Genomic DNA, 113801 nt, shown 5'->3' on the forward strand with positions numbered 1-113801 from the left:
CTCTGTTTACTCATGGCACCTCCAATTGGGCCTCAGGTTTGAGGCTCAGAGGTGTCTAGAAAACCCGGGGCGATTCACAGGATGGGGCAGGCATAGGCTTCGGCCAGATCCTTTTGAATGTCGGCCGTCTCCGGCCGGGAAGAGCACCCGGCCAGGGTCACGGTGGTAGCCAACGCGGCAATCCACAGGCCAAGGGATTTACGCGCAGTGCTACGGCAAGTAGTACCAAGATTGAAATCAGCGGTCGCCATTTTGAATATCCAAGATAAACACTATCCGTTTGGTTGGTTTGTCAGTTTGCCATAAACAAACGGATAGTTTGTGGACTGATAAGGGGTGAGAAAACAGACTGCCCGGCATGACCCGGGTACTCGTCAACAAGCCGCAACCGCTCGAAGCTCGCTTCGCGCAGGAGCGCGACTGGGTGCAGGCTGCCTTTGGAAAGCGGCTGCGGGAGTTCCGGGTAGAAAAGCAGTTGACGCTGGAGATGCTGGCAGAGCGGGCCGACCTGCACGCGAACTACGTAGGTGCCGTGGAGCGCGGCGAGCGCAACCTGAGCCTGTACAACATCTGGCGGCTGGCCCAGGGGCTGGGGCTGCCTGCGGACGAGTTAATGCAGGAACTGCCGACGCGCAAGGGCAAGCGTTAGGCAGCCAGATCGACCTCGGCGGAAGCAAGCTGGAGGCGGTTGCACTTGGCGTTCCGAGACAGCCGAAATTGTCTCCCGCTCAAGAAACGGAATTCCAATTGCCAATCGGCGGCTTCTTCAGCCTTGACCAACTGCGGTGCGTTGGTCAGTACCTCGCCCCGAAGGAATAGCGCCGGGTCAACATGGTGCGACCAGTGCGCGCCCGCAGTGATCGGCAGCCAGTCTTCCAACTCTTCGATTTCGCACAGGCTGGCCCGAAAGGGCAAGACCGCCGTGGCTCCGTCGAAGCGGCCAAAGGTACTGCCGTGGGGGTAAAGCAAGTACCGCACGGGGCAGTAGCACAGCAGCGCGTGGCGCTCGCATTGCAGGGCGATGGCTCCGAAGTGTGTAGGCTTTGCCGAAGGGTTTGCAGCGGGATCGCATACGCGCAGGGCCGTGACCGTCTGGCCTTGCAGCGCGGGGAACAGGTACGGCCCGCGCATGGGTCACTTCCCAGCGGTCTTCGCCATCTGCGTGACACCGATGAACCACGACGGAGGCAGTCCATTCAACTCGGCGGTGCCTACACGCAGATGCAGTTTGCTGTCTGCATGCGGGTAGGGGTCAATCAAGTAGGGCTGCGCTGTCTTGCTATCGCTGGAGGTGCCCCGGTGGTAAAGCGCACAACGCCCCACCTCCCAGTCGGCATCGTAATCCACCATCACGATGGCTACCTCGGGCAAGTCCTTATAGCTGGTGCACTCCTTCCATACCGTTGCGACGAGGCCGTTTCCTGCCAGCAGCTTGGCGATGAGGTCGCCATCGATCCATGCGTGAAAGGGACCTATTTTCGGTAGGCCCAAGCTCTCAGCTTGGCGGAAGATCGCATCCGTGGTCTTGCCGGTCAGCATGGAAATCACCGCGAAGGTGTCATCGTGCCTACCTTGCTGGGCCACACGTCGAAAAGTGGGCTGGAATGAGGTCGGGTTCGGGGTTGTTGCCATGTGGCGTGCTCCTGTGCAGAAATGAAAAGCACACAGCAGCGCCAGCCTCTGCGGCGGGAGCCGGTCAGAGACTTGGGAATCAGCGAGGGGGATGGGAAATCAGCCCGGTCGACGATGGGGCTGCTGTGCGAGTGGATGCCGTGCGCTACGCAATTACTTGGAGCGACGGCTTTTTAACCGTAACACGGAGCTCATGCACAGATCGAGCACTGAAAAACTTCGCAGCCCTGCACAGGCTGCGATGGCTCGCCGTCATGGCACTTGGAGCGCACCTGGAAAGACAAAAGCCGCAACGATTACTCGCTGCGGCTTTTGATATTTGCTTTGATAAATGCTGCCTGCTAAAATTTCAAATTCCCTTAGCAATCAAGCACTTACGAGCTTTGCATGGCGGAGAGGGCGGGACACATCTGCATTGTGCCAAAAGCCCTTATCAATCAAGCACTTAGGTGGTGGCGGGGGTTAAAAACTCGCTACCAGAATTGCTACTAGCGATTCGAACCTCGTTTGTACCACCGATGCACACCGTACATCACTCGACTCCGCGACTGTCGTGCACTATGGCGACATCCGGGCACAATGCAGGACTACCAGTCAAACGCACTAGATGCTGTATAAAATAACAGCGGTGCGTCGATGCAGTGTTGAACGAGAACGAAAGAACCAAATGATGCGAGCCGTGGAGTTGTTCGCGGGGGCAGGGGGACTGGCAATGGGCGTGAGCCTTGCCGGTTTCAAATCCCTCGCGGTGGTGGAATGGGACAAGTGGGCTTGCGATACGGTTCGAGAGAATCAGCGGCGCGGGTATCCGCTAGTTGAGGGCTGGCCCCTTCATGAAGGCGATGTTCGCACGGTAGAGTGGTCAGGCGTTCCGCAGGACATCGAATTGTTGGCGGGTGGCCCTCCGTGCCAACCGTTCTCGATGGGAGGCAAGCACAAGGCGCATGACGACAAGCGCGACATGTTTCCCGCTACGGTTCAAGTTGTACGCACTCTTCGCCCAAAGACCTTCATCGTGGAGAACGTGAAGGGGCTCACTCGTTCCAGCTTCGCCAACTACTTCGAATACATCAAGTTGCAGTTGGAGTTCCCGGAGGCCCCACGACGTGCGCATGAGGCTTGGTTTGACCACCTTCTTCGGCTACAAAGCGAAAAGACATCTGGGCGAATGCATGAAAGTGGACTCACTTACAACGTTACAGCCACGTTGGTAAACGCTGCCGACTATGGTGTTCCACAGAAACGCGAGCGCGTTTTCATCGTGGGAACGCGGTCAGACCTCGACATTGATTGGCATTTTCCGGAGGCCACGCACAGCGAGGACGCCTTGATCCATTCCCAGTGGGTAACGGGAGACTACTGGGAACGCCACAAAGTCGCCAAGCGCGCGCGCCCTCTCCCTCCTGCGAAATTGGCCAAGCGCATCCAAACGCTAGCGGTAAATCCACCAAAGCTCCTCCCTTGGCGAACGGTGCGCGATGCGATTGCGGACCTGCCAGACCCGCGCACTCGTCCCGCCACGGGAATCCGCGACCATCGATTCCAAGACGGGGCCAAGGTTTACCCCGGGCACACAGGAAGCCCATTGGACCAACCGGCGAAGACCATTAAGGCCGGCGACCACGGTGTTCCTGGCGGCGAAAACATGATGGTGCTTCCTGATGGGTCGGTGCGCTATTTCACTGCCCGTGAGACTGCACGAATTCAGACCTTTCCTGATGGCTACATCTTCCACGGTTCATGGACAGAAACTATGCGCCAACTGGGAAATGCCGTGCCTGTGGCCCTGGGGCGCACCGTAGCAGCTTCCGTGGCCGAAGCAATCATTCGTTCTGAACTTCGCCGGGTTGAGTCGCTGCAACCGAAGAGTAAGAAGCGGGCAGCATGATGAGCATGAGCAAAACGGCTGAAGTCATACCCTTTAATCCGCTGGACAAGAAGAACCTTGGCGCAAGTGTGGCGGAAGCACTTGTAAGCCAGCCTGCGCACTCTTTGGGAGCATTGAAGGCGTTTTTCGGGTCTGGCATCTATGCCATTTACTACCACGGCAAGTACGTGGCCTATGGGCCTATCGCCGCCCCTAACCAAGCGGAGCCCGGGAATCCAACGCTGCCAATTTACGTAGGAAAGGCGGTGCCACAAGGGGCGCGCAAGGGTAAAGTTATGCCCGACCCCACGCGTTCTAAGGCTCTTTTCAGTCGCTTGCAAGAGCATGCCGAGTCGGTACAAGCGACTGATACCCTAGATATTGCTGACTTCTCGTGTCGGTATTTGGTCGTTGATGAAATCTGGATTCCACTCGGCGAGTCGCTGATGATTGCCAAGTTCTCGCCCTTGTGGAATCTAATTGTTGAGGGCTTCGGCAATCATGACCCGGGGTCTGGACGCTATAACGGGCTGCGCCCTCGCTGGGATACCTTGCACCCGGGCCGCGCATGGGCCCAGAAATGCAGGGCGCGCGAGGAGTCGCAAACCGACATTGCGCGCGAAATAGGGAGCTATCTGGCATCTACTACGCTTCCTGCTACTCCGCATTTCTTGGGGCGGCAGGATTTAACCTAATACACAGGCAAAGTTCTAGCGGTAACGGCCAACGTGCTTACACCGCAGTCTTTCGGCGTGGGATTTCGGCCATTTCGGGGGCCTTGCCGCCCTGGTCGGCCAAGCGCTGCGCGACGGCGTTCACACGGTACTTTTCGAGGTCGCCACCTGCCGCCTCAATGGCCTTTACCCACGCAGGGCGCGGGCCTTTGCCGCCGCCCCAGGTGTTTCCGTGTTCGTCGCGGTATTTGGCTATGGCTGGGCCTCTCTTGCCCTTGGCTTTTGGCTTGCTGGCATGTGGTGTGCCGAAAAGCTCCACGGCGGTAAAGCGGTAGTCGGCGATGGTCTTTTTTGTGGCTTCCAGTACTGCGCCGCGCGTCTCCGCGCGCAGGCTGGCTATATCGTCGTCGATGCTGCCGAGGGTCTCGGCTGCTTTTGCGCGCTTTGCTTCCAAAGCGGCCAAACGTGCTTCTGCTGACAATTCTGCATTTCCTGCCATGCGGCCTCCGTTGTGTGGTTGCCGCAATTTAGCACGATGGTGCAATTACGAGAAGTTCAAAGCATTTCCCCGACCTGCTTGCATGCGCTCGTGCATAGCAAGCTCGGCGGGCGTAAGGTTGGCTAGCCATTCCACGGTGGCGCGTTGTGCGGCTTGCTCGGCTTGTACGCGCATTTCACGCTCGGCCTTCATTTCCGCCACGGGGCGCAAGCGCTGCGCGATGCTGGCGCGGTACTCTTTAATGGCCGCAATGGTCTCTTTTTGGCCGTTCGCCACAATTGCCGCAACGAAGGTGCGCGTAATGCTTTCGTGGCGTGGAACGGCTTTCAGAGCTTCAATCTTTGCATCGGTACGGCTTTGCACCTTGGCGGTAATGCGTGCCTCGTGGGCGTGCATTGTCGCATTAACGAGAGCATGCACCATATTGCCTACCGTGCCGGGGCGGGCGTCCTCGTTCTTTGCGGCGCGCAGAATCAGCGCGACGGCGGGGCGCTGGTTGATGCTTTCGGTAGCCAAATTGAAGGCTTCGGGGTGCATTTCGGCCACCATTTTCTTCGGTGCTGCGTCGGCTTTTGCTTCGCCATGCGTGGCTTTGTAGTCGCTCAATGACGGGATACCAAGCAGCTTGGTAAGGCGACGGCTGACAATCCAGCGGTCGCGCCCGCCCATTGCTAAAAGATGGCGTACAACCTCGATTTCGGCGGCTTTGTCGTGCTTGGCATCGTCCAAATGTTCCACAAACTCGCGGTTGTTGCTGTGGCCGTGATTTGTCTTTTTGCGCGTTAGTTCGTAGTCGGCGCGCTTGCGGTGGATGGTCGCGGCGTCGTCGCTGGCGTGGATTTCGTTGGTACCGCTCTTTGCAATGTAGCCAAGGTCATAGTTTTCCTGAAAGTCCAGGCAGGATGCGGAAATGTGGAGCCCTGCACGCTTAAACGCTGCAATTGCTTTGGCTTTCAGGGCTGCGATGTGCTTATCGCGCTCGGCTTTTGGCAAAGCAGCATCAAAGAAGATGGCCTCGTGGCTGTGGATATGCAAGCCTTTTGCGCCCATTGGGGCCTCTATACCGGCAATGTAGCCGCCCCCGAGGGCATCAAAGATGCGGTACGAGTTGGAATGGAAATGCGACAAAGCCGAGTAAAAGGCATCGGCCAATGGCTTGTAGGCGTACAAGTCATCGGGGGCAGTTGCGGCAGTGTGGCGGCATGTGATGGTCAAAAGACCCGTGCTTAAACGCTTGCTTTTAGCAGCGGGCGATACGCCATTGTTCAAGTAGTCGCGCGTCTTTGCTTCGCGCTTTGCGGAGCAGTGTGGGCAGTGAATGCTGTTGTTGCAAAAAAACACATTATTCAGGCTGGCGGTTTTTTTGTCACCGTGCGTTGACACGGAAACGCCCACAAATTCCGCATCGTGCTGTGCACGGCGGCGGCAAATCTGCAAAGACGAGGATGAAAATTTGACGCCGCGCGTACGGTATTTGGCGAGAATGCGCGCCAGTGTATGGCTGCGCAGATTCACTGCGTTGGGATGGTATGCCGGCACTTTGGGTGTGCGTGCTGCCTGGGCTGCGGCTTTTGCATCCCGGCGTGCTTGGCGTGCCTGGGCTTTTACTGCTGCCGTGATGCTGTTGTATTTGGGTTCTGACATTTCGGGGTGTTCCTTTTCAACTGCTGCAAGTTGAAAAACCCCAAATCACTTGTCAATTTTCGCCAACTATGTAGAATAAAAGAGTGGGCGTAAGGAGTAGGTGTTTTACTGCTTGCGGGTTAAGTAGCCTGAGAACTGCTTAACCTTTACCCACAATAGCAAATGCGGGTGCACTTTGCAACATAAAAGGGGGGTGCCGTGCGGTGTCCCCCTTTTTTCTTTGTCTGAGAGCAATTCAGCACCTTCCGAAAGAACGCAAAACAATAGCAAAAAAAGTTCGCAAGCTCCTTATTTTTGAAAAGTGGCATGGGGTCGGAATAGCGATATATGGCACCGCAAACGCGTTTTGTGCTTACCCTGCGTGTATCACACCCGACAACGTATTAAATTCACATGGCGGTATGGCATAGGCCGCTGTGCGGATTGTGTGTCTTCATCTCTATATGGCTTCTAGCCCCACCCCCTCCCCGGCCCCCTTCGGGGTGCCGACCCTCCCCACCCCACCGCAAGCGGCGGGGCTGGGGTGGGTATTTGGGAATCAGACTTTCAAGCTATTTGCCATGCCATGCATCACCGCGCGTGTGGCCATGCAGTCGGATAAAGCATCGTGCGCGTTTTGGTGAAGGTACCCAAACTCAGCGGCGGCACGGGACAAGCGTACGAAGCGGTAGTTTTGCCAGTAGTCCGACCACTCCCCCGCGTACTCTGCGTAAAGCGTCATGGCGCACGCGGCTTTGAGCTTTGGGCAAGGCACAGAAGATATGGCGCAAGTATGCGCAATGGCGTCCATGTCAAATTCGTAATTGTAGAAAATGGCGGTTTTTCCAGCAGTTATTGCAACTATGGCGGGAAGTAGTTCGGCCCAGCGTGGTGCCGCCTTGGTCATTTCGGTGGTGATACCGTGGATGGCCGTTGCCTTTGTGGGAATTGCCCACCGCTGATGTACCAAGGTGTTAAGCAGCGCATTGCCGTCGCTATCGGTGATAGCAATTTGAACAATTCTCGGGGTATACAAGCCGCTTGTTTCGGTGTCGATGTAAACATGGGGCGCGGCCAAAAGCTCGGCGGCTCTTTGGGCGCATTCGTGCTGTATCGAAGTGATTGCTGAGGTCATACGTCAACCTAGCATGCACAATGAATATAAGCCAATTAAACGGGGTATGGGGCAAGGCCCCATGTCAACGAAGCGGAAGCAATAGCACGGTAAACGCTCCTGTAAGGCTTTGACGCGGCAACATGGGCCAATTGCACCAGCCAACCCCATTGCGCGCCTTGTAAAACGGTTTTAGGGGCTTACATGCCGTAGCCGTCATCGCCGTAGGCTGTGGCCTTCTCACGCGAGCGCCGCTCGTCAACCTCCCGCCAGGATTCTTGCAGAGATGCTGACCAATCCTCCGCATAAGCTTGCGCATTCGACAATTGGTAAGCACGGGCGTTTTCCTCCGCCAGTTTTTCTAAACGCTTGGCTTCTGCTTTTTGTGCTTGCAATTCTTGCTCACGAACTGTCATGTTGTGCGCGATGACTTCTTCGTATTGAGCATATAGCTTTTTTCGCTGGGGGTCTTGCGCAATAGCAACCTGCGCCCGTGCGGCATCTTCCAGCAATTCTATGTGCCGGTTTGCTTGTGCTATTTTCCCCTTGTAGCTACCAAACATGATTGCTAGCGTGCTTGGCTTATTGTCTTCAAGCTCTTTTTTCCATGCCGTCCATTTGTCGTGTTTAGCTTTCAGTTCACGGCGGCGCGTGAGGGCGGCTTCAATCTCTGCATGCGCTTTGGCGGCGTCGTCTGGCATAGCGCGACGAGTCAATACAAGCTGTGGAGCATCTTGCGTTGGCGATGTGTTCTCAATTGATTCCTCGACCACGGCGGGTGCTTGCAATTCTGCAATCTCCGCATCAATCGCCGCAATTCGTGTTTTTGTCTTTGCAATTGCGGCCATCGCCTCACCGACTTCTGCGCGGTTGGCCTCGATGTACTTGCGTTGATTCTTTCCGCTGGAAATGGAAACATGTTTTGTCGGAATGTGATCATTCACAATTTCCGAGAACTTTCCGGCATGCACATACCAATCCGAACCATTGGCGCGCGCATGCGCGTTCACAATATCGCAAACGCGCTCCCGCATTTTCTTAACTTCCCTGGTCTTCATGTCGTCCAGGATTCGCGTTTTCTTGCCGAAATCGCCTTCGGCATTCACGGTGCGGGTAGTAAACAAAAGGTGCGCGTGGTCATTTCTGTTATCCCGTGCGGGGCGGTGAATTGACGCCAATACGGCTACGCCGTATGTATCGCGCAAATGTTGCGCGATGTCGCGGACGCATTCGCGCCGCTCGCCATCAGTCCATTCCGCCGATAGGGGAATCATTAGCTCGCGGGCTACCGTGGCATCTGCGCGGTTTTCCGCTTTTTCTGCGGCGTTCCATAGCTTCTCTATGTCGTCGCCGGGTATGCCAATGCAAAGGTTCTCTGCGAGACCGTGCTTTCCTTTTGGCCTGTAATCGCTGGTGGTGCCCAAGCGCTCGTCCGTTAGCTTTGCACAAGCGCGATACGCAGCGGCTAATACGGAGCTACGCCCCTTTTTGCGCGAGAGCGTTTGCAGCGATGGCGAAAACCATGTAGCTAGGCTAGGCATATAGCGTAGCCTCCGATTGCGAAGCAATGCCCCCGGCAGGGCGAACGCATTTATATCCGCAAGGATATGAATGCATAAGTGAGCCCTTGCAGGGGGCTACGATGGACGAGGACGATTTAGCATGCGAGGACATAAGGCGTGTGCGCTGATACATTCATAGTAGCAAAAGCACGCGCAAAAGCAAGAAAGGCCGGGGCAAGTGAATAGCCCCAGCCTTTATTGACAAATGGCAGTGATTTGTTAAGCTGATTTCAGAAAGCGAGACAAATCATGAACAAAAGCATTCAACAGCGAATTGCAGCGTTGCAAAAGGAGCAAGAGCAATTGAAGGCGCGAGAGCAAAGCTTGCGCAACAAATACAATGCGAAAGAAAAAAGCACCAATGAGCGAAAGAGGTTTGTGATAGGTGCAATTGTGCTGAAAGACATTGAAGACAATGCGGCGCTACGCAAGCACATCGCAAATTTGCTCGCCAAGTCCCCGGAGCGCGACAAAAAGCTTTTCCCGGATTTGCTGCCGTCGCTACCCTATACGGCTGGTGATACGGTATAAAGAACAAACCCGCCGATTGGCGGGTTTTTCTATTACATTAGGGTGTCGGGGTCTATCAAGTCGCCTATTGCAATTCCCGCCATCGGATTGATGGCCTTTTCGACCGATGCCGCGATGGTGTCCAAAGCGGGAAAAATGGCCGCTGCAAGGTCATCCACCCCGATTGCTTTTGTGTAACTCCGCACATTTACATTGTCGAGTTCATGCCCCGCAAAAGCGCAGCGGTGTTCCAGGCTAACGCCAAGTTCCATTAGCAAGTTATTTGTGTATTTTCGGAGGCTGTGGAATACCAGCTTGGGGCGGTCAATGCGTGCGGCAATGAGGTTTTGTTTCAGCATCTTGCCTGCCGCATTCCCGCTGCCTTTTCCGTCGCGCTCCTTGTAGCGGAAAAGTTTGCCGGATGGGCTTTTTAGCGCTTCTAACTTCGGGATGAGTCTGTTGAAGATATACGGATGCAACGGCACTTCGCGAATGCCTGCGGCGGTTTTGCTATCGCGAATAGTGAAGAAGGGGATGCCTTTGCGGCTGCGCTTGAAATGCTCTTTTTTGAGCGCGGTGATTTCGCCCACGCGGCATGCTGTGAAAATAGCCAGCAGCACGGCGGTGGTGTAGTCGGTGTCGTCCGTAATTCGCTCGCGGAAATAGGCGCTGCTCAAAAGCGCGTCCATCTCGTCTTGCTCAAAAGTCGCCCAGCCGTTTTGCGCTTTTTGACGCTTCGACATAAGCGAGCGCTCGGCGGCGGGGTTCTGCTCGCGCATGTAGCCCTGCTTTTTTGCAAAGCCCAAAAGTGCGCGCAAATTGCTCGTTTTGTTGTCGATGGTGCGGGGCGAGTTGCCCTTTTCTGCCAAATGCACTTGGAACCGCGATATGTCGCTGAGCGTGATGCGCGTGATGCGCGGGTTGCCCAGGAAGGCCGCCAGCTCGTCCGCTGCGCCACGATAGGACTTCACGGTAGCTTGCTTTACGTTCCGTAGCAGAAAGTACTGCTCGGCCAGCTCGTCCAGCTTCAAGGCCGTGGGGTCATCGGCGGCGGGTTGGGTCGGGGCTGCGACGGGCGCGGGTGCCACGGCTGGCGCGGCCAAAGGCAAGCCACCGGATTGCAGTGTTTTCAGCGCCTCGATGGCTTCCATCAGGCGGGCATGGTCTTCCGGGCCATCGGCCTTGAAAATGCCGCGCGAGGCGTCTAGCTCGTACTTTTCAGGGGGGAAGGGCTTCGGCATGGCTTGCAAAAGGGCTAGGGCGCGTTGAAGTGCTTCGCGCTTGTAGCCGGTTCGCAGGGAGCGCTTGACCTGTCGGCCCTGTATGCGCGTATGCAGATAGTAGACGTTGCCAAGCTTGTAGATGGGCAAACTGAGCATGAATTGCTACCAGTTTTGCTACCACCTCTTTCCAAAAAATCACGTAAGTCGTTGATTTTAAAGGAAAAAATGTACTTGGCGGAGAGGGCGGGATTCGAACCCGCGGTGGGGATTAGCCCACACACGCTTTCCAGGCGTGCGACTTAAACCGCTCATCCACCTCTCCGAAGCCGTCAAGTATAGCAGTGCTTTGCGCCGGTTTTGGGAAAGCGGCATGTGATCTGCGAATTCCCGAATTTAGGGCGCGCGATGGCTGCTGGTTTGCACCATCTTCATGGCCGAGCCGATGAGGGCCGAGACCTCGGTCATGTTGCTGGGCACGATGAGGGTGGTGGTGGCGTCTGCAGCGACGCGGCTGTAGGCGTCCACGGCGCGTTCGGCTACCTTGAGTTGCACGGCCTGTTCGCCACCGGGCTGGCGGATGGCGGCGGCGACGCGTTCGATGGCTTGGGCGGTCGCTTCGGCCACGGCGGTGATGGAAGCGGCTTCGCCCTGGGCGTTGTTGATCTGCGCCTGTTTTTCACCTTCGGAGCGGGCGATGAAAGCTTCGCGTTCGCCGGTAGCGATGTTGATCTGCTCCTGGCGGCGCCCTTCGGAAGCGGCGATGAGTGCGCGCTTCTCGCGCTCTGCGGTGATCTGAGCCTGCATGGAGCGCAGGATCTCGGCGGGAGGAGTGAGGTCCTTGATCTCGTAGCGCAGCACTTTCACGCCCCAGTTGAGGGCCGCTTCGTCGATGGCCGCGACGATCTGGGCGTTGATCATGTCGCGCTCTTCAAAGGTCTTGTCCAGTTCCAGCTTGCCGATCACGCTGCGCAGCGAGGTTTGCGCCAGTTGGGTGACGGCCATGATGTAGTTGCTGGAGCCGTAGCTCGCGCGCATAGGATCGGTCACCTGAAAGTAGAGGATGCCGTCCACCTGCAGCTGCGTGTTGTCGCGCGTGATGCAGACCTGGCTGGGCACGTCCAGCGGTATTTCTTTCAGGCTGTGCTTGTAGGCGACACGGTCGATGAAGGGCACGAGGAAGTTGAGCCCTGGCGTGAGCGTGCCGGCGTACTTGCCCAGTCGTTCCTTGACCCAGGCGTTCTGCTGGGGAACGACTTTCACCGACCGGGCAATGAACACAGCGGCGATTACGAAAACGACGATGGCGATTTCCATGGAATCCTTTCATTGGCCCTGTGCGGGCGGGGTGCCCTTGGGGGCGGCTGGCAAAAAAAGAAAAGAGAGAAAGCAAAAGGGCCGGCCGTGGTTTCTGGGCGGCCGGCGGGCGCCCCGTCAGGCCGGCTCCACGATTAGCCTGCTACCGATGACTTCGATCACCCGGTGCAAGCCTGGGGCCGGCGCCGCGCCAGGGCCCAGCACCACGGTCCACTGCGCACCGCGGTAGCGTACCGGTGCGGTGCCGTCAGCGTTCCAGGCATCGACCTGCACTGTCGCGCCCACGTCCTGATTGACGTCGCTGTTGCGCGCCGCAGGTTGACCGGAGGGATGGCGCCTGCGGACCAGATGGCAGGCCACGACAGCGGAGCAGCCCACCAAGGCCGCTGCGAGTAGCTGCGCGGAGGTGGATGCACCCATGTGGGCCACGGCAGCGCCCGCCACCATGCCTAGGGCGAGCATCAGCAGATAGAAAGTGCCGGTGAGCAGCTCGGCGATCACCGCGGCTCCGGCGACCAACCACCAGAGTGTCGATTCCTCCATCATCTCCCTCCTTGGAGCCATCGTCGTGGGGACGGGCCTTGCGAATTGTGGGACAAAAGCCTGTGCGCTTCAAAAGGCTGACATTGATATTCTTTACACTGCGCGGCTGTTTCGTTTTTTGGCCCGATTGCCCGGAGGCTGCGCATGAAGTTTCGCTTTCCTATCGTCATCATCGACGAGGATTACCGCTCTGAGAACACGTCAGGATTGGGCATTCGCGCCCTGGCGCACGCCATCGAGGCCGAGGGCTTCGAGGTGCTGGGCGTGACTAGCTATGGTGATCTGACCCAGTTTGCGCAGCAGCAAAGCCGCGCCAGCGCATTCATTCTGTCGATCGACGATGAAGAGTTCACGCTGGGCTCGGGGCTCGACCCCATCGTGCTCAGCCTGCGCAACTTCATCGCCGAAGTGCGGCGCAAGAACACCGAGGTGCCGATCTACGTGCATGGCGAGACCAAGACGGCGCGCCATTTGCCAAACGACATCCTGCGCGAGCTGCACGGCTTCATCCACATGTTCGAGGACACGCCGGAGTTCGTGGCCAAGCACATCATCCGCGAGGCCAAGAGCTACCTGGAGGGCGTGCAGCCGCCGTTCTTCAAGGCGCTGCTGGACTACGCAGAGGACGGTTCCTATTCCTGGCATTGCCCGGGCCATTCCGGCGGCGTGGCCTTCCTCAAGAGCCCCGTGGGCCAGATGTTTCACCAGTTCTTCGGCGAGAACATGTTGCGCGCCGACGTGTGCAATGCTGTGGAAGAGTTGGGCCAGCTGCTGGACCACAACGGCGCCATCGGAGAGAGCGAGCGCAACGCGGCGCGCATCTTCAATGCCGACCACTGCTTCTTCGTGACCAACGGGACCAGCACCTCCAACAAGATGGTGTGGCACCACACGGTGGCGCCGGGCGACGTGGTGGTGGTGGACCGCAACTGCCACAAGTCCATCCTGCACTCGATCATCATGACGGGTGCGATCCCGGTGTTCCTGAAGCCCACACGCAACCACTTCGGCATCATCGGCCCGATCCCGAAAAGCGAGTTCGAGCGCGACGCGATCGAGGCGAAGATCCGCGCCAACCCGCTGCTCAAGGGCGTGGATGCGGCCGCCGTGAAGCCGCGCGTGCTGACCCTCACGCAATCGACCTACGACGGCGTGCTCTACAACACCGAGACCATCAAGTCGATGATGGACGGCTACGTCGAGAACCTGCATTTCGACGAAGCCTGGCTGCCGCACGCCGCCTTCCACCCGTTCTACGGCAGCTACCACGCCATGGGCAAGAAGCGCGCGCGTCCGAAGCATTCCGTGGTCTATGCGACGCAGTCCATCCACAAGCTGCTCGCCGGCATCAGCCAGGCCAGCCACGTGCTGGTACAGGACTCGCAGACCGTCAAGCTCGACCGCCCGTTGTTCAACGAGGCGTACCTGATGCACACCTCGACCAGCCCGCAGTACAGCATCATCGCCAGCTGCGACGTGGCCGCTGCCATGATGGAGCCGCCCGGCGGCACCGCGCTGGTGGAAGAGAGCCTGCTGGAAGCGCTGGATTTCCGCCGCGCCATGCGCAAGGTGGAGGAAGAGTTCGGCAAGGACGATTGGTGGTTCAAGGTCTGGGGGCCGGACAAGCTGGCTGACGAAGGCGTGGGTCGGGCCGAAGACTGGATCATCCGCAGCGATGGCAAGGGCAAGAAGAGCGCGAGCAAGTGGCACGGTTTCGGCCAGATGGCCGACGGCTTCAACATGCTGGACCCGATCAAGTCCACTATCGTCACGCCGGGTCTGAACCTGGACGGCAAGTTCGATGCGACCGGCATTCCTGCCTCCATCGTGACCAAGTACCTGGCCGAGCACGGCGTGGTGGTCGAGAAGACCGGTCTCTACAGCTTCTTCATCATGTTCACCATCGGCATCACCAAGGGCCGATGGAACACGCTGCTGGCGGCGCTGCAGCAGTTCAAGGACGACTACGAGAAGAACCAGCCGATGTGGCGCATCCTTCCGGAGTTCTGCCAGCAGCACAAGCGCTACGAGCGCATGGGCCTGAAGGATCTGTGCCAGCACGTGCACGAGCTCTACGCCAAGTACGACATCGCCCGCCTGACGACGGAGATGTACCTGTCGGACCTGACCCCCGCGATGAAGCCGAGCGACGCCTATGCCCACATCGCCCAGCGCAAGACCGAGCGCGTGGAGATCGACAACCTCGAAGGCCGCATCACCACCAGCCTGATCACGCCGTACCCGCCCGGCATTCCACTGCTGATCCCGGGCGAAGTCTTCAACAAGAAGATCGTGGACTACCTCAAGTTCTCGCGTGAGTTCTCCAAGCTCTCGCCGGGCTTCGAGACCGACATCCACGGTCTGGTGGAGATCGAAGACGAGAACGGCGTGGTGCGCTACTACGCAGACTGCGTCGCTCAGACCGAGCAGCCCAAGCCCGGCCGTCGCGGCGGCAAGAAGGACGCGCCGAGCGCTGAGAATATCGTGCAGGTCGGCAGCGACGGGCCCTTCGGCCGGAACGTCTGATCCTCTGCTGATCGCTGACCCTCTCCCTCCCGACTGGCTGCTGGCGGCGGGAAGGGGCGGGTGAATGCATCTGGCCCGGCTGTGCCTGCAGCCGGGCTTTTTTCATGGGGCCGCGTCTTCGCCGTTGAGCCGACTTCCTGTAGGACTGCATCGGCATGGAGTGTCTGCTGCTGCCCTGCGCTCGCCTGGGAGTCAAGACCGAAACACCCTGGAGCCTTTGTTTTTATTGGGTAGGCTGCTATTAAAAATGTAGCTTTTTAGTGTCCGTTGGGGGCAGGCTGGGTGCGGCGGCCTTCCTTATGATGGGTGTTGTGCGCCGCTGCGGGCGGCGCGTTTCTCTTGTCTTTCACATCCCCGAAAGGAATGGCATGGACCACTACCAGATCGCACTCATCGTCGGCAGCCTCCGCAAAGATTCCATCAATCGCAAGCTGGCCCACGCGCTCACTCGGCTGGCGCCGGCGGACTTCTCCTTCAAGGAGATCCGCATCGACGATCTTCCGCTCTACAACCAGGACGATGACAGCCAGCAGGCCGCGCCCGTGCTGCGGCTCAAGTCCGAGGTGGCGGCATCGCAAGGGCTGCTGTTCGTCTCCCCTGAATACAACCGGTCGATTCCTGGCGTTCTCAAGAACGCCATCGACCACGGCTCTCGGCCCTACGGGCAGAGCGTGTGGGGTGGCAAGCCTGCGGGCGTTCTCGGCGCGTCGGTGGGTGCGATCGGCACGGCTCTGGCGCAGCAGCATCTGCGCAATGTGCTCGCGTACCTGGACGTTCCCACGCTCGGCCAGCCCGAAGCTTTCATCCACTACAAGGAGGGCTTCATCGACGACGACGGCAACGTGGGCGAAGGCAGCCGTAAGTTCCTGCAGACCTGGATGGACAAGTACGTGGCCTGGGTGAAGACGCACAACAACGCGGGCGATCACCGACCTGCTGCCTGAGCACGGAGTCTTTGCGTCTGGAAAGGCGCATCACCCCAAGCAAAAGAGCCGGCAATGCCGGCTCTTTTGCTTGGGGGTATCGGATCACACCCGCAACCAGGGGGAAAGGCGCTGGCGCCTGCCCGCTGGTTGCTTCGCAGCCTCAGGCCGCCTTGGTGACGGACTGCGCCACGTGGGTCTTGATGTCGTTTTCGGCGCTGGCCAGGGCGGCGTTCTTCGCATCCGGGCCCATGGCCACACCTTCGGCGCGCACGAAGCGGACGTCAGTGATGCCAAAGAAACCGAAGATGGTTTGCAGATAGCTTTCCTGGTGCTCCAAGGCGCGGCCGCCTTCGGTGGTCGAATAGACGCCGCCGCGCGTGGAGACCACGATCACGGTCTTGCCTTTGGCCAGGCCTTCAGGCCCGCTCGCGGTGTACCGGAAGGTGCGGCCCGGCTGGGCCAGGCGGTCGATCCAGGCCTTGAGCTGCGTGGGGATTCCGAAGTTGTAGAAAGGCGCGCCCACCACGATCACGTCGGCCGCCAGGAACTGGCTCACCAGCCGTTCGGAGACGGCGTTTTCGCGTTGCTGGGCTTCGGTCAGGCCTTCGGTTTGGCCGGTCCGCGGCGCCATGGCGTCGAGCGTGAAGTGGGCGGGGGCGTCGGCTGCCAGATCCAGATACTGCACTTGCGTGCCGGGATGCGAAGCCACCCAGGCGGCGACCGTGCTGGCGGTGAGTTGGCGCGAAACGGAGGCACCGCCCGTGATGGCGGAGTCGATGTGAAGCAGTTGCATGGTTTTCTCCTTAAAGCCTCGCCAATATGTTCGGCGTTGGATAGATTGTGCTGGTTAATGTAGTCATTGATAAGTCATGGCATATGCGCTAGATTGTCCTGTCGATAGAACAATGTGCCACGTGCGCTTTCAACAATCGAGGGAGTGAGCCATGCAGGATCTCAATGACATGTTGTACTTCGCCGAAGTGGTGGAGCGCGGCGGCTTCGCAGCGGCAGGGCGGGCGTTGGGCATCCCGAAGTCGCGGCTCTCGCGGCGGGTGTCCGATCTGGAAGCGCGCCTAGGCGTGAGGCTGCTACACCGCACGACCCGCAAGCTCTCTCTCACCGACGTGGGTGAGGCCTACCTTCGGCATTGCCAGGCCATGCGCGATTCGGCCCAGGCGGCGGCCGATACCGTCGCGCAGGTGCAGACAGAACCGCGGGGGACCGTGCGCGTGACCTGCCCGGTCACGCTAGCGCAGAGCGTGCTGGGCGAGCTGATGCCCCAGTTTCTGGAGCGCAATCCGCTGGTGCGGGTGGAGATGCAGGTGACCAACCGCATCGTCAACCTGGTGGAGGAGGGCGTGGACGTGGCTCTGCGAGTGCGCGCCACGGTGGACGACAGCGGCAGCATGATCGTCAAGCGCCTGGACGAGGGCGCGCAGGTGCTGGTGGCCAGCCCTTCTTTGCTGAAGCGGCAGGGCGTGCCGGCCACGCTGGCGGATCTGCCCGCGCTCGACAGTCTGGCAATGTCCGCCGCCGAGGGGCGCACCACGTTGCGGCTGATCGGGCCCGACGGGCGGGAGGAGACGGTGCAGCACAGCCCGCGCTATGTGGCCGACGATTTGCTGACCCTCAAATTCGCTGTGTTGGCCGGAACAGGCATGTGCTGGCTGCCCGACTACATGTGCCATACCGAGCTGGCCGACGGCAGGCTGGTGAGAGTGCTGCCGGGCTGGTCCGCGCCCCCGAGTGTGGTGCATGCCGTATTTCCCTCGCGTCGGGGGCTGTCGCCTGCGGTGCGGCGCTTTCTGGACTTTCTGGGCGAGGCCGTCCCGGGGCATACGGCCTGCCCCTAGACCGCGCATGGGCTGGTGCGGAATTGAGTGAGGCGATGGTGTCGATCTTTTCCTACACCTGAAGTATGACGGTTTGATGCATATTGATGAGTATGATTCGCATATCGTGAATTTTTACATCTGCACTCACCAGTTCATTTTTTGAACTGCGCTGTCTCCCTCCGGTTTCCTGGCACACCACGGCGTGCATTCAGCGGCGGGCACAGCGATGCACCCGTCCGCATGAAATCCCTTTGCACTTCCCCGGCTGGGGCCTATGAGCCGGCGCCACCGGCGTCTCCCCGTCATTTCTTCTGCTTCACGGTTGCCCTCTGGCTGGCGATCGGATTCTTCGTCGTTCCGGTGCTCCCCGCCCAGGCGGCTTGGGAAAACGGGTGGATCGAAAACCTCCAACTCGCCATACTGCTGGGCGGCGGGGCCGTGGCCGCGTGGCGTGCCATCGTTTCATGGCGGCAAGGGGCCAGGGCTGACGTGGTGGCGTTAGCCGTATGCCTGACGCCGGTTTGGATGCTGCTGGCTGCCCGCGAACTGAGCTGGGGCGCAGCGCTGCTCCAGCCGCTGGCTATAGGGGCGGACGGCCCCGAATATTCCTCTTCGGTGCTCTGGTACAAGCCTGCCGTGGCTCCGGTCGCCGTGGCCCTGCTGGTGGCTGCCGGCTCTCTGTTCGCGTGGTTCCGGGTCGAGCGGGTGGTGTGGTCGGTGCTGCGCGCCGGGCATTTCCCATGGGCCGAGCTGGGCCTGGGAGTGGCCGCTGCCTTGCTGAGCACCTATGGCGAAGGGCATCTGCTGGGCATGGAGGTGTCTCCCCACTGGGGCAACAACGCTGCCGTGCTCGAAGAGTGGGCCGAAGTGGCGGCGTATATGGCGCTGGTGCTTGCGCAGTGGCAGGTGCTGGGGTGGGCGGCCCGGAGTGCGGCGCGTTCCAGGCGCTGCTGAGGCAAGGGGAAGGCAGGCTCCGTCAGCAGGAACGGTTGCGACCCGTGGCAGCCTTTAATAGACGATTTATCTATTAATTCACAACGATATATTTGTTTGTATCGGAAGGGCCGGTCGCCAGAATCATTCCATCTTGCTTTCGCACCAGGAATGAACGCATGGCCCCGACCGTCCCCTCCAGCTTTGTGGTTCTCCGCGCCCCTCCCGTCGCCACCCGTCCCGGGGTATGCGGGAGCTGCGCGCAATGAGTGCCGCCACCACGTCCATCGTCGTTGTGCCGGGCTGGCGTGATTCCGGCCCAGGCCACTGGCAGACGCTCTGGACGCAGCGCCTGCCCTCGGTGATCCGCGTCGTGCAGGACGACTGGATCACCCCGACACGCGCCGACTGGGTGAAGACGCTTGAAGCCACGATCCTCGCCGCGCCGCATCCTGTCGTCCTCGTGGCGCACAGCCTGGGGTGCATCGCCGCTACCCATATCGGCCCGGACGCCACCGCCCGGGTAGGGGGCGCGCTGTTCGTCGCACCGGCGGACCCTGAGCGCCGGGCCGTGCTGAGCGATTTTGCGCCGGTGCCCCACGGCGCTTTGCCTTATCGCAGCATTCTGGTGGCGAGCAGCAACGATCCTTATTGCCCTGTGCGGCTCGCAGGGGCCTATGCGCGTTCCTGGGGCAGCGAATTCGTGCGCCTGCAGAACGCCGGCCACATCAACGTCGAGTCCGGCCATGGGGACTGGCCGCTGGGCTGGGCTCTGCTGCAATCGCTGGTGGGGGATGCGTCTGCCGCAGGGGCGGGTGCAGCACCCGCTGGCTCTGCAGTGTCCGAGCCTTGGCGCGCCGCCGCGGCGTGATGTGGGCACCCCTGGTGCGGCTGGACCGCAGTGCGTCAGCGCTTTATTCTGCGAGCTGATTAATAAACAAAAATATATTCTTTTGCGTTTTAAGCAGGGCTGCCCACAATCCACGTTACTTCCAGCAACGTGGGTGACACAAGACATGCAATCGAAGAACCGGCTCAAGACCCTCATCGCCACCGTGGCACTGGCCGCCAGCGGCCTGGCCGCAGCGCAGACCCCCACGCTGCTCAACGTTTCCTACGACGTGGCGCGCGAGTTCTACAAGGATTACAACCCGGCTTTCGTCGCCCACTACAAGAAGACGACCGGCAAGGACGTCAAGATCGACCAGGCCCACGGCGGCTCCAGCGCCCAGGCACGGGCCGTGAACGACGGACTGGATGCCGATGTGGTCACCTTCAACACCACGACGGACATCGACTTCCTCGCGCAGAACGGCGTGGTCGCCAAGGACTGGGCCAAGAAATTCCCCCACGATGCCTCGCCTACCACGTCCACCATGCTGTTCCTGGTGCGCAAGGGCAACCCCAAGAACATCAAGGACTGGGACGACCTCGTCAAGCCGGGCGTGCAGGTCGTGGTGGTCAACCCCAAGACGGGTGGCAACGGCCGCTACGCCTATCTGGGCGCCTGGGGCTCGGTGCGCGAAAAGGGCGGTACCGACGCGCAGGCCGCCGAGTTCGTGGGCAAGCTCTACAAGAACGTGCCGGTGCTGGGCAAGGGCGGGCGTGACGCCACCAGCATCTTCCTGCAGCGCAACACGGGCGACGTGCTGATCACCTTCGAATCCGAAGTGCTCTCCATCGAACGCGAATTCGGCAAGGGCCGTGTGGATGCCGTCTATCCCTCCACCAGCATCCTGGCCGAGAACCCCGTGGCGGTGGTGGAGCGCACCGCCGCCAAGAAAGGCTCGGGCCCGCTGGCCAAGGCCTATCTGGACTATCTCTATTCCGACGAAGGCCAGGAGATCGCAGCCCGCCACGCGCTGCGTCCGCGTTCCGAGGCGGTGCTGAAAAAGCACTCCGATCTGTTCATGCCGGTCAAGCTGTTCACGGTGGGCAAGTACTTTGGCTCGCTGGGCGATGCGCAGAAGGTCCACTTCAACGACGGCGGACAGTTCGACAAGCTCTACGCCCCGGGCGCCAAGTAAGTACGCCGCCATGTCTCCTGCGATTTCCGCCGCGCCCCCGGGAGGGGCCGGGGCAGGGCGCGCACGCCGTTCCAAGCGGGTGCTGCCGGGCTTCGGGCTGACCCTGGGCTACACGCTCTTTTACCTGAGCATCATCGTGCTCGTTCCCCTGTCGGCGCTGCTGTTCAAGACCTTCACGCTGACCTGGGACCAGTTCTGGGTCGCCGTGAGCGCACCGCGCGTGCTGGCTTCCTACCGTCTCACCTTCGGCGCCTCGCTGATCGCCGCGCTGGTCAATCTGGTGTTCGGCCTGCTGATCGCCTGGGTGCTGGTGCGCTACAGCTTTCCGGGCAAGAAGATCGTCGATGCGCTGGTCGATCTGCCCTTCGCGCTGCCCACGGCCGTGGCGGGCATCTCGCTCACGGCGCTGCTGGCCGGCAACGGCTGGCTCGGCCAGTATCTGGAGCCGCTGGGCATCCAGCTCGCCTTCAAGCCGGCGGGGGTGGTCATCGCGCTGATCTTCATCGGGCTGCCTTTCGTGGTGCGCACGGTGCAGCCGGTGCTGGAAGACACCGAAAAGGAACTGGAAGAGGCCGCGACCAGCCTGGGCGCGACCCGCTGGCAGACCTTCACCCGGGTGATCCTGCCCTCCATCACGCCTGCGCTGATGACCGGCTTCGCCATGGCCTTCGCCCGGGCGATCGGTGAATACGGCTCGGTCATCTTCATCGCCGGCAACATGCCCATGGTGTCCGAGATCACGCCGCTCATCATCATCGGCAAGCTGGAGCAATACGACTACGCGGGCGCCACGGCGGTCGCGGTGGTGATGCTGGCCATCTCCTTCGTGCTGCTGCTGGTCATCAACGCGCTGCAGGCTTGGCAGCGCCGCAACGCAGGAGCGCCGGCATGAGTTCCACCGCCACCCCTCCGGCCAAGCGCCGCGCACAGTCCGGCACGACCGAGGCGCCCTGGGTGCGCTGGACGCTGCTGGGCATCGCCCTGGTCTTCCTGGTGCTCTTTCTGGTGCTGCCGCTCGCGGCGGTGTTCGTCGAGGCGTTCTCCAAGGGCGCCGATGCCTACTTCGCCAGCCTGCGCGACCCGGATGCCTGGTCTGCCATCCAGCTCACGCTGATTGCGGCGCTGATCTCCGTGCCGCTGAACCTCGTGTTCGGCGTGGCGGCGGCCTGGGCCATCGCCAAGTACGAGTTCAAGGGCAAGGCCTTCCTCACCACGCTGGTGGATCTGCCGTTCTCCGTCTCGCCCGTGGTGGCGGGGCTGATGTACGTGCTGGTCTTCGGCGCCAACGGCTGGTTCGGCCCCTGGCTGCAGGCGAACGACATCAAGATCATTTTCGCCGTGCCCGGCATCGTGCTGGCGACCGTGTTCGTCACCTTCCCGTTCATCGCCCGCGAGCTGATCCCGCTGATGCAGGCGCAGGGCAACGACGAGGAGCAGGCCGCCATCGTCCTGGGCGCCACCGGCTGGCAGACCTTCTGGAAGGTGACGCTGCCCAACATCAAGTGGGGGCTGCTCTACGGGGTGATCCTGTGCAACGCGCGTGCCATGGGCGAATTCGGCGCGGTGTCGGTGGTGTCGGGCCACATCCGGGGGCAGACCAACACCATCCCGCTGCACGTGGAAATCCTCTACAACGAATACCAGTCGGCGGCGGCCTTCGCGGCGGCATCGCTGCTGGCCCTGCTGGCCCTGGTCACGCTGGCCATCAAGTCGGTCGCCGAATGGCAGAGCGAACGCGAACGCAAGGCCGCAGCCAACCTGCCTCCGGAGCGGCCCACGCTGAAAGCCATTGATCTATGAGCATCGAAATCCGCAACATCAGCAAGCAGTTCGGCGACTTCCAGGCGCTGCGCGACGTGAGCCTGGACATCCATTCGGGCGAACTCATCGCGCTGCTCGGGCCCTCGGGCTGCGGCAAGACCACGCTCTTGCGCATCATCGCCGGGCTGGAAACGCCCGACGTGGGGAGCATCCACTTCAGCGGCGAAGACACGACCGACGTGCATGTGCGCGAGCGCAACGTGGGCTTCGTGTTCCAGCACTACGCGCTGTTCCGCCACATGACGGTATTCGAGAACGTGGCCTTCGGCCTGCGCGTGAAGCCGCGCAGCCAGCGCCCGAGCGAAGACCAGATCAGAAAGAAGGTGACCGACCTGCTCCAGCTGGTGCAGCTCGACTGGCTGGCCGAGCGCTATCCGTCGCAGCTCTCGGGCGGGCAGCGCCAGCGCATTGCCCTGGCGCGCGCGCTGGCCGTGGAGCCCAAGGTGCTGCTGCTGGACGAGCCCTTCGGCGCGCTGGACGCCAAGGTGCGCAAGGAGCTTCGCCGCTGGCTGCGCCGCCTGCACGATGAGCTGCATGTCACCTCCATCTTCGTCACGCACGACCAGGAAGAGGCGCTGGAAGTGGCCGACCGCGTGGTCGTCATCAACCAGGGCCGGATCGAGCAGAGCGGCTCCCCACAGGAAGTGTGGGACCAGCCTGCCAGCCCGTTCGTCTATGGCTTCCTGGGCGACGTGAACCTGTTCAAGGGCCGAGCGCACGAGGGGCTGGTGCATGTCGAGGGTATGCAGCTCGATTCGCCCGAGCACGCCCAGGCGCAGAACGCCAACGCCTTCGCCTACGTGCGCCCTCACGACCTGGATGTGCGCCGCTATACGCCCGGAGAGGGACTGGACGCGCAGGGCCGGCCGCAGGGCATCGTGGCGCAGCTTTCGCGGGCCATCGTGGTCGGCCCGATCGCTCGGCTGGAACTAATCGCCGAACCCGGCGACAAACCAGCGGACAATGCAGGCCCCGACGCCGTGATCGAAGCGCAGATTCCTGCGAACGAGTACCGCGAGATGGGATTCAAGGAGGGCGAAACGCTGGTGGTCACGCCGCGCCGCGCCCGCGTGTTTCTGGACCAGGCCGCAGGCATCTGACGCTCTCCCCCATCGGGGCGGGCGGTGCCGCCCCCGCCCGGCGGCCCGAATAGAAGAGGGAACTTCGAGATGGTTTTGAGTGCTTTCGATCGCGCACCGCGCCGTGTGCTGGCCCTGGTGGCTGGAGCCTGCGTGGCGATGCTGGCGTTCGGCATGTACCTGCAGCACGTGGTGGGCCTGGAGCCGTGCCCGATGTGCATTGTGCAGCGCTATGCTCTTATTTTTGTAGCGGTTTGCGCAGGGATTGCCAGCGCTAGAGGGCAAAAAGGCTGGCAGATCGGCTGGGGCGCGCTGGCCCTGCTGTCGGCGGGCTTCGGCGCCTTCGTGGCGGCGCGCCAGAGCTGGCTGCAGTGGTATCCGCCCGAGATCGCCACCTGCGGGCGCGACTTCTACGGAATGATCGAGCACTTCCCGATCGGCCGCGCCATTCCCATGATTTTCCGCGGATCGGGCGACTGCACGGTGGTGGACTGGACCTTCCTGGGCGGCTCCATCGCCAACTGGTCTTTCATCTGCTTCGTCGCCATGGCTATCGTGCTGCTGGCGGTGGTCGTACGCCGCAGCGGCCGCTGACGCGCGATCGATTCAGCCACCCAGCCAGGGCGCCTTCGGGCGCCCGTGTCGTTTCTAGCGGGGGGCGAACACCACCGGCGCATCACCCTCGCGCCAGGCCGGGTGCTTGCCCATCACCGCCTCGAAGAGCGGCAGCGCCTGCCAGCCCGCAAGCCACTGTCGGGTGCGGGGCCACGCGCCGGCCTCCCAGCGCGCGGCATCAATGCCCGCGAACTGTCGCACGAAGGGCGCTATGGCCATGTCCGCCAGCGTGGCGTGGCTGCCGAAGAGCCAGGCCTGCGTGCCCAGGCGCGCTTCCAACGCCTGCATGACCCAGCCGTCCGCCGTATGCCAGGCGGTGGCGTGCGCGGGCGTTGAGGCTCCTTCGCCGGGATAGCGGCTGGGGTACTTGCAGCGGTCCAGCGCCTGCTTGAAGGGGCCGTCGCATTCGGCGATGAGCGCGACCATGTCTTGCAGGCTTTCGCCGTTGGAAGGCTGCAGCCAGCGGCCAGGGTCGTTGCGCTGCAGCGCCCAGCGCATGATGTCCAGGCTCTGGTCAATGACCTTGCTGCCGCCTTCTTCTTCAGGCAGCACCAGCACCGGCACCGTGCCCTTGGGCGATGCCGCCAGCAGCGCGGCCGGCTTGTCGCGCAGAACGACTTCGCGCAGCTCGCAGGGCTGGCCGCTGGCCGCCAGCGCCAGCCGGGCGCGCATGGCGTAGGGGCAGCGGCGGAAGGAATAGAGCACCGGCAGATGGGTGGGCAGGGCGCGGGCCGGGGAGGCTTCCCGCGCCGGTTGCGATGATTGCGACGAGGGCAGTCGCGCGCCGATGTGCTCCTGCCCGCGTTCGGCGGCCAGGCGCATCTGCCGCTCGCGCTCGCGCAGGGCCTGCAGTTGCTCGGGCGTGCGGCTGCCGTGGCAGTGCGGGCAGCTCACGCCGGCTTCGTAGAGGGGCGATGCCAGCTCCTCCGTCCCCAGCGGCATGCGGCAGGAGCGGCAGAGCTGGTGGTGGCCGGGTGCCAGCCCGTGGCCGACCGACACGCGCTCGTCGAACACGAAACAGTCGCCATGCCAACGGCTCTCGGTGGGCGGCACCGTTTCCAGGTATTTGAGGATGCCGCCTTCCAGGTGATAGACCTCGCCGAAGCCCTGGGAGCGCAGCAGCGCGGTGGATTTCTCGCAGCGGATGCCTCCCGTGCAGAACATCGCCACCCGGGGCTGGCCCGCCAGCAGGCCGCCCGGCTGGCGCTCGGACTCCACCCAGGCCGGGAACTCGGTGAAGGTGCGCGTGCCCGGGTTCACCGCGCGCTCGAAGCTGCCGATGCCGATCTCGTAGTCGTTGCGCACGTCGATCACCACCACTTCGGGGTCGTCGATGAGCGCGTTCCAATCGTCAGGCTTGACATAGGTGCCCGCATGCAGCGCGGGCTGCAGGCCGGGCACGCCCAGGGTGACGATCTCGCGCTTGAGCCGCACGCGCATGCGGTAGAACGGCTGCCGTTCGCCCAGCGCTTCCTTGTGCTTCAGTGGCGCTAGGCGCGCATCCTTGCGCAGCCAGGCCAGCACGGCCTGCACGCCTGCTGGGCTGCCGGCGATGGTGCCGTTGATGCCTTCGGGTGCCAGCAGCAGCATGCCGCGCACGCCTTGCGCCTCGCACAGCGCCTGCAGCGGCTCCCGCAGCGCGGCATAGTCGGGCAGATCGACGAACAGGTACAGGGCGGCGGTGAGAAAGGCGGGGGAGGTCGGCGAGCTCGGCGAGATGGGCGTGGTGGGCATGGGGCGGCGATGATACCGGGCGGCTCAATGGCGCTGCTCGCGTTGCCCGGCAGTCGGCATCGTCAGGCCGATGCCGCGCAGGCCGCCAGCAGCCAGTCGCGAAAGGCCTGCATGGCCGGGCCCGGCGTGCGCGAATGCAGCCGCGTGAGCCAATACGCGCCGATGGCGATCTCGGTCTGCGCGAAGGGCTGCACCAGTCGGCCCTGCTGCAGCTCGCGCGTGAAGAGGCGCACGGGCAGCAGCGCCACGCCCGCGCCCTGGGCGGCGGCTTCCGCCAGCGCCAGCGAGGTGTCGAAGACCATGCCGCGCAGCAGCGGGCAGGGCAGGCCGGCGGCGGCGAACCAGGCGGGCCATTCGTCCGGCCGATAGGAGCGCAGCAGCGGCTCGCGGGCCAGGTCGCCGGGCGTGCGCAGCCGCGCGGCGACGGCCGGCGCGCACAGGGGCGAGAGCGGCGCCTCCAGCAGCCGGTCGGCCGCCGTGCCATGCCAGGCGCCGTCGCCGAAGCGGATGGCGTAGTCCAGCCCTTCGGCCGCCGGATCGACGCGGTTGTTGTGCGTGTGCAGGCGCAGGTCCACGAACGGGCAGGCCTGCTGGAAGTCCCGCAGGCGCGGCAGCAGCCAGCCCACGGCGAAGGTGCCCACGGCCCCTACGGTCAGCACCTCGCGGGGGCGGCGGTCATCGAACTGCTCCAGCGCCTGGGCGATGCGGCCGAAGGCGTCCACGAGCGCGGGCAGCAGGGCCTGGCCCTCGTCGGTGAGCGCGAGGCCCCGGGGCAGCCGGCGAAAGAGCGGCTTGCCCAGGCGCTCTTCCAGATTGCGGATGTGCTGGCTGACCGCCGTCTGGGTCACGTTCAGTTCCTCAGCCGCCCGGGTCAGGTTCAGGTGCCGGGCCGCTACCTCGAACGCGCGCAGGGCATTGAGCGGAAGGTGCATGGTGATGGAGCCCCAGGTTTTTCGATGGGGTGGCTGCGATTATTGGCGATGGTGCGAAAGCCTGGCAGCCCGTATCGTTCTTGCCTGTCTTCATCAAGAAGGGGTTGTTGCATGCAAAGAAGAGAGTTTTCCTTGGGGCTGATGGGTGTCTGGAGCCTGCTGGGGCCTGCGGCCTTGGCGGGCACGGCAACGACCGCAGCGCCGGATGACGCGGCCTGGCGCAGCGCCATGCAGGCGCTGGAAGCGACGCTGCAGGGTGCCCGCCTGGGCGTGGCCGTGCTCGACACCGCCACGGGCCGCGCTTGGGGCTGGCGCGAGGACGAGCGCTTTCCCATGGCCAGCACTTTCAAGATGGCCCTGGCGGGCTGGTTGCTGGCCCTGGTCGATCAGGGCAAGGAATCGCTCGCGCAGCGCGTGCATTTCGAGCGGGATGCGCTGGTGCCGTATTCGCCCGCCACCGAAAAGCACGCGGGCCCGGGCGCAGACGGCATGACGGTGGGCGAACTCTGCGAGGCCGCCGTCACGCTGAGCGACAACACCGCCGCCAACCTGCTGCTGGCGCGCCACGGCGGGCCGGCGGGCTACACGGCTTTCCTGCGTTCCCTGGGCGACGAGGTCACGCGGCTGGACCGCATCGAACCCGCGCTGAACGAGGCCCTGCCGGGCGATCCGCGCGACACGACCACGCCCACGGCCATGGCCCGCACGCTGCAGCGCCTCGCGCTGGGCGATGCGCTCTCGGCCGCATCGCGCGCGCAGCTCACGGCCTGGCTGGTGGGCAACAAGACGGGGGACCGGCGCCTGCGCGCGGGCGTGCCGGGCTGGCCGGTGGGCGACAAGACGGGCACGGGCGCCCTGGGCTCTTCCAACGACATCGGCGTGCTGTGGCCGCCGGGCGGCGCGGCGCCGCTGGTGGTGGCCTGCTACATGACGGGCGGGGCGCCCGCTGCGCCCGCGGTGCGCGATGCCGCCATCGCCCAGGTGGCGCGGCAGGCGGCGGCCCTGCGCGCCGGTGGCGCTACAGGTTCTTGACCAGCACCTGGCTCTTGCGGTCCCAGTTGTATTTCTTCTTGCGGGCCTCGGGCAGCCAGTCCGGGTCCACCGGCTGGAAGCCGCGCTTGATGAACCAGTGCATCGTGCGCGTGGTGAGCACGAAGATGCTTTTCAGGCCCATGATGCGGGCGCGCTGCTCGATGCGCTTGAGCAGCTTCTCGCCGTCGCCCGTGCCCTGGCTCTGCGGCGACACGGTGACGGCCGCCATTTCGGCGGTGCCGGCTTCGGGATAGGGGTAGAGCGCCGCGCAGCCGAAGATCACGCCGTCGTGCTCGATGATGGTGTAGTTGGCCACGTCGCGCTCGATCTCGGTACGGTCGCGTTTGACCAGCGTGCCGTCCTTCTCGAACGGCTCGATCAGCTGCAGGATGCCACCCACGTCGTCGGGTGTCGCCTCGCGCAGCTCCTCGAGTTTTTCATCGACGATCATGGTGCCGATGCCGTCGTGGACGTAGATCTCCAGCAGCAGCGAGCCGTCGACCGCGAACGGAATGATGTGGCTGCGCTCCACGCCGCCTTCGCAGGCCTTCACGCAGTGCTGCAGGTAGAAGGCGGTGTCGGTGGGGTGCTGGGCTGCGGGAAGCGTGGCGACCATGCGGCGTGCAAGATCCAGCGGCAGTTCGGTATCGATGGGGTTGTCTTCGCTCTCGGGTGCCTGCGGGTCGTTGCGGATGCCGGGGATTTCGGAGACGAAGACCAGCTTGTCGGCCTTGAGCGCGATGGCGACCGAGGTGGCCACTTCTTCCATCGTCAGGTTGAAGGCCTCGCCCGTGGGCGAGAAGCCGAAGGGCGAGAGCAGCACCAGCGCGTCCATGTCCAGCGATCGGCGGATGCCGGCCGTGTCCACCTTGCGCACCAGGCCGGAATGCTTGAAGTCCACGCCATCGACGATGCCCACCGGCCGGGCGGTGATGAAGTTGCCCGAGATCACCCGCACGGTGGAGCCCGCCATGGGCGTGTTGGGCAGGCCCTGGCTGAAAGCGGCCTCGATCTCGTAGCGCAGCTGGCCGGCGGCTTCCTGCGCGCAGTCGAGCGCTACCGAATCGGTCACCCGGATGCCGTGCGAATAGCGGGGCTCGTGGCCCTTGGCCAGCAGCTGCTCGTTGACCTGCGGGCGGAACCCGTGCACCAGCACGATCTTCACGCCCATGGCCTGGATCATGGCCAGGTCCTGCGCGATCGACTGCAGCTTGCCGGCGGCGATGGCCTCGCCCGGCAGGCCGATCACGAAGGTCTGGTGCCGGAACTTGTGGATGTACGGTGCGACCGAGCGGAACCAGGGAACGAAGGTGAAGTTGAAGACGGCGGACAGTGCAGACATGGCGGCGTGCGGCAGGGGCGGTGGAGAGCGGGCGGGGCGAAGGCCGGAATGATAGTGGCTCACATCCTCCCTGCGCGCCCACCGCCGCCGCGCAGAACGGGTGTTGTTTCCACCCGTTACCGCAAGCCTCGATCGGCCCCGTTGCCAGCGGGGCCACTCAGCGCTCAGGACTTGCAGCTGAAGCTGTCGGCGCTCTCCACGTTGCCCGAGCCGTTGTAGCGCGCCACCAGCGGATAGGGGCACAGGGGCCGCGTGCGCCCGGCGCTCCAGCTGGCGGGCACTTCAGGGTTGGGGACGTTGGCGCCCGCGCCGCGCGCCTTGGCGATCACGCGGTCGGGAGCCTGGCCTTTTTCGACCCAGTTGACCAGTGCCGTCACCATGTCGAACTGGTCGGTGGACGGGCCGTTGGCGCAGTGGTTCATGCCGGGCACCAGGTAGAGACGCGCATAGCTCGCGGCGTGGCCCAGCTCGGCCTGCTGCAGCCGGTCATACCAGCGTGCAGTGTCGGCCGCGCTGAATACGCCATCGGCCGTGCCGTGATAGACCATCAGCTTGGCCCCCCGGTTGCGCAGCGTGGAAAGGTTGGTTTCGTCCGGCGGCGTCATGAACGACCAGCCCGACTCCGTGTAGGTGCCGTTGGTGGCGAAGAGCTTGCCGTAGTCGCGGTCCAGGTCGTAGGCCAGCGCGATCTGCCCAGGCGGCGTGGCGAGGAAGGTGGCGACCGGCATGGGCGGCGTGTTGAAGACCAGCGACACCGAGCCCGGATCGAGGTTCTGCGCGATGAAGTAGTGCCAGAGCGCGAAGTCCTTGCCGGCCACGCCCGGATCGAACCAGGTGTTGGAATAGGCGGGCGTGCCGTCGGCCAGGCGTGGGCCGGCGAAGATGCGCTGCACCGTGTTCTTCTGCTCGGGCGTGAGGCACGAGCCGGTGCGTGCCCCGCTGCAGGTGGGCACGTCCGCCTGGATGTCGAACGCGCTCTGGCAAGCGGCCACGTCGGAGACGATGCCGTCCTTGACGCCGTCCAGCGCATCGCACTTGGCGGTGATGCTGGCGGCCACGGTGCTGTATTCGGCCGGCGTCACGGCGGTGGAGATGTCCACCTGGCCGTTGGCGCCGTTGCTGGCGATGCGGGCGTACTGCTTCACCTTCCACAGCTGGGCGCTGGCCGCCTTGGGCAGGTGGAAGCCTGGGTTGCCGGCCAGCACGCCGTCGTAGTCCTGCGCGTAGCGTGCCGCAGTCACCATGGCGTGGCGGCCGCCGTTGGAGCAGCCGGCGAAGTAGGAGCGGTCGGGCGCCTTGCCGTAGGCCGCCTGGATCACGCTGCGTGCCATGGGCGTGAGCTTGCCGACGGCCTGATAGCCGTAGTCCAGCCGCGCCTGCGGGTCGGCGCCGAAGAACGGAGTGGGCTGAGGGTGGCCTGCGTCGGAGCTGAGCACGGCGAAGCCCATGGCCAGCGCGGTCGTGGTCGGGCCGCCGCCGCCGATACCACCTGTGGCGGGCACCACCGAGCCGTCGAGCCCGCCGTTGCCCTGGTGGAAGAAGCGCCCGTTCCAGTCGCGCGGCAGGCGCATCTCGAAGCCGATGGCGTAGCGATTGCCGTCCACGGGGCTGATGCGTTCGTTCATCTGGCCCTGCACCAGGCAGTGCTCGGGCAGCGCGGGCTGGCCGTTGCTGCCGTCGCTGACGGCCACCGTGGTGACTGAGGTGATGCGGGTGCCCGGCAGCGCCAGCGTTGCGAGGCTGCTGCAGGTGGCGAGCTTGGCGGGCGTGGCTGCGGCCAGCTGCGGCGGGCCGTCGTCACCGCCGCCGCAGCCTGTGAGACCGATGGCCGCAGTGAGCGTGGCGGCAGCAGCGAGCCAGCCGCCTGAGGGGCGCCGGGGCGCCGGATTGAACGACGTGTGCATGGTGTGTCTCCTCCGGCCCGCACTCGGCGCAGGCCGATTCAAAGGGTGTTGTTATGTATGGTTATGGAGCAGCGGTGGCCTGCGCGCATGCCAGTGCCGGCGCCTGCGAGCGGGCCGGCCCGGGTGCGCAGGCCGGCCGCAGGTTGCGGTCTAGGACTCGGCGGTGAAGCCGATTTGCTTGACGATGGGCGCCCAGCGCTTGAATTCCTCGTGCGTCATGGCGTCGAGTTCGGCCGGGGTCGATCCGCCCGCGATGAGCCCGAAGGTCGCCAGGTTCTCGATCACCGCCTTGTCCTGCAGCGCCTTGTTGATGGCGACGCTGGCGGCCTCCACCACCGGGGCGGGCGTGCGGGCCGGGGCGTAGAAGCCATACCACTCGTCGAACTTGATGTAGTCGAAGCCCTGCTCCGAGAAGGTGGGCACGTTGGGCGTGAACGGCGTGCGCTTGGGGCCGGAGGTGGCCAGGATGCGCAGCTTGCCGGTCTTGGCCTGGGGCAGGAAGTCGCCCACCGGCGTGATCATGGCGGCGATCTGCCCGCCCACCGTGTCGGTCACGCCGGGGATGGAACCGCGGTAGGGCACATGCCGCAGGTCGATGCCGCTGTTCTTGCTGAGCAGCGCGCCGATGAAGTGGGGAATGGAGCCGGCGGCAGGTGAGCCGTAGCTTGCTTCCTTGGGATTGGCCTTGGCCCAGGCCAGGAAGTCGGCCACCGTCTTCACGTTGGCCGGCACCGCGGGGCCCACGGCCAGTGCGTGCGACATGGTGGCGCCCAGGGACACGGGCACCAGATCCTCGAACGGCTTGTAGCTGAGCTTGGGGTAGATGCCCGGGAAGACCGTGAGCACCGAGTGCGGCGTCAGCAGCAGCGTGGCGCCGTCCGGCGCGGCGGCCTTGACGGTTTCCACGGCGATGCGTCCGCCCGCACCGCTCTTGTTGTCAACGATGCCGGCGGTCTTCACGTAGCCGCCCGCAGGCAGGCGGTCGGCTACGCGGCGGGCCATCACGTCGGCCGTGCCGCCGGGAGGAAAGCCCACCACCACGCGGGCGGTGTCCAGCGTCTGCGCGAACGCGGCAAAGGGAGATAGAGCCCCGAGGGCGGTGATGGAGCCGAGGGTGTGGACGAACTGGCGTCGATTAGTCATGGCGATGTTCCTGCAGAGGGAAGGGGCCGGGGCGTCAGAACGCATGGCGCACGCCCACGTTGAAGCCGGTTTGGGAGGCGCCCGCAGCCGGGTTGCTGCCGGCAGCGCCGCCGCTGACCGAAACGGCGGCCAGGCGGTCGTTGCGGATGTGGCCGATCTGGGTGTAGACCGCGGTGCGCTTGGAGAGCGCATAGGTCAGGCGTGCGACCAGCATTTGCGAGTCGAAGTCGTTGACCGACTTGTAGTTGATGCGCAGGTACTGGCCGTCCAGCGTCAGGTTGCCGGTGAGCGGGTAGGAGGCGCCGACGAACCAGAGGTCGCTGCGCGGCTTGATGGCGTCGCCGTCGTTGTCGCGGCGGATCAGGCCTGCGCCGATCTTGGCGCCCGCCACTTTCACGTACCCGTTCACGGCCAGGCGCGTGTCGGTCTTGCTGCTGCTGTTGAGATTGCCGAACACCAGGTCGGTGGCCGACGTGGTGTTGCGGCCGTTCTGCCGGTCGTAGGCCAGGGCAGCGCCCCAGGTGGGCGCGTCGTACTTGACCAGGGCGGACCACTGGCGGCAGGCCTTCTTGTCGGTGGCGCTCTCGCCGGCGCAATTGGTGCCCACGGGGCTGGGGCCGGCGTTGACCGTGTCACGGCCGAAGCTGTATTCGGCGCCCAGGGTGAGGCCGCTGAAGGTGCCCCGGTAGGCCAGGGAGTTGTCGGCGCGGGCGTTGGGGATGTAGCTGTCGAGCGAGCCTGCGGCGTACACGGCCGGGCCGATCACGTCGGCATCGAGCATCGAATAGAACAGCATCGAATACTGGCGGCCTGCCGTCACCGTGCCCCAGGGGCCCTGCAGGCCGACGAACGACTGGCGGCCAAAGCCGCGGCCGCCTTGGCCCAGCGTGCCCTGGTCGGGCGCGAGGCCCATTTCCAGCGTGAAGATGGCCTTGAGCCCGCCGCCCAGGTCCTCTGTGCCGCGAAATCCCAGGCGCGAGGGCAGGGTGCCCGTGTTGCTGGGCATGCGGTTCAGGCCGTCGCCGCCGGCGCCCACGTTGGTGACATGCTCCACGCCGACGTCGATCAGACCGTAGATATTGACGCTGGAGCCGCCCGCGGGCGGCGTCTGCGCATGCGCTGCCAGGGCGGCCGTGGTGCCGATCAGGGCTGCGCACCAGTGGTGGCGGGTGCCGCGTTGCTGCTTCTTTGTCGTCGTTTTCGTGTTCATGGATGTCTCCTTCCAATCGCCCGTGCACGGGCCGTCCATGGCGCTGGAGCCCAGCGATGGTCCGTGTGCAGGTCGCGCTACTCTCTGGTCGTTGATGCCGTCCGATCGGTGCGGCATGTGCTGGGGGCACTCGGTGGTGCGGCAGCCGGGCTGGGGGCTGCGCGCTGCGGGATGGCTGTCGGCCGGGCCACGGCCCGCACGTGACGGAAGGCGGATCGCTTCCATGCAGTGGCGGCGCAGTGCGGGAGTCTTCGCAGGCGAAGGCGCGGCGGGGGCGAACATCTCGACTTGTGTCTCCGTGGTTCCGATCCGGGCGGTGGGGCCCGGCATCAGTGCAGCCTGTTTACAAAGGTTATCGTTAGTCAGGCTATCGGATAAAGTCTATAACTAGTTGTTGATCCGCATGAATTGGTAGAACCTCTAGGTATGGCAGGCGCCAAACGGATGCATGGCATGCGCAGGCCTGGCACGCGCGCCGGAACAGGCCCTGTCACCATAGGCCACGGGGCCGTGCGCGGCATGCCGGCGGGGCCATGCACTGCGGACCGCACGGCAGCGGCGGCGGGCTCGGATAATGCAGCCCTTCATGAACGAATCCGCGCCTTCCCACCTTCCGCCCGCCGCGCCCGCGCTGCGCATCGAATTCCCCGAATCCCTGCCCGTCTCGGGCAAGCGCGACGAGATCATGGCGGCCCTGAGGCAGCACCAGGTCATCATCGTGTGCGGCGAAACCGGCTCCGGCAAGACCACCCAGCTGCCCAAGATCGCGCTGGCCCTGGGCCGGGGCCGGTGCAATGCCCGCCCGGGCGAGAAAGGCCAGCTCATCGGCCACACCCAGCCGCGCCGCATCGCCGCCAGCAGCGTGGCCAAGCGCATCGCGGAAGAGCTGAAGACGCCCCTGGGCGAGGTGGTGGGCTACAAGGTGCGCTTCCAGGACCGGCTCTCCAAGGGCGCCTCGGTCAAGCTGATGACCGACGGCATTTTGCTGGCCGAAACGCAGACCGACCCGCTGCTCAAGGCCTACGACACGCTCATCATCGACGAGGCCCACGAGCGCAGCCTGAACATCGACTTCCTGCTGGGCTACCTGCGCCAGATCCTGCCGCGCCGGCCCGATCTGAAGATCGTCGTCACCTCGGCCACCATCGACGCGGACCGGTTCGCCAAGCACTTCGAATCGGCCAAGGGGCCGGCTCCCGTGATTTACGTCTCCGGGCGCACCTTTCCGGTGGAGCAGCGCTACCGTCCCTTCGAGGACAGCCGCGACTACGGCCTGAACGAAGCCATCGCCGACGGCGTGGATGAACTCTGGGCCGGCAATGCGGGCGGCGACATCCTGATCTTCCTGCCCGGCGAGCGCGAGATCCGCGAGGCCGCCGACCATCTGCGCAAGCACCTCGCCCACCAGCCAGTGATGCGCAATGCCGAGGTGCTGCCGCTCTTCGCCCGCCTGTCGCAGGCCGAGCAAGACCGCATCTTCGAAGGCCACACCGGGCGGCGCATCGTGCTGGCCACCAACGTGGCCGAGACCTCGCTCACCGTGCCTGGCATCCGTTACGTCATCGACGCAGGTACGGCGCGGGTCAAGCGCTACAGTTTTCGTAGCAAGGTGGAGCAGCTGCTGATCGAGCCGGTGAGCCAGGCGGCCGCCAACCAGCGCGCCGGCCGCTGCGGGCGCGTGGCGAACGGCATCTGCATCCGCCTCTACGACGAGGCAGACTTCAATAGCCGCCCGCGCTTCACCGATCCGGAAATCCTGCGCTCGTCGCTGGCCGGCGTCATCCTGCGCATGAAGTCGCTGCACCTGGGCGATGTGGCGCAGTTCCCGTTCATCGAGGCGCCTTCGGGCCGCGCCATCGCCGACGGCTACCAGCTGCTGGGCGAACTGGGCGCGGTGGACGACGCCAACGAGCTCACGCCCATGGGCGTGGAGCTGTCGCGCCTGCCGCTCGACCCGCGCGTGGGCCGCATGATCCTGGAGGCGCGCGAGCGCCAGGCGCTGGAGGAGGTGCTGGTGATCGCCTCGGCGCTGTCGGTGCAGGACGTGCGAGACCGCCCGCTGGAGGCGCAGCAGCAGGCCGACCAGGCGCATGCCAAGTTCGACGACGAGAAGAGCGAATTCAGCGGCTACCTCAAGCTCTGGAAGTGGATCAACGAGGCGCGCGGCGGCGCGCCCAGCCTGCCGTCGGCCCGGGCGCAGAAAGAAGCTGCCCAGCGTGCCGCCCGGCAGGGCACGCGCGCCCAGGCCAGCCTGCCCGTGGCCCAGCGCCTGACGGCTGCGCACGAGCCCGCCGATACGGCCGCGGCAGCGCAACCCACCCACAAGCTCAGCAACCGCCAGTACGAATCGCTGCTGCGGCAGAACTTCATCAGCATCCGCCGCCTGCGCGAGTGGCGCGACATCCACACCCAGCTGCTCACGGTGGTGACCGAGCACCGCTGGAAGCTCAACACCACCCCCGCCGGCTACGAGCAGATCCACCTCTCGATGCTCGCGGGCCTGCTGGGCAACGTGGGCGCCAAGAGCGACGAGGAAGACTGGTACCTGGGCGCGCGCGGCATCAAGTTCTACAAGCACCCGGGCGCCCACCTGAACAAGAAGCCCGGGCGCTGGATCGTCGCGGCCGAGCTGGTCGAGACAACGCGGCTCTTCGGCCGGGGCATCGCTGCCATCGAGCCGCAATGGGTCGAGCAGATCGGCGGCCACCTGCTCAAGAAACAGCTGCTGGACCCGCACTGGGAGAAGAAGGCCGCGCAGGTCTCGGCGCTGGAGCGGGCCACGCTCTACGGCCTGGTCATCTACAACAACCGTCGCGTCAACTTCGGCAAGGTCGATCCGCATGCCGCGCGCGAGATCTTCATCCGCGAGGCGCTGGTGGGCGGGCAGTGGGAGACGCGCCTGCCGTTCCTCGCTGCCAACCAGAAGCTCATCGCCAAGGTGGAAGAGCTGGAACACAAGTCGCGCCGGCAGGACGTGCTGGTGGACGACGAGCTGATCTACGCCTTCTACGACCAGCAGCTGCCGGCCGACATCTGCACCGGCGCGGGTTTCGAGGCCTGGTATGGCGAGGCCTCGCGCCAGAACCCGGACCTGCTCAAACTCACCCGCGAAGAGCTGATGCGGCACGAGGCCGCCGGCATCACCAGCAACGCGTTCCCAAAGACCGTGCGCCTGGGCGGCGTGGACTGCGCCGCGAGCTACCTGCACGAACCCGGCGACGCGCGCGACGGGCTGACCGTCACGGTGCCGCTCTTCGTGCTCAACCAGGTCAGCGACGAGCGCTGCGAGTGGCTGGTGCCCGGCATGCTGCAGGCGAAGATCCAGGCCCTGCTGAAAAGCCTGCCGCAGCGCCCGCGCAGCCGCTTCGTGCCGCTGCCCGAGAGCGCGGCGCGCATCGCCGAGCTGTTCAGCACGCCCGAGCGCTTCGGCCAGGGCAGCCTGACCGATGCCCTGCTCAAGCAGGTACGCGACGAGACCTCGCTCGACGTGAAGCGCGCCGACTTCAAGCTCGACATGCTGAGCCCGCACCTGTTCATGAACTTCCGCGTCGTCGATGAGCACGGTCGCCAGCTCGGCCACGGCCGCAATCTGGGCGCGCTCAAGGCCGAATGGGGCGCCAAGGCGCGTGGCGCGTTCCAGGCGCTGGCCGGGCTGAAGCTGGGCCAGGGTTCGGGGTCGAAAGAGCCTGCGGCCCAGGTAAAATCTTCGCAGTCAGCTATCAAAAATGAAGCAAAAAGGAGCACAGGTGCTCCGGTGCCGGCTGCGGCTCCCTCCGCGCCGGCGGTGCCCGCGGGCCAGCGCTACACCGCCTGGACCTTCGGCGAACTGCCCGAGCTGATGGAGATCCGCAAGGCAGGCCAGACGCTGATCGGCTTTCCGGCCCTGATCGACGGCGGCGATGCGGTCAGCATCGAGGTGTTCGACGAACCGGAGGTGGCTGCGGCCAAGCACCGCGCCGGCCTGCGTCGGCTGTTCGCGCTGCAGATCAAGGACGCGCTCAAGTACCTGGAAAAGAACATCCCCGACCTGCAGAAGATGGCCGTGGCCTACATGCCGCTGGGCACGCAGGAAGAGTTGCGCAGCCAGATCCTGGACATCGCCCTGGACCGCGCCTTCCTGCAGGACCCGCTGCCCACGCACGAGGCCGAGTTCAAGCGCCGCGTGGACGAAGGCCGGGGCCGCCTGACGCTCATCGCCAACGAGGTGGCGCGCCTGGCTGGCACCATCCTGGTCGAATACGCCGCCGCCGTGCGCAAGATCAAGGACACCAAGAACGCGCCCGAGGCCACGCAGGATGCCCAGCAGCAGCTGCAGCGCCTGATGCCCAAGAGCTTCATTGCTGCCGCGCCCTGGACGCAGCTCGCGCACTTCCCGCGCTACCTCAAGGCCATCACGCTGCGACTGGAGAAATACCGCGCCGACCCCGCGCGCGACGCCTCCCGCCTGACGGAGCTGCGCCCGCAGGAGCAGCGCTACTGGCGCCTGGTGGCCGAACGTAAGGGCCAGGTCGATGCGCGCATGCAGGAGCTGCGCTGGCTGCTCGAGGAGTTGCGCGTGAGCTTCTTCGCGCAGGAGCTGCGCACGCCCCAGCCGGTGAGCGTGAAGCGGCTGGACAAGCTCTGGGCGCAGATCAATACCTGAGGCGCCCGGCGGCGCAGCCGCGTCCTCGGTGGCCACGTGACATGCGCTGCTGCTGATGGCGATTTTGCTGCTGGTATTGATGCCGGCGCAGCGCGCACCGGCCCTCGCGTCTGGGACCGCCACACCTCGCACCCGGCTGATGCGAGGTGTGGGCCGGCCGCGCCTGCGCGGCCACGTCTGTGGTAGGCGAAGGCTGATTACAACGCCAGGCGGCCCTCCGATGCCACCAGCCGGTCCAGCTCTGCACACACGTCGGCCATGCGGCCGGAGATCACCAGCCGGGCCGGTTCGCCCACCTGCACCCGGCGCAGCACCCGCAGCAGCGGGCGGGGCGCCGCGGAGCGGGCCTCGCTGGCGGCGCCTGCTGCGACCGAGCCACCGGCAGGGTGAAAGCGGTCCGCATTGGCCGCTGCAGCCGCGCGGGCCCGGGAGGCAGGTACATTCATCCACGGCGTTGCTGCAGGCCGGCGCGCGTGGGCCGGCGCTGCATTGGCAGGCATGACGGAGGTCGCCGGTACGGCCGATGGCCGCTTGATTCCTCCTGCGAGCCGGCCCCTGGAAGGGCGGGGGACGCCGTAGGGCTCCAGTGCGCCGGTGGATGTTGCGAGCGCTACGGCGGTGCCAGCGGCAGCGGTTGGCGCCGCCGTCCAGGCCGGGAACGGCCCGGCAGCGTGCTGGCTTGCAGGCTGCTGCGTGGCTTCAGGTGCGGCTGTGGCGGAAGCGGAGGTGGCGGGCCGCGAGGCATCGGCCGCTTGCAGCGCCGGCAGGCTCTTATGGCGGGCAGGGCCGCCCAGGAACTGGGTCAGCGCCTTGACGGGCTGCGACAGCGAAGTGAGGGCAATCAGGGCAATTCCCATGTGAAAACTCCATCGTGGTTCGTGCCGCGCACTGCGCCGGCGGGATCTGCATTCGGTGGACAAGGGCGAGGGCCGACTGACTGCCTTGCTGGGGGTCGATCTGCTGCACGCATTGCGCGCCTTGCGATGATCGACGGGCCATTCACTCCGTCTGTCACACCGTGCGTTCGATCTGCCGGCTTCGTGCGAGGGCACGGAGGGTTGAACACAGGCAGGATTGCCATTGGGCGACTCGCCGCAGGGTTGGCCTGTAGGGCTGGGGGGCGCAGCGCTGTGCGCTGCACTCCCGCACTAAGGCCAGACGCCCGCCACCTGCGGCGCGCCGTGCCGCCTTACATCAGCATGGTGTTGCGAATGAGACCGACGGCGAGGCCTTCGATTTCGAACGGCTCGCCAGGCTGGACGGTGATGACGGGGTAATCCGGGTTCTCGGGCAGCAGTTCGATGCCGCTGCCGGTGCGGCGCAGTCGTTTGACGGTGACGTCGTCACCCAGTCGCGCCACGATAATTTGCCCGTTGCGGGCCTCGCGCGTGGCCTGCACTGCGAGCAGATCACCGTCCATGATGCCGACGTCCCGCATGGACATGCCGCGCACCTTGAGCAAGTAGTCGGGCTTGTGCTGAAAGAGGCTGCCTTCCACGCTGTAGGTCTGGTCCACGTGTTCCTGGGCGAGAATCGGCGAGCCTGCAGCCACGCGGCCGATCAGCGGCAGCATGAGCTGCGATAGGCCGGGAATGGGCAGGTGGAACTGCGTTCCGCGTGCGGCGTTGATGGAGCGCACGGTTTCGCTGCGCAGGCGGATGCCGCGCGATGTGCCGCTGACCAGTTCGATCACGCCCTTGCGTGCCAGGGCCTGCAGGTGTTCTTCGGCCGCATTGGCGGACTTGAACCCCAGTTCTGCAGCGATTTCTGCCCGGGTGGGCGGTGCGCCGGTGCGCGAGATGGCGGTCTGGATGAGATCCAGGATCTGCTGCTGGCGGGCGGTGAGCTTGGGGCTGTCGAGCATGGCAAGGTTCCAGTGCGAAGCGGTGGCCGGAGGACCGGCGGGACTGTTTTTTAATCCAGTAACTGTATTTTTGACCAGTTTTTTGAAGGATGCAAGTGGGCGCTAGAAAAATGGTGGTGTTGGGCACGGGCGGCACGATTGCCGGAACGGCCAGCGATGGAGCGGACAACATCGGCTACAAAGCCGGTCAAGTGGGCGTGCAGCAGTTGCTGGGCGCTGTTCCGGGTCTGGCCCGCGCGGCTGGGGGCGAGCTGGTCGCCGAACAGGTCGCCCAGCTGGACAGCAAGGACATGGATTTGAACGTCTGGATGCGCCTGGCACAGCGCTGCCAGGCGCATCTGGCGGACCCGCAGGTCCAAGGCATCGTCATCACGCACGGGACCGACACGCTGGAGGAAACGGCGTGGTTCCTGCGGCTGGTGCTGGAGGCTTCCAAGCCCGTCGTGCTGACCTGCGCGATGCGGCCGGCGACGGCGCTGACGCCCGACGGCCCGCAGAACCTGCTCGACGCTGTCGCCGTGGCGTCCACGCCGGGCGCGCGCGGCGTGGTGGCGGTAGCGGCCGGCGTGCTGCACGGCGCTGCGCTGGTGCGCAAGGTCCATCCCTATCGTGTGGACGCGTTCGACTCGGGCGACGCAGGGCCGCTGGGCTGGGTGGAAGAAGGCCAGGTACGCCTGGCCCGTGACTGGCCTGACGCCGCGGCGATCCACGCTGGCGCGTCGGCGTTGCTGGCCAGGCCTGCTGATAGCTGGCCGCGGGTGGAGGTGGTGCTGAGCCATGCCGGCGCCAGCGGCCGGCTCGTGGATCTGCTGGTGGCCGACGGGGTCGATGGGCTGGCCGTGGCCGCCACAGGCAATGGCACCCTGCACCAGGATCTGGAGGCGGCGTTGGTGCGCGCCCAGGCGGCAGGGGTGCTGGTGCGCGTCACCTCCCGTTGCGGTCTGGGCCGCGTGCTGCCGCGCCCGGGAGATGCGCTGGCGGCCGACGAGGAGGGCCTGGGCGCCGTGAAGCTGCGAGTGTCTCTGTTGCTGGAATTGCTGGCCGCACCGAAGGGCTGATCGCTCATCGGTGTGATCGCCCCATGCAAAACGCCCCGCAGTGCGGGGCGTCTTTCTTTGCACCTTCCGCCCAACAAAGGGGCAGAAGCAGGCCGGGGCCTTTCAGTGGGAGAGCGCCTGCAGCGCGCGCTGCGTGATCTCTTCGACCGTTCCCGTGCCGCTGATGGCGCGGTACTTGGGAGCGTTGTCGGCGTCTTGCTGGGCCCAGGTGGAGTAGTAGTCGACCAGCGGACGGGTCTGGGCGCTGTACACCTCCAGGCGCTTCTTGACGGTCTCTTCCTTGTCGTCTTCGCGCTGGATCAGGTCTTCGCCGGTCACGTCGTCCTTGCCTTCGACCTTGGGCGGGTTGAACTTGACGTGGTAGGTGCGGCCGCTGGCCGGGTGCGAGCGGCGGCCGCTCATGCGTTCGATGATGGCATCGAAGGGTACGTCGATCTCCAGCACGTAATCGAGCTTCACGCCGGCGGATTTCATCGCGTCGGCCTGGGGGATGGTGCGGGGGAAGCCGTCAAACAGGAAGCCTTGGGCGCAGTCGGGCTGGGCGATGCGCTCCTTCACCAGATTGATAATGAGATCGTCGCTCACCAGCTGGCCGGCATCCATGACGGCCTTGGCTTGCAGACCCAGCGGCGTGCCGGCCTTGACGGCAGCGCGCAGCATGTCGCCGGTGGAGATCTGCGGAATGCCGTATTGCTTGCAGATGAACGCGGCCTGGGTGCCCTTTCCTGCGCCGGGCGCGCCCAAAAGAATCAGCTTCATGGATGTCCTCTCAATGTTGAATTTGGCTGGCAACCGGCCGCAGGCGAGCGTGCGCCAGCCGGGTGCAATCATTGCGGGCGAGGATAGCACGCGATAACTGCACCAAACTGACGCGTCATCGGCACGACGCAAGGGGCTGCTAGGTGCGCCGCAGCAGGCGCGGCGGCGGTGTTCAGCCCAGCAGCGTGCGCACCCGCTCCAGATCGGCCGGCGTGTCCACTCCCGGGCCCGGCGAGGCATCGGTCACATGCACCGCGATGCGGTGGCCGTGCCAGAGCGCGCGCAGCTGTTCCAGCGCTTCGAGCCGTTCGGTGGGCGCGGGTGGCAGCTGCGGGAAATCGCGCAGGAAGCCGGCGCGGTAGCTATACAGGCCAATGTGGCGCAGCGGCGCATGGCCCGCCTGCACTGCTTCGGCGGTCTTCCACCAGGCGGTGCCGGCGGCATGGTCGCGGGCGTGGGGAATGGGCGCGCGGCTGAAGTAGTGCGCGAGGCCCCGGCCGTCCAGCACCACCTTCACCACGTTGGGGTTGAGGTAGTCCTCCACCGTGTCGATGGCGTGGGCGGCGGTGCCCATGCGGGCGTCGGGGCGGGCGGGCAGGAGACCGGCCACGGCGTCGATCAGGGCCGGGTCGATGAGGGGCTCGTCGCCCTGCACGTTGACCACGATGTCGTCGCCGGCCAGGCCCAGCAGCTCGCACGCTTCGGCCAGCCGGTCGCTGCCGCTGGCGTGGTCAGGGCGGGTCAGCACGGCCTGCACGCCGTGGCGGCTGCAGGCGTCGAGGATGCGCTGGTCATCGGCGGCGACCACGATGCGGCGGGCGCCGCTCTGCGCGGCGCGCTGCGCCACGCGCACCACCATGGGCAGACCGGCAATGTCGGCCAGGGGCTTGTCCGGCAGGCGGCTGGAGCCCAGGCGCGCCGGGATCAGCACGGTGAATTCGGGCGCGGCCTGGCTCATGCGGCTTCGATTTCCTCGTCGGTCAGCGTGCGGGCTTCGTTTTCGAGCAGCACGGGGATGCCGTCGCGCACCGGGTAGGCCAGGCGGGCGCTGCGCGAGACCAGTTCCTGGCGTTCGCGGTCGAAGGAAAGAGGCCCCTTGGTGACGGGGCAGACCAGCAGTTCGAGCAGTTTGGAGTCCATGGCTTGGAGCCGCACAGGGCGGGAGGGGTTATGGGATCGGGACAAGGCGGAGGAGCCGGCAGGCCAGGCCGGACGCTGGGGCCGTGCGGCGCCGCCCGCGTCAGCTGGATGCCGCCGATGATAGCGACGCGGCCCGGGCCCGGGCCAGCCGTGCGTCCATGAGCGTGAAGAACGCGGGCGGCAGCTCCAACGCGAGCGGCACGGCCAGCGCCTGGGGGTAGCGGGCCCAGAGCTTGACGGCATCCTTTTCGGTGCAAATCAGCAGCGGGCCCTTGTCTTTCGGTGGCTGCCAGCTATCGAAATCATAGTGATCTGGCAGGCTCTCGGTGCGGGCCAGGGTCAGGCCCTGGCCGCGCAGCATCTGGAAGAAGTCGTGCGGCCGGGCGATGGCGGCCACTGCATGCAGCGGCTGGCCGCGCAGCGAGGCCAGCGGCGCGCGGCTGCCGTCTGCCCGCACGGCCTCGGCCGCCAGCCCGCGCTGCAGCGCGAAGGCGGGGGCCGTGGTCCCTGCGGGGCAGGGGCCGGCGTGCAGTACGGCGTCCACGGGCCGGGGCCAGGGTTCGCGCAGCGGGCCGGCGGGCAGCAGCCAGCCGTTGCCCACGCCTTCGTCATTGAACACGCACAGCTCGAGGTCGCGGGCCAGGGCCAGGTGTTGCAGGCCATCGTCGCAGACGATGACGTCGGTGGCGGGGTGGGCGTTCAGCAGCGCCCGGGCCGCCTCGGCGCGCTTGGCGGCGACGAAGACCGGCACGCCCGTGCTGCGGGCCAGCAGCGCGGGTTCGTCGCCCACCTCTGCGGCCGTGCTGTGCGGCAGCACGGCACGGCAGTCACGCGTGCTGCGCCCGTAGCCGCGCGAGACGATGCCGGGCTGCCACCCGTTCGCCTGTAGATGGCGCACCACGGCCTGCGTGATCGGGGTCTTGCCCGCGCCGCCGGCGATCACGTTGCCCACCACCACGACCGGCACCGCGGCGCGGTAGCTGCCCAGTAGGCCCGCGGCGTAGAGCGCGCGGCGCGCGGCCGTCAGCCCGCCGTAAAGCCACGCGAGCGGCAGCAGGCAGCGGGCCACGGGGCCGCGCCGCGACCAGGCTTTGTGCAGCATGGCGGCCATGGGCGGGTGTTTGTTGCGCGGGGTGGGGCGGCCGCGCGCTAGCGTGCAGCCGCCTTGCCGGAGGACTGGGTGGCGAAGGTGATCTGCGAGAGGCCGACGCGCCGCGCAGCCTCCATCACGGTGACTACCGACTGGTGGGGGGACGAGGCGTCGGCGCTGATGATGACGATGCTGTCCTTGCCGGTGGCCGATGCCGCCGACTGCAGTGCGCGGGCCACGCCTTCGACGGCCTTGCCTTCCACAGCGGTCTTGTTGATGGCGTAGCGGCCGTCGGCGGCCACCGAGACGATGATTTCCCGCGGCCGGTCGCGCTGCTGTTCGGCGTCGGCCACCGGCAGGGTCAGCTGCAGCTCGGTGAACTTGCTGTAGGTGGTGGACAGCATCAGGAAGATGAGGATCACCAGCAGCACGTCGATGAACGGGATCAGGTTGATCTCGGGCGCATCCTGGGTGCGGGGGCGGAAGTTCATGGCGTGCGGCAGGCAGGCGAGGGGGCGGCTCGGGCGGGGCGCTGGCTTACTTGCGCAGCCGGGTGAGGTGGCGCAGGAACTGTTCGGCTGCCAGTTCCAGCGTCAGCAGGTAGGCATCGACGCGGCTGCGGAAGTAGCGCCAGAAGATCAGCGTGGGGATGGCCACGATCAGGCCGAAGGCGGTGTTGTAGAGCGCGATGGAGATGCCGTGCGCCAGCTGCGCCGGGTTGCCGCCGCCCATGGCCTGGCCGACGGTGCCTCCGCCGGCCTGCGAGCCGAAGATGTCGATCATGCCGATGACGGTACCCAGCAGGCCCAGCAGCGGCGCGGCCGAGGCGATCGTCGCCAGCGCGTTCAGGTATTTTTCGAGCCGGTGGGCCACCGCGCGTCCGGCGCCTTCCATGGCGGAGCGCAGATCGGCCTCGGTGCTCTGCGGCTGGCTGTTGAGCGTGCGCAGGCCGGTGGCCAGCACCTCGCCCAGTGCGGAGTTCTGCGCCAGCTGGTTCACCACGTCGGGCGTGGGCAGCGCCCGAGCCGATACGGCGATGGCTTCGTCCAGCAGTTTCGGGGGGGCGACCCGGGCCGTGCGCAGCGCGGTGAAGCGCTCCAGCACCAGCGCCAGGGCGAGCACGGAACAGGCTATCAAGGGCCAGATGGGCCAGCCTGCGGCTTGTATGATCGACAGCAATTCTCTCTCCGCGCAGATGAAATCCGGCCGGCGATTATGGCCCAGCCGCCGAGCCCCCAGCCGGATCGCCCGGCAGCCGGAACCGCGCATTCCACGTCTGTGCCGCGATCTCCACTCACCCACAAAATCTGTGGATAACTTTGTGGGCAACCTGCTCGCCGCACCGTGGCAGACGGCGCCAATCCACGGGTTTGACACTTTGATGAAAAAACGCGCAGTGAAAAACGCATATAAATCAATAGCTTGGCCGAATTTGCTAGCTCTGCGGGCCATCGTGCCTTCGGGGGGGGATAGGGGCACCGCTGCCCTGGTTCTGTGGACTAATGCGACGGCCCCATTGCCCGCCAGGCCGCGCCACGCCGATGTTTGAGCGTCCGGACGCAGGCGCGGCGCCGCGCATCTGGGAGGTCGGCGCGCTGTGCCGCGCCATTGCTGATGCGCTGGAGGCGCGATTCAACCCGGTGGCCGTGCGCGGCGAGATCACGGGTTTTTCGCGCGCGGCCAGCGGGCACTGCTACTTCACGCTGAAGGACGCGAGCGGCCAGGTGCGTTGCGCCATGTTTCGCCGCTCCGCCGGGCTGCTGGACTTCGCCCCGCGCGACGGCGAGCTGGTCGAGGTGCGCGGCCGGCTGGGTGTGTATGAGGCGCGAGGCGATCTCCAGCTCATCGTCGAGAGCATGCAGCGCGCAGGGCAGGGCGCGCTCTTCGAGCAATTCATGCGGCTCAAGGCCCGGCTGGAGGCCGAAGGGCTGTTCGACGGCGCCCGCAAGCGTGCCCTGCCGCTCATGCCGCGCGGCATCGGCCTGGTCACCTCGGCCGGCGCGGCGGCGCTGCACGACGTGGTCACGGCCCTGCGCCGGCGCGTGCCGCACATTCCGGTGATGCTGGCACCGGCCCTGGTGCAGGGCGCCCAGGCACCCGCTTCGATCTGTGCTGCGCTATCGAAACTGTATCGGCATGCCGAGCAGGCAAGCGGGCTGCAGGGCGATGATGGCTTTACCGGCGCGGGCGGGCAGCCCGTGCCCATCGACGTGATCCTGCTGGTGCGCGGCGGCGGCTCCATCGAAGACCTCTGGGCCTTCAACGACGAGCAACTGGCCCGCACCATCGTGCAGAGTCCGGTGCCGCTGGTGAGCGGGGTGGGGCACGAGACCGATTTCACCATCGCTGACTTCTGCGCCGACTTGCGCGCGCCCACGCCCACGGCGGCGGCTGAACTCGTGTCTCAGCCGCGCGCCGTGTGGCTGGGCGCGCTCGACCTCATGGGCGAGCGCCTGCAGGACGCCGTGCAGCGGCAGATGGACATGCGCCACCAGCGGCTGGACATGGCCGGCCAGCGGCTGGGCCGGCCCTCGGGCCTGGTCGGCCGCCAGCAACTGCAGCTCGCCCGGCAGGCGCAGCGGCTGCGGCATGCGGTGCTATTGAAATTGCAGCGCATGTCCCAGGAAAATCAAGCGCTGCAGGCCCGGTTGCCCACGGCGGTGGAGCGGCGCCTGCAGGCCCAGTCTGACCGCCTGGAGCGCGCTGCGCTGCGGCTGCAGCTGCTGGACCCCCGGCTGGTGCTGCAGCGCGGCTATGCCCTGCTGACCGATGCCGATGGCCAGCCCGTGACGCGGCCGGCCCAGGTGCGGCCGGGCGATGCGCTGGTCGGCCGCCTGGCTGAGGGCGAGATCGACCTCACCGTGGCGCAGCGCCGGCTGCTGTAGGGGCTCTCGGGGGGCTTGGCGCGCCTGTGCCGAGCCTTACGGGAAGCCTTGCGCAGCGGTGCCGCGGCCCGCAAGGTCGCTCGGCTGGCCTACAGCGAGGCGCTCCGTTTCCTTCCTACAATCATGAGCCGCCCGGAGCCGCAAGGCCCCTGAGCGCACCCCGGCACCCTCCCAGGACGCCGCCCTCGAATTCCAACCAACCCACGAAGGACTCACCATGGAACATACCCTGCCGCCGCTGCCTTACGCCATCGACGCCCTGGCTCCCCATTACAGCCAGGAAACGCTGGAATACCACCACGGCAAGCACCACAATGCCTACGTGGTGAACCTGAACAACCTGCAAAAGGGCACCGAATTCGAGAGCATGTCCCTCGAAGAGATCATCAAGAAGTCCAGCGGCGGCATCTACAACAACGCTGCCCAGATCTGGAACCACACCTTCTTCTGGAACTGCATGGCGCCCCAGGGCGGCGGCGAGCCCACCGGCGCGCTGGCCGATGCCATCAAGGCCAAGTGGGGCAGCTACGCCGCCTTCAAGGAAGCCTTCGTCAAGAGCGCCGTGGGCAACTTCGGCTCCGGCTGGACCTGGCTGGTCAAGAAGGCTGACGGCAGCGTGGACATCGTGAACACGGGAGCCGCCGGCACCCCCCTGACCACGGCCGACAAGGCCCTGCTGACGGTGGACGTCTGGGAACACGCCTACTACATCGACTACCGCAACCTGCGTCCCAAGTTCGTCGAGACCTTCCTCGACAAGCTGGTCAACTGGAAGTTCGCCGAAGCCAACTTCGCCTGATCGGCGCGCGTGCGGCCTGCGAGGGAGGTTTCGACCCCCGCAGTAGCGGCAAGCCACAAGCACAAAGGCCTGCAAGCATCGCGCTTGCAGGCCTTTTTTCTTGGGTGCCGGGGTGGGCGCCCCCAGGCCCCGGCGCGGCGGTCAACCACCCATAACAAGCAGGCCCTGGCGGCAGGGGAGCCGGCAGGGCCATTCGATTCGGAGGCGTCAGCCCGTCACCCGTGAGGGCGGGGCTGATGCCGGGGCTGCGAGGGCTCAGCGGCCGTAGCCGCCACCGCCGCCGCCGCGCGGGCCGCCACGGCCACCGCCACGGTTGCCGCCGCCGCCGTAGCCGCCGCCACCACCGCCACCGCCATAGCCACCGCCGTTGCCGCCACGGAAGCCACCACCGCCACGGCGGCCGCTGCCGGCCATGCTGTCCACGCTGGTGCGCATCGGGTCGGGCTGGCCACCGCCGTTGCCGCCGCCGTGGCGCGATGCGCCCAGGTTCACGCCGGCCTGGGTGACCAGGTGGGCGTTCTCACGGCGAGGCTGGCTGTCGTCGAAGCGGGGGGCTCCGCCACCACCACCACCACCGCTGCGCGGGGCGCTGCGGCCCGGCTGGGCTGCGGGGCCGCGGGGGCCTGCGCCGCCGCCGGCACGCGGGCCGCCATGGCGGCCGCCGTTGCCGCCGTTGCCACCACCGTTGCCGCCGCCGTTCTTGGCGCCGCCAGCGGAGCGTTGACCGCCGCCGCCACCGCCTGCAGGCTTGCCGCCTCGGTCACCGCCGCCGCCCTGGCCCTGGCCGGCCTTGTTGGTGCGGATGCGTTCCATCATCTCGCTGCGGGCGGCCTTGGCGGCGGCCTGCATGACTTCACGGCTCGGCGGCTTGCCGGCGCCGCCCCAGATGGTCTGGCGGCCCATGGCGATGGGCTCGGCCTTCTCGCCGGCTTCGGGGCCGAAGCCGTCGAGCACCTGCACCGGGATCTCCTGCTTGGTGAAGCGCTCGATCTCCATCATGAAGCCTTCTTCGTCCATGCAGACCAGGCTCACGGCCTCGCCGCTGGCGCCTGCACGGCCCGTGCGGCCGATGCGGTGGACGTAGTCTTCGGGGACGTTCGGGATCTCGTAGTTGACGACGTGCGGCAGCTCGTCGATGTCGATGCCGCGTGCCGCGATGTCGGTGGCGACCAGGGCGCGGATCTCGCCGCTCTTGAAGCCGGCCAGGGCCTGGGTGCGGGCGCTCTGGCTCTTGTTGCCGTGCAGCGCCATGGCCATGACGCCGTTCTTGGTCAGGAATTCGGCCACGTTGTTGGCGCCGAACTTGGTGCGGGTGAAGACCAGCACCTGGCTCCAGTTGTGTTCCTGGATGATGTGCAGCAGCACCTGCTTCTTCTTGCCACGGCCCACAGGGTGGATCACCTGGGTGATGCGCTGCACCGTGGTGTTGCGCGGCGTGACCTGGATGCTCTGCGGGTTCTTCAGCAGCGTGCCGGCCAGCTCGCGGATCTCGTCGCTGAAGGTGGCCGAGAACAGCAGGCTCTGCTTGTCCTTGGGCACCAGCGCCAGGATCTTCTTCACGTCGTGGATGAAGCCCATGTCCAGCATGCGGTCGGCTTCGTCGAGCACCAGGATCTCGACCGTGGACAGGTCGAGGAAGCCCTGCTGCTGCAGGTCCAGCAGGCGGCCGGGCGTGGCCACCAGCACGTCGATGCCGCGCTTGATGCGGTCGATCTGCGGGTTCATGCCCACGCCGCCGAAGACGACGGTGGAGCTGATGTCGAGGTACTTGCCGTAGGCGCGCACGGACTCTTCGACCTGGGCCGCGAGTTCACGCGTGGGCGTCAGCACCAGGGCGCGAACGCCCTTGCCACCGAAGCGGCTCTTGGGAGCCGTGCCCTGCGAAAGGCGGTTGAGCAGGGGCAGGGTGAAAGCTGCGGTCTTGCCGGTGCCGGTCTGCGCGCCGGCCAGCAGATCGTGGCCTTGCAGCACTGCGGGAATGGCCTGTGCCTGGATGGGCGTCGGCGTTTCGTAGCCCTGTTCACGCACGGCCTTCAGGATCTCTGGGGCCAGATTCAGTTCGTCAAAGTTCATTCAAGGAGGCGCCCTGTCCAGGGCACTTGGGGCATCGGCCTGACGCGAACCCGTGGGGCTGCGGCCAGTATTAGGCAGATGATTCTTCAGGATCGGGAGCGAGAAGGCGCCGCAAGGCGGCCTTCGGATCCCCAGCAGGTTGCTGAGTCCGCCGGTCACTGGAGCCGGCGGCTGAGTGGTGATTGTGGCATGAGTTGCGGCACATGTGTCCCATGTCGCTTTCTGGATGGCCCCGCGGCCCGCCCCCGCGGGCCGGCGGGGCTAGACGGTGCGCTCTGTCTGCTGCTCGGTTTCCCGCGTTTTCCTGCCATGTCTTCCGCCTCTCTTTCGTCTCCCGCCGCAGGCCCGCTGCGCCTTGCCATCGTCAACATGGAAGGCGTCGTCTGGGCGGGCGAGGTGCGGGTGGCCACGGTGCCGGGTGCCGAGGGCTCCTTCGGCGTCCTGACCGGCCACACGCCGCTGCTCAGCCGTCTGCGCGAAGGCTTCGTGCATTGCGAGACGCCGGAGGGCGAGCGCGTGTCGGTGTTCGTCTCGGGCGGCTATGTCGAGGTGCAGCCCGGCGGAGTCACCGTGCTGGCCGACACCGCCGTGCGCTCGGCCGACCTCGACGCGGCCCGTGCCGAGGCCGCGCGCCAGCAGGCCGCGAGCCAGTTGCACCAGGCGCTGGGCGAGATCGACCACGCGAAGATCCAGGCCGAGCTGATGGCCTCCGCAGCGCACTGGGCGCACGAGCTGCGCGGGCGCTCGCAGCGCTGATCCGGGCCTGCGCAGGGCGAGCGCGGACGGTGCCGCGCCAAAGCATCCGATAATCCCGGGTTGAACCGCGTCTCGCACGGCGCATGCCCGGCAACCCGCCGTGCCTGCCGCGCCGGCAGCGCCGCCCCCATTCCAAGGAAAGAAAGCCAATGGCCCAGTACGTTTATTCGATGAACCGTGTCAGCAAGACCGTGCCCCCGAAGCGGCAGATCTTGAAGGACATCTCGCTCTCCTTCTTCCCCGGTGCCAAGATCGGCGTGCTGGGCCTGAACGGCTCGGGCAAGTCCACGCTGCTGAAGATCATGGCCGGCGTCGACAAGGAGATCGAGGGCGAAGCCATCCCCATGCCGGGCCTGAAGATCGGCTATCTGCCGCAGGAGCCGCAGCTCAACCCCGACCACACCGTGCGCGAGAGCGTGGAAGAGGCCATGGGCGAAGTCTTCGCCGCCAAGGCCAAGCTCGAAGAGGTGTACGCCGCCTATGCCGAGCCCGACGCCGACTTCGACGCGCTGGCCGCCGAGCAGGCCCGCCTCGAAGCCATCATCGCCACGGCCGGCACCGACTCCGAGCACCAGCTGGAAATCGCCGCCGACGCCCTGCGCCTGCCGCCCTGGGAAGCCACGGTGGGCGTGCTCTCCGGCGGCGAGAAGCGCCGCATCGCGCTGTGCCGCCTGCTGCTGTCCAAGCCCGACATGCTGCTGCTCGACGAACCTACCAACCACTTGGACGCCGAATCGGTGGACTGGCTGGAGCAGTTCCTGCACCGCTTCTCCGGCACCGTGGTGGCCATCACCCACGATCGCTACTTCCTCGACAACGCGGCCGAGTGGATTCTCGAACTCGACCGTGGCCACGGGATTCCGTACAAGGGCAACTACAGCACCTGGCTGGACCAGAAGCAGGCCCGCCTCGAATCCGAGCAAAAGGGCGAGGAAGCCCGCGCCAAGGCCCTGAAGAAGGAGCTGGAGTGGGTGCGCCAGAACGCCAAGGGCCGCCAGGCCAAGTCCAAGGCGCGTATCGCCCGGTTCGAGGAGCTGAGCGATTTCGAATACCAGAAGCGCAACGAAACGCAGGAAATTTTCATTCCCGTGGCCGACCGCCTGGGCACCCAGGTCATCGAATTCAAGGGCGTGACCAAGTCCTTCGGCGACCGCGTGCTGATCGACAACCTGTCGATGAACATCCCCGCCGGCGCCATCGTCGGCATCATCGGCCCGAACGGGGCCGGCAAGTCCACGCTGTTCAAGCTGATCGCCGGCCGCGAGCAGCCTGACAGCGGTGAAGTGGTGATCGGCTCCACCGTCAAGATGGCCTACGTGGACCAGAACCGCGATGCGCTCTCCGACGAGAAGACCGTCTGGGAAGACATCTCGGGCGGCCTGGACATCATCAACATCGGCAAGTTCCAGATGGCCAGCCGCGCCTATGCGGGCCGCTTCAACTTCAACGGCGGCGACCAGCAGAAGAAGGTGGGCAGCCTCTCGGGCGGTGAACGCGGCCGGCTGCATCTGGCCAAGACGCTGATCGCGGGCGGCAACGTGCTGCTGCTGGACGAACCCTCGAACGATCTGGACGTGGAAACCCTGCGCGCCCTGGAAGACGCGCTGCTGGAATACGCGGGCACCGTGCTGGTCATCAGCCATGACCGCTGGTTCCTCGACCGGATCGCCACCCACATCCTGGCCGCCGAAGGCGACAGCCAGTGGGTGTTCTTCGACGGCAACTACCAGGAATACGAAGCCGACAAGAAAAAGCGCCTGGGCGAAGAGGGTGCCAAGCCCAAGCGCATGCGCTACAAGGCGCTCAAGTAAGCGTCAGCTCCAGTGCAGGCAGGCGATCCGCCTGCCTGCCGCCTTGAAAAAAGCCTCCATCCCCTGGCCGGGGATGGAGGCTTTTTGCTATTTATTTGGTAGCGTTATGCCCAGATTTATCAAGCGCTGTGAGCGGTTTTGATGCTTGGATCGTCAGCGGTCCCCCGCATCAGCCCTGTGCAGGCCGCAGCTTGCGCCGCACCAGATGGATGTGGTTGCGCAGCGCGTATAGCTCCTCGGCATAGGAGAGCGGAACGCTCACCTTTTCGACCTGCGCCTCCAGCCGGTCCAGCTGCGTGCGCAACGCCTCGGGCGTGCTCTGGCCGACTTCCATCTCGTCCTCGATCTCGCGCAGCCGGCCGTACCAGCGGAACACGCGCGAGCGCACGCGGAACTGGTAGAGCGGCGGCACGATGCGCGAGAGCGGCAGCATGGCCGCCAGCAGCACGCCCAGCACCAGCCACATGCGCTCGATCAGGTTGGCGAGCCAGAACGGCAGGTAGCGCTGCAGCAGCGGCGGCGAGCCGTTGATGGCGCGGTCGCCCTCGGCGGCAATGGGCAGCTCGCTGTGGCGGGTGTTCGGAAAGTCACGCGCCCGGTTGAACCAGCCCGCGCCGCCGTGCAGCGTCTGCGCGGCCTGCGCGAAGAGCTGCAGCAGCGCCGGGTGCGTGCCTTCGCGCGCCAGCAGCGAGGTGGTGGAGGCCACCAGCCGCACGTCCGACGGCGGCACGTTGGCGGCCAGATCGACCACGCCGCGCGGCAGCGTGACGGGCGTGAGGAAGGGAAAGCGCCGGCCGTAGGCCTCGTTCTGCGGAAAGTCCATGAGCCGCACGCCGGGCGTCTGCAGCAGCATCTGCACCATCAGCGATTCGGGCGCGGAGGCGAACACCAGCGCATCCAGCCGGCCGGCCAGGAAGTCCACCGTCGCGGGCGTCTGGCCCAGCTGCGTGCGGTGGACGCGGGCCGGGTCCACGCGGTTGGACTCCAGCAGCTTGTCCATCAGCGTGGGCACGCCGCTGCCCGGCGTTCCCACGTTCACGCGCAGGCCGCGCAACTGCGCCAGGCTGGTCAGCCGGCCACTCTCGGTGACCCGGCGGGCCGCGTCCTCGCGGTAGAAAAGCCAGATGGGTTCGACGAACAGGCTGCCCAGCGATTCCAGCTCCTCGGTGTCGCCGGGCTGCAACTCGCCCGTGCCGCCCTGCACGAAGGCCAGATCTGCGGCGCCGTCGCGCAGCAGCTGCAGGTTCGCCGACGAGCCCTCGCTTTCCAGCAGCACCACCTCGATGCCATCGGCCGCCAGGGCCTTGCGGTAGCGCTGGCCGAATTCGGCATAGGCGCTCTGCGCGGGCCCGGTGGCCAGGGTGACCCGGCGCGGCGGATTGGGCTGCAGCCACCAATAGGCCAGCGCCACCAGGCCCACGGCCAGGAAGGCAAGCGGCCCGGCCGAAAGCAGCAGGTCGCGCAGGTTCAGCAAAGCAGTGCGCAGGCGCCTGGCGGCGGTGCGCGATCGCGCGGCCAGCAGGTTCATGGCCGGCCTCCGGCCAGATCGGCGGCGCCGGGCAGGTGCAGGCCCTGCGCGGTGGTGATGCCCTGCGCGGCCCAGACGGCGCGCAGCGTGGCGCGGGCCGTGACTTCGGCCGCCAGGGTGCAGAGCACCATCATGCCCAGCGTGCGGCCGGCGAGGCCCGTGCCCAGGGCGAACAGCGTGTCGCCGTCCGACAGGGTGTGCACGGGATTGATGGCGCGGGCCAGCCCGTCGTGCGCGCACACCGCCAGCCGGCGGGCCTGCGCCTTGGTGATGGCCGCATCGGTCGCCACCACGCCGATGGTGGTGTTGGTGCCGGCCAGCAGGCTCTGCGGCGCGTCGCCGGCCAGCAGGGCGCGGCGCGTGTCGTGCAGCCGCAGGCCGTCGGCCGTGCGGGCGCCGGCCACGGGGCGGCCGGTGTCCGGGTCCACCACGTCGCCGGCCGCGTTGCAGGCCACCAGCGCGCCCACGGTCACGCCCTCCACGGTAATCGAGGCGCTGCCGATGCCACCCTTCATGGCCCGGTCCATGCCGAAGAGCTTGCCCACCGCGGCGCCCGCCCCGGCGCCCACGTTGCCTTCGGCCGGGTCTTCGCGCGAGGCGGCGCCGCAGGCGGCGTAGCCCGCGGCGGCGTCGGGGCGGATGCGCGCGTCGCCCACGGGCAGGTCGAACAGCACGGCCGCCGGCACCAGCGGGATGCGGGCCACGCCCACGTCCAGGCCGATGCCGCGCTCTTCCAGCCAGCGCACGGCGCCGCTGGCCGCATCCAGCCCGAAGGCGCTGCCGCCGGCCAGCATCACGGCATGGATGCGCTCGACCAGGTGCGTGGGCTCCAGCAGATCGGTCTCGCGCGTGCCGGGCGCGGCGCCGCGCACGTCCACGCCGGCTACCGCGCCCTCGCGGGCGATGACCACGCTGCAGCCGGTGGGCCGGCGTGTGTCGGTGCAATGGCCGACCTCGATGCCGGCGACGCGGGTGATGGAGCCGGCATCGCCGGTGGGGCGGTATGCGAAGGAGGGCAGGGACATGCGGGGCATGGGCTGACGGTGGCCCGTGATGGCGAAGGGCGCCACCATAGCGCAACCCCGGGCCGGCGGATCAGCTGCCCGCGCGGTGGCGCTCCAGCCCATGCATGCGACGCGCGGAGTCGGCCCGGGACATGCAGGACTGCCTTGCGTTCCTCCTCCCAGCCGAGTCACGGGGCGGCCCGTGCAGGTGTCGCGCTGGCATGCGCTTCGCCGAGCAGCCACCGGGCGAAGGCCTGCAGGGGCTCCGAACTCAGCCCGATGGGGGACGGCAGTACCAGACAGAAGGTCTTCGCGACATGGCTCGCTGGAGGCCATGGCGCTGCCAGCCGGCCCTGCGCCAGGTCTGCCTCCACATAGAGCCGCGGCACGAGCGCGACGCCGAGGCCGGCCAGCGTGGCTTCGATCAGCATGGCGTGCAGGTCGTAGCGGGGCCCGATGGCGGGGTTCGTGATCGGTGTGCCGGTTTCTGCGGCGTAGCGTTCCCAGGCATCGGGGTTCTGGCGTCTGTGCAGCCTGGGCAGCGCGTCCAGCGAAGTCGCCGCGCCATGGGGCCCGAGCAGCGCGGGGTGGCACACGGGCACCAGTTCCTCCTGCAGCAGCGGATGGGTGTGCGCGCCGCTCCAGGCGGGATGCTCGAAATGGATGCACGCGTCGAACCCACTGCCGGGCAGCGCGAAGGGGTCCATCCGTTCGGCCAGATGCACGGTGATGTGCGGGTGCAGGCGCTGGAAGCGGGCCAGGCGCGGAATCAGCCAGCGCGTGGCGAAGGTGGGCAGGGTCGCGATGTCGAGGCTGGCGCGATCGTCCGGCTGGCCCATGAGGTATTGGCTCTCATGGTCCAGCCGCGCCAGTATGTCTCGCACCTGCAGGGCGTAGCGTTGCCCCTTGGGCAGTAGCCGCACCCGGTTGCCGATGCGCTCGAACAGCTTCAGACCGAGGAAGGATTCCAGCCGCCCGATCTGCCGGCTGATGGCGCCTTCGGTGAGCGACAACTCGTCTGCGGCGCGGGCGAAGCTGCCGTGCCTGGCTGCCGCCTCGAAGGCCAGCAGAGCGGACTGGCTCGGTATCTTGCGTCGAAGGGCCATGAGAGGGTTTCCTTGATTTTTTGTCACTGAAGCATACCGATAAGTCGTTTTACGGCGCACTCCTTGGCTTCTACCATGAGCAAACGTCAACAACACGGCGGGCGCCTATGGCCTCCGCAGGAGCTTTTTCAATGATCTACACGGTGGAATGCCAATTCACGGACCCGGCCCGCGAAGCCGGCTGGAACGACTTCTACAGCCTGGAAAAGCTGCCCGCGCTGATCTCGGTGGCGGGATTCCATACCTCCCAGCGCTTCAAGGCCCTGCGGCCTGGGTGCCCCACGTATTTGGCGCTGCATTCGATCGACGGCCTCGACGTGCTGCTGGGGCAGGAGTACCGCCTCAAGGGCGGTGGCAGTTTCTCGCGCTGGCAGGAACACATCGCTGACTGGCATCGCAATCTCTACGCTGGACTGGACCGCGCACCGGCCGTCGCCCGGGGCGAATACCTGGTGCTGAGTTCCGTGGGGCCCGAGCCCTTGGCGCGCAGGGGCCTCGCCCCGGCCGCGATCCACTCGGTTGCCCTGGACCGCTCGCCCGAGCGCCGCTGGCTGGCGACGGTCCGCGCTTGTGCGCTGGCCGTATCGGACTGGCCGGATGACGTGCATGCCTATGCGCCGATGTCGGACGCACTGACGCCCGGCTGTGCCGATGCCCGGCCGCAGTGAAGAGGCAGGCCTGCACATGCCCAACATCACGATCTTCATACCGCCCGGAGCGATGCCGGAGGACGAGCCGCTCGCCGAACTCTCGGACCGATGCGCCGGACTGTGCATCGGGGTCCTTCGCGCCGCCCCGGAGAACGTGCATGTCGCCTGCGTCGCCGCGCACCTGGGGCGGGGGCATCCGGTCTTCGTCGATGTGCGCTATCGGCTGGAGCCATTCCGCACGGCGGACACCATGGCGTCGTTCATGGACGGCCTGGAGGACGCGATCCGGAGCGCGACGCGGCTCACACCCCGCATCCGCTGCTTCGGCTACGCAGCGTCGAACATTCATGCCCGCAATTGACATGCGGGCGGAGGAGCACGCGATGCCCGATACCGGTTTACCGAGCCGCCAGGTGGGCGATTTCTCGATCACAGCCCTGAGCGATGGCTATCTTTGCGCCAGCCTGGATCTGTTGACGAACATCGACGCGGCCGAGGCCCGACGCATCCAGGAGGGGGCAGGCGTGCGGGAGCCGTCATCGGTCCACATCAACGCCTATCTGGTGCGTGGCCGCGGCCGCACGATGCTGATCGACACGGGGGCGGGGGGCTTCCGGCAATGGGGCGGAGAGCTGATGCACCGCCTGGCGCGGGCGGGCGTGCGGCCTTCGCAGGTCGATACGGTGCTGCTGACGCACGCGCACCCGGACCATATCGGCGGCCTCCTGGACGCCACGGGTGCGTCGGCTTTCCCGAACGCCGAATTGGTGGTGCATCGCACAGAGATCGCCTTCTGGCAGGATGATGCCCACCTGCGTCGTGCCAGCGAGCGTGCGCGCGGCAACTTCGTGGTGGCGCGGCGGGCCTTCGCTGCCTATAGCGGGAGGTTGCGGCTTATCGACGCTGGCGAGGTCATGCCCGGGCTGTGGGCCGTGCCGCTGGCAGGCCACACCGCAGGGCACACGGGCTACCGGTTCGACGCCGGCAGCGACGGCCTGCTGGTCTGGGGCGATGTGGTGCATTTTCCGAGCATCCAGGCGGCGCACCCTGATGTGTCGATCGCCTTCGACCAGGACCCGCTGCTTTCCGCGCGCACGCGCACGGGGCTGCTGGACTTCGCCTGCGCCGAGCGCCTGCTGATTGCAGGGATGCACCTGGGAGCCGCGGGCTTCGCGCGTATCGAACGGGCGGCCCAGGGATACGCGGTGGCGTATGAGATTCCGTAGCGGATCTCTCAGTGGGTGCCCGGCATTGCGAGGGCAAGGGCGGCCAGGACCGGTTCGCAGCGCCTGGCGCGGGCTTGCTTCGCTCGCGCCGACAACGCCGGCAAGGCTGCCCGCGCCGCAGGCAGGCCGCCCGCATCCGTCAGGCGATGACCCAGACCTTGCGCACCGTCTCGATGGTGCGCCAGGTGCCCACATAGCCGGGCTTCATGATGAAGCAGTCGCCCGCCTTGTAGGTCTTGGGTTCATGGCCGCGTTCGGTGATTTCCACCACGCCGGAGAGGATCAGGCAGAACTCCCAGGTCTCGCCCTTGATGGAGTGGTTCACGCCGGGCGTGGATTCCCAGACGCCAGCGCGCACGGCGCCGTCCTTGGCGCTGTCGATGTCCCAGTTACGGCAGACGATGTCGCCTTCGATCACGCGGTCGGCCGGCGGACGGTATTCGCGGGCTTCGCCGAGTCGGTCGAAGTTGAAGGTGACGAGCAGATCGGACATGGCGGGGGCTCCAGCGGCGCAAGGGTTGTTTCGGATGCACCGATGCTAGAAGCGCAGGCCGCCCGCGTGGTGCGGAAGTGGCGGCCCCGTTCAGCGGCAAATACGCTATGGGGCCGGCGCTTCAGCGCAATCTGCCGGTGGCTGCCGGTGCCCTAGCTCTGGCGGTTGGCGGGGTAGTGCTGAAACACGCTGGTGGTGCCGTCGCGGGCGACCAGCAGCACGTCGAAGGCATCCCGCCGGCCGCCGTAGATGGCGCCGTCCATGCCGGGCGAGCCCACGGGCATCCCCGGCACGGCCAGGCCCAGCGCTCGCGGCTTTTCGCGCAGCAGGCGTCTCACGTCGGCAGCCGGCACATGGCCTTCGAGGACGTAGCCGCCCACCAGCGCCGTGTGGCAGGAGCCGAGCTGGGCCGGGAGACCCAGGCGCTGGCGCACCGCGGTGTTGCCCACGTCGTGGACGCCGACGCGAAAGCCGGCCGCCTGCATGTGGGCCACCCATTCCTTGCAGCAACCGCAATTCGGGTCCTTCCAGACTTCCAGGTCGGCTGGCACGTTGGCGGTCGAGGTAGTGGCGGGAGCCGCGGCCCGTGCCAGCAGTGGCAGGGCGCCGGTGGCGGCGAGCGCTAGCGCGTGTCGCAGCCAGGTGCGGCGTGGGGCGCAGGAGGGATTCATGGTGAGGCTTCCTCGTGAATAAAAAGGGCTACGGCCCCTGTAGATGCTGCGCATGAAGCTATGATTTTGATAGTAAGGCGCCGGGCCGGGCTTGCGCAGGCGAGCCGCGTCAGCCGCGGTGCGCCAGGCCTTTGCGTGCACCCGGGGCACGCTGAACATGCCGCCCCTCGCCAGCAGGCCCCAAGGTGCCTTGGCCGGGCATCATGGTCAGGGTGCTGTCGGTCAGGGCCGTGTCCATGGTACCCATTTCGCCACCGCCGGGCACACCTCGGGCGCATTGCCGGGCGCGCCGCCCACGAATCCGATCCGCGGCATCCAGCCCGCCGCCGAGTCGGTGATCGCGCCTGGACTGCGCGCTTTGAGGAGTGTGCGGCGGCCGCTGGTCAGACAGCGGTGTAGCGCCCGGGCCGGTGGTTGAGCGCCAGCACCAGGTTGAGCGCCACCGCACCGACGATGGAGTAGGCCACGCGCAGCGGATCGACCGTGAGCAGAGCCAGCAGCACGATGCAGCAGTCGATGCCCATCTGCACCTTGCCCGCGCGCCAGCCGTAGCGGTCCTGCAGGTAGAGGGCGAGGATGCCCACGCCGCCCAGGCTGCAGCGGTGGCGGAACAGCACCAGAAAGCCCGTGCCGGTGATGAGCCCGCCCGCGATGGCCGCGTAGAGCGGCTGCAGTTGAGCGAACTGCAGGAAGTGTGGCTGCAGCGTGGTCAGCACCGACAGCAGCAGCACGGCGGCAAAGGTCTTGAAGGTGAAACTGCGGCCCATCTTGCGCCAGGCCAGCCAGTAGAAAGGCAGGTTCAGGACGAAAAAGAGGGCGCCGAAACCCACGCCGGTAGCGTAGTGCGCCAGAAAAGCCAGTCCGGCCGTGCCACCCGTGAGCAGTCCGGCGCCGGTGAAAAAAGCCACGCCGATGGAGATCAGCAGGACGCCCGTGAAGAGCGCGAGGGCGTCTTCCAGTGGGGAGTGGGGGACGACGGGGGACGGGGCGGTGGCGGTGCGGCTCATGGTACGGGACGGGGCTGCTGACGGGCCCGGCGCTGCCGATGCCGCACCGTTCGCGCGCCCGGCCTCGCTCGGGAGGAAGGCTGCGATTCTAGGGAAAACCATGAGGCTTTCGGGCGGCCTGGGTGCCACCCCGCCGCTGCGATGCCGGCTGCCGTCACTGGCCGTGCGGCTTGCATCCTCGCTCCCCCCTTCGAGCGCCCCTGCGAGATGGATCGCACGCCGGCCCCCGAAATGCCAAGGGCGCGGGACCGTGAAGTCCCGCGCCCTTGTCGCTTGGGGCCGAGGCCGGCGTGTGCCGGCCACCGTGCCCGATCGATCAGTTCCCGATCAGGCCAGATTGGCGCTGTCGCGGCTGATGCCGCCGGTCTGGCTGAAGCCGCCGTCCACATACATGATCTCGGCCGTCACGCCGCTGGCGAGGTCCGACAGCAGGAAGGCCGCGGCATTGCCCACGTCTTCGATGGTCACGTTGCGGCGCAGGGGCGAGGCGTCGGCCACGGTGCCCAGCAGCTTGCCGAAGTCCTTGATGCCGCTGGCGGCCAGGGTCTTGATCGGGCCGGCGCTGATGCCGTTGGCGCGCATGCCCTTGGGGCCCAGCGATTCGGCCAGGTAGCGCACGCTGGCTTCCAGGCTGGCCTTGGCCAGGCCCATGGTGTTGTAGTTGGGAACGGCCCGCAGGGCGCCCAGGTAGCTCAGCGTGAGCACGGCGGCCTTGTCGTTCAGGTAGGGCAGGGCGGCCTTGGCCATGGCGGGAAAGCTGTAGGCGCTGATGTCGTGCGCGATGCGGAACGATTCGCGCGACAGGCCTTCGAGGAAGTCGCCGGCGATGGCTTCACGCGGTGCGAAGCCGATGCTGTGCACGAAGCCGTCGAACTTCGGCCAGGTGGCCGACAGGTCGACGAACATGCGCTCGATCTGCTCGTCGCTCCCCACGTCGCAGTCGAAGATCAGCTGGGAGTCGAACTCGGCGGCGAAATCGGTGATGCGGTCCTTGAAGCGCTCGCCCACGTAGCTGAAGGCCAGTTCGGCGCCTTGCGCGTGGCATGCCTTGGCGATGCCATAGGCGATGGAGCGGTTGGACAAAACGCCCGTGATGAGCAGCTTCTTGCCGGTCAGGAAACCCATTTGTAGTTCTCTCCAGTGGAAATGCGGTAGGGAGGGCGGCCGGATGGGCTGGCGGGCCTTGGGCCCTGCCAGCGCGGGCCTGCCGCCGCCGTGGTGCAGAATTGTCGCATGCGGTTCTTGGCGATCTGTCTGCTCTGGGGAAGCTCTCTGTGTGCCGTGCCGGCCTGGGCCGCGCATGGCTATGCGCTGTGGGGCGACCTCAAGTACCCTGCCGGTTTCGCGCACTTCGGCTATGTGAATCCCGACGCGCCCAAGGGCGGCGAGCTGCGCATGGTGAGCAACCTGCGCTATTCCACCTTCGACAAGTACAACCCCTTCACGATGAAGGGATCGCCGCCGGCCTATCTCTCGACCCTGCTGTTCGATACGCTACTCACGGGCTCCATGGACGAGACAGCGTCCGGCTATGGCCTGCTGGCCGAAGACGTCGAAGTGCCGCCCGACCACCTGAGCGCCACCTTCCGCCTGCGGGCCGAGGCGCGCTTCCACGACGGCAGCCCGGTCGAGGCGGCCGACGTGAAGTACACCTACGAGACGCTGACCGGCCCCTACGCATCGCCCAGCTACGCAACCTTGCTGCAGGACGTGGCCGGCGTCGATGTGCTGGACCGGCGCACCGTGCGCTTCCGCTTCAAGCAGCCCAACCGCGAACTGCCGCTCACGGTGGGCAGCCTGCCCATCTTCAGCCGCGCCTGGGGGCGCGATGCGAGCGGCAAGACCAAACGCTTCGACGAGATCGTGACCGACACGCCCATCGGCAGCGGCCCCTACCGCATCGGTCCGGTGGCCTTCGGGCGCGACATCACCTACGTGCGCGACCCGAACTACTGGGGGCGCGATCTGAACGTGAACCGGGGCGAATACAACTTCGACCGCATCACCGTCAAGATCTACAAGGACAACACCGCGCGGCTGGAGGCGCTCAAGGCCGGCGAGTTCGACTTCATGACCGTCTATTCGGCGGGCGACTGGGCGCGCCGCATCGACGGCAAGCTCTTCAAGCAGGGCGTGCTGGTCAAGAAGGAGCTCAAGCACCAGCTGCCCGCGGGCTTCCAGAGCTATGTGCTCAACACGCGCCGGCCGCTGCTGAAGGACGTGCGTGTGCGCGAGGCGCTGGGCCTGGCGCTGGACTACGACTGGATGAACCGCCAGATGTTCTACGGCGGCTATCCGCGCGTGACCGACCTCTTCGGCAACACCGACTGCCGGGCCACCGGCACGCCTGGGCCCGAGGAAATGAAGCTGCTCGAGCCCTGGCGCGGCAAGGTGCCTGACGCCGTGTTCGGCCCCATGTACCAGCCGCCCACGACCGAAGGCGAGGGGCATTCGCTGAGGGGCAACCTGCGCCGCGCCCGCCAGCTGCTGGCCGATGCCGGCTGGACCTACCGCGATGGCGCGCTGCGCAATGCCCAGGGCCAGCCCATGGTGCTCGAATACCTGGACAGCAAGGAAGTCGGCGCGCGCACCGTCACGCCCTGGATGCGCAACCTCGAAAAGCTGGGCGTCACGCTGCGCTTCGCCTCGGTGGACTTCGCGCTCTACCTGCAGCGCATGGATAAATACGACTTCGACATCATCACGCTCAACTACCCCGGCACCTACAACCCGGGCCAGGACATGCAGGAGCTCTTTGGCAGCCAGCGTGCCGACGTGGAAGGCGCCAGCAACCATGCGGGCGTGAGGAGCCCGGCCGTCGATGCGCTGGTGAAGGCGCTGACCCGTGCCGATTCCAAGGCCGAACTGCTGCCCGCCTGCCGGGCGCTGGACCGCGTCATCATGCACAGCCACTACCTCATCCCGCAGTGGTTCCTTTCCTCGCACCGCGTCGTCTATAACCAGCAGCGCCTGGCCTACCGCGCGCCCATGCCGCCCTACGCACGAGCTGAAGAATGGGCCATGTCCACCTGGTGGAGCCTGAAGCCTTAACGCACCGAACGACTGCATGCTCGTCTACATCGCCAAACGCCTGCTGCTCATGCTGCCCACCTTGCTGGGCGTGCTGCTGCTGACCTTCGTGGTGATCCAGTTCGTGCCGGGCGGCCCGGTGGAGCAGTACCTGGCCGAGGCGCGCACCGCCGCCGGCAAGGGCGGCGGCGGGCTCGAGTCCGGCGGCATGAACTACCGCGGAGACCAGGGCGTGGACCCGAAGCGGCTAGAGCAGATCAAGGCGCTCTACGGCTTCGATAAGCCGGCGCACGAGCGCTTCTGGCAGATGCTGGGCCAGTTCGCCCGCTTCGATCTGGGCCGCAGCTTCTTCCAGAACAAGAGCGTGTGGGAGCTGGTCAAGGAAAAGCTGCCCGTCTCCATCAGCCTGGGCCTCTGGACCTTCTTCATCAGCTATCTGGTGGCCGTGCCGCTGGGCGTGGCCAAGGCGGTGCGCGCCGGCTCGCGCTTCGATCTGGTGACCACGCTGATCATCCTGGTGGGCTATGCGATTCCGGGCTTCGTGCTGGGCGTGGCGCTGCTGGTCATCTTCGGCGGACAGCTGCAGTGGTTCCCGCTGCGCGGGCTGACATCGTCCAACTGGGATCAGCTGAGCTGGGGCGCGCGCATCGCGGATTACCTCTGGCACATCACCTTGCCCGTGACGGCCATGGTGGCGGGCAGCTTCGCGGTGACGGCCATGCTGACCAAGAACGCTTTCCTGGAGGAGATCCGCAAGCAGTACGTGCTGACGGCGCGGGCCAAGGGGCTTTCGGAGCGGCAGGTGCTCTGGAAGCACGTCTTCCGCAACGCGCTGATCCCCATCGTCACGGGCTTTCCGGCGGCCTTCATCGGCGCCTTCTTCACCGGCTCGCTGCTGATCGAGACGCTGTTCTCGCTCGACGGCCTGGGCCTGCTGAGCTATGAGAGTGTGATCCGCCGCGACTACCCCGTGGTGCTGGGCACGCTCTACCTTTTCACGCTGATCGGGCTGGTCACCAAGCTGGTGAGCGACCTGTGCTACGTGTGGGTGGACCCGCGCGTGAAGTTCGACTGAGCCCCCATGAGCTTGACGCCGCCGTCCCCCATCCCCGCAGCGCTTCCTGCGTCGCCTGCGCCCTCGCTGTCGCCCTCGCGCCGGGCCTGGCTGCGCTTCAAGCGCAACCGGCTGGGTTTCTGGAGCCTCATCGTCTTCTGCGTGCTGGTCGTCATCAGCCTGGGCGCGGAGCTGGTCAGCAACGACCGGCCGCTGGTCGTGCGCTACGAAGGGCAGACCTATTTCCCGATCGTCAAGACCTACCCGGAGACCACCTTCGGCGGGGACTTCGATACGCCCACCGACTACCTGGACCCGTACATCCAGCAGCGGCTGCGCGCGGGCGACAACTGGGCGCTCTACACGCTCAATCCCTACGGTCCCAACACCATCAACTACTTCGCCAAGTCGCCCAACCCCTCCGCGCCCACGGCCGACAACTGGCTGGGCACGGACGACCGGGGCCGGGACATGGCGGCGCAGCTGCTCTACGGCTTTCGCGTGAGCGTGCTGTTCGGCCTGGCGCTCACCTTCACAGGCACGGTGCTGGGCCTGCTCACGGGCGCCATCCAGGGCTTCTTCGGGGGCAGGACGGATCTGGCCTTCCAGCGCTTCATCGAGATCTGGGGCTCCATGCCCGAGCTGTACCTGCTCATCATCTTCAGCGCGCTGTTCTCGCCCAGTCTCGCGCTGCTGCTGATCCTGCTGAGCCTCTTCGGCTGGATGGGCCTGTCGGACTACGTGCGTGCCGAATTCCTGCGCAACCGCCAGCTCGACTACGTGAAGGCCGCGCGCGCCCTGGGCGTGCCGAACCGGCAGATCATCTGGCGCCACATCCTGCCCAACAGCCTCACGCCGGTGGTGACCTTCCTGCCGTTCCGCATGAGCGCGGCCATCCTCTCGCTCACCTCGCTGGACTTCCTCGGCCTGGGCGTTCCGGCCGGCACGCCCAGCCTGGGCGAGCTGCTGAGCCAGGGTAAGAACAACATCGACGCATGGTGGATCTCGCTCAGCACCTTCGCCGTGCTGGTCGGCACGCTGCTGCTGCTCACCTTCATGGGCGATGCGCTGCGCGACGCCCTGGACCCCCGCAAGGCCGACCGATGACGACGACGACCGACGACCCGCACACCCCCGCTGCGGCGCAGGCCACGCCCGGCTCCGCCGAGCCGCTGCTGCGCGTGCAGGACCTGCGCGTGCGTTTCGGCGCCAAGGAGGTCGTGCATGGCGTGAGCTTTCACATCGGCACGGGCGAGAAGCTGGCCCTGGTGGGCGAATCGGGCTCGGGCAAGACCATCACCGCGCTGTCGCTGCTGCGGCTGGCGGGAGAGGCCCAAGTCGGCGGCCAGGCCCTCATGGGCGGGCGCGACCTGCTGGCGCTCACGGAGCGCGAGCTGCGCGGCGTGCGCGGCGGCGACATCGCCATGGTGTTCCAGGAGCCCATGACGGCGCTGAACCCGCTCATGGCCGTGGGCGACCAGGTGGCCGAAGTGTTGGAGCTGAAACAGGCGCTGACCCGCGCCCAATCAGCGCAGGCAGCTATTGAATTGATAGCGAGCACCGGCATTCCCGATCCGGCGCGGCGCGCGCGCTCCTTTCCGCACCAGCTCTCGGGCGGGCAGCGCCAGCGCGCCATGATCGCCATGGCTCTCGCCAGCCGGCCGCGCCTGCTGCTGGCCGACGAGCCCACCACCGCGCTGGACGTGACGCTGCGCGGCCAGATCCTCGATCTGCTCTCCGACCTGCAGCGGCAGACCGGCATGGCGGTGCTGCTGATCACGCACGACCTGAACCTCGTGCGCCGCTTTGCCGACCGCGTGGCGGTGATGGAGCACGGCACGCTGGTGGAAGAGGGCGCCGTGGCCGAGGTGTTCGATGCGCCGCGCCATGCCTACACCCGGCGCCTGATCGGCAGCGTGCCGGTGCGCGACGTGGACGAATCCCCCGCGCCCGCCGGCGCCGTGCCGGCCGCGGAGGCGCAAGACTTGCGCGTGGCCTACGCCACGCCGCTGCCCGGCCTGCGCGGCTGGTTCCGCCGCGGCGAGTTCGTGGCCGTGCAGGGGGCGGATTTCCGCCTGGCACCGGGCCGCACCCTGGGGGTGGTGGGCGAATCGGGCTCGGGCAAGTCCACGCTGGCGCAGGCCCTGTTGGGCCTGTTGCCGCACCAGGGGCGCCTGGCCATCGAAGGGCAGGGCTGGCAGCTGCCGGCGCAGCGCAATACGCCGGCCAACCAGGCGCTGCGCCGCCGCGTGCAGGTGGTGTTCCAGGACCCGTTCTCTTCGCTCTCGCCGCGCCTCACGGTGGAGGAGATCGTGGGCGAGGGGCTGCAGGTGCATGAACCTGGCCTGCCGCCGCCCGAACGCCGCGTCCGCGTTCAGGCCGCGCTGGCCGACGTGGGCCTGAGCGAGGCGCAGTTCCCCGGCCTGCTGGCGCGCTATCCGCATGAATTCTCGGGCGGCCAGCGCCAGCGACTGGCCATCGCCCGCGCGCTCATCGTGCAGCCGCAGCTGCTGGTGCTGGACGAGCCCACCAGCGCGCTCGACGTCACCATCCAGCAGCAGGTGCTGGCGCTGCTGCAGCGGCTGCAGAAGGAGCGGGGCCTGTCCTTCCTGCTCATCACGCATGACGTGGCCGTGATCCGCGCCATGGCGCATGAGGTGATGGTGATGCAAGAGGGCCGCGTGCTGGAATCCGGCCCGGTCGCGCAGGTGCTCGATGCGCCGCAGCACCCCTACACCCGCAAGCTCGTCACCGCGGCGGGGCTGGAGCCGGCGGCAGCTGCCGGCTGAAGACGTTCAGGCGTAGGTATCGACGTTCGCACCCAGGCCCTGGGCGGCCGCGGCCTTCCTGCCGGTGGCCTGGCTGTCCTGGTCCGCTGCGGCGGTGTTGCCTGCGGTGCCGGCGTTCTGCCGCTGGCGTTCGATCTGTTCCTGTTGCTGCTGCCGCTGGATCGCCGCGATCTGCGCCTGAACCGCCTGGATCTGCGCCTGCAAGAGGCGCGTCTTCTGCTCGCGCGCCTTGGCGTTCATGGTGGTGTCGCTGCTGGTCTGCTTGAGCGCTTCCGTCAGATCGCGCAGCTGCTTTTGCAGCGCGGCGGTGTCGCTGGAGCCGCCGGAGGCTCCGCTCCCGGACGCCGGCGCGACGGCTGCGGTGGAGGAAGTGCGGGATATTTGCATGCCGGCATTATCGGCAGACCGGCCTGGCGACTGAAGCCCAGGCCGCGCCCCAAGCCGCCCGGTGGCAAGATCCGCCATCGCCCGCCAGAACCGCCCCCAAGGAGACCCATGCCTTCCCCGAACGACGCCCTGTTTCCCGGCTTTGCCGCGCACGATTTCACAGTCGCCCCTGGCGTGCAGATCCATGCCGCCGTGGGCGGCAGCGGCCCGGCCCTGCTGGTGCTGCACGGCCACCCGCAGACGCACGCCATCTGGCACAAGGTGGCGCCCACGCTGGCGCGCCACTTCACGCTGGTGCTCGCCGATCTGCGCGGCTATGGCGATTCCTCCAAGCCCGCCGGCGAGGCGGGTCATGCCAACTACAGCAAGCGCACCATGGCCGCCGACATGCTCGCCGTGATGCGCCAGCTGGGCCACGAGCGTTTCACCGTGCTGGCCCACGACCGGGGCGCCCGCGTGGCGCACCGCCTGGCGGCCGACCACCCGCAGGCGGTGCGCCGCCTGGCGCTGCTGGACATCGCGCCCACGCTGGCCATGTACGAGCAGACCGACGAGCGCTTCGCCCGCGCCTACTGGCACTGGTTCTTCCTGATTCAGCGCCAGCCGCTGCCCGAGCGGCTGCTCGAAGCCGACCCCGCTGCCTATCTGCGCGACGTGATGGGCGGGCGCAGCGCGGGCCTGGCGCCCTTCGATCCGCGCGCCATGGCCGAATACGTGCGCTGCCTGTCGCTGCCGGGCGCAGCCCACGGGCTGTGCGAGGACTACCGCGCCGCCGCTGGCATCGACCTGGAACACGACCGCGCCGACCGCGATGCGGGCCGCCGGCTGGAGATGCCGCTGATGGTGCTCTGGGGGCGCGACGGCGTGATCGAGCGCTGCTTCGACGCCCTCGCCGAATGGCGCCGCGTGGCCAACGACGTGCGCGGCATGGCGCTGCCCTGCGGCCACTACGTGGCCGAGGAGGCACCCGATGCCCTGCTGGCCGCCGTGCTGCCCTTCTTGCAGGAAAGCCTGGAAGACACGTCCGCCGCTGCCTGACGGATTTGCCATGAAAAAGAGCGCGTAGCCCTTGCAGATCAAGGGCTGAGCGCTCTGTTTTTCATAGCTTGTACCCCGTGGGGCACCGATGGAATCGCGCCGCTTGCCACCCGGGCAGCGAGCGGTGCGGTCCTGTTGCGTCAGACGCCGATGGCGCCCCCGTCCTTGCGCTGGATGACCACGGTGGAAGAGCGCGGGCGCACCTTGCCCGAGGGCACGGCGGTCGCATCTTCGCTGTCGTAGGCAGGCCAGTTCACCGGATGCTGCACGTTCAGGAAGATGGTCTTGTAGTCGGGCGTGATGGCGAAGCCGGTGATCTCGGCCTCGTTGGGGCCGACGAAGAAGCGGCGCAGGTCGCCCTGGTTGCCGTTGTTGATCACCGGGCCGCTGGCGGGCGTGGCCGCCATGGCGGGCGGGATCACCGCCAGCATCTGGTCGTTGGTGGACTTGGCCACCGCGTTGTTGCGGCCGCCGTCGATGCCGTTGTCCGTCTGCACCCACAGGATGCCGCGGCCGTCGAAGCACAGGCCGTCGGGGCTGGCCAGCTGGTTGAGCGTGGTCAGGCCCGAGCGGTTGGTGTCTGCGTCGGCGGCGGCGTCGGAGCCATAGACGAAGATCTCCCACTGGAAGACGTTGCTGCCTGCCTGGTCGCGCCAGCGCACGATGTGGCCGTTGACGTTGTTCAGGCGCGGGTTGGCCGGGTTGGTGCCGCGCGTGGCATTGCGCGAGGTGTTGTTGGTGAGCGTGACGTACACCTCGCCGCTGGTGGGGTGGGCGGCGGTCCACTCGGGGCGGTCCATGGGCGTGGCGCCCACGAAGTCGGCGGCGCCGCGCGTGTTCAGCAGGATCTGGTCGATGCTGCCGAACTCTTCCTTCAGCGTGCGGCCGGCGGCGTTCTTGGTGCCTTCGGCCAGCGCCAGCCATTCGCCCTTGCCGCTGGCGTCGAAGCGCGCCACGTACAGCGTGCCCTGGTCCAGATACTTGGCGCCCACGGCCAGCCGGTCGGCGCGGTCGGCGTCCTTGGGGTCCCACACGGCGGTGGTAACGAACTTGTAGAGGTATTCGAAGCGCGAGTCGTCTCCGCTGTAGAACGACAGGGGCTTGCCGGCCACCGGCGGCGCGTAGGCCGAGCCTTCATGGGCGAAGCGGCCCATGGCGGTGCGCTTGGTGGCGATGCTGCTGGGGTCGTAGGGGTCGATCTCCACCAGGTAGCCGAAGCCGTTGGCCTCGTTGCGCCAGTCCTGCGTGGCGTCGGCGCCCTTGGGCGTGTTGTCGAAGCGGGCGAACTCGCCCAGCTGCTCGCTGGCGTCACCGGCGGCCGTCTCCCACAGGTAGCGGCCCTTGGCGGCCTGGATGCCCACGCGCTTTTGGTCCCGCGTCTGCGTGCCGGTGTTGACAAAGCAGGCGGCCCAGTTCTCCTCGGCCGTGATGTAGGTGCCCCAGGGCGTGAAGCCGTTGCCGCAGTTGTTGTTGGTGCCGCGCACCTGCGTGCCGTTGGGCGAGAACGGCGTGCGCACCGAGGCCGTGCCACCCACGGGCCCGGCCAGCGCCATCGGCGTGGCGGCGGTGAAGCGGCGGTTGTAGCGCGAGTTCTTCACGATGGACCAGCGGCCCGCTTGCAGTCGGATGTGCAGGATGGACACGCCGTGGGCGTTGATCTCCTTGCGCACTTCTTCGGCGGGGCGCTTGCCGTTCACCTGCGTGGGGCCGGCCGGGTGCAACGCGCTTTCGTCGATGTATTCGTGGTTGACGGCCAGCAGCCCTTCGGTGGACGAGCCCTGCAGCGGAAAGTAATGCATGCCGTCGTGGTGCATGCCGGTGGAGTGCAGCAGGTCGTTGGAGGTGTTGGTGCCGTCGCGGCGCCAGGGTTGGGCGATGTCGTCGAACGGGGTGCCCCATGCGCCGAGCACCTGCGCGACATAGCCGGCCGGCACCACGCAGGCGTCGGTCATGGAGGGGGGCAGCGACTGGAAGCCCAGCGCCAGCTTGGGCGCCTCAGGCGTGCCGCCGCCGGTGCCGCCACCGCCCGTGCCGGGTTGGGCGGGGGGCGTGTCGCCATCGCCGCCACCGCAGGCGCTCAGGGCAGCGCCGGTCATGGCGGCGAGGGCCGCGCCCAGGCTGCCACGGGCCAGCGTGCGGCGCGAGAGGGACTTTTCCAGGATGGCGCTGAAGGGCTCGTTGGCGCTGGTGTTGCGAACGGCGGAATCGGACGTGGATTTGCTCATGGGGCCTTCTAGGAGTGGATGCAAAGCGATGCGCAGCGCCAGTGCGGGGCCGGGTTGGCCCGCCGCGGCGAGTGATCAGGAAGCGCTGGGCAGTCTAGAAATCAGGCGATGACAGAAACGTGTCACATACCCCTGATCGGCGTCCCTCTTTGCGCTGGCCTTCAGCCCTGCGGACGCTGCTCCATCACCTGGGCATAGAGCGCCTGCGCGGCCGGCGACAGGCCCCGGTCGCGCCAGCGCACGAGGTAGATCTGCCGGGTGAGGCCGGGCAGCGCCAGCGGCCGGGTGACCAGGCCGGGCTGCTCGAAATGGAAGAGGGCGAGGGTGGGCACCACGCTGATGCCCAGGCCCGCGCGCACCATGCCCATCACGGTGGCGAGCTGCTCGACCTCCATCAGCGTGCGCATGGCCTGGGGATGGAAGGCGGCTTCCAGGTACTGCCGCACGCTGCTGTGGCGCGCCAGATGCACGAAGGGCCAGGCTGCGAGATCGGCCGGCATGAGCGCGCCGGCGGTGCGGGTGCGTCCGCTTCGCCCGGCGCCGGCGGCCAGCGGGTGATCGCTGCGGCAGACCAGGTGGAAGCCGTCGGTGCAGAAGGGTTCGGCGCGCAACTCGGGCGTGTCGGCGCGGATGGCGGCCAGCGCGAAGTCCGCGGTTCCGGCCGCCACACGCTCGATGCAGGGCTCGGAGAGCACGTCGGCGATGTCCAGCTCGATGCCCGGGTGCCGTTCGCGGTAGCGCGCCAGCACGTGCGGCAGCCAGCCCGCTGCCAGCGAGGGCAGCAGCGCGATCGCCACGCGGCCGCGCTGCAGCGTGACCGCATCGCGCACGCCGGCCAGGGCCACGTCCACCTCGGCGCGGATGCGGCGCGCCGCGGCCATGAAGTTCTCACCCTCGGGCGTGAGTTCGACATGGCGCGTGCTGCGGTCGAAGAGCCGCAGGCCCAGGCCGTCTTCCAGCGAGCGCACCAGCGCGCTGAAGGCCGGCTGCGACAGATGGCACTGCGCCGCCGCTCGCGTGAAGTTGCGCTGCGCGGCCAGCGCGAGAAAGGCGTCGATCTGGCGGGTGGAGAGGTTCACGGCAGGTCCCCGGTTTGAATTCATCGGATTCACAGATGAATCCATCTTGATTATCGATTTCCCAAGGCGCAGTGGGCTGCCTACAGTGGCTTCATGCGCTATCGCTCCTATCGCACGGCGCCATGACATCCACGCTTCTTCCCTCACGAAGCCCATCCCCACGCAGCATGTCCACGGCCGACCTTCCTCCTTTGCTCATCGGCTGCGCAGCCGGTTTTTCAGGTGACCGCACCGACGCCGCTGCGCCGGTCGTGCAGGCGCTCATCGCCAGCGGCTTGCCTGCGGTTCTGATCTTCGAGACCCTGGCCGAGCGCACGCTGGCGCTGGCGCAGCTGGCGCGCCGCAGCCAGCCCGGCGGTGGCTACGAGCCGCTGCTGGACGAGATGCTGCGCCCGGTGCTGGCGCAGTGCCTGGCGCACGGCGTGCGCATCGTCAGCAACTTTGGCGCGGCCAATCCGCTGGGCGCAGCCCGGCGCATCCGCGAGCTGGCGCAGGAACTCGGCACCCGCACGCCGCGCATTGCGATCGTCCAGGGCGACGACCTGAGCGGTCCCGCGCACCGGGAGCTGCTGCGGCAGGCCCTGGGCGATGGCCTGCCGGCCGAGCCCATCGTCAGTGCCAATGCCTATATCGGCGCGCAGTGCATCGCTGATGCGCTGCGTGCCGGCGCCGACGTGGTGGTCTGCGGGCGGGTGGCAGACCCCTCGCTGGTGCTGGGGCCGGCGCTGGCGCATTTCGGCTGGGCGGCGGATGACTGGGACCGCCTGGCCCGCGCCACCATGGCCGGGCATCTGCTGGAGTGCGGCGCGCAGGTCACGGGCGGCTATTTCGCCGATCCGGGCTACAAGGACGTGCCCGACCTGGCCCACCTGGGCTACCCCATCGCCCGCATCGAGGCCGACGGGCACTGCACGATCACCAAGCCACCCGGCACCGGCGGGCGGCTTGACGAGCGCACGGTCAAGGAGCAGCTGCTCTACGAACTGCACGACCCGGCCGCCTACCTCACGCCCGACGTGGTGGCTGACATTACGCAGGCCTGCGTCGCACCGAAGGGGCCGGACAGCGTTCGCCTCAGCGGCGTGCGCGGCCATGCGCGGCCCGACTGCCTCAAGGTGAATGTCTGCTTCGAGGCCGGCTGGTTCGCTGAAGGCGAGATCTCGTATGCCGGCCCGCGCGCGGGCGCCCGGGCGCGGCTGGCGGGCGAAGTGCTGCGCGCCCGGCTGGCGGGCGTGGCGCCGCTGCGCATCGACCTCATCGGTGTGGCCAGCGTTTTTGGCGATGACGCCAGCCAGTGGTTCGATGACAGCGCGGCGCAGGCGCCCGGCGACGATGCCCGCGACGTGCGCCTGCGCGTGGCCTGGCAGCACCGCGACCATGCCACGGCCCAGCGTCTGGTGCGCGAAGTGACGGCGCTCTACTGCTGCGGCCCGGCCGGTGGCGGCGGGGTACGCACGGCCATGCGCCCACGACTGGGCACCGTTTCGTGCCTGGTACCCCGCGAAGCGGTCGATACGCGCTACGACTGGCTGGACGCCCCGCAAGCCGGCTCCGCCCTGCCGACACGAGGAGCCACCACATGACCTTTCGATCCCGCTCCGCCCGCGTGCCGCTCTACCGCCTGGCCCACAGCCGCACGGGCGACAAGGGCAACCGCTCCAACATCAGCGTGATCGCCTGGCATCCGGCCCTCTGGGACGTGCTGGTGGCGCAGGTGACCGAAGCCGCCGTGGCAAGCCACTTCGCGGCGCGCCGGCCGAGTGCCGTGACGCGCTACCTGCTGCCGAACCTGCACGCGATGAACTTCGTCATCGACGACGTGCTCGACGGCGGCGTCAACGACGCGCTCAACCTCGACAGCCACGGCAAGGCGCTTTCATTCCGGCTGCTGGAGCTGTCGGTGGAGGTTCCCGTCCCACTGCTGGCGCACCTGGCAGGTCCCGCCTGACGGCTGCGCCGCGTGGCTTCTTTCCGTTCCAGTCCATTACATCAATACCCAGGAGACAAGATGACCACAGATCCATCCACCGCCCGCCACCTCGCCGAGAGCGCTCGCCGGCGGCGCGTTCTGGTCAGCGCTGCAGCCGCTGCCGTGCTGGGCCTTTCGGCCGCAGCCAGCGCGCAGGCCCAGGTGCCAGCCTATCCGTCCAAGCCCATCACCTTCGTCGTGCCTTTCGCGGCCGGCAGTGCCACCGACCAGCTGGCCCGCGCGCTCGGTCAGTCGATCAGCAGCGATACACGGCAACCCGTGGTGGTGGACAACCGCGGCGGCGCCAGCGGCATGATCGCGGCGCAGTTCGTGGCCAAGGCCCAGCCCGATGGCTACACGGTGCTCATCACGACCAACACCACGCAGGCGGCCAACGAGCATCTCTACAAGAAGCCCGGCTACGACGCGGTGAAGGACTTCGCCCCGGTCACCGGCCTGGGCAAGGGCGGCCAGGTGCTGGTGGTGAATGCCGCCTCGCCCTACCGGAGCGTGGCGGACCTGCTGGCCGCCGCGAAGAAGCAGCCCGGCAAGCTGAGCTTCGGCAGCGGCAGCTCTTCCAGCCGCGTGGCCGGCGAGATGCTCAAGCAGCTGGCGGGCGTGGACCTGCTGGACGTGCCCTACAAGAGCAACCCACTCGCCATCACCGACCTGCTGGGCGGCCAGATCGACCTGATGATCACCGACACTTCCACCGGCGTGCCGCAGATCAAGGCCGGCAAGCTGCGCGCGCTGGGGTATTCGACCCCCAGGCGCAGCAGCCAGCTGCCGGACGTTCCGACGCTCGATGAGGCCGGCGTGAAGGGCTACGACATGGGCTACTGGTTCGCCGCCTACGTGCCTGCAGGCACGCCGGCGCCCGTGGTGGCGCGGCTTAACGAGCTGCTCACCCACGCCACCCGCAGCGCGCCGGCCAAGGCTTTCTACGACATGGCCGGATCCGAGGCCTGGACCACCACGCCCGACGAGCTGGCCCGCTTCCAGGCGGCCGAGACCCGCAAGTGGGGCCAGGTGATCAAGGCAGCAGGCATTGAGCCCGAGTGAAACGCGGGTCTGCTGCGCTCGCGTGGTCAGTCGGCTGTGGCGTTGGCGTTGATGCCTGCGTCGGGCATTCCCTTGTCGCCGAACACCCGGAACTGGTGCCGGCCTGCACGCTTGGCCACGTACATGGCGGCGTCTGCGTTGCGAGACAGCGCCTCGAAGTCCTGGCCGTGCTGCGGATAGAGCGCGATGCCGCCGCTCAGGTGGATCTGCCGCTGGTGGCCCTCCAGCTCGAAGGGCGCTGTGCAGGCCGCCTGCAGTTTGCCGGCCACCACCAGCGCCTGCTGGGCATCTTCCAGGTTGGGCAGCAGCACGATGAACTCATCGCCCCCCTGGCGGCAGACGGTGTCGGACTGCCGAACGGCGGCCTGGAAACGCTTGGCGATCTGCACCAGCAGCGCGTCGCCGGCATCGTGGCCCAGGGTGTCGTTGACCTGCTTGAAGCCGTCCAGATCAATGTAGATGAGTGCCATGCAATGGCCATCCCGCTTGGCCCGTGCGATGGCCTGGTATGCGCGGTCCTGCAGCAAAAGCCGGTTGGGCAGGTCGGTCAGTGCGTCGTACTGCGCCAGGTGCGCCAGGCGGCGTGACAAGGCCATGGATTCGGTCACGTCGCGCAGCACCATGACCGCGCCCGTGACTTTGCCCTCGACATCCGTGATCGGGCTGGCGGACTGCTCGATCTCGATCTCCTCGCCGTTGCGCCGGCGCAGCACCACCCCGCGCTGCACCAATTGGTTGGTGCCTTCGGCTAGTGCGCGCTGCACGGGGCTGTCGTCGTCCGGGTGTCCCGAGGGCATCTGCAGCGGGGCGACGAAGTTCACGTGCTGGCCGGAAGCGTCGAACGCCTGCCAGCCGGTCATCACCTCGGCCACCGGATTGAGGTAGGTGACGTGGCCTTCGGCGTCGGTGCAGATCACCGCGTCGCCGATGGCCTGCAGCGTGAGACGCACGAGTTCCTTTTCTTCGAACAGCATGTCTTCCATGCGCTTGCGCTCCGTCAGATCGTCGATCTGCACGAAAAAGCCCTGCACCTTGCCATCGTGCAGGTCAGGAACATAGGAAACGACGCCATAGCGCGTCTCGCCGGAGGGCATGCGCAAGGTGCGCTCGAAGACCTGGCGATAGCCCAGCAGCGCCTGTTGGACGTACGGCTCCACCTGCGAATAAAAGCGCGGGCCCGCCACCTCGTCCATGCGGCGGGCACGCAGCTGCTCGGCACTCAGGCCCGACCAGGAAAGATAGGCCTGGTTGGCATAGCGGTTGCGCAGCTCGCTGTCCCAGTAGGCCACCATCGAGGGCAGGTTGTGCAAGATGGTGGCCAGGTCGTGTTCGACCTGCCGGAGCTGACCGCCAATGGACTGCCGCATGCGCACCTCGCGCACGAAGAGCCAGGCCAGTGCCAGGCTGGCGATCACCAGCAGCGCGGCCAGCCCGCCCCACAGCAGGGCGCTGCGTCGCCACTGCGCGAGGATGGAGTTCACAGGCTGCGCCAGCCCGACGACCAGTGGATAGCGCGGGACGTGCTGAAAGACGTGCATGCGCTCGATGCCATCGGTCAGCCCGATATCAGTGAAAGTTCCGTGGTCTGCCGTGGCTGAGCGGCGCAACTGGGCATAGCTCATCGTGAAGGTCCCCACTGCCTCATCGTCGCGCGGTGCATTAGCCACCACCATGCCGTCTTCGCGCCACAGGTTGGCAAGGCTGGAGGTGCCCAGGTTCGCAGAGGCGAGCAGCTTGTCGAGGTACTCCACCTGCACGCTGCAGAGCACCACGCCCGCAAAGCTGCCGTCCTTGTGGAAGTAGGCGCGGCTGAACGGGATCATCAGGCCGCCATTCGCCAGCCTGCTGCGCAAGGGCGTGCCGATGAAAAGCCCCTGTACGGTGCCCTGCTGATGCACCTGGAAATACTCGCGGTCGGCGAAATTTCCCTTGCGGGGCACCTCCGATGCCGAATCCAGCACGATGTGCCCCGCCTGGTCGAGCACGAGGGTGGCGCCGATGCCTTCCATGCGCAGCGAGCGGTCAAAGATCAGTGCGCGGCGCGTGGCCAGCGACAGCGTCTTGATGTCATCGCGTTGCAGGCTTTCCACCATTCCGCTCAGCGACTCGTTGATGCCGTCGATGGTGCGGCCGATGTTCTGCTGGATCGTGTGCGCCAGGTTGGCGTTGGTCTGGCTCGCATGGTCCCACTGCTCTTCGCGCAGCGTCAGCAGCGCGCGCGCGAAAAGCGCTGCAATGGCCAGTGACAGAACCAGGGCCAGCAGGGCGTAACGGCGGGGCGAAAGTGGACGCATCTCAGGTCAGCGGCATGGACTGCCGGCGGCGAGGTGGCAAGGCACTCGCCGAGGGCAGGGCCAGACATCGACGGGCAGGCGAGGGCGAAACCGCCAGCCTGCCTGCTGGCAATGTCGGTGTCAACGGCCCGTGAAGCCTCCGCCTGCACGCTGAGGCGCAAACAAGTCCCAGGTCGCGATGAAGAGTGCGGCGACTGCGGGGCCGACCACGAAACCCGTCAGCCCGAACAGCGACATGCCGCCCAGTGTGGAGATGAGTACCACGTAGTCGGGCATCTTGGTGTCCTTGCCCACGAGAATGGGGCGCAACATGTTGTCCACGAGGCCGATCACCAGCACGCAGAAGGCCGTCAGCACGCTGCCTTGCACCAGGGCGCCAGTGGCGAAGAAATAGATGGCCACCGGGCCCCAGATCAGGCCGGCACCCACCGCAGGCAGCAGCGAGAGGAAGGCCATGAGCACGCCCCAGAGCACAGGGCCCTGGATGCCCAGGATCCAGAAAATCAGTCCGCCCAGCGCCCCCTGCACCCCGGCCACGACGATATTGCCTTTGACCGTGGCGCGAATGACCGTGGTGAACTTGCTGATCAGCTGTCGCTTGTGGCCTTCGTCAAGAGGGATCGCGTCGCCGATGCGCTGGGCGAGCGCAGCGCCATCCCTCAGCAGAAAAAAGAGCAGGTACAGCATGATGCCCAGGCTGACCACGAACTGCAGGGTGTTCTGCCCCACGTCAAAGGCCCGCGTGGCCAACACCTGGCCTGCCTGCATGCCGACCGACGAAATACGCCTTTGCAACTCGGCCATGGAGGTCAGATTGAAGCGTTCCAGCAGCGAGATGGCCCAGGCGGGCAGGGCGTCCAGCACCTGCTGCGCGTAGGCGCCCAGATTCATCTGGCCGGACTTCAGCTTTTCATAGATCAGGCCGGCTTCCTGCACCAGGGAGATGCTCAGCAGCGTCATGGGCAGGATCACCACCACCAGACTCAACAGCAGCGTGGCCAGCGCCGCCGTGTTCGGGCGCGCGGGCATGCGGCGCAAGAGGCGGCGATAGAGCGGCGTGAAAAGGATGGCGAGCACCATGCCCCAGAAAATCGCACCATAGAACGGCCAGAGGATGGCGAAGAAGGCCACCGTGACGGCGATCAGCAGCAGCAGCAGCGTGCGGTTTTGGAGCGTGGAAGGGGTCATGGAGCCATACCGTGGAACTGCTGCAAATGTAAGCCACGCTGACAGACCCTTGCCAGGCGTTGCGCATCTTTGCCGAAACCGCGCGAGGCCGGCAGAGGGTTCGGTGGCACAATACGCTTTGCTACCCCCGGCCCTTCCCAGCCACAGTCGCATCCGCCAACCGGTTCAGCCGTGTCGCGGAAGGTTTACCAACCAGCTAATGCTCCCTGCAGGGGAGCGGAGGTCAGCGGAATATGAGCGATACGACATCCGTCTATCAAGCCTACCAAGGCAACACCTACCTCTTCGGCGGCAATGCGCCGTATGTCGAAGAGATGTATGAAAACTACCTTGCCAATCCTGGCAGCGTGCCAGACACATGGCGCGAATACTTTGATGCACTGCAGCACGTACCCGCTGTGGATGGATCCAATGCCAAGGACGTTCCGCACCTTCCCGTGGTCAACGCGTTCGCAGAACGCGCCAAGGCTGGCGGCACCAAGGTTGTGGTTGCAAGCGCTGACGCCGAAATGGGCCGCAAGCGCACCGCCGTTCAGCAGCTGATTGCCGCCTACCGCAATGTGGGCCAGCGCTGGGCTGATCTGGACCCCCTAAAGCGCACAGAGCGCCCCAACATTCCTGAACTGGAGCCTTCGTTCTACGGCTTCAGCGACGCCGACCAGGAAACCGTGTTCGACACCAGCAACACGTTCTTCGGCAAGGACAAGATGTCCCTGCGCGAGCTGCTGAACGCGCTGCGCGAGACCTACTGCGGCACCATCGGCGTGGAGTACATGTACGCCACCGACCAGGTGCAAAAGCGCTGGTGGCAGCAAAAGCTGGAAAGCATCCGCAGCAAGCCCAACTTCTCTGCCGACAAGAAAAAGCGCATCCTGGAGCGCCTGACGGCCGCCGAAGGCCTGGAACGCTACCTGCACACCAAGTACGTGGGCCAGAAGCGCTTCTCGCTCGAGGGGGGCGAGTCCTTCATTGCCGCCATGGACGAGTTGATCAACTCCGCAGGCGCGAAGGGCGTGCAGGAAGTGGTGATCGGCATGGCCCACCGCGGCCGCCTGAACGTGCTGGTCAACACCCTGGGCAAGATGCCCAAGGACCTGTTCGCCGAGTTCGAGCACACCGCCCCCGAGGACCTGCCCGCCGGTGACGTGAAGTACCACCAGGGCTTTTCCTCCGACGTCTCCACGACCGGCGGCCCGGTGCATCTGTCGCTGGCCTTCAACCCCTCGCACCTGGAAATCGTGAACCCCGTGGTCGAGGGCTCGGTGCGCTCGCGCATGGACCGCCGCGGCGACCACGCGGGCAAGCAGGTGCTGCCCGTGCTGGTGCACGGCGATGCGGCCTTCGCCGGCCAGGGCGTGAACCAGGAAACCCTGGCGCTGTCGGAAACCCGCGGCTACACCACGGGCGGCACGGTGCACCTGGTCATCAACAACCAGATCGGCTTCACCACCTCCGACCCGCGCGACCTGCGCTCCACGCTGTACTGCACCGATATCGTTAAGATGATCGAGTCGCCCGTGCTGCACGTGAACGGCGACGATCCGGAAGCCGTGTGCCTGGCGGTGCAGCTGGCGCTGGAGTTCCGCATGGAATTCTCCAAGGACGTGGTGGTGGACATCGTGTGCTACCGCAAGCTCGGCCACAACGAGCAGGACACGCCGGCGCTGACGCAGCCGCTGATGTACAAGAAAATCTCCCAGCACCCGGGCACGCGCAAGCTCTACGCCGACAAGCTGGCGGCTCAGGGTCTGGGCGAGACGCTGGGCGACGACATGGCCAAGGCCTATCGCGCCGCGCTGGAGGAGGGCAAGCACATGGTCGATCCGGTGCTGACCAACTTCAAGAGCAAGTACGCCGTGGACTGGAGCCCCTTCCTGGGCAAGAGCTGGACCGACGCCGGCGACACCGCCATTCCGCTGGCCGAGTGGAAGCGCCTGGCCGAGCGCATCACCACCATGCCCCCGACGGTGACGCCGCACCAGCTGGTGAAGAAGGTATACGACGACCGCGCGGCCATGGGCCGTGGCGAGGTCAATGTGGACTGGGGCATGGGCGAGCACATGGCCTTCGCATCGCTGGTGGCCTCGGGCTACCCGGTGCGCCTGTCGGGCGAGGACAGCGGCCGCGGCACGTTCACGCACCGCCACGCCGTCATCCACGACCAAAAGCGCGAGAAGTGGGACGAAGGCACCTACGTGCCGCTGCAGAACGTCGCCGAGAACCAGGCGCCGTTCACTGTCATCGACTCCATCCTGTCCGAGGAGGCCGTGCTGGCCTTCGAATACGGCTACGCCTCTAACGACCCCAACACCCTGGTGATCTGGGAAGCGCAGTTCGGTGACTTCGTCAACGGCGCGCAGGTGGTGATCGACCAGTTCATCGCCTCGGGTGAGGTTAAGTGGGGCCGCGTGAACGGCATCACGCTGATGCTGCCGCACGGCTACGAAGGCCAGGGCCCGGAGCACAGCTCGGCCCGCGTGGAGCGCTTCATGCAGCTGGCCGCCGAGGCCAACATGCAGCTCGTGCAGCCCACCACGGCCAGCCAGATCTTCCACGTGCTGCGTCGCCAGATGGTGCGTGACCTGCGCAAGCCGCTGGTCATCTTCACGCCCAAGTCGCTGCTGCGCAACAAGGACGCCACTTCGCCGCTGACCGAGTTCACAAAGGGTAGCTTCCAGACGGTGATTCCTGAGCAGGATGACGCCATCGAGAAGAAGGCAGCCAAGGTCAAGCGTGTGATCGCTTGCTCGGGCAAGGTGTACTACGACCTGGTGAAGAAGCGCACCGAGAAGGAAGCCGACGACGTGGCCATCATTCGCGTGGAACAGCTGTACCCCTTCCCGCACAAGGCATTTGCCGCTGAGCTGAAGAAGTACCCGAACGCTACCGACGTGGTGTGGTGCCAGGACGAGCCCCAAAACCAGGGCGCCTGGTTCTTCATCCAGCACAACATCCACGAGAACATGCTCGATGGCCAGAAGCTGGGTTATGCCGGCCGTGCAGCCTCCGCATCGCCTGCGGTGGGTTACTCGCACCTGCACCAGGAACAGCAAAAGGCTCTGGTGGATGCCGCCTTCGCCAAGCTCAAGGGTTTTGTCCTGACCAAGTAAGGCCGGAAACCCGAATACAGAACAAAACCCTCACTGAAAGAATTTGTCATGGCTATCGTAGAAGTCAAAGTCCCCCAGTTGTCTGAATCCGTGGCGGAAGCCACCATGCTGACCTGGAAGAAAAAAGCCGGTGAAGCTGTTGCTGCTGATGAAATCCTGATCGAAATCGAAACCGACAAGGTCGTGCTCGAAGTGCCCGCACCTGCGGCTGGCGTGCTGGCTGAACTGGTCGTGGGTGATGGCGGCACCGTGGTGTCTGACCAGGTCATCGCCAAGATCGACACCGAAGGCAAGGCTGGCGCGGCTGCGCCTGCTGCTGCCCCCGCAGCCGCAGCTGCGGCCCCTGCTGCCGCAGTGGCAGCCGTGGCAGCACCTGCTGCTGGCGGCTCCAAGGGCGATGTGGCCATGCCTGCCGCTGCCAAGCTGCTGGCCGATAACAACCTGTCTGTTGGCGACGTGGCTGGCTCCGGCAAGGATGGCCGCGTTACCAAGGGTGACGTTTTGGCCGCCGTGGCCGGTGGTGCCAAGCCCGCTGTCGCTCCTAGCGTGATCCCCACAGGCGTGCCCACCAAGGCACTGCCCCAGGTGGCTGCTCCTGCTGCCCCCAACCTGGGCGACCGTCCAGAGCAGCGCGTGCCCATGACCCGCCTGCGCGCCCGTGTGGCCGAGCGTCTGCTGCAGTCGCAATCGACCAACGCCATCCTGACCACGTTCAACGAAGTGAACATGGCCCCCGTGATGGACATGCGCAAGAAGTTCCAGGACGCGTTCACCAAGGAACACGGCGTGAAGATCGGCTTCATGAGCTTCTTCGTCAAGGCCGCCGTGCACGCCCTGAAGAAGTTCCCCGTGCTGAACGCCTCGGTCGACGGCAACGACATCGTCTACCACGGCTACTTCGATATCGGTATCGCCGTGGGCTCGCCCCGTGGTCTGGTGGTGCCCATCCTGCGCAATGCCGACCAGATGAGCTTTGCCGAGATCGAGAAGAAGATCGCCGAGTTCGGCAAGAAGGCGGCCGAAGGCAAGCTGGGCATCGAAGAGATGACCGGCGGCACGTTCTCCATCTCCAACGGCGGCACCTTCGGCTCGATGATGTCCACCCCCATCATCAACCCGCCCCAGTCGGCCATCCTCGGCGTTCACGCGACCAAGGACCGCGCCGTGGTCGAGAACGGCCAAGTGGTCGTGCGTCCGATGAACTACCTGGCCATGTCCTATGACCACCGCATCATCGACGGCCGCGAAGCCGTGCTGGGCCTGGTCGCCATGAAGGATGCGCTGGAAGACCCGTCGCGCCTGCTGTTCGACATCTAACCCTCTACGGCATCGACCCACCCGCGTGGCTGGCCGCTGGCTGCGCCCGCCGGTGGGTCTTTCTTCAACGGAACAAGCGAGTACCTCATGAGCAAACAATTCGACGTGATCGTCATCGGCGGCGGCCCCGGCGGCTACATCGCAGCCATCCGTGCGGCCCAGCTGGGCTTTAACGTGGCCTGCATCGACGAGTGGAAGAACGACAAGGGCGGCCCGGCCCTGGGCGGCACCTGCACCAACGTGGGCTGCATCCCGTCCAAAGCGCTGCTGCAATCGTCCGAGCATTTCGAGCAGGCCAACCATCACTTCGCCGACCACGGTATTTCCGTCACCGGCCTGTCGATGGACGTGGCCAAGATGGTGGGCCGCAAGGACAACGTCGTGAAGCAGAACAACGACGGCATCCAGTACCTGTTCAAGAAGAACAAGGTCACCTTTTTCCACGGCCGTGGCTCGTTCGTGAAGGCGGCCGAAGGCGGCTACGAGATCCAGGTCGCCGGCAAGGACACCGAAACCCTCACGGGCAAGCAGATCATTGTGGCCACGGGCTCCAACGCCCGCGCGCTGCCCGGCACGCCGTTCGATGAAGAGAACATTCTGTCCAACGACGGCGCGCTGCGCATCGGCGCGGTGCCCAAGAAGCTGGGCCTAATCGGCTCCGGCGTGATCGGCCTGGAAATGGGTTCCGTCTGGCGTCGCCTGGGTTCCGAGGTGACGGTGCTCGAAGGCCTGCCGACCTTCCTGGGCGCCGTGGACGAGCAGATCGCCAAGGAAGCCAAGAAGGCTTTCGACAAGCAGGGCCTGAAGATCGAGCTGGGCGTGAAGGTTGGCGAGATCCAGTCCGGCAAGTCCGGCGTGAACGTGGCCTATACCAATGCCAAGGGCGAAGCCGTGTCGCTGGACGTGGACAAGCTCATCGTCTCCATCGGACGCGTGCCCAACACCATCGGCCTGAACGCCGAAGCCGTGGGCCTGCAGCTGGACGAGCGTGGCGCGATCGTCGTCGATGGCGACTGCAAGACCAACCTGCCCGGCGTGTGGGCCGTGGGTGACGTGGTGCGCGGCCCGATGCTGGCGCACAAGGCCGAGGAAGAGGGCGTGGCGGTGGCGGAACGCATCGCCGGCCAGCACGGCCACGTGAACTTCAACACGATTCCCTGGGTGATCTACACCAACCCGGAAATCGCGTGGGTGGGCCGCACCGAGCAGCAGCTCAAGGCCGACGGCGTGAAGTACAAGGCCGGCACCTTCCCGTTCCTGGCCAACGGCCGGGCGCGCGCGCTGGGCGACACGACCGGCATGGTCAAGTTCCTGGCCGACGCGGCGACGGACGAGATCCTGGGTGTCCACATCGTCGGCCCGATGGCCAGCGAGTTGATCGCCGAAGCCGTGGTGGCCATGGAGTTCAAGGCCAGCGCCGAAGACATCGCGCGCATCTGCCACGCCCACCCGTCCCTGAGCGAAGCCACCAAGGAAGCCGCCCTGGCGGTGGACAAGCGCACGCTCAACTTCTGAGGCCGGTCCGTGCGGCAGGCCGGGTGCCTGCCGCGCGCTGGTCTTTTCGTGATTTGAGCCAAATCAGCTGCGAGCGCTTGAAATTCAAGCGCTCGCAGCTATTGTTTTTATAGCATCGAGGCGCGCATGAAAGTCAGGCAGGCATATGAGGCGGAACTCGCCGCCAAGGGGTATCGCAGCGATCCGGCGCAACTGCGCGCGGTGGACGCCCTGCAGCGTTGTGCCGACGAGTGGACCGAGTACAAGGAGCGCCGCTCCAACGCCTTGAAAAAGCTCATCCACCGCCCGCCCGTGCCGCGTGGCGTGTACATGTACGGCGGTGTGGGGCGTGGCAAGAGCTTCCTGATGGATTGCTTCTTCAACGCCGTGCCCATCAAGCGCAAGGTGCGGCTGCACTTTCACGAATTCATGCGCGAGGTCCACCGCGAACTCGCCGACCTGCAGGGCACGGTGAATCCGCTCGACGTGCTGGGCGCGCGCATCTCCAAGCGGTTCAAGCTGATCTGCTTCGACGAATTCCATGTGGCCGATATCACCGACGCGATGATCCTGCACCGGCTGCTGCAGTCGCTGTTCGACAACGGCGTTGGCTTGGTCACCACGTCCAACTTCAAGCCCGACGAACTGTACCCGGATGGCCTGCACCGGGACCGCATCCTGCCCGCCATCGCCCTGCTCAACGAGCGTATGGAGGTGGTCAACGTGGACAACGGCACCGACTATCGCCGCCGTACGCTGGAGCTGGTGCAGCTCTATCACACGCCCCTGGGCCCCGATGCCGATGCCGCCATGTCCGAGGCGTTCGACCAGCTGGCCGAGGTGGCGGACGAAGACCCCGTGCTGCACATCGAGGCGCGGGAGATCCGTGCGCGCCGCAAGGCCGGCGGCGTGGTGTGGTTCAATTTCCGGGAACTGTGCGGCGGCCCGCGCTCTCAGAACGATTACCTGGAGATCGCCACGCAGTTCCACACGGTGCTGCTCTCCGACGTGCCTTACATGCCCGTGGCCATGGCTTCGCCGGCGCGCCGCTTCACGTGGCTGATCGACGTGCTCTACGATCGCCGCGTCAAGCTGATTCTCTCGGCTGCCGTGCCGCCCGAGCAGCTCTACACCGAAGGCCCGCTGGCGCACGAGTTCCCGCGCACCGTCTCGCGGCTCAACGAGATGCAATCCAAGGAGTTCCTGGCGCTGGAGCGGCGCCTGGTTGATACCGGACTGACTTGATGAAGAAGACGAATCTGCCTCTGAACCCGATCGCGGCCGTGCTGCGCTGTGTGGCTCCGGCCGCGCTGGTCCTCGCGCTGGGCGTGGCATCGGCTGCCGCGTCGGCCCAGACGGCGGTGCCTGCACCATCCGGGGCGGATGCTTCCGCTGCCAACACCAACGCCACTGTCACTGCTGCGGCCTCGGTTCAGGAAGCGCGCGAGCGCGAGCGAGCCGAGATCAAGCAGCAGCGGCAGGCGCTGCAGGACCGGCGAGAGCAGGACGAAAGGCAGTGCTATCAGCACTTCGTGGTCGAGAGCTGCCTGTTGCGGGTGAGGGCGCAGGAGCGCGAAGCCGAGCGTCCCCTGAGGGCGCGGGAGATCGAACTCAACGATCAGGAGCGGCAGGAAAAGGCCGCCGCCCGCCGCCAGTCGGTGCAGGAAAACCAGCAGCGCCAGCAGGCCCGCGAGGCGGCGGCTGCGGCCCGGCCCCAGCCCGCCGCTCGCCAGCCGGCCGATGTTGACGCCAAGGCGCAGGAAGCCCGCCAGCGTGCGGATCAGCAGCGTGCCCGCCAGGCGAATCACGCTGCGGATGAGACCCGGCGGCTCAGCGAGGAGCCTGCCCGTATGGCCGAGTCGCGTGCCCGTTACGAAGCCAAGCAGAAGGCGGCTCAGGAGCGCCGCGCCAAGTACGAGAAGTCGCGTGCCGAGGCAGCGGCATCCGGGCGCAAGCAGGCTGCGCCTCTGCCGCCTCCGGAGCGCCCGGCGTCGGCCGCGCAGTGATTGTTTTCACCGCCTCATGGGGGCACTGCGGGCGAAGGCTAGGCCGCCTGGGGCGCCTCGATCTTCACCACGATCAGCGAGAGGTTGTCGCCGGCGCCGCGCGCCCGAGCGCGCGCCTTGTGAATGAGCAGTTCCGACGCTTCGCGTGGGCTCAGTGTGGTCAGCGCCTGCGCCATTTCGGTGGGGGAGAAGTAGTGCCAGAGCCCGTCGGTGCAGTTCAGCAGCACGTCCCCTGGCTGCAGCCGGCTGATGCAGTGGGTGTCGATCGGCGGATCGCCTTCCATGCCCAGGCAGCCGACGAGCACATTGGCGCGAGGGTGCGCGCTGGCTTGGGCCTCGTCGATCTCGCCCCGGTCCACCAGGGTTTGCACATAGGAATGATCCCGGGTGCGCCGCAGCAGCTTGCCGCGCTGGAAGTGGTAAATGCGAGAGTCCCCGGAGTGCGCCCAGTGGCAGTCTCCGCTGGGGTTGATGAGAAAAGCCGCAAAGGTGCTGTGCGGCTCTTGCTCGGCAGAGACCGCCGTGAGCCGGATCACCAAATGCGCCTCGCGCGCCAGGCTGTCCAGCAGGGCGGCGGCGTCGTCGGTCTCTGGCGAATAGCGCTCGAACAGTTGCTGGGCCGTCATCATGACCTGATCGGCTGCCTGGCGGCCACCGCTACGTCCGCCCATGCCGTCCGCGACCACGCCCAGAACGCAGCCGAGAAAGTGCGGGTGGGCCAGCAGGGTGACCTGGTCCTGCTGGTACTCCCGATCCCCCTTGTGCGTTCCCGTGGAAGCTGTGAGGCGGTAGGCGGTGGTCATGGTGGCGGGCGGCTCGGAAGGGGGGGCGCGAATCGAGGACGCCGCATTATCCGTGCGGCGCGGTGGCGTGGGTGGGTACCCGGCTTCTTTTCTCGCTCGATGCCGTGGTGTGACGCTGAGGCGGGGCGCCCATGCTGCTGAGCCCGCTTGCAGCGCTGGTGGATGCCGCTTTCGCGCCTACGGGCACGCTGGCCCGGGGCCTGCCGCACTTCCACCCCCGTGCCGCGCAGGCCGACATGGCCCAGGCCGTGGCCCAGACCATCGACGCGGGCGGCGCCCTGGTGGTGGAGGCCGGCACCGGCGTGGGCAAGACCTTCGCGTATCTGGTCCCGGCCCTGCTCAGCGGCGAGCGGGTGCTGATCTCCACCGCCACCAAGTCGCTGCAGGACCAGCTCTTCGCGCGCGACCTGCCGCGGCTACTGGAGGTGCTGGCCCTGCCGCTGAAGGTCGCGCTACTCAAAGGGCGCTCCAGCTATCTGTGCCTGCACCGCATGGAGCAGGCCCGCCAGGACGGCCTCGCGGGCGAACGCGCCTTGCAGCGCGTGCTGGCCCGCGTCGAGGTCTGGGCCCAGGGCACCCGCAGCGGCGATCTGGCCGAGCTGCCCGGGCTGGACGAGAAGTCGCCTGTGATCCCGCTCGTGACCTCGACACGGGAGAACTGCCTGGGCCCCGCTTGCCCGCGCTTGCGTGAATGCCACGTCAACCTGGCGCGGCGTGAGGCGCTGGCGGCGGACGTGGTCGTCATCAACCACCATCTCTTCTTCGCCGATCTGGCGGTGCGCGAGTCCGGCATGGCGGAGCTGCTGCCCTCGGTGCGGGTCGTGGTCTTCGACGAGGCGCACCAGCTCAACGCGACCGGGGTGCAGTTCCTTGGCGTGCAGTTCAGCACGGGCCAGTTGCACGACCTCGCGCGCGATCTGCTGCAGGTGGGTCTGCAGCATGCGCGCGGCTGGGTGGACTGGCCGGTGCTGGCCCAGGCCTTGCGCCAGGGCGCCGACGGGCTGCGGGCGACGGTGGCTGGCGGGGGCGCTGCGGGCAGCGGCGGTGCCGCGTCTGGCACGCGCCTTTCCTGGGCCGGCGAAGCGCCCGAAGGTGCCGATCCCCGTGCTTGGGGTGCTGCCCTGCAGGCGCTGGAGTGGGCGCTGCGGCGCGTGCTGGAAGGGCTGGATACGGTCGCCGACCGGGCACCCGATTTCGCTCGCCTGCACGAGCGCGCCGTGCTGGCCATGGAGCGCCTGGCGCACTGGGCCCAGCCATGCCCGCCGGAGGCCACGCGCTGGGCCGATGCCGGCCTGCACCTGCGCCTGGTGGAGTCGCCGCTGGACATCGCGCCGCGCCTGGCGCCGCTATGGTCGGCTCCCAAGGTGGAAGAGGGCGCCTGGGACGAGCCGGAAGTCGGGAATGGCGGTGGCGGGCAGCAATCCCCCGCGTCCGGCGCTTCCGCCGGGCTGGGCGAGCGCGGCCGTTCCTGGATATTCACCTCGGCCACGCTGGGCACGGACGAGGCCCTCAGCTGGTTCACCCAGCCTTGCGGGCTGCAGGATGCGCGCATTCTGCGGGTCGGCAGCCCCTTCGACTACGCCGCGCAGGCGGCGCTCTATGTGCCGCCGCACCTGCCAGCGCCGGCCGATCCGCGCCACACCGAGAGCCTGGCCCGCTGGGTGGGCGACGCCGTGCAGCGGCTGGGCGGTCGCACCCTGGTGCTCACCACCACGCTCAAGGCCTTGCGCGGCATCGGCGCAGCGTTGCAGCAACGCTTTGCCGCCAGCTCCGCCATCGAGGTGCTGGTGCAGGGCCAGGGCACCAAGCGCAAACTCATGGAGCGCTTCCGCAACGAGTCATCCAGCCAGCACAGCGCCTGGGACGAAGCCGGCGCAGCGCCCGGCCAGGGCCGCGTGCTGGTGGCCTCGGCTTCGTTCTGGGAAGGCTTCGACGTGCCGGGCAGCGCCCTGCAGCTGGTGGTGATCGACAAGCTGCCGTTTCCGCCGCCCGGCGATCCGCTGGTGGACGCGCGGGGGCAGCAGCTGGAGCTCGCGGGGCGCAGTGCGTTCCGGGACTTCGCCCTGCCGGAAGCCGCCGTGGCGCTCAAGCAGGGGGCCGGCCGGCTGATCCGCAGCGAGACCGATACCGGGGTGCTGGTGGTGGCCGATACGCGCCTCGTTACCATGGGCTACGGCAAGCGCCTGCTGCGTGCGCTGCCGCCGATGCGCCGGATCGAGACGCAGGAAGCGTTCGATCAGGCGCTGGATGCGCTGCTGATTACCAGAACTTCCACCACGGATTGACCTTGGCCTTCGGGCCCTGGGTCAGCATCTCGCTGTTGGGGTAGGAGGCCTGCATCACGCGGGTTGCGTCGTCGCGCAGCTGGGTCATGCCCAGCGCGTCGTAGGACTTGATGAGGATGTAGAGCGCTTCTTCCAGCGCCGGGACGTCCCTGTACTCAGCCAGCGCGTTCTGGGCGCGGCCGATGGCGGCCACGTAGGCGCCGCGGCTGTAGTAGTAGCGCGCCACGTGGACTTCGTACTGCGCCAGCGAGTTCACGATGTAGGTCATGCGCTGGCGTGCATCGGGCGTGTAGCGCGAATCGGGAAAGCGCGTGACCAGCTCGCGGAACGACTCGAAGGAATCCTTGGCGGCCTTCTGGTCGCGCTCGGACAGGTCCTGGCGCGACACCCAGGAAAAGAGGCCCAGGTTGTCGTTGAAGTTGACCAGGCCCTTCAGGTAGAGCGCGTAATCGTAGGCGGGGCTAGCCGGGTGCAGCTTCAGGAAGCGGTCCAGCGTGGCGATGGCCTGCGCCTTTTCGCCGCCCTTGTACTGGGCATAGGCCTTGTCGAGCTGGGCCTGCTGCGCCAGCGGCGTGCCGGCGGCCCGGCCTTCGAGCTTCTCGAGCAGCGGCACGGCCTTGTCGTAGGCGCCCCCGTTGAGTTCGTCGCGCGCTTCCGAATAGATCTTGTCGGTGGTCCAGCCGGCGGTCTTGTCTTCCGTCGTGGTGGAGCAGCCCGCCAGCAGGCCGGCGGCCAGCAGTGCGGACACAAAAGGAGCGGACATACGCGACATGGATGCGGCTTTCTGGCAGGAAGAGGGAGTCGTCGTCATGGACTGGCGCCCGTTCGGGCGCCGTTTGGCCGGGCGAAGCACCCGTCGCACGCCGCCCAGGCGCGGAAACGGGTCATTGTAGCGATGCGGCGGGCGCCGAGCGGGCCGGGCTGCGCAGCCATGCGGCCGGGCGGGATTCATGGCCTTTCTACAATGCCGGGATGTTTGTTCATCTGCGCCTGCACACCGAATTTTCCGTCGTTGACGGTACCAACCGCATCGACGAGGTCGCCAAGTCGGCTGCCAAGGACGGCCAGCCCGCCCTGGCCATCACCGATCTGAACAACCTGTTCGGAGCCATCAAGTTCTACAAGGAAGCCCGGGGCAAGGGCGTCAAGCCGGTGCTGGGGGCCGAGATCAACGTGGCCCCGCCCGGTGGCGCCGTGGGCCGCATGGTGGTGCTGGTGCAGGACAAGCAGGGCTACCTGAACCTGTCCGAATTGCTGGCGCGTGCATGGACGCGCAACATCGTCAAGAACGTACCGGTCTGCACCTGGGAGTGGCTGCAGGAACTCAATGCTGGCCTCATCCTGCTGGCCGGCGCGCAGGCCGGGCCGGTCGGGCAGGCGCTGATGCGCGGCGACGAAGGCGGCGCGGCCGACCTGGCGCTGGAGCTGGCCGGCATGTTCCCGCACCGCTTCTACCTGGAGATCCAGCGCGCCGGGCGGGTGGACGACGAAGCGCATGTGGTCGCCGCCGTGCAGCTGGCGGCGCGGCTCAACCTGCCGGTCGTGGCGACCCATCCGGTGCAGTTCGCCACGGCGGACGACTACGAAGCCCATGAGGCGCGCATCTGCATCGCCGAGGGCGAGATCCTGGCCAACCAGCGCCGGGTGCGCAAGTTCACGCGCGAGCAGTACTTCAAGTCCAGCGCCCAGATGGAGGCGCTTTTTGCCGATGTGCCCTCGGCCATCGCCAACACGGTGGAGATTGCCAAACGCTGCAACCTGACACTGGTGCTGGGCAAGCCTCGACTGCCGGACTTTCCCACGCCCAATGGCATGCCGATCGACGAGTATTTCCGGTACGCGTCGTTCGAGGGGCTGGAGGAGCGGCTGCGGCAGCTCTTTCCCCAGGAGTCCGAGCGCGACAAGCAGCGCCCGCGCTACGTGGAGCGGCTGGAGTTCGAGCTGGGCACCATCCTGAAGATGGGTTTTCCGGGCTATTTCCTCATCGTGGGCGACTTCATCCAGTGGGCCAAGCAGAACGGCTGCCCGGTGGGGCCGGGCCGGGGATCGGGCGCCGGCTCGCTCGTGGCCTATGCGCTGAAGATCACCGACCTGGACCCGCTCCAGTACAACCTGCTGTTCGAGCGCTTCCTGAACCCCGAGCGGGTGTCCATGCCCGACTTCGACATCGACTTCTGCCAGTCCAACCGCGACCGGGTGATCGACTACGTCAAGGACAAGTACGGCAAGAACGCCGTGAGCCAGATCGCCACCTTCGGCACGCTGGCGGCCAAGGCCGCCATCCGCGACGTGGGCCGGGTGATGGACATGAGCTACACCTTCTGCGACGGCATCTCCAAGCTGGTGCCCGGCAAGCCCGGCATGTCCTACACCCTGGCGTATCCGCCGGAGGTGAAGAAGGAGGGCGACAAGAACAACTACGCGCTCGAGCTCGAGCCCATGCTGTACGAGCGGGTGCGCAAGGAAGAAGACGTCAAGACCATCATCGAGATGGCCCAGAAGCTCGAAGGCATGACCCGCAACATCGGCATGCACGCGGGGGGCGTGCTGATCGCGCCGGGCAAGCTGACCGACTTCTGCCCGCTTTACCAGCAGCCGGGCAGCGAATCGGCCGTGAGCCAGTACGACAAGGACGACGTGGAGGCCATCGGCCTCGTGAAGTTCGACTTCCTGGGCCTGGCCACCCTGACGATCCTGGAGATCGCCCGCGAGTTCATCGTCAAGCGCCACAAGGGCCAGGAGAACTTCGCTTTCGAGAACATCCCGCTCGACGACGCACCCACTTATCGGCTCTTCTCCGACGGGAAGACGGAAGCGGTGTTCCAGTTTGAAAGCCGCGGCATGCAGGGCATGCTGAAAGAGGCACGTCCGAGCCGGCTGGAAGACCTGATCGCCCTGAACGCCCTCTACCGCCCGGGGCCCATGGACCTGATCCCCACCTTCGTGAACCGCAAGCATGGCAAGGAGCCGGTGGAGTATCCCCATCCGCTGGTCGAGCCGGTGCTGGCCGAGACCTACGGGATCATGGTCTATCAGGAACAGGTGATGCAGACCGCCCAGGTGCTGGGCGGCTACAGCCTGGGCGGCGCCGACATGCTGCGGCGGGCGATGGGCAAGAAGAAGGCCGAGGAGATGGCCGAGCACCGAGAGATCTTCCGCAAGGGCGCGGCCGAGAAGGGCATCGGCCAGGACAAGGCCGACGAGGTGTTTGACCTGATGGAGAAGTTCGCGGGCTACGGCTTCAACAAGTCGCACGCCGCCGCGTATTCCCTGCTGGCCTACCACACGGGCTGGCTCAAGGTGCACTACACGGCCGAGTTCTTCTGCGCCAACATGACGGTGGAAATGGACGACACCGACAAGCTCAAGGTGCTGTTCGAGGATGCGGTCAAGAACTTCGGAATGACCTTCGAGCCGCCGGACGTGAACCGCGGCATGTACCGCTTCGAGCCGGTCACCGACAAGGTCATCCGCTACGGCCTGGGCGCCATCAAGGGTACGGGGCAGCAGGCCATCGAAGCCATCATCGCCGCGCGCGAGGGCCGGGGCGAGGGGCCCCAAGGCAGCACAGTGGGGCCATTCAAGAGCCTCTTCGACTTCTGCGTGCGCGTGGACCGCTCGCGCATCAACAAGCGTACGGTGGATGCGCTCATCAAGGCCGGCGCCTTCGACGCGCTGCAGCTCAACCGGGCCGCGCTGTCGGCCTCGCTCGACCGGGCCTTCGAATTCGCCGCCGCCACGCATGCCAACGCCAACCAGGGCGGCCTCTTCGACATGATGGGCGACGACGCCCACGGCTCCAGCACCCAGGAGCCCGATCTTGTGGACGTGCGGCCCTGGGGCATCAAGGAGCGACTGACCCAGGAAAAGACGGCCATCGGCTACTACCTGTCGGGCCACCTCTTCGACGAGGTGGAAAAAGAAGTGCGCCGCTTCGTGCGCACCCCCATCGAAGAGCTGGGCGACAGCCGCGAAACCCAGACGCTCGCCGGCATTGTGAGCGACCTGCGGGTCATCAACGGCTCGCGCGGCAAGCTGGCGCTGTTCAAGCTGGACGACAAGTCCGCCACCATCGAGGCCTCGGCCGACGAAGGCGTGCTCAACGCGAACCGCGACGTGCTCAAGGACGATGAATTCGTCGTCATCAGCGGGCGGCTGCAGCTCGACCATTTCAGCGGCGGGCTCCGGGTGAAGGTTCAGCAGGCCTACGATCTGGCGGCCGCCCGTGCCAGATACGGGCGCTACCTCCAGGTCTCGGTGGGAGACGCGGTGCCCGATGTGGCGCGCCTGGTCCGGGAGTTCCCGGCCAAGCGCGAGGAAACCGAGCATGGCGAGACCCTGGTGCACGGCCTGCGGGTGCGCATGAACCTGTGCTGCAAGGCTGAGCAGGGCGCCGCCACTGCGGAACTGCAACTGGGCGAGGCCAGCCGGTTCTTCCCGTCCGATGCGGCCCTGGCCGCCTGGAGCGCGCAGGCCGGCAGCGGCGCGGTGTCGGTCATTTACGACGCGGGCTGACCGCTTGAAAAAAGTGTGCCAGGCACCAAGTCCCACAGGGCACGCTGGCGAGCTTGCATCGCTAGAATGAATTCATGGCCACGAAACCACCTTCCCAGACACCGATCACCCCGACCCGCGCACCCGCCCGGGACGATGGCGGCTCGGTGGTGCTGGAGCGGCGTACGCAGCGCACGCAGCCGCCCCAGATGTACCAGGTGCTGATGCTGAACGACGATTACACCCCCATGGAGTTCGTGATCGTCGTGCTGCAGGAGTTCTTCGGCAAGGATCGGGAGTCCGCGACCCAGATCATGCTCAAGATCCATCTGGACGGTAAAGGCGTATGCGGGGTGTATTCCCGCGACGTCGCCGCGACCAAGGTCGAGCAGGTCCTCGAAGCCGCCCACAAGGCAGGCCACCCGCTGCAATGCGTGAGTGAGCCTGTTGAATAAACGGTTTTCCAGCCCGATCTACAGTTATCTTTTACCCGCAAGCACAAAGGAGTTCACATGATTGCCCAGGAACTGGAAGTCAGCTTGCACATGGCCTTTGTCGAGGCCCGCCAGCAACGCCACGAGTTCATCACCGTGGAGCATCTGCTGCTGGCGCTGCTGGATAACCCCAGCGCAGCCGAAGTGCTGCGCGCATGCTCGGCCAACATCGACGACCTGCGCGCGTCGCTGGCCAACTTCATCAAGGACAACACACCGCAGGTGGCCGGCACCGACGAGGTGGACACGCAGCCCACGCTGGGTTTCCAGCGCGTGATCCAGCGCGCCATCATGCATGTGCAGTCCACCGGCAACGGCAAGAAGGAAGTGACCGGCGCCAACGTGCTGGTCGCCATCTTCGGCGAAAAGGATTCGCACGCCGTCTATTACCTGCACCAGCAGGGCGTGACGCGTCTGGACGTGGTCAACTTCATCGCCCACGGCATCAAGAAGGGCGAGCCTCCGGAGCCCGCCAAGGCCGAGAACCCCTCTGAGTCCGAAGAGGGCGGTGGTGGCGAGCGCAACGAGAAGGCCTCGCCGCTGGAGCAGTACACCCAGAACCTCAACCAGGCCGCCAAGGACGGCAAGATAGATCCGCTGATCGGCCGCCACTACGAGGTCGAGCGCACGATCCAGATCCTCTGCCGCCGCCGCAAGAACAACCCGCTACTGGTGGGCGAAGCCGGCGTGGGCAAAACCGCGATCGCCGAGGGCCTGGCCTGGCGCATCACGCAGAACGACGTGCCCGAGATCCTGGCCGAAGCCGTCGTTTACTCGCTCGATATGGGCGCATTGCTGGCGGGCACCAAGTACCGCGGCGACTTCGAGCAGCGGCTGAAGGGCGTGCTCAAGTCGCTCAAGGACCGGCCGAACGCCATCCTGTTTATCGACGAGATCCACACGCTCATCGGCGCCGGCGCGGCCTCGGGCGGCACGCTGGACGCGTCCAACCTGCTCAAGCCGGCGCTCTCCAGCGGCCAGCTCAAGTGCATCGGCGCGACCACCTTTACTGAGTACCGCGGCATCTTCGAGAAGGACGCGGCCCTGTCGCGGCGCTTCCAGAAGGTGGACGTGGTCGAGCCGACCGTGGCAGAGACGGTGGATATCCTCAAGGGCCTCAAGAGCCGCTTCGAGGAACACCACAGCGTCAAGTACGCCGCTGCGGCGCTGCAGGCTGCTGCAGAGCTGTCGGCCAAGTACATCAACGACCGGCACCTGCCTGACAAGGCCATCGACGTGATCGACGAAGCCGGTGCCGCGCAGCGCATCCAGGTCGCCAGCAAGCGCAAGAAGACCATCGGCAAGGCCGAGATCGAGGAAATCGTCGCCAAGATCGCCCGCATTCCGCCCGCGAACGTGTCGAACGACGACCGCAGCAAGCTGCAGACCATCGAGCGCGACTTGAAGAGCGTGGTGTTCGGCCAGGACAAGGCGCTGGAAGTGCTGGCCTCCGCCGTCAAGATGGCGCGCTCGGGCCTGGGCAAGGGCGACAAGCCGATCGGCTCGTTCCTCTTCAGCGGCCCCACCGGCGTCGGCAAGACCGAAGCCGCCAAGCAGCTGGCCTACATCATGGGCATCGAACTGATCCGCTTCGACATGTCGGAGTACATGGAGCGCCATGCGGTCAGCCGTCTGATCGGCGCGCCTCCGGGCTATGTCGGCTTTGACCAAGGCGGCCTGCTCACCGAAGCCATCACGAAGAAGCCGCACGCGGTGCTGCTGCTCGACGAGATCGAGAAGGCGCACCCGGACATCTTCAACGTGCTGCTGCAGGTCATGGACCACGGCACGCTGACGGACAACAACGGACGCAAGGCCGACTTCCGCAACGTCATCATCATCATGACGACGAACGCGGGTGCCGAGACCATGAACAAGGCGACCATCGGCTTCACCAATCCGCGTGTGGCGGGCGACGAGATGGCCGACATCAAGCGCCTGTTCACGCCTGAGTTCCGCAATCGGCTCGACGCCATCGTCAACTTCAAGGCGCTGGACGAGCAGGTCATCCTGCGGGTGGTGGACAAGTTCCTGCTGCAGCTGGAAACCCAGCTGTCCGAGAAGAAGGTCGAAGTCACCTTCACCGACCAGCTGCGCAAGCACCTGGCCAAGAAGGGCTTCGATCCGCTGATGGGCGCCCGCCCGATGCAGCGCCTGATCCAGGACATGATCCGTCGTGCGCTCGCCGACGAGCTGCTGTTCGGCCGCTTGACCGAAGGCGGCCGCCTGACGGTCGATATCGAGACCGCCACCGACGACAAGGGCGTGGAAACGGCCGAGGTGAAGCTGGATATCCAGCCGCTGCCCAAGCGCGACCGCACCGCCAAGTCGGAGCCGACGGAGCCGGAAGAGGCCACGGCCGACTGATCGGTACTTTCAGAAGTTCATGTGCCAGCTGCGGCCGGCTCACCCCAAGAACAAAACCCGCATGCCACTGGCGTGCGGGTTTTTTCTTTTGTCCTGTGCCTCGATGGCACGGGCAACGAGAAGACGCGTGCTCAGGCCGGATTCATGAGCCTCTGCAGCAGCTCCGTCGTTGGATACCCGTCCGCCTCCAGCCCCAGGCTGCGCTGGAACTGCCGCAGTCCCGCGCGGGTGGCTGGGCCGAAGACGCCGTCGGCGGTGCCGGCGGCGAAGCCACGCTGGTTCAGGCCAGTCTGCAGCTGCAGAACCTGGCTGCGGGAAAGTGGCTGCAGATCGCGCGGCCAGGAGGCCATGAGGCCGGGCGCGCCCTCGATCTGACGCGCCAGCAGGCCCACGCCCAGCGCATAGTTGATGGAGTTGTTGTAGCGCAGGATGGCGCGGAAGTTGGGTCCGACCAGGAACGCCGGGCCGCGCGCGCCGGCAGGCTCGATGACCGAGGCCGCATCGAATGCGGGCAGCGGCTGGCCGTCCATGGCCTGCACACCGTCGGCGGCCCATTGCGTGGAGGTTTGCCGCACGTTCAGTTCGGCGCGGCTGTGGTCGAAGCCGGTGGGCAGGCGCACTTCCACGCCCCAGGGCTCGCCCCGGCGCCAGCCCGCGCTGGCCAGGTAGTTGGCGGTGGAGGCGGTGACATCGGGAATGCTGCCCCAGATGTCGCGCCGGCCGTCGCCGTCGGCATCGACTGCATGGGCCAGGAAGACGGAGGGCAGGAACTGGGTGTTACCCATGGCCCCGGCCCAGGAGCCGACCATGCGGTCGGCAGGAATGTCGCCCTGGTCCACGATGCGCAGGGCCGCCAGCAGCTCCGAGCGCGCCCAGTCGCGGCGCCGGCCCTCGAAGGCCAGGGTCGCCAGCGCATCCACGGCACGGAAGCTGCCGAAATTGCCGCCGTAGTTGCTTTCCATGCCCCAGATGGCGGTGATGATCGATGCCGGCACGCCGTAGCGCGCCTCGGCCGCGCCCAGCGGCATGCGGTATTCCATCCGCTTGGCGCGGCCGGCGGTAACGCGCTGCGGGGAGACGGCGCTGTCCAGATAGGCCCACGGCGTGCGCGTGAATTCGGGCTGAGCACGGTCCAGCTCGATGACGCGGGGCAGCAGGCGGGCGCTCAGCAGCACCTGCTGCACGGTGGCGGGGCGGATGCCGGCGACCAGCGCCTCGCGGCCGAAGGAATCCAGCCAGGCCTTGAAGCTGTTCTCTTCGGCGACCTGTGCGGCAGTTTCAGGGGCTGGCGCAGCCGTGCTGGGTGCCGTGGTGGCCGGGGCGGGCACGGCGGGAGGGCTGCTGGGAGGCGTGGCGGGGCCGGTGGGGCCCACGGGCGTGGCGCAGCCACCCACCAGCGCCAGTGCGGCGCAGGCGAGCGGCAAGGTCCAGGGCAGGAGGCGGCGCTGGGCGGTGGCTGGTGACACTGCGGCGAACGACGGGCGATTCGGTGTGAAGAGCATGCGCCATTGTCGTCGGCCCCGGCATACTTGCGGTTTTGTGTTTCCTGCAGCCGCGAATCCATGCACACCTTTCTCTGGCACGACTACGAAACCTTTGGTGCCAACACCCGGCGCGACCGGCCGGCCCAGTTCGCGGGCATCCGCACCGATGCGGATCTGAACGAGATCGGCGAGCCGTTGATGATCTACTGCCGGCCCGCGCCCGACTATCTGCCCGACCCGGAGTCTTGCCTCATCACCGGCATCACGCCGCAGCTATGCCTGGAGCGCGGCGTGCCCGAGCATGAATTCGCCGCCCGCATCGAGGCCGAACTGGCCCGGCCTGGCACCATCGGTGTGGGTTACAACACCATCCGGTTCGACGACGAGATCACGCGCTTCATGTTCTGGCGCAACCTGATGGACCCATACGCCCGCGAATGGCAGAACCAGTGCGGCCGCTGGGACCTGCTGGACGTGGTGCGAATGACCTATGCGCTGCGGCCCGAAGGTATGGAATGGCCCACCAAAGAGGACGGCTCGCCCAGCTTCAAGCTCGAGCATCTGTCCAAGGCCAACGGCCTGGCGCACGAGGCGGCGCACGATGCGCTCTCCGACGTGCGCGCCACCATCGCGCTGGCCCGGCTCATCCGCGAGCGGCAACCCAAGCTGTTTGATTTCGCCCTCAGCCTGCACAAGAAAGACCGCGTGGCGGCCGAGTTGCGCCTGCCCGCAACGGTGGAGACGGCGCGGCCCTTCCTGCATGTTTCGGGCATGTTCCCCACCGAGCGCGGCTGCCTGGGCGTGATGTGGCCGCTGGCCAGCCACCCGACCAACCGCAACGAACTGATCGCCTGGGACCTGTCGCAAGACCCGTCCGAGCTGGCGCGGCTGGATGCCGACACCATCCGCCTGCGCATGTTCACCCGTAGCGACGAACTGCCGGAAGGCGTCACCCGGCTGCCGGTCAAGACGGTGCATCTGAACAAGTCTCCCATGGTGGTGGGCAACGTCAACACGCTGACCCGCGACACGGCCGAGCGCTGGGGCATCGACCTGGAGCAGGCCGCGCGGCATGCGGCGGCGGCGCGCGCGCTGCCGGACCTCACCGCCATCTGGGCCAAGGTGTTCTCCCGCCCGCAGGACGGGCCCGCGCCGGATGTGGATCAAGACCTCTACGGCGGCTTCGTCGGCAACGAGGATCGCCGGCGCCTGGAGCGCCTGCGCAGCCTGCCGCCCGAAAAGCTCGCCGAGGCCCGCCCGGGCTTCGACGACGAGCGGCTCGAAGAGCTGGCCTGGCGGTATCGGGCGCGCAACTTCCCGCACACGCTCACCGAGGACGACCTGGAGCGCTGGGAAGAGCACCGCGTGGCCTGCCTGATGGAGGGGCAGGGCGGCGCGCTTACCTTCGACGAGCTGTTCGCGCGGCTGGACACATTGGGCGGCGAGGCCGACGAGCGCGGCGAAGAGATCCTCGGCGCGCTCTACGATTACGCCGAGAGCATCGCGCCGGCGATGTAGGCGCAACCATGTCCGGCACGCCCGCGTTCCTGCCGCTCGATGCGGCCCAGCCTGAAGGCGCCCTGGCGGAACCGGCCCGGCTGGCCGCCTTCATCCGCGCCCACCCCCGGCTTTTCGTGCTCACCGGGGCGGGCTGCAGTACGGCCTCCGGCATTCCCGATTACCGCGATGCCGAGGGGCAGTGGAAGCGGCCGCAGCCTGTCACCTTCCAGGCCTTCATGGGCGAGGAGGCCACGCGCCAGCGCTACTGGGCGCGCAGCCTGATCGGCTGGCGCGTCATGGGCCATGCGCAGCCGGGCGCGGCGCACCGGGCCCTGGCGCAGCTGGAGGCCCTGGGCCATGTGGAAATGCTGCTGACCCAGAACGTCGACGGCCTGCACGATGCGGCGGGCAGCCGTAGCACGGTCGATCTGCACGGCCGCATCGACACCGTGCGCTGCATGCATTGCGAGGCGCGCATGCCCCGCGCCGCGCTGCAGCAACGCCTGCTGGAGGCCAATCCCGCCTGGGCCCATCTCCAGGCGGAAACGGCGCCCGACGGCGATGCCTATCTGGACGGCCTGGATTTCTCCAGCTTCGCCGTGCCGGCCTGCCCGGCCTGCGGGCAGGGCCCGCTGAAACCCGACGTGGTGTTCTTCGGCGAGAACGTGCCGCGCGAGCGCGTGTTGGCCGCACGCGAGGCCCTGCAGCGCTCCGACGCGGCGCTGGTGGTCGGCTCCTCGCTCATGGTGTATTCAGGCTTTCGCTTCGTACAGGCGGCGTCTGAGGCGGGCAAGCCCATCGCCGCGGTGAACCAGGGCCGCACGCGCGGCGATGCGCTCTTCACTCTCAAGCTGCAAAGCGATGTGGGGCATACGCTGGCGGAGGCCGCAGCGCTCTTGGGCTGACGGAGCCCGCCTTGCTGGCGAGCGAGCTGAAGGCGCAGTCCCCGCGGCGCGGCATTGGTGTCCCGGCGGCGTAACGCGGCAAGGATGTCGGGGCCCCGAAGCGAGCCACGGCAGCTTTCGGTCAGCCCTGCCCGCTCTGCGGCGGGCCCAGCGCTTCAATGGCTGCCCATTCCTCGTCGCCATAGAGCCGCGAGCGTGTAAGAAAGCGCAGGCCGGTGGGCCGCTCCAGCGAGAACATGCCGCCGTTGCCGGGCACCGCGTCGATGATGAGGTGCGTGTGCTCCCAGTACTCGAACTGCGATCGGCTCATGTAGAAGGGCGTGCCGGCGATCTCGCCGAGCAGCACGTCGGAGTCGCCCAGCATGAATTCGCCCTGGGCGAAGCACATGGGCGCGCTGCCATCGCAGCAGCCGCCCGACTGGTGGAACATGAGCGGGCCGTGCTGGGCGCGCAGCCGTTCGATGAGCGCCACGGCTTGTGGCGTGGCGGATACGCGCATGGCCGCCTGGGGTGCGGTGGCCGTGGCTTCCTGCAAGCGGGTGTCTGGCATGGTCTGTCGTCTCCGTGAAGAAGGCCCCGGGTGGGGCCTTTCGTGTTGTGCGGTCCGCCGGTGGAAGCCCGTGCCACGCGCCTTGCTGCAGGCTGCTCCCCGCCCTGGGCGGACGGGAAGCGGGGGCGCGTGTCAGGCCGCCATGTCCAGCACGATACGCCCCTGGATCTGCCCCTTGTGCATGCGGGTGAAGATGTCGTTGATGTTCTCCAGCTTCTCGGTGCTCACCGTGGCCTTGACCTGGCCGCGCGCGGCGAAGTCGAGCGACTCCTGCAGGTCCAGGCGCGTGCCGACGATGGAGCCGCGCACCGTGACGCCGCGCAGCACCATGTCGAAGATGGGCAGCGGGAAATTGCCGGGCGGCAGGCCGTTGAGCGCGACGGTGCCGCCGCGCCGCACCATGCCCAGCGCCTGCTCAAAGGCCTTGGGCGAAACGGCGGTGACGAGCGCGCCGTGGGCGCCGCCGATCTCCTTTTGCAGGTAGGCGGCGGGGTCATTCTTCAGGGCGTTGACGGTGACGCTCGCGCCTAGCTTGCGGGCGAGTTCGAGTTTGTCGTCTTCCACGTCCACGGCAGCCACATTCAGGCCCATGGCTCTGGCGTATTGCACGGCCATGTGGCCCAGGCCGCCGATGCCGGAAATCACGACCCAGTCGCCCGGCTTGGTGTCCGTCACCTTCAGGCCCTTGTAAACCGTGACGCCCGCGCACAGCACGGGTGCGATGTCCACGAAGCTCACGTCCTTGGGCAGGTGGCCTACGAAGTTCGGGTCGGCCAGCGCGTAGTCCGCGAAGCCGCCGTTGACCGAATAGCCGGTGTTGCTCTGCGATTCGCACAGCGTTTCCCAGCCGCCCAGGCAATGGGTGCAGCAGCCGCAGGCCGAATGCAACCACGGTACGCCCACGCGGTCGCCTTCCTTGACGTGCTTGACGTTCTTGCCGATGGCGGCGACGAAGCCCACGCCTTCGTGGCCGGGAATGAACGGCGGGTTGGGCTTGACCGGCCAGTCACCTTCGGCGGCGTGCAGGTCGGTATGGCAGACGCCGGAGGCCTCGATCTTCACGAGGATCTGGTCGTCGGCCGGGGTCGGAACGGGCACCTCTTCGATGGTCAGAGGCTTGCCGAATTCGCGGACGACGGCGGCTTTCATGGTCTTGGCGGTCATGGCTCGGGTTCCTTTTCTTTGGCGCGGAGGGAGTGATCGGGAGGGCCGGCTTTGACCATAAGCCGCCCTCCAGCTGAACCAGCTGACGCAGGTCAAGCCGTCTGCAGAACCGTGAGGGCAACGGTGGGCCCGGTCCCTCGCGCACGGCGCGCCTCTACGGGGGCGGGGGGCAGGCTGCTGCGTTGCCAATCCTCGCCATAGCTGCTGCTATGGCTGCGGCTTGCGCCTTGCAGCCCTTTCCTCACCCATCAGAGCGCCCCGCATCGCGGGGACGGGGGGTCCCGTCGCCTCAGAAGAAGCCCAGCTTGTTGGGGCTGTAGCTCACCAGCAGGTTCTTGGTCTGCTGGTAGTGGTCGAGCATCATCTTGTGGTTTTCGCGGCCGATGCCGGACTGCTTGTAGCCGCCGAAGGCCGCGTGCGCGGGGTAGGCGTGGTAGCAGTTGGTCCACACGCGGCCGGCCTGGATGCCGCGGCCCATGCGGAAGGCACGTGCGCCATCGCGGCTCCACACGCCGGCACCCAGGCCGTAGAGCGTGTCGTTGGCGATTTCCAGCGCTTCTTCTTCGGTCTTGAAGGTGGTGACGGACACCACCGGGCCGAAGATCTCTTCCTGGAAGATGCGCATCTTGTTGTGGCCCTTGAACACCGTGGGCTTGATGTAGTAGCCGCCGGCCAGGTCGCCGCCGAGCATGTTGCGCTCGCCGCCGATCAGGCATTCGGCGCCTTCCTGCTTGCCCAGATCCAGGTACGAGAGGATCTTCTCCAGCTGCTCCTGCGAGGCCTGCGCGCCGATCATGGTGCTCTTGTCGAGCGGGTGGCCCTGGGTGATGGCGGCCACGCGCTTCAGGGCGCGTTCCATGAAACGGTCGTAGATCGATTCCTGGATCAGCACGCGGCTGGGGCAGGTGCAGACCTCGCCCTGGTTCAGCGCGAACATGGTGAAGCCTTCCAGTGCCTTGTCGAAAAAGGCGTCGTCGGCGGCCAGCACGTCCTCGAAGAAGATGTTGGGGCTCTTGCCGCCCAGCTCCAGCGTGACGGGGATGATGTTCTGGCTGGCGTACTGCATGATCAGCCGGCCGGTGGTGGTCTCGCCCGTGAAGGCGATCTTTGCGATGCGGTTGCTGGACGCGAGTGGCTTGCCGGCCTCCAGCCCGAAGCCGTTGACCACGTTCAGCACGCCGGCCGGCAGCAGGTCGTCGATGATTTCCAGCAGCACCAGGATGGAGGCGGGCGTCTGCTCGGCGGGCTTGAGCACCACGCAGTTGCCGGCGGCCAGGGCCGGGGCCAGCTTCCAGACGGCCATCAGGATGGGGAAGTTCCAGGGAATGATCTGGCCGACGACGCCCAGCGGCTCATGGAAGTGGTAGGCCACGGTGTCGTGGTCGATCTCGCTGATGCCGCCTTCCTGGGCGCGCACCGCACCCGCGAAGTAGCGGAAGTGGTCGATGGCCAGGGGAATGTCGGCCGCCATGGTCTCGCGCAGCGGCTTGCCGTTGTCGATGGTTTCCGCCACGGCGATGGTCAGCAGGTTGGCTTCCATGCGGTCGGCGATCTTCAGCAGGATGTTCGCGCGGTCGGTGGTGGAGGTCTTGCCCCAGGCGGCCTTGGCCTTGTGCGCCGCGTCGAGCGCGGCATTCACGTCCTTGTCGTTGGAACGCGGCACCGAGGTGAACACCTGGCCGTTGATCGGCGAGCTGTTCTCGAAATACTGGCCGTCCGCCGGGGGCACCCACTGCCCGCCGATGTAGTTGCCATACTGCTTCTTGTAGGGGTTGGCGATACCGAGGCTTGCGATTTCTGCCATGTTCATGGTGCTTGTCTCCTGGGATGGTTTTCGGTGGAATGCTGCGCGCCGTGGCGCACTCGCACTCCTTCAAGGGCAAGTCGCATGCCAGCGCTTTTCCACTGGGTGTGAAGGGCGGGGCGCTACGGGACAACCCTTGGTTTGAGGCCGCGATCAGGCCCGCTGCGCCGGCACTTCGCGGCTTTGCGACAGAAACGGGGCAGCGAGCGGGGTGTTCCGCCTGTGCCGTGGCACAGTCCGGGTGTGCCACCTGTTCCATTTCTGAACGGTTGCGCCGCGACGCTCCGCCGGCGCACGGCGGGCGGCGACCCAGCCCCTGCCGCGCGCCTAGAATCCCCCGCTACAGCCGGGCAGGCCCACAGAGCGCCTTTGCCCGGTTCAAGACCGGCAAGCCGCCCCACCATCGGGGCGGTCCGCCGCTCGGGGCGCCCTGCGGCAGGCAGGCCCCCGCCATCAATCGCAGGAGGCGCCACCATGGGTGCGCAATGGAAAGCAAAGGGCAAGGCGCAGGTCGCCGATGCCAAGGGCAAGCTGTTCGGCAAGCTCGTCAAGGAAATCATCGTGGCGGCCCGCAGCGGCGCCGATCCGGCCGGCAATTCGCGCCTGCGCCTGGCGATGGAGCAGGCCCGCAAGGCGTCCATGCCCAAGGACACACTCGAGCGTGCGGTGAAGAAGGGCTCGGGCGTGGGCGCCGATGCCGTCGATTACCAGCGCGTGATCTATGAAGGCTTCGCGCCCCACCAGGTTCCGGTGATGGTCGAATGCCTGACCGACAACGTGAATCGCACCGCGCCTGAAATGCGCGTGCTGTTCCGCAAGGGCCAGCTGGGCACATCCGGTTCCGTGTCGTGGGACTTCAACCATGTCGGCTTCATCGAGGCCGAATCCACCGCCGGCCACGCCGGTGCCGATGCCGAGGTGGCCGCCATCGAGGCCGGCGCGCAGGACTTCGAGCCGGGCGAGCAGGAAGGCACGACGCTGTTCATTACCGACCCCGCCGATCTGGACCTGGTGAGCCGTGCGCTGCCGGCCCAGGGCTTTACGGTGCTGTCGGCCAAGCTGGGCTATCAGCCCAAGAACCCGGTCGATCCGGCCAACCTAAGCGCCGAGGCGCTGGACGAGGTGGAGAGCTTCCTGGCCGCCATCGACGGGCATGACGACGTGCAGGAAATGTTCGTCGGCCTCAAGGGTTGAGGCTTACTGCTTCGCTTTTGATAGCGGCCTGCGCTCTGTTCATCAGGGCGGCAGGCCGTTTTCTTGCGGGAAACGCTGCTTCAGACGGCCAGCAGACTGACCTGCGCCGGCCTGCCGGGCAGCGAGAGCTGCGCCACCGGCGCGGGGCTGCCGGCCACTTGGCGGCCGCGCCGCCATACCGCCAGCCGCGTGGCGCGCAGGCGGATGGCCTCCACCGGATCGCGCGCATGCAGCAGCACCAGGTCGGCGTGGCAGCCGGGGCCGATGCCATAGCCTTCCAGGCCCAGCAGCCGCGCCGGATTCACCGTCACGGCCTCGAAGCACTGGCGCATGGCCTGCTGGCCGGTCATCTGCGCCACGTGCAGGCCCATGTGGGCGGCTTCCAGCATGTCGGCGCTGCCGCCGGCATACCAGGGGTCCATCACGCAGTCATGGCCGAAGGCGACGGTCAGGCCGGCGGCCATCAGCTCGGGCACGCGGGTCATGCCGCGGCGCTTGGGGTAGCTGTCGTGCCGGCCCTGCAGGGTGATGTTGATCAGCGGGTTGGCCACCACGCCGAGCTGCGCTTCGGCCATCAGCGGGATCAGTTTGCTGACGTAGTAGTTGTCCATGCTGTGCATCGACGTGAGGTGGGAGCCGGTGACGCGCCCCTGCAGGCCCAGGCGCACGGTCTCGGCGGCCAACGTCTCGACATGGCGCGAGAGCGGGTCGTCGGACTCGTCGCAATGCATATCCACCCGCAGGCCACGCTCGGCGGCCAGCTCACACAGCAGGCGCACGCTCTCGGCCCCCTGGGCATTGGTGCGCTCGAAATGCGGGATGCCGCCGACCACCTCCACGCCCAGGTCCAGCGCGCGCGTGAGGCTGTCCAGCCCGCCGGGCCGGCGCAGCACGCCGTCCTGCGGGAAGGCGACCAGCTGCAGGTCGAGGTAGGGCGCCACGCGGGCCTTCACGTCGAGCAAGGCCCGCACGGTGAGCAGGCTTGGATCGCTGGTGTCCACATGGCTGCGGATGGCGAGCAGGCCGCGCGCCACGGCCCAGTCGCAATAGGCGAGGGCGCGTTCCACGATGGCCTCGTGCGTGAGCGTGGGTTTCAGCTCGCCCCAGAGCGCGATGCCTTCGAGCAGCGTGCCGCTTTCGTTCACGCGCGGCTGGCCGTAGCTGAGGGCCGAGTCGAGGTGGAAATGCGCGTCAACGAAAGGGGGCGACAGCAGCAGACCGCCGGCATCGACCGCCTGGTGCGCAGGCGCCTGCAGGCCTTGCGCGACCTCCACGATGCGCCCGTCCTGGATGGCGACGGACATGTGCTGGCGTCCGTCGGGCAGGGTGGCGTGGTGGATCAGCAGGTCGAGCATGGCTGGGGTTCTTGCGGAAGAGATGGGGGAAGGGGCTGCGCGGATGGCGTGCATATTCTGGGCCAGCCCGAGGGACTTCAGCGGGGCACGGGACGGGCGCAGCGTCGGTCTCGCATCTGTCACTCGCGGGGCGAACCCTGCCATTCGGCGGTGCCGCCGTTGAGGCGTGACCGTGAGGCCGGCCGGCTCTACGCTCCACTGGCCCGCCAACGCGCACGGGGCAAGCGATAGAGCACATGCGGGCGCACCCGGTGCCCATGCGGGACGGCGGGATGCTCGAACGCCTCTGCCGGCGATTCGCGCATGCCCAGGCGTTCCATCACGGCCCGCGAGCGCCGATTGCCTTGCGCCGTGAAGGCCACGATCTCGTCCAGGCCCAGCATCTCGAAGCCCGCCCGCAGCGCCAGCCGGGCGCCCTCGGTGGCCAGACCCAGGCCCCAGAAGCGGCGGGCCAGACGCCAGCCGATCTCCACGCAGGGGTTGAAGGGCAGCGGGGCCGTGGGGCGGTTCAGGCCGACGAAGCCGATGAATTGCGGCCCGCCCTCCGCGCCCAGCCCATCCGCCGCCCAGAAGCCCCAGCCCTGGTGGCCGATCAGCGTCTCGATGCGGTCGGCCAGTGCGTCGCTCTGGGCGCGGTCCAGCGGAGCGGGGAAGTGCTGCATCACCTCCGGGTCGGCATTCAGCGCGGCGAACGGCGCGCGGTCCGCCGGTGTCCACGGACGCAGCCGCAGTCGGGGCGATTGCAGCAGGGCGGGGTCGATGCAGGTGGGGGCTTCGGGCATCCGCCCATGGTAGAGGCGCCCGTGGTGGCTACAGGCTAGCGCTCGCCCTTGCGATAGGGCTTCATCAGGGCCTGCGGGTAGGCGGCGCGGCGCGCCACCAGCACCAGCGCCAGGATCGACAGCAGGTAGGGCAGCATCAGGTACACCTGATAGGGCAGCCAGGCATCGCCCGCCTGCTGCAGGCGCAGCTGCAGCGCGTCGAAGAACGCGAACAGCAGGGCGCCCAGCAGCGCCTTGCCGGGCCGCCACGAGGCGAACACCACCAGGGCCACGCAGATCCAGCCGCGTCCGTTGACCATGTTGAAGAAGAAGGCGTTGAAGGCCGAGAGCGTGAGGAAGCTGCCCGCCACGCCCATCAGTGCCGAGCCGGCCACGATGGCGCCTGTGCGCATGGCCGCCACCGAAATCCCCTGACCTTCCGCCGCCTGCGGGTTCTCGCCCACCATGCGCACGGCCAGGCCCAGGGGCGTGCGGTAGAGCGCCCAGGCCAGCAGCGGAGCGAGCAGCAGGGCCAGCAGCGTGAGCGGCGTCTGGGCCGAGAGAATCGGCACGCCGAGCCATTCCATGGGCGCGAACGGCGTGATGGTCGGCGGCGTGTTGACCTTCGGGAAGCCCACGCGGTAGCCGTAATAGCTCAGGGCCGTGGCCAGCAGCGTGATGCCCAGGCCCGAGACATGCTGCGACAGCGCCAGGCCCACCGTGAGCCAGGCATGCAGCAGGCCGAAGACCGCACCGGTGAGCGCTGCCACCAGCAGCCCGGTCCAGAGGCCATGCCCGGCATACACGGTGAGCCAGCCCGTGAAGGCGCCGGCCACCATGATCCCTTCGATGCCCAGGTTCAGCACGCCCGCCCGCTCGCACAGCAGCACGCCCAGCGTGCCGAGGATGAGGGGCGTGGCCACCCGCAGCGTGGCGATCCAGAAGGCCGGGTTGGCGAGGATGTCGAGCAGTTCGGTCATTTCCAGCGGACCCGGTATTGCGCGAGCAGCCCGGCCACCAGCACCGCGATCAGCGAGGCGGCGACGATCACGTCCGCGATATAGGTGGGCACGCCGATGGCGCGGCTCATGCTGTCCGCGCCCACCAGGACGCCGGCCACGAAGATGCCCGCCGCCACCACGCCCAGCGGATGCAGCCCGGCCAGCATGGCGATCACGATGCCGCTGTAGCCGTAGCCGGGCGACATGTCCAGCGTCACGTAGCCGGTGCGGCCCGCCACCTCAATGGCGCCGGCCAGGCCCGCGAGCCCGCCCGAAAGCAGAGCCACCAGCACCACGGTGCGCGTCACGGGCACGCCCGCGAAGGCCGCAGCGCGCGGGTTGGCGCCGGCCGCGCGGATGTCGAAGCCAGGCACCGTGCGCGCCAGCAGCGCCCAGAGCAGTACGGCCAAGGCCACGGCGATGAGCAGGCCGGTGTGCAGGCGCGAACCCTGTACCAACCGCGAGAGCTCCAGATCGCCCTGCAGCGCCACGCTCTGCGGCCAGCCCAGGGCCAGCGGGTCTTTCATGGGGCCGTCGAGCAGGGCGGACACCAGCAGCAGCATCACGAAATTGAGCAGCAGCGTGGTCACCACCTCGTCCACGCCCAGGCGCGCCTTCATCAGCGCCGGGCCGAGCAGCAGCGCAGCGCCGGCCAGGGCCGCGGCCAGCATCATCAGCGGGAACAGCAGCCACGGCGACCACTCCAGGCCCGTTCCGCCGTGCAGGCCGCCCACGGCCACGGCGGCGATGGCGCCCGCATAGAGCTGCCCTTCAGCACCGATGTTGAAGAGCCGCGCGCGGAAGGCCACGGCCGCGGCCAGGCCGGTAAGGATCAGCGGCGTGGCGCGTGTGAGGGTTTCGGTCAGCGCGAAGACGGAGCCGAACGCCCCCTGGGCCAGCAGCGCATACGTCCGGCCCACGGGCGCGCCGGCCCACAGCACCAGCAGCGCGGAGACGAGCAGCGTGAAGGCCACGGCGCCGACGGGTGCGGCCACGCAGGCGGCGGCGGAAGTGCGGTGGCGTTTTTCGAGTCTCATGGGGTGTCGGCTGTGCCGGCGTGCTCGCCGGCCATGGCGAGGCCGATGGCCTCGCGCGTCCAATCCTCGGCCGGCAGGGCTTCGGTCAGGTGGCCGCTGTGCATCACCGCCACGCGGTCGCCCAGCTGCAGCACCTCGTCGAGGTCGTCGGAAATCAGCAGCACGGCGGCGCCCGCGTCGCGTGCGGCGATGAGCTGCTGCTGCACGAAGGTGACGGCGCCGATGTCCAGGCCCCAGGTGGGCTGGTGGGCCACGATCAGCCGTGGGGGCTCCTGCGTGTCCGGATCGGGCGAAAGCAGCGCCCGCCCGAGGATCAGCTTCTGCATGTTGCCGCCCGAGAGCGAGCGCGCCGGCACGTCCGGGCCGCCGCCACGCACGTCGAAGGTCTCGGCCACGCGGCGTGCATGCTGGCGGGCTTTGCCGCGCTTGATCCAGCCGGCGGTGAACCAGGGGTGTGAGAACCAGCGGCTGCCCAGGCGTTCGGAGACGGCGTTCTCCCAGACCGGCAGATCGCCCACCACGCCCACGGCATGGCGGTCTTCGGGGATGCGGGCCACGCCCTGGGCGACCAGGCGCTGGGGCTGGGCGGGCAGCGGCATGCCGTGCAGGGTGGCGCGCCCTTGCGTGGGCACGCGCATGCCGCACAGCACGTCGGCCAGGGCCACCTGGCCGTTGCCCGAGACGCCCGCGATGGCGGTGATCTCGCCCGCGCGCAGCGTGAGGTTCACGCCGTGCAGCGCATCGCGCCCGCCGGCGGTGTGGACGCCCTCCAGCGTGCAGACGGCATCGCCCACCCGGCGGGCGGGGCGGCGCTCGGCGCGTTCGACGGCGTGGCCCACCATCCACTGCGCGAGCTGGGCCTGCGTGGTGCCCTGGGCGGGCGCCTCGGCCACCAGCCGGCCCTGGCGCAGCACGGCCACGCGGTGCGAGACGCGCAGCACCTCGCCCAGCTTGTGGCTGATGAAGATGATGGACAGGCCCTCGGCGACCATCTGCGAGAGGGTGGCGAAGAGGGCCTCGCTCTCCTGCGGCGTGAGCACGGCCGTGGGCTCGTCGAGGATGAGGATGCGCGCGCCCCGGTAGAGCGCCTTGAGGATCTCCACCCGCTGGCGCTCGCCCACCGAGAGGTCGCCCACGCGCGCATCGGGCGACGCCGGCAGGCCGAAGCGCCGCGATACCTCCAGCAGCCGCGCTCGGGCCGCGCTGCGGCGCGAGAACGGCTGCCAGAGCGGCTCGCTGCCCAGCAGCACGTTGTCCAGCACGCTCAGGTTGTCGGCCAGCGTGAAATGCTGGTGCACCATGCCGATGCCGGCCGCCAGCGCCGCGCGCGGCTGGCCGGGCGGCAACGGGCGGCCGAAGGCCTTGATGTCCCCTTCGTCCGCCACGTAGTGGCCGAACAGGATGGACATCAGCGTGGACTTGCCAGCGCCGTTTTCGCCCAGAAGCGCCAGCACCTCGCCGCGCAGGAGCGTCAGCGAGATGTCGTCATTGGCCACCAGGCTGCCGAAGCGCTTGGTGATGCCCGAGAGCTGCAGCACGGTGCCCGGCGCGGGAACCGGCGGTGGTGCGAGCATGGAAGGCAGAGGCGGGAGCGGCCGCGTCCAGTTCAGAACTACTTGGCGGTGGACTTGGGCTGGCTGTCGTCCACCTTCACGGTGAACTTGCCCGCCAGGATCTCGGCTTCGCGGGCCTTGACCTTCGCGACCAACTCGGCCGGCACCTTCTTCTCGAAGGTGCCCAGCGGGCTGAGGGACGATCCCTTGTGCTTCATCATCGAATAGGGGCCGTAGTCTTCCGCCGTGAACTTTCCGGCTTTGACCAGGCCGATGGCACGCTCCACCGTAGGCTCCATGTGCCAGAGGGCGGAGGCGACGACCGTGTCGGGGTACTGCGGCTGCGTGTCGATCACATTGCCAATGGCGAGCTTGCCCTTTTCCTTGGCTGCATCGCTGACGCCAAAGCGCTCGGCATAGAGCACGTCCGCGCCCTTGTCGATCATGGCGAAGGTGGCTTCCTTGGCCTTCGGCGGGTCGAACCAGCTGTTGATGAAAGTGATGGTGAACTCCACCTTGGGGTTCACTTCCCTGGCGCCGGCCATGAAGGCGTGCATCAGGCGGTTGACCTCGGGAATGGGAAAGCCGCCGACCATGCCGATCTTGTTCGTCTTGGTCATGCCGCCCGCGATCATGCCGCTGAGGTAAGCCGGTTCCTGAATGTAGTTGTCGAAGACGCTGAAGTTGGGCGCCTGGGGCTTGCCGGAGGAGCCCAGCACGAAGGCGGTCTTGGGGAAATCCTTGGCCACCTTGCGGGCAGCGGCCTCCACGCCAAACACCTCGCCGAAGATCAGCTGGTTGCCGCCGTTCGCGTACTCGCGCATCACGCGCTCATAGTCGGCGTTGGCGACGTTCTCGCTGCTTTTGTATTCGATCTCGCCGCGTGCCTCGGCCGCCTTGAGGGCTTTGTGGATGCGGCTCACCCATTGCTGTTCGTAGGGCACCGTGTAGATGGCCGCCACTTTCAGCCTGGGCTCCTGCGCCAGTGCTGCCAGCGGGGCCATGCCCAGGGTGGCGGAGATGGCGAGCGAGGTGCAGAGCAGTCGTCCGGTGAAGAGGCGGCGGTTGTGCATGGCGGTATCCAGGGCGGGCTCGGGTTCGAGCCGGGAGGTTGAATCGTTCCTCTGGATTGGCAAGATGCATGCCAGCCGCATCGCTGGCATGCCCGCCCGAAATGCCCTTATTTGGTGCCGAAGATGCGGTCGCCCGCGTCGCCCAGGCCCGGCAGGATGTAGCCGTGCTCGTTGAGCTCGCGGTCGATGGCGGCGGTGTAGATCGGCACGTCGGGGTGGGCCTTCTGCAGCGTGGCCACGCCTTCCGGTGCGGCCAGCAGGCAGACGAACTTGATCGAGCGCGGGGTGAGCTTCTTGATCCGGTCCACGGCGGCCGCGGCGGAGTTGCCGGTGGCGAGCATCGGGTCCACGACGATCACGTCGCGTTCCTGCATCTCGGAGGGCATCTTGAAGTAGTACTCGACCGGCTGCAGCGTGTCCGGGTCGCGGTAGAGGCCGATGTGGCCGATGCGCGCGCCCGGGATCACGTTGAGCATGCCGTCCAGGAAGCCGTTGCCGGCGCGCAGGATGGACACCAGCACCTGCTTCTTGCCGTCGATGACGCGGCCGGTCATGGTCTCCAGCGGGGTCTCGATCTCGAGGTCCGAGAGCGGCATGTCGCGGGTGATCTCGTAGGCCATCAGCGTGCTCAGCTCGCCCAGCAGGCGGCGGAAGCTGTTGGTGCTGGCGTCCTTGCGGCGCATCAGGGTCAGCTTGTGCTGCACCAGGGGATGGGTGATGACGTGAACGTTGCTCATGGGCTGGGCCTCTTATTGGGACAAAGCGAAATCGCTGGAAAGGGAAATAGGGAGACGGAGTGGCAGGCGGGAGGCGCACTTCCACACCGCTTGCCGCAGGCAGCGATTTTGCCTGCCCGCCTGCCTGCTGCAGCGGGCCGCGCTGCGTCAGGCGGCGAGAAAGCGCGAGAGGCGGTCCATATCGACGTTGCCGCCGCTGATGACGATGCCCACGCGCTGGCCGTGCAGGTCGATGCCGCCGTGCTGCGCGCCTGCCAGGGCCAGCGCGCCGGTGGGCTCGACAACGATCTTCATGCGCTCGGCATAGAAGCGCAGCGCCGCCACCAGCTGCTCGTCGGTGGCGGTGACGATGTCGGCCACGTGGCGCTGGATGATGGGGAAGGTGATCTCGCCCGGCGACTGGGACTGTGCGCCGTCGGCGATGGTGCGCGGCGTGTCGATGCGCACGATGCGGCTGGCGCGCAGCGACTGCTGCACGTCGTTGCCCGCGGCCGGCTCCACGCCGATCACCTGGCACTGCGGCGCCAGGGCCTGCGCTGCCAGCAGGCAGCCCGAGAGCAGGCCGCCGCCGCCCAGGCAGACGAAGAGGTAGTCCAGATCGGGCACCTCCTGCAGCAGCTCCAGCGCCACCGTGCCCTGGCCGGCGATGACGTGCGGATGGTCGAAGGGCGGCACCAGGGTCATGCCGCGCTCTTCGGCCAGGCGGCGGCTGATGGCCTCGCGGTCCTCGGTGAAACGGTTGAAGGTGACCACCTGTGCGCCGTATTCGCGCGTGGCGGCGATCTTGGCCGCAGGCGCGTCCTCGGGCATGACGATCAGGGCCGGCATGTCCAGCAGCCGTGCCGACAGCGCGATGGCCTGCGCGTGGTTGCCCGACGAGAAGGCCAGCACGCCGCGTTCGCGCTGCGCGTCGCTGAATCGGCTGAGCGTGTTGTAGGCGCCGCGGAATTTGAAGGCGCCCATGCGCTGCAGGTTCTCGCACTTGAAGAAGAGCTGCGCGCCCAGCTGCGCGTCGG

The 113801-nt window shown here is 66.8% G+C and carries 96 protein-coding genes and 1 tRNA gene (1 of these 97 running past the window's edge); 44 read left to right on the top strand and 53 right to left on the bottom strand.

Annotation, left to right across the window (positions count from 1 at the left end):
- Nucleotides 1-74: 74 nt before the first annotated feature.
- Nucleotides 75-251 carry a hypothetical protein gene (locus AC3A84_RS07010; protein WP_487968880.1) on the bottom strand — a complete coding sequence of 59 codons (177 nt, stop codon included), beginning with the start codon at nt 249-251 and terminating at the stop codon, nt 75-77.
- 107 nt (nt 252-358) lie between these two features.
- Here AC3A84_RS07010 and AC3A84_RS07015 point away from each other — a divergent pair, with 107 nt between their 5' ends.
- On the top strand, nt 359-649 hold the full coding sequence (locus tag AC3A84_RS07015; protein WP_487968881.1) for a helix-turn-helix domain-containing protein: 291 nt from the start codon (nt 359-361) through the stop codon (nt 647-649).
- On the opposite strand, the gene AC3A84_RS07020 is transcribed toward AC3A84_RS07015, so the two are convergent.
- Nucleotides 646-1131 carry a hypothetical protein gene (locus AC3A84_RS07020; protein WP_487968882.1) on the bottom strand — a complete coding sequence of 162 codons (486 nt, stop codon included), beginning with the start codon at nt 1129-1131 and terminating at the stop codon, nt 646-648. The genes AC3A84_RS07015 and AC3A84_RS07020 overlap by 4 nt on opposite strands.
- A 3-nt stretch (nt 1132-1134) precedes the next feature.
- Entirely contained in the window at nt 1135-1632 is a 498-nt protein-coding gene (locus tag AC3A84_RS07025; RefSeq protein WP_487968883.1) for a hypothetical protein, read from the bottom strand.
- Between the two features lie 667 nt (nt 1633-2299).
- On the opposite strand from AC3A84_RS07025, the gene AC3A84_RS07030 reads away from it, so the two are divergent.
- Nucleotides 2300-3520 carry a DNA cytosine methyltransferase gene (locus AC3A84_RS07030; RefSeq protein ID WP_487968884.1) on the top strand — a complete coding sequence of 407 codons (1221 nt, stop codon included), beginning with the start codon at nt 2300-2302 and terminating at the stop codon, nt 3518-3520.
- Nucleotides 3517-4194 (top strand): Eco29kI family restriction endonuclease, encoded by a 678-nt coding sequence (locus AC3A84_RS07035; protein ID WP_487968885.1) that lies wholly within the window; start codon nt 3517-3519, stop codon nt 4192-4194. The genes AC3A84_RS07030 and AC3A84_RS07035 overlap by 4 nt, the downstream gene beginning before the upstream one ends.
- Nucleotides 4195-4231: 37 nt before the next feature.
- On the opposite strand, the gene AC3A84_RS07040 is transcribed toward AC3A84_RS07035, so the two are convergent.
- From AC3A84_RS07040 to AC3A84_RS07055, 4 genes are all read right to left on the bottom strand, one after another.
- Entirely contained in the window at nt 4232-4672 is a 441-nt protein-coding gene (locus AC3A84_RS07040; RefSeq protein ID WP_487968886.1) for an H-NS histone family protein, read from the bottom strand.
- Between the two features lie 45 nt (nt 4673-4717).
- Nucleotides 4718-6316: a hypothetical protein gene (locus tag AC3A84_RS07045; RefSeq protein WP_487968887.1), complete on the bottom strand. Its 1599-nt coding sequence runs from the start codon at nt 6314-6316 to the stop codon at nt 4718-4720.
- A 538-nt stretch (nt 6317-6854) separates the two neighbouring features.
- Nucleotides 6855-7430 (bottom strand): 3'-5' exonuclease, encoded by a 576-nt coding sequence (locus AC3A84_RS07050; RefSeq protein WP_487968888.1) that lies wholly within the window; start codon nt 7428-7430, stop codon nt 6855-6857.
- Nucleotides 7431-7609: 179 nt separating this feature from the next.
- The gene (locus tag AC3A84_RS07055) at nt 7610-8950 is read right to left on the bottom strand and encodes a MobA/MobL family protein (RefSeq protein WP_487968889.1); all 1341 of its coding nucleotides are present in this window, start codon (nt 8948-8950) and stop codon (nt 7610-7612) included.
- Nucleotides 8951-9220: 270 nt separating this feature from the next.
- Between AC3A84_RS07055 and AC3A84_RS07060 the strand changes: the two genes are divergently transcribed.
- Entirely contained in the window at nt 9221-9502 is a 282-nt protein-coding gene (locus AC3A84_RS07060; protein ID WP_487968890.1) for a hypothetical protein, read from the top strand.
- A gap of 32 nt (nt 9503-9534) precedes the next feature.
- Here AC3A84_RS07060 and AC3A84_RS07065 read toward each other — a convergent pair whose 3' ends face one another.
- From AC3A84_RS07065 to AC3A84_RS07080, 4 genes are all read right to left on the bottom strand, one after another.
- The gene (locus AC3A84_RS07065; RefSeq protein WP_487968891.1) at nt 9535-10860 is read right to left on the bottom strand and encodes a site-specific integrase; all 1326 of its coding nucleotides are present in this window, start codon (nt 10858-10860) and stop codon (nt 9535-9537) included.
- 76 nt (nt 10861-10936) lie between these two features.
- A tRNA-Ser gene (locus AC3A84_RS07070) sits at nt 10937-11026 on the bottom strand.
- A gap of 71 nt (nt 11027-11097) precedes the next feature.
- A complete protein-coding gene (locus AC3A84_RS07075; protein WP_487968892.1) occupies nt 11098-12018 on the bottom strand; it encodes an SPFH domain-containing protein in 921 nt (306 codons plus the stop codon).
- A 117-nt stretch (nt 12019-12135) separates the two neighbouring features.
- A complete protein-coding gene (locus tag AC3A84_RS07080; RefSeq protein ID WP_487968893.1) occupies nt 12136-12561 on the bottom strand; it encodes an NfeD family protein in 426 nt (141 codons plus the stop codon).
- Between the two features lie 144 nt (nt 12562-12705).
- On the opposite strand from AC3A84_RS07080, the gene AC3A84_RS07085 reads away from it, so the two are divergent.
- Together AC3A84_RS07085 and AC3A84_RS07090 are read left to right on the top strand one after the other, a co-directional pair.
- A complete protein-coding gene (locus AC3A84_RS07085; RefSeq protein WP_487968894.1) occupies nt 12706-15087 on the top strand; it encodes an Orn/Lys/Arg family decarboxylase in 2382 nt (793 codons plus the stop codon).
- 368 nt (nt 15088-15455) lie between these two features.
- Nucleotides 15456-16031: an NADPH-dependent FMN reductase gene (locus tag AC3A84_RS07090; RefSeq protein WP_487968895.1), complete on the top strand. Its 576-nt coding sequence runs from the start codon at nt 15456-15458 to the stop codon at nt 16029-16031.
- 142 nt (nt 16032-16173) lie between these two features.
- Here the strand turns inward: AC3A84_RS07090 and AC3A84_RS07095 are convergent, their stop codons facing one another.
- Nucleotides 16174-16806, bottom strand: a complete 633-nt coding sequence (locus tag AC3A84_RS07095) for an FMN-dependent NADH-azoreductase (RefSeq protein WP_487968896.1) — start codon at nt 16804-16806, stop codon at nt 16174-16176.
- Nucleotides 16807-16957: 151 nt separating this feature from the next.
- Here AC3A84_RS07095 and AC3A84_RS07100 point away from each other — a divergent pair, with 151 nt between their 5' ends.
- The 8 genes from AC3A84_RS07100 (at nt 16958) to AC3A84_RS07135 (ending at nt 24302) form a co-directional block, all read left to right on the top strand.
- On the top strand, nt 16958-17866 hold the full coding sequence (locus tag AC3A84_RS07100) for a LysR substrate-binding domain-containing protein (protein ID WP_487968897.1): 909 nt from the start codon (nt 16958-16960) through the stop codon (nt 17864-17866).
- Between the two features lie 507 nt (nt 17867-18373).
- The gene (locus AC3A84_RS07105; RefSeq protein ID WP_487968898.1) at nt 18374-18802 is read left to right on the top strand and encodes a hypothetical protein; all 429 of its coding nucleotides are present in this window, start codon (nt 18374-18376) and stop codon (nt 18800-18802) included.
- 244 nt (nt 18803-19046) lie between these two features.
- Complete coding sequence (locus AC3A84_RS07110; RefSeq protein ID WP_487968900.1) at nt 19047-19652, top strand: RBBP9/YdeN family alpha/beta hydrolase; 606 nt, start codon at nt 19047-19049, stop codon at nt 19650-19652.
- Nucleotides 19653-19797: 145 nt separating this feature from the next.
- Nucleotides 19798-20808 (top strand): sulfate ABC transporter substrate-binding protein, encoded by a 1011-nt coding sequence (locus tag AC3A84_RS07115; RefSeq protein WP_487968901.1) that lies wholly within the window; start codon nt 19798-19800, stop codon nt 20806-20808.
- Between the two features lie 10 nt (nt 20809-20818).
- Nucleotides 20819-21700, top strand: coding sequence for a sulfate ABC transporter permease subunit CysT (gene cysT, locus AC3A84_RS07120; protein ID WP_487968902.1), 882 nt, complete (start codon nt 20819-20821; stop codon nt 21698-21700).
- Nucleotides 21697-22608 carry a sulfate ABC transporter permease subunit CysW gene (gene cysW / locus AC3A84_RS07125; RefSeq protein ID WP_487968903.1) on the top strand — a complete coding sequence of 304 codons (912 nt, stop codon included), beginning with the start codon at nt 21697-21699 and terminating at the stop codon, nt 22606-22608. The genes cysT and cysW overlap by 4 nt, the downstream gene beginning before the upstream one ends.
- On the top strand, nt 22605-23729 hold the full coding sequence (locus AC3A84_RS07130; RefSeq protein ID WP_487968904.1) for a sulfate/molybdate ABC transporter ATP-binding protein: 1125 nt from the start codon (nt 22605-22607) through the stop codon (nt 23727-23729). Before cysW ends, AC3A84_RS07130 begins: the two co-directional genes overlap by 4 nt.
- Before the next feature lie 69 nt (nt 23730-23798).
- Entirely contained in the window at nt 23799-24302 is a 504-nt protein-coding gene (locus AC3A84_RS07135) for a disulfide bond formation protein B (protein WP_487968905.1), read from the top strand.
- 54 nt (nt 24303-24356) lie between these two features.
- Here AC3A84_RS07135 and trhO read toward each other — a convergent pair whose 3' ends face one another.
- Nucleotides 24357-26057, bottom strand: coding sequence for an oxygen-dependent tRNA uridine(34) hydroxylase TrhO (trhO, locus tag AC3A84_RS07140; RefSeq protein WP_487968906.1), 1701 nt, complete (start codon nt 26055-26057; stop codon nt 24357-24359).
- 62 nt (nt 26058-26119) lie between these two features.
- A complete protein-coding gene (locus tag AC3A84_RS07145) occupies nt 26120-26989 on the bottom strand; it encodes a LysR substrate-binding domain-containing protein (RefSeq protein WP_487968907.1) in 870 nt (289 codons plus the stop codon).
- A gap of 141 nt (nt 26990-27130) precedes the next feature.
- Between AC3A84_RS07145 and bla the strand changes: the two genes are divergently transcribed.
- A complete protein-coding gene (gene bla, locus AC3A84_RS07150; RefSeq protein ID WP_487969305.1) occupies nt 27131-28021 on the top strand; it encodes a class A beta-lactamase in 891 nt (296 codons plus the stop codon).
- Here bla and argA read toward each other — a convergent pair.
- From argA to AC3A84_RS07170, 4 genes are all read right to left on the bottom strand, one after another.
- Nucleotides 28008-29354, bottom strand: coding sequence for an amino-acid N-acetyltransferase (gene argA / locus AC3A84_RS07155; RefSeq protein WP_487969307.1), 1347 nt, complete (start codon nt 29352-29354; stop codon nt 28008-28010). The two genes, bla and argA, sit on opposite strands and share 14 nt — an antisense overlap.
- 173 nt (nt 29355-29527) lie before the next feature.
- Nucleotides 29528-31267: a tannase/feruloyl esterase family alpha/beta hydrolase gene (locus tag AC3A84_RS07160; RefSeq protein WP_487968908.1), complete on the bottom strand. Its 1740-nt coding sequence runs from the start codon at nt 31265-31267 to the stop codon at nt 29528-29530.
- A 150-nt stretch (nt 31268-31417) separates the two neighbouring features.
- Nucleotides 31418-32410 (bottom strand): Bug family tripartite tricarboxylate transporter substrate binding protein, encoded by a 993-nt coding sequence (locus AC3A84_RS07165; protein ID WP_487968909.1) that lies wholly within the window; start codon nt 32408-32410, stop codon nt 31418-31420.
- Nucleotides 32411-32444: 34 nt separating this feature from the next.
- Nucleotides 32445-33620: a porin gene (locus AC3A84_RS07170; RefSeq protein ID WP_487968910.1), complete on the bottom strand. Its 1176-nt coding sequence runs from the start codon at nt 33618-33620 to the stop codon at nt 32445-32447.
- A gap of 586 nt (nt 33621-34206) precedes the next feature.
- Here AC3A84_RS07170 and hrpA point away from each other — a divergent pair.
- Complete coding sequence (hrpA, locus tag AC3A84_RS07175) at nt 34207-38262, top strand: ATP-dependent RNA helicase HrpA (RefSeq protein WP_487968911.1); 4056 nt, start codon at nt 34207-34209, stop codon at nt 38260-38262.
- Nucleotides 38263-38459: 197 nt separating this feature from the next.
- On the opposite strand, the gene AC3A84_RS07180 is transcribed toward hrpA, so the two are convergent.
- Together AC3A84_RS07180 and lexA are read right to left on the bottom strand one after the other, a co-directional pair.
- A complete protein-coding gene (locus AC3A84_RS07180; RefSeq protein WP_487968912.1) occupies nt 38460-39119 on the bottom strand; it encodes a hypothetical protein in 660 nt (219 codons plus the stop codon).
- A gap of 332 nt (nt 39120-39451) precedes the next feature.
- The gene (gene lexA, locus AC3A84_RS07185) at nt 39452-40126 is read right to left on the bottom strand and encodes a transcriptional repressor LexA (protein WP_487968913.1); all 675 of its coding nucleotides are present in this window, start codon (nt 40124-40126) and stop codon (nt 39452-39454) included.
- Between the two features lie 89 nt (nt 40127-40215).
- On the opposite strand from lexA, the gene AC3A84_RS07190 reads away from it, so the two are divergent.
- Nucleotides 40216-41184 (top strand): asparaginase, encoded by a 969-nt coding sequence (locus AC3A84_RS07190; protein ID WP_487968914.1) that lies wholly within the window; start codon nt 40216-40218, stop codon nt 41182-41184.
- 102 nt (nt 41185-41286) lie between these two features.
- Here AC3A84_RS07190 and adk read toward each other — a convergent pair whose 3' ends face one another.
- The 6 genes from adk to AC3A84_RS07220 form a co-directional block, all read right to left on the bottom strand.
- On the bottom strand, nt 41287-41943 hold the full coding sequence (adk, locus tag AC3A84_RS07195; RefSeq protein ID WP_487968915.1) for an adenylate kinase: 657 nt from the start codon (nt 41941-41943) through the stop codon (nt 41287-41289).
- Between the two features lie 172 nt (nt 41944-42115).
- A complete protein-coding gene (kdsB, locus tag AC3A84_RS07200; protein ID WP_487968916.1) occupies nt 42116-42901 on the bottom strand; it encodes a 3-deoxy-manno-octulosonate cytidylyltransferase in 786 nt (261 codons plus the stop codon).
- Nucleotides 42898-43083, bottom strand: coding sequence for a Trm112 family protein (locus tag AC3A84_RS07205; RefSeq protein WP_092936462.1), 186 nt, complete (start codon nt 43081-43083; stop codon nt 42898-42900). Before AC3A84_RS07205 ends, kdsB begins: the two co-directional genes overlap by 4 nt.
- Nucleotides 43084-43183: 100 nt before the next feature.
- Nucleotides 43184-44194: a tetraacyldisaccharide 4'-kinase gene (lpxK, locus tag AC3A84_RS07210; protein WP_487968917.1), complete on the bottom strand. Its 1011-nt coding sequence runs from the start codon at nt 44192-44194 to the stop codon at nt 43184-43186.
- A gap of 38 nt (nt 44195-44232) precedes the next feature.
- A complete protein-coding gene (locus tag AC3A84_RS07215; RefSeq protein WP_487968918.1) occupies nt 44233-44664 on the bottom strand; it encodes an ExbD/TolR family protein in 432 nt (143 codons plus the stop codon).
- A 46-nt stretch (nt 44665-44710) separates the two neighbouring features.
- The gene (locus AC3A84_RS07220) at nt 44711-45352 is read right to left on the bottom strand and encodes a MotA/TolQ/ExbB proton channel family protein (protein WP_487968919.1); all 642 of its coding nucleotides are present in this window, start codon (nt 45350-45352) and stop codon (nt 44711-44713) included.
- A gap of 362 nt (nt 45353-45714) precedes the next feature.
- On the opposite strand from AC3A84_RS07220, the gene xseA reads away from it, so the two are divergent.
- Complete coding sequence (gene xseA, locus AC3A84_RS07225; protein WP_487968920.1) at nt 45715-47058, top strand: exodeoxyribonuclease VII large subunit; 1344 nt, start codon at nt 45715-45717, stop codon at nt 47056-47058.
- A gap of 217 nt (nt 47059-47275) precedes the next feature.
- Nucleotides 47276-47857, top strand: coding sequence for a superoxide dismutase (locus AC3A84_RS07230; RefSeq protein ID WP_092936452.1), 582 nt, complete (start codon nt 47276-47278; stop codon nt 47855-47857).
- A gap of 255 nt (nt 47858-48112) precedes the next feature.
- On the opposite strand, the gene AC3A84_RS07235 is transcribed toward AC3A84_RS07230, so the two are convergent.
- Nucleotides 48113-49930, bottom strand: coding sequence for a DEAD/DEAH box helicase (locus AC3A84_RS07235; protein ID WP_487968921.1), 1818 nt, complete (start codon nt 49928-49930; stop codon nt 48113-48115).
- 309 nt (nt 49931-50239) lie between these two features.
- On the opposite strand from AC3A84_RS07235, the gene atpC reads away from it, so the two are divergent.
- Together atpC and ettA are read left to right on the top strand one after the other, a co-directional pair.
- A complete protein-coding gene (atpC, locus tag AC3A84_RS07240; protein WP_487968922.1) occupies nt 50240-50686 on the top strand; it encodes an ATP synthase F1 subunit epsilon in 447 nt (148 codons plus the stop codon).
- A gap of 149 nt (nt 50687-50835) precedes the next feature.
- Complete coding sequence (gene ettA / locus AC3A84_RS07245; RefSeq protein ID WP_487968923.1) at nt 50836-52497, top strand: energy-dependent translational throttle protein EttA; 1662 nt, start codon at nt 50836-50838, stop codon at nt 52495-52497.
- Between the two features lie 169 nt (nt 52498-52666).
- Here the strand turns inward: ettA and AC3A84_RS07250 are convergent, their stop codons facing one another.
- The 3 genes from AC3A84_RS07250 to AC3A84_RS07260 form a co-directional block, all read right to left on the bottom strand.
- Nucleotides 52667-54025: a TAXI family TRAP transporter solute-binding subunit gene (locus tag AC3A84_RS07250; RefSeq protein ID WP_487968924.1), complete on the bottom strand. Its 1359-nt coding sequence runs from the start codon at nt 54023-54025 to the stop codon at nt 52667-52669.
- Nucleotides 54022-55050, bottom strand: coding sequence for a P1 family peptidase (locus tag AC3A84_RS07255; RefSeq protein WP_487968925.1), 1029 nt, complete (start codon nt 55048-55050; stop codon nt 54022-54024). The genes AC3A84_RS07250 and AC3A84_RS07255 overlap by 4 nt, the downstream gene beginning before the upstream one ends.
- 167 nt (nt 55051-55217) lie before the next feature.
- The gene (locus tag AC3A84_RS07260) at nt 55218-56135 is read right to left on the bottom strand and encodes a LysR substrate-binding domain-containing protein (RefSeq protein WP_487968926.1); all 918 of its coding nucleotides are present in this window, start codon (nt 56133-56135) and stop codon (nt 55218-55220) included.
- Between the two features lie 131 nt (nt 56136-56266).
- On the opposite strand from AC3A84_RS07260, the gene AC3A84_RS07265 reads away from it, so the two are divergent.
- From AC3A84_RS07265 to AC3A84_RS07275, 3 genes are read left to right on the top strand one after another with little or no spacing between them, the layout of a single operon-like run.
- A complete protein-coding gene (locus tag AC3A84_RS07265; protein ID WP_487968927.1) occupies nt 56267-56803 on the top strand; it encodes a sugar ABC transporter in 537 nt (178 codons plus the stop codon).
- A gap of 16 nt (nt 56804-56819) precedes the next feature.
- A complete protein-coding gene (locus AC3A84_RS07270; protein ID WP_487968928.1) occupies nt 56820-57146 on the top strand; it encodes a hypothetical protein in 327 nt (108 codons plus the stop codon).
- Nucleotides 57147-57168: 22 nt separating this feature from the next.
- On the top strand, nt 57169-58011 hold the full coding sequence (locus AC3A84_RS07275) for an MBL fold metallo-hydrolase (RefSeq protein WP_487968929.1): 843 nt from the start codon (nt 57169-57171) through the stop codon (nt 58009-58011).
- Nucleotides 58012-58150: 139 nt separating this feature from the next.
- Here the strand turns inward: AC3A84_RS07275 and AC3A84_RS07280 are convergent, their stop codons facing one another.
- From AC3A84_RS07280 to fabI, 4 genes are all read right to left on the bottom strand, one after another.
- Nucleotides 58151-58504, bottom strand: a complete 354-nt coding sequence (locus tag AC3A84_RS07280) for a cupin domain-containing protein (RefSeq protein ID WP_487968930.1) — start codon at nt 58502-58504, stop codon at nt 58151-58153.
- 152 nt (nt 58505-58656) lie between these two features.
- Entirely contained in the window at nt 58657-59175 is a 519-nt protein-coding gene (locus AC3A84_RS07285) for a DUF411 domain-containing protein (RefSeq protein WP_487968931.1), read from the bottom strand.
- Nucleotides 59176-59558: 383 nt separating this feature from the next.
- Entirely contained in the window at nt 59559-60182 is a 624-nt protein-coding gene (locus AC3A84_RS07290; RefSeq protein ID WP_487968932.1) for a YitT family protein, read from the bottom strand.
- A 327-nt stretch (nt 60183-60509) separates the two neighbouring features.
- Nucleotides 60510-61307 carry an enoyl-ACP reductase FabI gene (gene fabI, locus AC3A84_RS07295; RefSeq protein ID WP_487968933.1) on the bottom strand — a complete coding sequence of 266 codons (798 nt, stop codon included), beginning with the start codon at nt 61305-61307 and terminating at the stop codon, nt 60510-60512.
- Between the two features lie 108 nt (nt 61308-61415).
- Here fabI and AC3A84_RS07300 point away from each other — a divergent pair, with 108 nt between their 5' ends.
- The 4 genes from AC3A84_RS07300 to AC3A84_RS07315 are packed head-to-tail and all read left to right on the top strand — an operon-like array spanning nt 61416 to nt 67055.
- Nucleotides 61416-63233: an extracellular solute-binding protein gene (locus AC3A84_RS07300; RefSeq protein ID WP_487968934.1), complete on the top strand. Its 1818-nt coding sequence runs from the start codon at nt 61416-61418 to the stop codon at nt 63231-63233.
- A 16-nt stretch (nt 63234-63249) separates the two neighbouring features.
- On the top strand, nt 63250-64287 hold the full coding sequence (locus AC3A84_RS07305; RefSeq protein WP_487968935.1) for a microcin C ABC transporter permease YejB: 1038 nt from the start codon (nt 63250-63252) through the stop codon (nt 64285-64287).
- Between the two features lie 6 nt (nt 64288-64293).
- Nucleotides 64294-65373, top strand: a complete 1080-nt coding sequence (locus AC3A84_RS07310) for an ABC transporter permease (RefSeq protein WP_487968936.1) — start codon at nt 64294-64296, stop codon at nt 65371-65373.
- A complete protein-coding gene (locus AC3A84_RS07315) occupies nt 65370-67055 on the top strand; it encodes an ABC transporter ATP-binding protein (RefSeq protein ID WP_487968937.1) in 1686 nt (561 codons plus the stop codon). Before AC3A84_RS07310 ends, AC3A84_RS07315 begins: the two co-directional genes overlap by 4 nt.
- A 6-nt stretch (nt 67056-67061) precedes the next feature.
- Here AC3A84_RS07315 and AC3A84_RS07320 read toward each other — a convergent pair whose 3' ends face one another.
- The gene (locus tag AC3A84_RS07320; RefSeq protein ID WP_487968938.1) at nt 67062-67442 is read right to left on the bottom strand and encodes a FlxA-like family protein; all 381 of its coding nucleotides are present in this window, start codon (nt 67440-67442) and stop codon (nt 67062-67064) included.
- A gap of 108 nt (nt 67443-67550) precedes the next feature.
- Here AC3A84_RS07320 and AC3A84_RS07325 point away from each other — a divergent pair, with 108 nt between their 5' ends.
- A complete protein-coding gene (locus AC3A84_RS07325) occupies nt 67551-68480 on the top strand; it encodes an alpha/beta fold hydrolase (protein ID WP_487968939.1) in 930 nt (309 codons plus the stop codon).
- 140 nt (nt 68481-68620) lie between these two features.
- On the opposite strand, the gene AC3A84_RS07330 is transcribed toward AC3A84_RS07325, so the two are convergent.
- Both AC3A84_RS07330 and AC3A84_RS07335 read right to left on the bottom strand, forming a co-directional pair.
- Complete coding sequence (locus tag AC3A84_RS07330) at nt 68621-70705, bottom strand: PhoX family protein (RefSeq protein ID WP_487968940.1); 2085 nt, start codon at nt 70703-70705, stop codon at nt 68621-68623.
- Nucleotides 70706-70866: 161 nt separating this feature from the next.
- Nucleotides 70867-71784 (bottom strand): LysR family transcriptional regulator, encoded by a 918-nt coding sequence (locus AC3A84_RS07335; RefSeq protein ID WP_487968941.1) that lies wholly within the window; start codon nt 71782-71784, stop codon nt 70867-70869.
- 167 nt (nt 71785-71951) lie between these two features.
- Between AC3A84_RS07335 and AC3A84_RS07340 the strand changes: the two genes are divergently transcribed.
- Genes AC3A84_RS07340 through AC3A84_RS07350 form a run of 3 tightly spaced genes read left to right on the top strand, consistent with a single transcriptional unit; the run spans nt 71952 to nt 74815 of the window.
- The gene (locus tag AC3A84_RS07340) at nt 71952-73367 is read left to right on the top strand and encodes an acyclic terpene utilization AtuA family protein (protein WP_487968942.1); all 1416 of its coding nucleotides are present in this window, start codon (nt 71952-71954) and stop codon (nt 73365-73367) included.
- Nucleotides 73364-73732: an AtuA-related protein gene (locus tag AC3A84_RS07345; RefSeq protein WP_487968943.1), complete on the top strand. Its 369-nt coding sequence runs from the start codon at nt 73364-73366 to the stop codon at nt 73730-73732. The genes AC3A84_RS07340 and AC3A84_RS07345 overlap by 4 nt, the downstream gene beginning before the upstream one ends.
- Before the next feature lie 60 nt (nt 73733-73792).
- Nucleotides 73793-74815 (top strand): Bug family tripartite tricarboxylate transporter substrate binding protein, encoded by a 1023-nt coding sequence (locus AC3A84_RS07350; RefSeq protein ID WP_487968944.1) that lies wholly within the window; start codon nt 73793-73795, stop codon nt 74813-74815.
- Nucleotides 74816-74841: 26 nt separating this feature from the next.
- On the opposite strand, the gene AC3A84_RS07355 is transcribed toward AC3A84_RS07350, so the two are convergent.
- Both AC3A84_RS07355 and AC3A84_RS07360 read right to left on the bottom strand, forming a co-directional pair.
- On the bottom strand, nt 74842-77109 hold the full coding sequence (locus tag AC3A84_RS07355; RefSeq protein WP_487968945.1) for a diguanylate cyclase domain-containing protein: 2268 nt from the start codon (nt 77107-77109) through the stop codon (nt 74842-74844).
- A 120-nt stretch (nt 77110-77229) separates the two neighbouring features.
- Nucleotides 77230-78297 (bottom strand): AI-2E family transporter, encoded by a 1068-nt coding sequence (locus tag AC3A84_RS07360; protein WP_487968946.1) that lies wholly within the window; start codon nt 78295-78297, stop codon nt 77230-77232.
- A gap of 233 nt (nt 78298-78530) precedes the next feature.
- On the opposite strand from AC3A84_RS07360, the gene AC3A84_RS07365 reads away from it, so the two are divergent.
- The 5 genes from AC3A84_RS07365 (at nt 78531) to AC3A84_RS07385 (ending at nt 86224) form a co-directional block, all read left to right on the top strand.
- On the top strand, nt 78531-81407 hold the full coding sequence (locus AC3A84_RS07365) for a 2-oxoglutarate dehydrogenase E1 component (protein WP_487968948.1): 2877 nt from the start codon (nt 78531-78533) through the stop codon (nt 81405-81407).
- Nucleotides 81408-81455: 48 nt separating this feature from the next.
- On the top strand, nt 81456-82724 hold the full coding sequence (odhB, locus tag AC3A84_RS07370) for a 2-oxoglutarate dehydrogenase complex dihydrolipoyllysine-residue succinyltransferase (protein WP_487968949.1): 1269 nt from the start codon (nt 81456-81458) through the stop codon (nt 82722-82724).
- Between the two features lie 87 nt (nt 82725-82811).
- A complete protein-coding gene (gene lpdA / locus AC3A84_RS07375) occupies nt 82812-84239 on the top strand; it encodes a dihydrolipoyl dehydrogenase (RefSeq protein ID WP_487968950.1) in 1428 nt (475 codons plus the stop codon).
- Nucleotides 84240-84365: 126 nt separating this feature from the next.
- Nucleotides 84366-85463, top strand: a complete 1098-nt coding sequence (gene zapE, locus AC3A84_RS07380) for a cell division protein ZapE (protein WP_487968951.1) — start codon at nt 84366-84368, stop codon at nt 85461-85463.
- The gene (locus tag AC3A84_RS07385) at nt 85463-86224 is read left to right on the top strand and encodes a hypothetical protein (protein ID WP_487968952.1); all 762 of its coding nucleotides are present in this window, start codon (nt 85463-85465) and stop codon (nt 86222-86224) included. Before zapE ends, AC3A84_RS07385 begins: the two co-directional genes overlap by 1 nt.
- Before the next feature lie 38 nt (nt 86225-86262).
- On the opposite strand, the gene AC3A84_RS07390 is transcribed toward AC3A84_RS07385, so the two are convergent.
- On the bottom strand, nt 86263-87027 hold the full coding sequence (locus tag AC3A84_RS07390; protein WP_487968953.1) for a PP2C family protein-serine/threonine phosphatase: 765 nt from the start codon (nt 87025-87027) through the stop codon (nt 86263-86265).
- Between the two features lie 131 nt (nt 87028-87158).
- On the opposite strand from AC3A84_RS07390, the gene yoaA reads away from it, so the two are divergent.
- Complete coding sequence (gene yoaA, locus AC3A84_RS07395; protein WP_487968954.1) at nt 87159-89312, top strand: DNA repair helicase YoaA; 2154 nt, start codon at nt 87159-87161, stop codon at nt 89310-89312.
- Here the strand turns inward: yoaA and AC3A84_RS07400 are convergent.
- Entirely contained in the window at nt 89287-90084 is a 798-nt protein-coding gene (locus AC3A84_RS07400; protein WP_487969309.1) for an outer membrane protein assembly factor BamD, read from the bottom strand. The genes yoaA and AC3A84_RS07400 overlap by 26 nt on opposite strands.
- 200 nt (nt 90085-90284) lie before the next feature.
- On the opposite strand from AC3A84_RS07400, the gene dnaE reads away from it, so the two are divergent.
- The 3 genes from dnaE to clpA all read left to right on the top strand — a co-directional run bounded on the left by dnaE (nt 90285) and on the right by clpA (nt 96667).
- Nucleotides 90285-93827 (top strand): DNA polymerase III subunit alpha, encoded by a 3543-nt coding sequence (gene dnaE / locus AC3A84_RS07405; RefSeq protein ID WP_487968955.1) that lies wholly within the window; start codon nt 90285-90287, stop codon nt 93825-93827.
- 74 nt (nt 93828-93901) lie between these two features.
- Nucleotides 93902-94261, top strand: a complete 360-nt coding sequence (gene clpS, locus AC3A84_RS07410) for an ATP-dependent Clp protease adapter ClpS (RefSeq protein WP_092936371.1) — start codon at nt 93902-93904, stop codon at nt 94259-94261.
- Between the two features lie 57 nt (nt 94262-94318).
- Nucleotides 94319-96667 carry an ATP-dependent Clp protease ATP-binding subunit ClpA gene (gene clpA / locus AC3A84_RS07415; protein WP_487968956.1) on the top strand — a complete coding sequence of 783 codons (2349 nt, stop codon included), beginning with the start codon at nt 94319-94321 and terminating at the stop codon, nt 96665-96667.
- Between the two features lie 131 nt (nt 96668-96798).
- On the opposite strand, the gene AC3A84_RS07420 is transcribed toward clpA, so the two are convergent.
- Complete coding sequence (locus tag AC3A84_RS07420; protein ID WP_487968957.1) at nt 96799-98169, bottom strand: lytic murein transglycosylase; 1371 nt, start codon at nt 98167-98169, stop codon at nt 96799-96801.
- Nucleotides 98170-98229: 60 nt separating this feature from the next.
- On the opposite strand from AC3A84_RS07420, the gene sbcB reads away from it, so the two are divergent.
- Together sbcB and AC3A84_RS07430 are read left to right on the top strand one after the other, a co-directional pair.
- Nucleotides 98230-99669 (top strand): exodeoxyribonuclease I, encoded by a 1440-nt coding sequence (sbcB, locus tag AC3A84_RS07425; protein WP_487968958.1) that lies wholly within the window; start codon nt 98230-98232, stop codon nt 99667-99669.
- Between the two features lie 8 nt (nt 99670-99677).
- Nucleotides 99678-100556: an NAD-dependent protein deacetylase gene (locus AC3A84_RS07430; protein WP_487968959.1), complete on the top strand. Its 879-nt coding sequence runs from the start codon at nt 99678-99680 to the stop codon at nt 100554-100556.
- 121 nt (nt 100557-100677) lie between these two features.
- On the opposite strand, the gene AC3A84_RS07435 is transcribed toward AC3A84_RS07430, so the two are convergent.
- From AC3A84_RS07435 to adh, 3 genes are all read right to left on the bottom strand, one after another.
- Nucleotides 100678-101106 carry a DUF779 domain-containing protein gene (locus AC3A84_RS07435; RefSeq protein WP_487968960.1) on the bottom strand — a complete coding sequence of 143 codons (429 nt, stop codon included), beginning with the start codon at nt 101104-101106 and terminating at the stop codon, nt 100678-100680.
- A 132-nt stretch (nt 101107-101238) separates the two neighbouring features.
- Nucleotides 101239-102270, bottom strand: coding sequence for an alcohol dehydrogenase AdhP (gene adhP / locus AC3A84_RS07440; protein WP_487968961.1), 1032 nt, complete (start codon nt 102268-102270; stop codon nt 101239-101241).
- A 289-nt stretch (nt 102271-102559) separates the two neighbouring features.
- Nucleotides 102560-104080: an aldehyde dehydrogenase gene (gene adh, locus AC3A84_RS07445; RefSeq protein ID WP_487968962.1), complete on the bottom strand. Its 1521-nt coding sequence runs from the start codon at nt 104078-104080 to the stop codon at nt 102560-102562.
- Nucleotides 104081-104548: 468 nt separating this feature from the next.
- Between adh and AC3A84_RS07450 the strand changes: the two genes are divergently transcribed.
- Nucleotides 104549-105268 (top strand): YebC/PmpR family DNA-binding transcriptional regulator, encoded by a 720-nt coding sequence (locus AC3A84_RS07450; protein WP_487968963.1) that lies wholly within the window; start codon nt 104549-104551, stop codon nt 105266-105268.
- An 80-nt stretch (nt 105269-105348) separates the two neighbouring features.
- Here AC3A84_RS07450 and AC3A84_RS07455 read toward each other — a convergent pair whose 3' ends face one another.
- The 8 genes from AC3A84_RS07455 to AC3A84_RS07490 all read right to left on the bottom strand — a co-directional run.
- A complete protein-coding gene (locus tag AC3A84_RS07455; RefSeq protein WP_487968964.1) occupies nt 105349-106623 on the bottom strand; it encodes an amidohydrolase family protein in 1275 nt (424 codons plus the stop codon).
- 188 nt (nt 106624-106811) lie between these two features.
- On the bottom strand, nt 106812-107405 hold the full coding sequence (locus tag AC3A84_RS07460) for a GNAT family N-acetyltransferase (protein WP_487968965.1): 594 nt from the start codon (nt 107403-107405) through the stop codon (nt 106812-106814).
- Between the two features lie 35 nt (nt 107406-107440).
- Nucleotides 107441-108364: an ABC transporter permease gene (locus tag AC3A84_RS07465; protein ID WP_487968966.1), complete on the bottom strand. Its 924-nt coding sequence runs from the start codon at nt 108362-108364 to the stop codon at nt 107441-107443.
- Nucleotides 108361-109422: an ABC transporter permease gene (locus tag AC3A84_RS07470; RefSeq protein WP_487968967.1), complete on the bottom strand. Its 1062-nt coding sequence runs from the start codon at nt 109420-109422 to the stop codon at nt 108361-108363. Before AC3A84_RS07470 ends, AC3A84_RS07465 begins: the two co-directional genes overlap by 4 nt.
- A complete protein-coding gene (locus AC3A84_RS07475; protein ID WP_487968968.1) occupies nt 109419-110996 on the bottom strand; it encodes an ABC transporter ATP-binding protein in 1578 nt (525 codons plus the stop codon). Before AC3A84_RS07475 ends, AC3A84_RS07470 begins: the two co-directional genes overlap by 4 nt.
- Nucleotides 110997-111034: 38 nt before the next feature.
- On the bottom strand, nt 111035-112048 hold the full coding sequence (locus AC3A84_RS07480; protein ID WP_487968969.1) for a BMP family protein: 1014 nt from the start codon (nt 112046-112048) through the stop codon (nt 111035-111037).
- A 107-nt stretch (nt 112049-112155) separates the two neighbouring features.
- On the bottom strand, nt 112156-112785 hold the full coding sequence (gene upp, locus AC3A84_RS07485; RefSeq protein WP_487968971.1) for a uracil phosphoribosyltransferase: 630 nt from the start codon (nt 112783-112785) through the stop codon (nt 112156-112158).
- Between the two features lie 147 nt (nt 112786-112932).
- Nucleotides 112933-113801, bottom strand: the 3' portion of a protein-coding gene (locus AC3A84_RS07490; RefSeq protein WP_487968972.1) for a threo-3-hydroxy-L-aspartate ammonia-lyase. Its footprint extends 100 nt past the window's final position; the window shows 869 of its 969 coding nt (coding positions 101-969); the start codon falls outside the window, past its right edge; its stop codon occupies nt 112933-112935.

The organism is Paracidovorax sp. (assembly GCF_057642795.1).

Coding starts and splice junctions, on each gene's coding strand:
- AC3A84_RS07455 (WP_487968964.1), bottom strand. CDS start 106,623: ATGCTCGACCTGCTGATCCACCACGCCACCCTGCCCGACGGACGCCAG.
- fabI (WP_487968933.1), bottom strand. CDS start 61,307: ATGGGTTTCCTGACCGGCAAGAAGCTGCTCATCACGGGCGTTTTGTCC.
- AC3A84_RS07010 (WP_487968880.1), bottom strand. CDS start 251: ATGGCGACCGCTGATTTCAATCTTGGTACTACTTGCCGTAGCACTGCG.
- AC3A84_RS07110 (WP_487968900.1), top strand. CDS start 19,047: ATGAGTGCCGCCACCACGTCCATCGTCGTTGTGCCGGGCTGGCGTGAT.
- AC3A84_RS07390 (WP_487968953.1), bottom strand. CDS start 87,027: ATGACCACCGCCTACCGCCTCACAGCTTCCACGGGAACGCACAAGGGG.
- AC3A84_RS07055 (WP_487968889.1), bottom strand. CDS start 8,950: ATGCCTAGCCTAGCTACATGGTTTTCGCCATCGCTGCAAACGCTCTCG.
- AC3A84_RS07330 (WP_487968940.1), bottom strand. CDS start 70,705: ATGAGCAAATCCACGTCCGATTCCGCCGTTCGCAACACCAGCGCCAAC.
- AC3A84_RS07035 (WP_487968885.1), top strand. CDS start 3,517: ATGATGAGCATGAGCAAAACGGCTGAAGTCATACCCTTTAATCCGCTG.
- AC3A84_RS07045 (WP_487968887.1), bottom strand. CDS start 6,316: ATGTCAGAACCCAAATACAACAGCATCACGGCAGCAGTAAAAGCCCAG.
- bla (WP_487969305.1), top strand. CDS start 27,131: ATGGGTGTCTGGAGCCTGCTGGGGCCTGCGGCCTTGGCGGGCACGGCA.
- AC3A84_RS07080 (WP_487968893.1), bottom strand. CDS start 12,561: ATGGAGGAATCGACACTCTGGTGGTTGGTCGCCGGAGCCGCGGTGATC.
- AC3A84_RS07020 (WP_487968882.1), bottom strand. CDS start 1,131: ATGCGCGGGCCGTACCTGTTCCCCGCGCTGCAAGGCCAGACGGTCACG.
- adh (WP_487968962.1), bottom strand. CDS start 104,080: ATGAACATGGCAGAAATCGCAAGCCTCGGTATCGCCAACCCCTACAAG.
- AC3A84_RS07320 (WP_487968938.1), bottom strand. CDS start 67,442: ATGCAAATATCCCGCACTTCCTCCACCGCAGCCGTCGCGCCGGCGTCC.
- AC3A84_RS07305 (WP_487968935.1), top strand. CDS start 63,250: ATGCTCGTCTACATCGCCAAACGCCTGCTGCTCATGCTGCCCACCTTG.
- dnaE (WP_487968955.1), top strand. CDS start 90,285: ATGTTTGTTCATCTGCGCCTGCACACCGAATTTTCCGTCGTTGACGGT.
- AC3A84_RS07085 (WP_487968894.1), top strand. CDS start 12,706: ATGAAGTTTCGCTTTCCTATCGTCATCATCGACGAGGATTACCGCTCT.
- clpA (WP_487968956.1), top strand. CDS start 94,319: ATGATTGCCCAGGAACTGGAAGTCAGCTTGCACATGGCCTTTGTCGAG.
- adhP (WP_487968961.1), bottom strand. CDS start 102,270: ATGACCGCCAAGACCATGAAAGCCGCCGTCGTCCGCGAATTCGGCAAG.
- AC3A84_RS07065 (WP_487968891.1), bottom strand. CDS start 10,860: ATGCTCAGTTTGCCCATCTACAAGCTTGGCAACGTCTACTATCTGCAT.
- AC3A84_RS07385 (WP_487968952.1), top strand. CDS start 85,463: ATGAAGAAGACGAATCTGCCTCTGAACCCGATCGCGGCCGTGCTGCGC.
- AC3A84_RS07115 (WP_487968901.1), top strand. CDS start 19,798: ATGCAATCGAAGAACCGGCTCAAGACCCTCATCGCCACCGTGGCACTG.
- lpxK (WP_487968917.1), bottom strand. CDS start 44,194: ATGGCCGCCATGCTGCACAAAGCCTGGTCGCGGCGCGGCCCCGTGGCC.
- clpS (WP_092936371.1), top strand. CDS start 93,902: ATGGCCACGAAACCACCTTCCCAGACACCGATCACCCCGACCCGCGCA.
- AC3A84_RS07015 (WP_487968881.1), top strand. CDS start 359: ATGACCCGGGTACTCGTCAACAAGCCGCAACCGCTCGAAGCTCGCTTC.
- AC3A84_RS07470 (WP_487968967.1), bottom strand. CDS start 109,422: ATGAGACTCGAAAAACGCCACCGCACTTCCGCCGCCGCCTGCGTGGCC.
- AC3A84_RS07300 (WP_487968934.1), top strand. CDS start 61,416: ATGCGGTTCTTGGCGATCTGTCTGCTCTGGGGAAGCTCTCTGTGTGCC.
- AC3A84_RS07420 (WP_487968957.1), bottom strand. CDS start 98,169: ATGCTCTTCACACCGAATCGCCCGTCGTTCGCCGCAGTGTCACCAGCC.
- AC3A84_RS07255 (WP_487968925.1), bottom strand. CDS start 55,050: ATGTCCCTGCCCTCCTTCGCATACCGCCCCACCGGCGATGCCGGCTCC.
- AC3A84_RS07400 (WP_487969309.1), bottom strand. CDS start 90,084: ATGTCGCGTATGTCCGCTCCTTTTGTGTCCGCACTGCTGGCCGCCGGC.
- AC3A84_RS07345 (WP_487968943.1), top strand. CDS start 73,364: ATGACCTTTCGATCCCGCTCCGCCCGCGTGCCGCTCTACCGCCTGGCC.
- AC3A84_RS07215 (WP_487968918.1), bottom strand. CDS start 44,664: ATGAACTTCCGCCCCCGCACCCAGGATGCGCCCGAGATCAACCTGATC.
- lpdA (WP_487968950.1), top strand. CDS start 82,812: ATGAGCAAACAATTCGACGTGATCGTCATCGGCGGCGGCCCCGGCGGC.
- AC3A84_RS07430 (WP_487968959.1), top strand. CDS start 99,678: ATGTCCGGCACGCCCGCGTTCCTGCCGCTCGATGCGGCCCAGCCTGAA.
- AC3A84_RS07230 (WP_092936452.1), top strand. CDS start 47,276: ATGGAACATACCCTGCCGCCGCTGCCTTACGCCATCGACGCCCTGGCT.
- upp (WP_487968971.1), bottom strand. CDS start 112,785: ATGAGCAACGTTCACGTCATCACCCATCCCCTGGTGCAGCACAAGCTG.
- AC3A84_RS07250 (WP_487968924.1), bottom strand. CDS start 54,025: ATGAACCTGCTGGCCGCGCGATCGCGCACCGCCGCCAGGCGCCTGCGC.
- zapE (WP_487968951.1), top strand. CDS start 84,366: ATGAAAGTCAGGCAGGCATATGAGGCGGAACTCGCCGCCAAGGGGTAT.
- AC3A84_RS07100 (WP_487968897.1), top strand. CDS start 16,958: ATGCAGGATCTCAATGACATGTTGTACTTCGCCGAAGTGGTGGAGCGC.
- AC3A84_RS07040 (WP_487968886.1), bottom strand. CDS start 4,672: ATGGCAGGAAATGCAGAATTGTCAGCAGAAGCACGTTTGGCCGCTTTG.
- AC3A84_RS07025 (WP_487968883.1), bottom strand. CDS start 1,632: ATGGCAACAACCCCGAACCCGACCTCATTCCAGCCCACTTTTCGACGT.
- AC3A84_RS07260 (WP_487968926.1), bottom strand. CDS start 56,135: ATGGCCCTTCGACGCAAGATACCGAGCCAGTCCGCTCTGCTGGCCTTC.
- AC3A84_RS07270 (WP_487968928.1), top strand. CDS start 56,820: ATGCCCAACATCACGATCTTCATACCGCCCGGAGCGATGCCGGAGGAC.
- AC3A84_RS07290 (WP_487968932.1), bottom strand. CDS start 60,182: ATGAGCCGCACCGCCACCGCCCCGTCCCCCGTCGTCCCCCACTCCCCA.
- AC3A84_RS07310 (WP_487968936.1), top strand. CDS start 64,294: ATGAGCTTGACGCCGCCGTCCCCCATCCCCGCAGCGCTTCCTGCGTCG.
- AC3A84_RS07275 (WP_487968929.1), top strand. CDS start 57,169: ATGCCCGATACCGGTTTACCGAGCCGCCAGGTGGGCGATTTCTCGATC.
- AC3A84_RS07130 (WP_487968904.1), top strand. CDS start 22,605: ATGAGCATCGAAATCCGCAACATCAGCAAGCAGTTCGGCGACTTCCAG.
- AC3A84_RS07340 (WP_487968942.1), top strand. CDS start 71,952: ATGTCCACGGCCGACCTTCCTCCTTTGCTCATCGGCTGCGCAGCCGGT.
- lexA (WP_487968913.1), bottom strand. CDS start 40,126: ATGCTCGACAGCCCCAAGCTCACCGCCCGCCAGCAGCAGATCCTGGAT.
- AC3A84_RS07365 (WP_487968948.1), top strand. CDS start 78,531: ATGAGCGATACGACATCCGTCTATCAAGCCTACCAAGGCAACACCTAC.
- AC3A84_RS07355 (WP_487968945.1), bottom strand. CDS start 77,109: ATGCGTCCACTTTCGCCCCGCCGTTACGCCCTGCTGGCCCTGGTTCTG.
- AC3A84_RS07030 (WP_487968884.1), top strand. CDS start 2,300: ATGATGCGAGCCGTGGAGTTGTTCGCGGGGGCAGGGGGACTGGCAATG.
- AC3A84_RS07450 (WP_487968963.1), top strand. CDS start 104,549: ATGGGTGCGCAATGGAAAGCAAAGGGCAAGGCGCAGGTCGCCGATGCC.
- xseA (WP_487968920.1), top strand. CDS start 45,715: ATGTTTGAGCGTCCGGACGCAGGCGCGGCGCCGCGCATCTGGGAGGTC.
- AC3A84_RS07075 (WP_487968892.1), bottom strand. CDS start 12,018: ATGGAAATCGCCATCGTCGTTTTCGTAATCGCCGCTGTGTTCATTGCC.
- AC3A84_RS07435 (WP_487968960.1), bottom strand. CDS start 101,106: ATGCCAGACACCCGCTTGCAGGAAGCCACGGCCACCGCACCCCAGGCG.
- AC3A84_RS07235 (WP_487968921.1), bottom strand. CDS start 49,930: ATGAACTTTGACGAACTGAATCTGGCCCCAGAGATCCTGAAGGCCGTG.
- AC3A84_RS07095 (WP_487968896.1), bottom strand. CDS start 16,806: ATGCAACTGCTTCACATCGACTCCGCCATCACGGGCGGTGCCTCCGTT.
- AC3A84_RS07350 (WP_487968944.1), top strand. CDS start 73,793: ATGACCACAGATCCATCCACCGCCCGCCACCTCGCCGAGAGCGCTCGC.
- AC3A84_RS07475 (WP_487968968.1), bottom strand. CDS start 110,996: ATGCTCGCACCACCGCCGGTTCCCGCGCCGGGCACCGTGCTGCAGCTC.
- cysW (WP_487968903.1), top strand. CDS start 21,697: ATGAGTTCCACCGCCACCCCTCCGGCCAAGCGCCGCGCACAGTCCGGC.
- AC3A84_RS07465 (WP_487968966.1), bottom strand. CDS start 108,364: ATGACCGAACTGCTCGACATCCTCGCCAACCCGGCCTTCTGGATCGCC.
- AC3A84_RS07205 (WP_092936462.1), bottom strand. CDS start 43,083: ATGGACTCCAAACTGCTCGAACTGCTGGTCTGCCCCGTCACCAAGGGG.
- AC3A84_RS07285 (WP_487968931.1), bottom strand. CDS start 59,175: ATGAATCCCTCCTGCGCCCCACGCCGCACCTGGCTGCGACACGCGCTA.
- AC3A84_RS07315 (WP_487968937.1), top strand. CDS start 65,370: ATGACGACGACGACCGACGACCCGCACACCCCCGCTGCGGCGCAGGCC.
- AC3A84_RS07145 (WP_487968907.1), bottom strand. CDS start 26,989: ATGCACCTTCCGCTCAATGCCCTGCGCGCGTTCGAGGTAGCGGCCCGG.
- yoaA (WP_487968954.1), top strand. CDS start 87,159: ATGCTGCTGAGCCCGCTTGCAGCGCTGGTGGATGCCGCTTTCGCGCCT.
- AC3A84_RS07060 (WP_487968890.1), top strand. CDS start 9,221: ATGAACAAAAGCATTCAACAGCGAATTGCAGCGTTGCAAAAGGAGCAA.
- AC3A84_RS07190 (WP_487968914.1), top strand. CDS start 40,216: ATGCAAGTGGGCGCTAGAAAAATGGTGGTGTTGGGCACGGGCGGCACG.
- hrpA (WP_487968911.1), top strand. CDS start 34,207: ATGAACGAATCCGCGCCTTCCCACCTTCCGCCCGCCGCGCCCGCGCTG.
- AC3A84_RS07325 (WP_487968939.1), top strand. CDS start 67,551: ATGCCTTCCCCGAACGACGCCCTGTTTCCCGGCTTTGCCGCGCACGAT.
- AC3A84_RS07160 (WP_487968908.1), bottom strand. CDS start 31,267: ATGCACACGTCGTTCAATCCGGCGCCCCGGCGCCCCTCAGGCGGCTGG.
- kdsB (WP_487968916.1), bottom strand. CDS start 42,901: ATGAGCCAGGCCGCGCCCGAATTCACCGTGCTGATCCCGGCGCGCCTG.
- AC3A84_RS07460 (WP_487968965.1), bottom strand. CDS start 107,405: ATGCCCGAAGCCCCCACCTGCATCGACCCCGCCCTGCTGCAATCGCCC.
- AC3A84_RS07265 (WP_487968927.1), top strand. CDS start 56,267: ATGATCTACACGGTGGAATGCCAATTCACGGACCCGGCCCGCGAAGCC.
- AC3A84_RS07280 (WP_487968930.1), bottom strand. CDS start 58,504: ATGTCCGATCTGCTCGTCACCTTCAACTTCGACCGACTCGGCGAAGCC.
- AC3A84_RS07090 (WP_487968895.1), top strand. CDS start 15,456: ATGGACCACTACCAGATCGCACTCATCGTCGGCAGCCTCCGCAAAGAT.
- ettA (WP_487968923.1), top strand. CDS start 50,836: ATGGCCCAGTACGTTTATTCGATGAACCGTGTCAGCAAGACCGTGCCC.
- AC3A84_RS07480 (WP_487968969.1), bottom strand. CDS start 112,048: ATGCACAACCGCCGCCTCTTCACCGGACGACTGCTCTGCACCTCGCTC.
- AC3A84_RS07135 (WP_487968905.1), top strand. CDS start 23,799: ATGGTTTTGAGTGCTTTCGATCGCGCACCGCGCCGTGTGCTGGCCCTG.
- AC3A84_RS07105 (WP_487968898.1), top strand. CDS start 18,374: ATGCTGCTGGCTGCCCGCGAACTGAGCTGGGGCGCAGCGCTGCTCCAG.
- AC3A84_RS07170 (WP_487968910.1), bottom strand. CDS start 33,620: ATGAACACGAAAACGACGACAAAGAAGCAGCAACGCGGCACCCGCCAC.
- AC3A84_RS07050 (WP_487968888.1), bottom strand. CDS start 7,430: ATGACCTCAGCAATCACTTCGATACAGCACGAATGCGCCCAAAGAGCC.
- adk (WP_487968915.1), bottom strand. CDS start 41,943: ATGAAGCTGATTCTTTTGGGCGCGCCCGGCGCAGGAAAGGGCACCCAG.
- sbcB (WP_487968958.1), top strand. CDS start 98,230: ATGCACACCTTTCTCTGGCACGACTACGAAACCTTTGGTGCCAACACC.
- AC3A84_RS07360 (WP_487968946.1), bottom strand. CDS start 78,297: ATGACCCCTTCCACGCTCCAAAACCGCACGCTGCTGCTGCTGCTGATC.
- AC3A84_RS07165 (WP_487968909.1), bottom strand. CDS start 32,410: ATGACTAATCGACGCCAGTTCGTCCACACCCTCGGCTCCATCACCGCC.
- odhB (WP_487968949.1), top strand. CDS start 81,456: ATGGCTATCGTAGAAGTCAAAGTCCCCCAGTTGTCTGAATCCGTGGCG.
- atpC (WP_487968922.1), top strand. CDS start 50,240: ATGTCTTCCGCCTCTCTTTCGTCTCCCGCCGCAGGCCCGCTGCGCCTT.
- cysT (WP_487968902.1), top strand. CDS start 20,819: ATGTCTCCTGCGATTTCCGCCGCGCCCCCGGGAGGGGCCGGGGCAGGG.
- AC3A84_RS07180 (WP_487968912.1), bottom strand. CDS start 39,119: ATGGGAATTGCCCTGATTGCCCTCACTTCGCTGTCGCAGCCCGTCAAG.
- trhO (WP_487968906.1), bottom strand. CDS start 26,057: ATGCCCACCACGCCCATCTCGCCGAGCTCGCCGACCTCCCCCGCCTTT.